96 protein-coding genes, 3 tRNA genes and 1 riboswitch (1 of these 100 running past the window's edge) are annotated in these 115,343 nt (G+C 47.5%); of the genes, 60 read left to right on the forward strand and 39 right to left on the reverse strand.

Annotation, left to right across the window (positions count from 1 at the left end):
- The first annotated feature begins 318 nt into the window (after positions 1-318).
- From H8K36_RS14215 to H8K36_RS14245, 7 genes are all read left to right on the forward strand, one after another.
- A complete protein-coding gene (locus H8K36_RS14215) occupies positions 319-891 on the forward strand; it encodes a GspH/FimT family pseudopilin (RefSeq protein WP_186917167.1) in 573 nt (190 codons plus the stop codon).
- Between the two features lie 110 nt (positions 892-1,001).
- Entirely contained in the window at positions 1,002-1,568 is a 567-nt protein-coding gene (locus H8K36_RS14220; protein WP_186917168.1) for a GspH/FimT family pseudopilin, read from the forward strand.
- A gap of 14 nt (positions 1,569-1,582) precedes the next feature.
- On the forward strand, positions 1,583-2,161 hold the full coding sequence (gene pilV / locus H8K36_RS14225; RefSeq protein ID WP_186917169.1) for a type IV pilus modification protein PilV: 579 nt from the start codon (positions 1,583-1,585) through the stop codon (positions 2,159-2,161).
- On the forward strand, positions 2,158-3,123 hold the full coding sequence (locus tag H8K36_RS14230) for a PilW family protein (protein ID WP_186917170.1): 966 nt from the start codon (positions 2,158-2,160) through the stop codon (positions 3,121-3,123). The genes pilV and H8K36_RS14230 overlap by 4 nt, the downstream gene beginning before the upstream one ends.
- Complete coding sequence (locus H8K36_RS14235) at positions 3,123-3,659, forward strand: pilus assembly PilX family protein (RefSeq protein ID WP_186917171.1); 537 nt, start codon at positions 3,123-3,125, stop codon at positions 3,657-3,659. The genes H8K36_RS14230 and H8K36_RS14235 overlap by 1 nt, the downstream gene beginning before the upstream one ends.
- A 12-nt stretch (positions 3,660-3,671) precedes the next feature.
- A complete protein-coding gene (locus tag H8K36_RS14240) occupies positions 3,672-7,262 on the forward strand; it encodes a pilus assembly protein (protein WP_186917172.1) in 3,591 nt (1,196 codons plus the stop codon).
- A gap of 27 nt (positions 7,263-7,289) precedes the next feature.
- Entirely contained in the window at positions 7,290-7,745 is a 456-nt protein-coding gene (locus tag H8K36_RS14245; RefSeq protein ID WP_186917173.1) for a type IV pilin protein, read from the forward strand.
- Between the two features lie 68 nt (positions 7,746-7,813).
- Here H8K36_RS14245 and nrdR read toward each other — a convergent pair whose 3' ends face one another.
- Complete coding sequence (gene nrdR / locus H8K36_RS14250) at positions 7,814-8,266, reverse strand: transcriptional regulator NrdR (protein ID WP_186917174.1); 453 nt, start codon at positions 8,264-8,266, stop codon at positions 7,814-7,816.
- Between the two features lie 319 nt (positions 8,267-8,585).
- Positions 8,586-9,833, reverse strand: coding sequence for a serine hydroxymethyltransferase (gene glyA, locus H8K36_RS14255; RefSeq protein ID WP_186917175.1), 1,248 nt, complete (start codon positions 9,831-9,833; stop codon positions 8,586-8,588).
- A gap of 101 nt (positions 9,834-9,934) precedes the next feature.
- Positions 9,935-10,066, reverse strand: a riboswitch (ZMP/ZTP riboswitch).
- A 432-nt stretch (positions 10,067-10,498) separates the two neighbouring features.
- Here glyA and H8K36_RS14260 point away from each other — a divergent pair.
- The 27 genes from H8K36_RS14260 to H8K36_RS14390 all read left to right on the forward strand — a co-directional run bounded on the left by H8K36_RS14260 (position 10,499) and on the right by H8K36_RS14390 (position 48,861).
- Complete coding sequence (locus tag H8K36_RS14260) at positions 10,499-11,245, forward strand: SDR family NAD(P)-dependent oxidoreductase (protein ID WP_186917176.1); 747 nt, start codon at positions 10,499-10,501, stop codon at positions 11,243-11,245.
- 48 nt (positions 11,246-11,293) lie between these two features.
- Positions 11,294-11,707, forward strand: coding sequence for a tol-pal system-associated acyl-CoA thioesterase (gene ybgC / locus H8K36_RS14265; RefSeq protein WP_186917177.1), 414 nt, complete (start codon positions 11,294-11,296; stop codon positions 11,705-11,707).
- Between the two features lie 73 nt (positions 11,708-11,780).
- The gene (gene tolQ / locus H8K36_RS14270) at positions 11,781-12,476 is read left to right on the forward strand and encodes a protein TolQ (RefSeq protein ID WP_186917178.1); all 696 of its coding nucleotides are present in this window, start codon (positions 11,781-11,783) and stop codon (positions 12,474-12,476) included.
- Positions 12,477-12,493: 17 nt separating this feature from the next.
- Positions 12,494-12,937 (forward strand): ExbD/TolR family protein, encoded by a 444-nt coding sequence (locus tag H8K36_RS14275; protein WP_186917179.1) that lies wholly within the window; start codon positions 12,494-12,496, stop codon positions 12,935-12,937.
- 107 nt (positions 12,938-13,044) lie between these two features.
- Positions 13,045-14,838, forward strand: coding sequence for an autotransporter assembly complex protein TamA (locus tag H8K36_RS14280; RefSeq protein WP_186917180.1), 1,794 nt, complete (start codon positions 13,045-13,047; stop codon positions 14,836-14,838).
- Between the two features lie 40 nt (positions 14,839-14,878).
- A complete protein-coding gene (locus H8K36_RS14285) occupies positions 14,879-19,174 on the forward strand; it encodes a translocation/assembly module TamB domain-containing protein (RefSeq protein ID WP_186917181.1) in 4,296 nt (1,431 codons plus the stop codon).
- Between the two features lie 116 nt (positions 19,175-19,290).
- Positions 19,291-20,139 (forward strand): energy transducer TonB, encoded by an 849-nt coding sequence (locus tag H8K36_RS14290; RefSeq protein ID WP_186917182.1) that lies wholly within the window; start codon positions 19,291-19,293, stop codon positions 20,137-20,139.
- Positions 20,140-20,145: 6 nt separating this feature from the next.
- A complete protein-coding gene (tolB, locus tag H8K36_RS14295) occupies positions 20,146-21,429 on the forward strand; it encodes a Tol-Pal system beta propeller repeat protein TolB (protein WP_186917183.1) in 1,284 nt (427 codons plus the stop codon).
- Between the two features lie 77 nt (positions 21,430-21,506).
- A complete protein-coding gene (gene pal, locus H8K36_RS14300) occupies positions 21,507-22,031 on the forward strand; it encodes a peptidoglycan-associated lipoprotein Pal (protein WP_186917184.1) in 525 nt (174 codons plus the stop codon).
- A gap of 158 nt (positions 22,032-22,189) precedes the next feature.
- Entirely contained in the window at positions 22,190-22,951 is a 762-nt protein-coding gene (gene ybgF, locus H8K36_RS14305) for a tol-pal system protein YbgF (protein ID WP_186917185.1), read from the forward strand.
- 53 nt (positions 22,952-23,004) lie between these two features.
- A tRNA-Lys gene (locus tag H8K36_RS14310) sits at positions 23,005-23,080 on the forward strand.
- Positions 23,081-23,182: 102 nt separating this feature from the next.
- Positions 23,183-23,258, forward strand: a tRNA-Lys gene (locus H8K36_RS14315).
- A 182-nt stretch (positions 23,259-23,440) separates the two neighbouring features.
- Positions 23,441-24,481, forward strand: a complete 1,041-nt coding sequence (locus H8K36_RS14320; protein ID WP_186917186.1) for a LacI family DNA-binding transcriptional regulator — start codon at positions 23,441-23,443, stop codon at positions 24,479-24,481.
- 604 nt (positions 24,482-25,085) lie between these two features.
- Entirely contained in the window at positions 25,086-27,389 is a 2,304-nt protein-coding gene (locus H8K36_RS14325) for a TonB-dependent receptor domain-containing protein (RefSeq protein WP_186917187.1), read from the forward strand.
- Between the two features lie 225 nt (positions 27,390-27,614).
- Positions 27,615-29,579: an alpha-amylase family protein gene (locus H8K36_RS14330; RefSeq protein WP_186917188.1), complete on the forward strand. Its 1,965-nt coding sequence runs from the start codon at positions 27,615-27,617 to the stop codon at positions 29,577-29,579.
- A gap of 97 nt (positions 29,580-29,676) precedes the next feature.
- Positions 29,677-30,672 carry a PfkB family carbohydrate kinase gene (locus H8K36_RS14335; RefSeq protein ID WP_186917189.1) on the forward strand — a complete coding sequence of 332 codons (996 nt, stop codon included), beginning with the start codon at positions 29,677-29,679 and terminating at the stop codon, positions 30,670-30,672.
- A gap of 66 nt (positions 30,673-30,738) precedes the next feature.
- The gene (locus H8K36_RS14340) at positions 30,739-32,052 is read left to right on the forward strand and encodes an MFS transporter (protein ID WP_186917190.1); all 1,314 of its coding nucleotides are present in this window, start codon (positions 30,739-30,741) and stop codon (positions 32,050-32,052) included.
- Between the two features lie 160 nt (positions 32,053-32,212).
- Entirely contained in the window at positions 32,213-33,082 is an 870-nt protein-coding gene (locus tag H8K36_RS14345) for a class I SAM-dependent methyltransferase (protein WP_186917191.1), read from the forward strand.
- A gap of 180 nt (positions 33,083-33,262) precedes the next feature.
- Positions 33,263-34,720, forward strand: a complete 1,458-nt coding sequence (locus H8K36_RS14350; RefSeq protein ID WP_186917192.1) for a Ppx/GppA phosphatase family protein — start codon at positions 33,263-33,265, stop codon at positions 34,718-34,720.
- Between the two features lie 91 nt (positions 34,721-34,811).
- The gene (locus H8K36_RS19640; protein ID WP_304941539.1) at positions 34,812-35,342 is read left to right on the forward strand and encodes a hypothetical protein; all 531 of its coding nucleotides are present in this window, start codon (positions 34,812-34,814) and stop codon (positions 35,340-35,342) included.
- A gap of 701 nt (positions 35,343-36,043) precedes the next feature.
- The gene (locus H8K36_RS14360) at positions 36,044-38,872 is read left to right on the forward strand and encodes a TonB-dependent receptor (RefSeq protein ID WP_186917193.1); all 2,829 of its coding nucleotides are present in this window, start codon (positions 36,044-36,046) and stop codon (positions 38,870-38,872) included.
- 234 nt (positions 38,873-39,106) lie between these two features.
- Complete coding sequence (locus H8K36_RS14365) at positions 39,107-40,633, forward strand: tryptophan halogenase family protein (protein WP_186917194.1); 1,527 nt, start codon at positions 39,107-39,109, stop codon at positions 40,631-40,633.
- A gap of 108 nt (positions 40,634-40,741) precedes the next feature.
- Positions 40,742-41,941 carry a cation:proton antiporter gene (locus H8K36_RS14370; RefSeq protein ID WP_186917195.1) on the forward strand — a complete coding sequence of 400 codons (1,200 nt, stop codon included), beginning with the start codon at positions 40,742-40,744 and terminating at the stop codon, positions 41,939-41,941.
- A gap of 54 nt (positions 41,942-41,995) precedes the next feature.
- Positions 41,996-43,342: an MFS transporter gene (locus tag H8K36_RS14375; protein ID WP_186917196.1), complete on the forward strand. Its 1,347-nt coding sequence runs from the start codon at positions 41,996-41,998 to the stop codon at positions 43,340-43,342.
- A gap of 89 nt (positions 43,343-43,431) precedes the next feature.
- Positions 43,432-45,135 carry an alpha-amylase family glycosyl hydrolase gene (locus H8K36_RS14380; protein ID WP_186917197.1) on the forward strand — a complete coding sequence of 568 codons (1,704 nt, stop codon included), beginning with the start codon at positions 43,432-43,434 and terminating at the stop codon, positions 45,133-45,135.
- Positions 45,136-45,208: 73 nt separating this feature from the next.
- Positions 45,209-47,731, forward strand: a complete 2,523-nt coding sequence (locus tag H8K36_RS14385) for a TIM-barrel domain-containing protein (protein ID WP_230404652.1) — start codon at positions 45,209-45,211, stop codon at positions 47,729-47,731.
- Positions 47,732-47,847: 116 nt separating this feature from the next.
- On the forward strand, positions 47,848-48,861 hold the full coding sequence (locus H8K36_RS14390) for a LacI family DNA-binding transcriptional regulator (protein ID WP_186917198.1): 1,014 nt from the start codon (positions 47,848-47,850) through the stop codon (positions 48,859-48,861).
- A gap of 431 nt (positions 48,862-49,292) precedes the next feature.
- Here H8K36_RS14390 and H8K36_RS14395 read toward each other — a convergent pair whose 3' ends face one another.
- The 3 genes from H8K36_RS14395 to H8K36_RS14405 form a co-directional block, all read right to left on the reverse strand.
- Positions 49,293-51,182, reverse strand: a complete 1,890-nt coding sequence (locus tag H8K36_RS14395) for a S41 family peptidase (RefSeq protein WP_186917199.1) — start codon at positions 51,180-51,182, stop codon at positions 49,293-49,295.
- Between the two features lie 387 nt (positions 51,183-51,569).
- The gene (locus tag H8K36_RS14400) at positions 51,570-52,046 is read right to left on the reverse strand and encodes a DUF4124 domain-containing protein (RefSeq protein WP_186917200.1); all 477 of its coding nucleotides are present in this window, start codon (positions 52,044-52,046) and stop codon (positions 51,570-51,572) included.
- A gap of 186 nt (positions 52,047-52,232) precedes the next feature.
- Positions 52,233-52,490: a TIGR03643 family protein gene (locus tag H8K36_RS14405; RefSeq protein ID WP_186917201.1), complete on the reverse strand. Its 258-nt coding sequence runs from the start codon at positions 52,488-52,490 to the stop codon at positions 52,233-52,235.
- A 218-nt stretch (positions 52,491-52,708) separates the two neighbouring features.
- Here H8K36_RS14405 and H8K36_RS14410 point away from each other — a divergent pair, with 218 nt between their 5' ends.
- Both H8K36_RS14410 and H8K36_RS14415 read left to right on the forward strand, forming a co-directional pair.
- Entirely contained in the window at positions 52,709-53,137 is a 429-nt protein-coding gene (locus H8K36_RS14410; protein WP_186917202.1) for a hypothetical protein, read from the forward strand.
- A 62-nt stretch (positions 53,138-53,199) separates the two neighbouring features.
- On the forward strand, positions 53,200-53,562 hold the full coding sequence (locus H8K36_RS14415) for a glyoxalase superfamily protein (protein ID WP_186917203.1): 363 nt from the start codon (positions 53,200-53,202) through the stop codon (positions 53,560-53,562).
- A gap of 124 nt (positions 53,563-53,686) precedes the next feature.
- On the opposite strand, the gene H8K36_RS14420 is transcribed toward H8K36_RS14415, so the two are convergent.
- Together H8K36_RS14420 and H8K36_RS14425 are read right to left on the reverse strand one after the other, a co-directional pair.
- Positions 53,687-55,825 (reverse strand): S9 family peptidase, encoded by a 2,139-nt coding sequence (locus H8K36_RS14420; RefSeq protein WP_186917204.1) that lies wholly within the window; start codon positions 55,823-55,825, stop codon positions 53,687-53,689.
- A gap of 319 nt (positions 55,826-56,144) precedes the next feature.
- Positions 56,145-56,450, reverse strand: a complete 306-nt coding sequence (locus tag H8K36_RS14425; protein ID WP_186917205.1) for a single stranded DNA-binding domain-containing protein — start codon at positions 56,448-56,450, stop codon at positions 56,145-56,147.
- A 280-nt stretch (positions 56,451-56,730) separates the two neighbouring features.
- Between H8K36_RS14425 and pgmB the strand changes: the two genes are divergently transcribed.
- From pgmB to H8K36_RS14445, 4 genes are all read left to right on the forward strand, one after another.
- Positions 56,731-57,462, forward strand: a complete 732-nt coding sequence (pgmB, locus tag H8K36_RS14430) for a beta-phosphoglucomutase (RefSeq protein ID WP_222611235.1) — start codon at positions 56,731-56,733, stop codon at positions 57,460-57,462.
- Positions 57,463-57,639: 177 nt separating this feature from the next.
- Positions 57,640-59,952: a family 65 glycosyl hydrolase domain-containing protein gene (locus H8K36_RS14435; protein ID WP_186917206.1), complete on the forward strand. Its 2,313-nt coding sequence runs from the start codon at positions 57,640-57,642 to the stop codon at positions 59,950-59,952.
- 472 nt (positions 59,953-60,424) lie between these two features.
- Positions 60,425-62,083 carry an alpha-amylase family glycosyl hydrolase gene (locus tag H8K36_RS14440; RefSeq protein ID WP_230404656.1) on the forward strand — a complete coding sequence of 553 codons (1,659 nt, stop codon included), beginning with the start codon at positions 60,425-60,427 and terminating at the stop codon, positions 62,081-62,083.
- A gap of 200 nt (positions 62,084-62,283) precedes the next feature.
- Positions 62,284-62,955: a thiol:disulfide interchange protein DsbA/DsbL gene (locus tag H8K36_RS14445; protein ID WP_186917207.1), complete on the forward strand. Its 672-nt coding sequence runs from the start codon at positions 62,284-62,286 to the stop codon at positions 62,953-62,955.
- 74 nt (positions 62,956-63,029) lie between these two features.
- Here H8K36_RS14445 and H8K36_RS14450 read toward each other — a convergent pair whose 3' ends face one another.
- From H8K36_RS14450 to glk, 3 genes are read right to left on the reverse strand one after another with little or no spacing between them, the layout of a single operon-like run.
- On the reverse strand, positions 63,030-64,376 hold the full coding sequence (locus H8K36_RS14450; protein ID WP_186917208.1) for an alpha-amylase family glycosyl hydrolase: 1,347 nt from the start codon (positions 64,374-64,376) through the stop codon (positions 63,030-63,032).
- A gap of 46 nt (positions 64,377-64,422) precedes the next feature.
- Complete coding sequence (locus H8K36_RS14455; RefSeq protein WP_222611236.1) at positions 64,423-66,351, reverse strand: glycoside hydrolase family 13 protein; 1,929 nt, start codon at positions 66,349-66,351, stop codon at positions 64,423-64,425.
- Positions 66,341-67,348, reverse strand: coding sequence for a glucokinase (gene glk / locus H8K36_RS14460; RefSeq protein ID WP_186917209.1), 1,008 nt, complete (start codon positions 67,346-67,348; stop codon positions 66,341-66,343). Before glk ends, H8K36_RS14455 begins: the two co-directional genes overlap by 11 nt.
- Before the next feature lie 617 nt (positions 67,349-67,965).
- On the opposite strand from glk, the gene H8K36_RS14465 reads away from it, so the two are divergent.
- A complete protein-coding gene (locus H8K36_RS14465; protein WP_186917306.1) occupies positions 67,966-69,879 on the forward strand; it encodes a glucokinase in 1,914 nt (637 codons plus the stop codon).
- A gap of 50 nt (positions 69,880-69,929) precedes the next feature.
- Here the strand turns inward: H8K36_RS14465 and H8K36_RS14470 are convergent, their stop codons facing one another.
- Positions 69,930-71,324: a cytochrome-c peroxidase gene (locus H8K36_RS14470; protein WP_186917210.1), complete on the reverse strand. Its 1,395-nt coding sequence runs from the start codon at positions 71,322-71,324 to the stop codon at positions 69,930-69,932.
- A 213-nt stretch (positions 71,325-71,537) separates the two neighbouring features.
- Here H8K36_RS14470 and H8K36_RS14475 point away from each other — a divergent pair, with 213 nt between their 5' ends.
- From H8K36_RS14475 to H8K36_RS14485, 3 genes are all read left to right on the forward strand, one after another.
- Positions 71,538-73,067: an ATP-binding protein gene (locus H8K36_RS14475; protein ID WP_186917211.1), complete on the forward strand. Its 1,530-nt coding sequence runs from the start codon at positions 71,538-71,540 to the stop codon at positions 73,065-73,067.
- A complete protein-coding gene (locus H8K36_RS14480) occupies positions 73,064-73,753 on the forward strand; it encodes a response regulator (RefSeq protein ID WP_186917212.1) in 690 nt (229 codons plus the stop codon). Before H8K36_RS14475 ends, H8K36_RS14480 begins: the two co-directional genes overlap by 4 nt.
- Before the next feature lie 258 nt (positions 73,754-74,011).
- Entirely contained in the window at positions 74,012-74,281 is a 270-nt protein-coding gene (locus tag H8K36_RS14485; protein WP_186917213.1) for a hypothetical protein, read from the forward strand.
- Positions 74,282-74,586: 305 nt separating this feature from the next.
- Here the strand turns inward: H8K36_RS14485 and H8K36_RS14490 are convergent, their stop codons facing one another.
- The 4 genes from H8K36_RS14490 to mutL form a co-directional block, all read right to left on the reverse strand.
- Positions 74,587-75,042, reverse strand: coding sequence for a hypothetical protein (locus H8K36_RS14490; protein WP_186917214.1), 456 nt, complete (start codon positions 75,040-75,042; stop codon positions 74,587-74,589).
- A gap of 322 nt (positions 75,043-75,364) precedes the next feature.
- Positions 75,365-75,441: transfer RNA gene (locus tag H8K36_RS14495), tRNA-Met, on the reverse strand.
- 169 nt (positions 75,442-75,610) lie between these two features.
- A complete protein-coding gene (gene miaA / locus H8K36_RS14500; protein WP_186917215.1) occupies positions 75,611-76,534 on the reverse strand; it encodes a tRNA (adenosine(37)-N6)-dimethylallyltransferase MiaA in 924 nt (307 codons plus the stop codon).
- A gap of 40 nt (positions 76,535-76,574) precedes the next feature.
- Positions 76,575-78,476, reverse strand: coding sequence for a DNA mismatch repair endonuclease MutL (mutL, locus tag H8K36_RS14505; protein ID WP_186917216.1), 1,902 nt, complete (start codon positions 78,474-78,476; stop codon positions 76,575-76,577).
- Positions 78,477-78,590: 114 nt separating this feature from the next.
- Between mutL and H8K36_RS14510 the strand changes: the two genes are divergently transcribed.
- Positions 78,591-79,241: a VTT domain-containing protein gene (locus H8K36_RS14510; RefSeq protein WP_186917217.1), complete on the forward strand. Its 651-nt coding sequence runs from the start codon at positions 78,591-78,593 to the stop codon at positions 79,239-79,241.
- 43 nt (positions 79,242-79,284) lie between these two features.
- Positions 79,285-79,620 (forward strand): hypothetical protein, encoded by a 336-nt coding sequence (locus H8K36_RS14515; protein ID WP_186917218.1) that lies wholly within the window; start codon positions 79,285-79,287, stop codon positions 79,618-79,620.
- An 8-nt stretch (positions 79,621-79,628) separates the two neighbouring features.
- Here the strand turns inward: H8K36_RS14515 and H8K36_RS14520 are convergent, their stop codons facing one another.
- Both H8K36_RS14520 and tsaE read right to left on the reverse strand, forming a co-directional pair.
- Positions 79,629-81,092: an N-acetylmuramoyl-L-alanine amidase gene (locus tag H8K36_RS14520; protein WP_186917219.1), complete on the reverse strand. Its 1,464-nt coding sequence runs from the start codon at positions 81,090-81,092 to the stop codon at positions 79,629-79,631.
- Positions 81,093-81,214: 122 nt separating this feature from the next.
- A complete protein-coding gene (tsaE, locus tag H8K36_RS14525; protein ID WP_186917220.1) occupies positions 81,215-81,700 on the reverse strand; it encodes a tRNA (adenosine(37)-N6)-threonylcarbamoyltransferase complex ATPase subunit type 1 TsaE in 486 nt (161 codons plus the stop codon).
- Positions 81,701-81,744: 44 nt separating this feature from the next.
- Here tsaE and queG point away from each other — a divergent pair, with 44 nt between their 5' ends.
- Positions 81,745-82,866, forward strand: coding sequence for a tRNA epoxyqueuosine(34) reductase QueG (gene queG / locus H8K36_RS14530; RefSeq protein WP_186917221.1), 1,122 nt, complete (start codon positions 81,745-81,747; stop codon positions 82,864-82,866).
- Between the two features lie 40 nt (positions 82,867-82,906).
- Here the strand turns inward: queG and H8K36_RS14535 are convergent, their stop codons facing one another.
- Positions 82,907-83,500 (reverse strand): response regulator transcription factor, encoded by a 594-nt coding sequence (locus tag H8K36_RS14535; RefSeq protein WP_186917222.1) that lies wholly within the window; start codon positions 83,498-83,500, stop codon positions 82,907-82,909.
- A gap of 1 nt (position 83,501) precedes the next feature.
- Complete coding sequence (locus H8K36_RS14540) at positions 83,502-85,541, reverse strand: two-component system sensor histidine kinase NtrB (protein WP_186917223.1); 2,040 nt, start codon at positions 85,539-85,541, stop codon at positions 83,502-83,504.
- 169 nt (positions 85,542-85,710) lie between these two features.
- Between H8K36_RS14540 and H8K36_RS14545 the strand changes: the two genes are divergently transcribed.
- From H8K36_RS14545 to ybaK, 6 genes are all read left to right on the forward strand, one after another.
- Positions 85,711-86,748: a TRAP transporter substrate-binding protein gene (locus tag H8K36_RS14545; protein ID WP_186917224.1), complete on the forward strand. Its 1,038-nt coding sequence runs from the start codon at positions 85,711-85,713 to the stop codon at positions 86,746-86,748.
- Positions 86,749-86,840: 92 nt separating this feature from the next.
- The gene (locus H8K36_RS14550) at positions 86,841-87,446 is read left to right on the forward strand and encodes a TRAP transporter small permease (RefSeq protein ID WP_186917225.1); all 606 of its coding nucleotides are present in this window, start codon (positions 86,841-86,843) and stop codon (positions 87,444-87,446) included.
- Positions 87,443-88,723: a TRAP transporter large permease gene (locus H8K36_RS14555; protein ID WP_186917226.1), complete on the forward strand. Its 1,281-nt coding sequence runs from the start codon at positions 87,443-87,445 to the stop codon at positions 88,721-88,723. The genes H8K36_RS14550 and H8K36_RS14555 overlap by 4 nt, the downstream gene beginning before the upstream one ends.
- A 634-nt stretch (positions 88,724-89,357) precedes the next feature.
- Positions 89,358-89,891, forward strand: a complete 534-nt coding sequence (locus H8K36_RS14560; protein WP_186917227.1) for a methylated-DNA--[protein]-cysteine S-methyltransferase — start codon at positions 89,358-89,360, stop codon at positions 89,889-89,891.
- Positions 89,892-90,034: 143 nt separating this feature from the next.
- Positions 90,035-90,937, forward strand: a complete 903-nt coding sequence (xerD, locus tag H8K36_RS14565; RefSeq protein ID WP_186917307.1) for a site-specific tyrosine recombinase XerD — start codon at positions 90,035-90,037, stop codon at positions 90,935-90,937.
- Between the two features lie 77 nt (positions 90,938-91,014).
- The gene (ybaK, locus tag H8K36_RS14570) at positions 91,015-91,500 is read left to right on the forward strand and encodes a Cys-tRNA(Pro) deacylase (protein ID WP_186917228.1); all 486 of its coding nucleotides are present in this window, start codon (positions 91,015-91,017) and stop codon (positions 91,498-91,500) included.
- A 181-nt stretch (positions 91,501-91,681) separates the two neighbouring features.
- Here ybaK and H8K36_RS14575 read toward each other — a convergent pair whose 3' ends face one another.
- The 3 genes from H8K36_RS14575 to H8K36_RS14585 all read right to left on the reverse strand — a co-directional run bounded on the left by H8K36_RS14575 (position 91,682) and on the right by H8K36_RS14585 (position 93,333).
- Entirely contained in the window at positions 91,682-92,023 is a 342-nt protein-coding gene (locus H8K36_RS14575; protein WP_222611237.1) for an immunity protein Imm33 domain-containing protein, read from the reverse strand.
- Positions 92,024-92,130: 107 nt separating this feature from the next.
- Positions 92,131-92,826 carry a DUF1963 domain-containing protein gene (locus H8K36_RS14580; RefSeq protein WP_186917229.1) on the reverse strand — a complete coding sequence of 232 codons (696 nt, stop codon included), beginning with the start codon at positions 92,824-92,826 and terminating at the stop codon, positions 92,131-92,133.
- 108 nt (positions 92,827-92,934) lie between these two features.
- Complete coding sequence (locus H8K36_RS14585; protein ID WP_186917230.1) at positions 92,935-93,333, reverse strand: hypothetical protein; 399 nt, start codon at positions 93,331-93,333, stop codon at positions 92,935-92,937.
- A 581-nt stretch (positions 93,334-93,914) separates the two neighbouring features.
- On the opposite strand from H8K36_RS14585, the gene plsY reads away from it, so the two are divergent.
- Positions 93,915-94,580 carry a glycerol-3-phosphate 1-O-acyltransferase PlsY gene (plsY, locus tag H8K36_RS14590; protein WP_186917231.1) on the forward strand — a complete coding sequence of 222 codons (666 nt, stop codon included), beginning with the start codon at positions 93,915-93,917 and terminating at the stop codon, positions 94,578-94,580.
- A 67-nt stretch (positions 94,581-94,647) separates the two neighbouring features.
- On the opposite strand, the gene tsaD is transcribed toward plsY, so the two are convergent.
- Both tsaD and H8K36_RS14600 read right to left on the reverse strand, forming a co-directional pair.
- Complete coding sequence (gene tsaD, locus H8K36_RS14595) at positions 94,648-95,688, reverse strand: tRNA (adenosine(37)-N6)-threonylcarbamoyltransferase complex transferase subunit TsaD (RefSeq protein WP_186917232.1); 1,041 nt, start codon at positions 95,686-95,688, stop codon at positions 94,648-94,650.
- Between the two features lie 89 nt (positions 95,689-95,777).
- Positions 95,778-97,901, reverse strand: coding sequence for an EAL domain-containing protein (locus tag H8K36_RS14600; RefSeq protein ID WP_186917233.1), 2,124 nt, complete (start codon positions 97,899-97,901; stop codon positions 95,778-95,780).
- Between the two features lie 295 nt (positions 97,902-98,196).
- Between H8K36_RS14600 and H8K36_RS14605 the strand changes: the two genes are divergently transcribed.
- Positions 98,197-98,517 (forward strand): hypothetical protein, encoded by a 321-nt coding sequence (locus H8K36_RS14605; protein WP_186917234.1) that lies wholly within the window; start codon positions 98,197-98,199, stop codon positions 98,515-98,517.
- A 76-nt stretch (positions 98,518-98,593) separates the two neighbouring features.
- On the opposite strand, the gene H8K36_RS14610 is transcribed toward H8K36_RS14605, so the two are convergent.
- Positions 98,594-99,265, reverse strand: coding sequence for a MarC family protein (locus H8K36_RS14610; RefSeq protein ID WP_186917235.1), 672 nt, complete (start codon positions 99,263-99,265; stop codon positions 98,594-98,596).
- Positions 99,266-99,576: 311 nt separating this feature from the next.
- On the opposite strand from H8K36_RS14610, the gene H8K36_RS14615 reads away from it, so the two are divergent.
- Both H8K36_RS14615 and H8K36_RS14620 read left to right on the forward strand, forming a co-directional pair.
- Positions 99,577-100,344 carry a GNAT family N-acetyltransferase gene (locus H8K36_RS14615; RefSeq protein ID WP_186917236.1) on the forward strand — a complete coding sequence of 256 codons (768 nt, stop codon included), beginning with the start codon at positions 99,577-99,579 and terminating at the stop codon, positions 100,342-100,344.
- Positions 100,341-101,189, forward strand: coding sequence for a UDP-2,3-diacylglucosamine diphosphatase (locus tag H8K36_RS14620; protein ID WP_186917237.1), 849 nt, complete (start codon positions 100,341-100,343; stop codon positions 101,187-101,189). Before H8K36_RS14615 ends, H8K36_RS14620 begins: the two co-directional genes overlap by 4 nt.
- Here H8K36_RS14620 and H8K36_RS14625 read toward each other — a convergent pair.
- The 4 genes from H8K36_RS14625 to H8K36_RS14640 form a co-directional block, all read right to left on the reverse strand.
- On the reverse strand, positions 101,186-101,617 hold the full coding sequence (locus H8K36_RS14625; RefSeq protein ID WP_186917238.1) for a DUF6691 family protein: 432 nt from the start codon (positions 101,615-101,617) through the stop codon (positions 101,186-101,188). The two genes, H8K36_RS14620 and H8K36_RS14625, sit on opposite strands and share 4 nt — an antisense overlap.
- A gap of 2 nt (positions 101,618-101,619) precedes the next feature.
- Positions 101,620-102,063: a YeeE/YedE family protein gene (locus tag H8K36_RS14630; RefSeq protein ID WP_222611238.1), complete on the reverse strand. Its 444-nt coding sequence runs from the start codon at positions 102,061-102,063 to the stop codon at positions 101,620-101,622.
- 38 nt (positions 102,064-102,101) lie between these two features.
- Positions 102,102-102,677: a DUF4234 domain-containing protein gene (locus H8K36_RS14635; RefSeq protein ID WP_186917239.1), complete on the reverse strand. Its 576-nt coding sequence runs from the start codon at positions 102,675-102,677 to the stop codon at positions 102,102-102,104.
- Between the two features lie 153 nt (positions 102,678-102,830).
- On the reverse strand, positions 102,831-103,508 hold the full coding sequence (locus tag H8K36_RS14640) for a pyridoxamine 5'-phosphate oxidase family protein (protein WP_186917240.1): 678 nt from the start codon (positions 103,506-103,508) through the stop codon (positions 102,831-102,833).
- A 124-nt stretch (positions 103,509-103,632) separates the two neighbouring features.
- Between H8K36_RS14640 and pdxR the strand changes: the two genes are divergently transcribed.
- Positions 103,633-105,102, forward strand: a complete 1,470-nt coding sequence (pdxR, locus tag H8K36_RS14645) for a MocR-like pyridoxine biosynthesis transcription factor PdxR (protein WP_186917241.1) — start codon at positions 103,633-103,635, stop codon at positions 105,100-105,102.
- Positions 105,103-105,164: 62 nt separating this feature from the next.
- On the opposite strand, the gene H8K36_RS14650 is transcribed toward pdxR, so the two are convergent.
- From H8K36_RS14650 to H8K36_RS14690, 9 genes are all read right to left on the reverse strand, one after another.
- Complete coding sequence (locus H8K36_RS14650) at positions 105,165-105,569, reverse strand: hypothetical protein (RefSeq protein ID WP_186917242.1); 405 nt, start codon at positions 105,567-105,569, stop codon at positions 105,165-105,167.
- 197 nt (positions 105,570-105,766) lie between these two features.
- Positions 105,767-106,066, reverse strand: a complete 300-nt coding sequence (locus H8K36_RS14655; RefSeq protein WP_186917243.1) for a hypothetical protein — start codon at positions 106,064-106,066, stop codon at positions 105,767-105,769.
- Positions 106,067-106,228: 162 nt separating this feature from the next.
- A complete protein-coding gene (locus H8K36_RS14660) occupies positions 106,229-106,612 on the reverse strand; it encodes a TipAS antibiotic-recognition domain-containing protein (RefSeq protein WP_186917244.1) in 384 nt (127 codons plus the stop codon).
- Positions 106,613-106,774: 162 nt separating this feature from the next.
- Complete coding sequence (locus tag H8K36_RS14665) at positions 106,775-107,113, reverse strand: hypothetical protein (protein WP_186917245.1); 339 nt, start codon at positions 107,111-107,113, stop codon at positions 106,775-106,777.
- A gap of 231 nt (positions 107,114-107,344) precedes the next feature.
- On the reverse strand, positions 107,345-107,761 hold the full coding sequence (locus tag H8K36_RS14670; RefSeq protein ID WP_186917246.1) for a hypothetical protein: 417 nt from the start codon (positions 107,759-107,761) through the stop codon (positions 107,345-107,347).
- 68 nt (positions 107,762-107,829) lie between these two features.
- A complete protein-coding gene (locus H8K36_RS14675; RefSeq protein ID WP_186917247.1) occupies positions 107,830-108,543 on the reverse strand; it encodes a hypothetical protein in 714 nt (237 codons plus the stop codon).
- 129 nt (positions 108,544-108,672) lie between these two features.
- The gene (locus H8K36_RS14680; RefSeq protein ID WP_186917248.1) at positions 108,673-109,041 is read right to left on the reverse strand and encodes a hypothetical protein; all 369 of its coding nucleotides are present in this window, start codon (positions 109,039-109,041) and stop codon (positions 108,673-108,675) included.
- A 151-nt stretch (positions 109,042-109,192) separates the two neighbouring features.
- Positions 109,193-109,465 (reverse strand): hypothetical protein, encoded by a 273-nt coding sequence (locus H8K36_RS14685; RefSeq protein ID WP_186917249.1) that lies wholly within the window; start codon positions 109,463-109,465, stop codon positions 109,193-109,195.
- Positions 109,466-110,211: 746 nt separating this feature from the next.
- Complete coding sequence (locus H8K36_RS14690) at positions 110,212-110,664, reverse strand: DoxX family protein (RefSeq protein WP_186917250.1); 453 nt, start codon at positions 110,662-110,664, stop codon at positions 110,212-110,214.
- A gap of 546 nt (positions 110,665-111,210) precedes the next feature.
- Here H8K36_RS14690 and H8K36_RS14695 point away from each other — a divergent pair.
- Positions 111,211-113,097, forward strand: a complete 1,887-nt coding sequence (locus H8K36_RS14695) for a carbohydrate-binding module family 20 domain-containing protein (RefSeq protein ID WP_186917251.1) — start codon at positions 111,211-111,213, stop codon at positions 113,095-113,097.
- Positions 113,098-113,213: 116 nt separating this feature from the next.
- On the opposite strand, the gene H8K36_RS14700 is transcribed toward H8K36_RS14695, so the two are convergent.
- Positions 113,214-114,509 carry a DEAD/DEAH box helicase gene (locus tag H8K36_RS14700; RefSeq protein ID WP_186917252.1) on the reverse strand — a complete coding sequence of 432 codons (1,296 nt, stop codon included), beginning with the start codon at positions 114,507-114,509 and terminating at the stop codon, positions 113,214-113,216.
- Between the two features lie 284 nt (positions 114,510-114,793).
- Here H8K36_RS14700 and H8K36_RS14705 point away from each other — a divergent pair, with 284 nt between their 5' ends.
- A protein-coding gene (locus tag H8K36_RS14705; protein WP_186917253.1) for a hypothetical protein crosses the window boundary here: on the forward strand, positions 114,794-115,343 show its 5' portion. Its footprint extends 215 nt past the window's final position; the window shows 550 of its 765 coding nt (coding positions 1-550); the start codon lies at positions 114,794-114,796; its stop codon lies beyond the right edge, outside the window.

Below are 115,343 nucleotides of genomic sequence, written 5' to 3' on the forward strand. Positions count from 1 at the left end.
ACAGGACAGTGAAACGACTTTGCGCCGATGATAGTGCTGCAACCAGTGTGAAAGTAGGTCATCGTCAGGCTCTTATCCCAGAAAGCCCCTGATTCCAGCGAATCAGGGGCTTTTGCTTTGCGCTTACCGAAAACATCATCAACTCAATTGGGCGTACAGCCTCAGTACGCCCTCCGGTCGTTTCAGTCTTTGACGATAACCATCAACTCTATCGACTCACCGTAGTAAAAAGTCAACATTACCGTTGACAATCTGATCTGTGATTTTATAATTAAATAAAAAGCATTATTATTTTATAATTTTAGATCGGGAGCATCTATGCGTACACGATTAACTAAGGCTCAGATTGGCGTTACTTTAATGGAATTGATAATTTGGATACTGATTATCTCCACGCTGTCGATGCTCGCGATCCCGACCTATGGGGATATGGTCATTGTCAATCGAGTTAATAGCGTCACGAGTGAGCTTCATGGAGCACTTCTATATACTCGTTCAGAGGCAATCAAGCGTGGTGGCAATGTTGTTATATGTCGGAGTTCAACTACGCTTAGCGAAAATCCAACTTGTGATCAAGGGGGAGCTGGAAATGGAGCCGGTTGGGGTGATGGATGGTTGATCTTTCACGACCTTGATCGCAACAAGAAATTTTCAAGTGGCGATGTCGTTTTGCGGATGCAGGGCAGATTGTTTAATGACGGAAATGAAGGAGCAATTATCCCAACCCCAGCACATAATCAGTTGACCTTTAATGCTACTGGACAGACATTTGGCAACTACATGCGGTTTAATATCAGGCGACCTCGCACTGACCAAGAAGTATCCCACGATCGTTTTCTTTGCCTAGCATCCGGTGGCAGAGCGCGCGTGTCGAGAGACGCCTGCCGATAACTCTTTTACCGCTAGTATGCCAAAGATCGAGCTTTAAACGCCGTTCATCAGAATTACTTTTGAGAACGAACCCAGTTGGATTATTCTCCTACATGCAAATGGGGAGAATCATGAAAACAAAATTCAAACAATCAGGCTCACAGATGGGGGTTACCCTAGTTGAATTGATGATTGTCATTGCGATAGCCGCAGTTCTCGCGAGTATTGCAATTCCAAGCTATCGACGAATGGTTGTATCGAATCGGGTCTCGAGTATGGTTTCAGATCTACACGGCTCGCTTTTGTTGGCGCGATCAGAAGCGCTCAAACGAGGTACTTCGATTGGTGTTTGTAAAACATCGACACCAAGCGCGGCATCACCTTTGTGTGATTCAGTCTCCGGTGCTGTAGGCTGGGGTACGGGATGGATGATATACGTGGATACCAATGAATCCCGTACTCGCAATAATGGTGAACCAATTATTCAAATCTACGGCCCTTACTTGGCGAGTGACGCAGAGGGTAAGATCGTTTCGAATGCGGCGAATGAAAATATCAGTTTCAACGCAACGGGCCAGACTTTCACAAAAACTCAATTTGTCGTTAGCGCTCCGAGTGCCTTTTCCTCGGAAGATCGAGCTGTTTGTGTTGCGATTGGTGGTCGAGCGAAGGTTGAGAGGGCATCAAGTTGCCCTTAAATAGGAGAATAAAAATGCGGAAAATATCTCATCAAAAGGGTACAACCTTGATTGAAATTATGGTCGCAATTGTTGTAATGGCGATCGGTCTCTTGGGTTTGGCAAGTCTGCAATTGAATGCTCTCAAATATCAAAAGACGGCAAGTCAACGTTCTGAGGCGGTTCAAGCTGCGTATGATTTGGGCGAGCGGATGCGGGCGAATTGGTTGATTTCCTCTGATCCTTCAAAATATTCGCAAGACCGCGCAGACAATGAGGCTCGCTACAAATACGATGCTTATTATTCGACGACAATTGCTTTAGATCGTAGTGCGTTACCTAATAATTGTGCAATATTGATGAGTAATTCGGCCGGATGCGATGCGAAGAAAATTGCAGATAATGACAAAATGGCTTGGTTGCGTATGCTTGAGCTTCGATTGGCTGGAGGTGCTGGACTTATTCTTCCAGTGACGACAGGCACTTCAGTGAGTAGCTTTGACATTACAGTAATGTGGAAAGAACAAGGATTGACGTCAACTGATCCGGCCTGCCCCGGCAACGCGGCAGCTCCTGTTGGTGTTCGGTGCTTTACCTTGAGGTATACGATATGAAAATTCGTTTTGCAAACCGACGTTCTATACAAGGGCGATCGATCGTCGAATTGATGATTGCTGTGACCATAGGCATGGTGATCCTGATCTCAATTTCTTCCTTGTTTTACGCGAACAAAAATACATTTAGAGCAACTGATGATAAGAGTCGCCTGGATGAAGAAGGTCGTCTCGCACTTAATTTTTTGAGTTTTCACGTGCGTATGGCTGGCTATGGTACTTTGCTGAGCTCGATTGAGAAAAGTGAAGATGATTCAACTGTTCCAGTAAAAGTACAAGCTGCCGTATACACCAGCTTCGCTGATAATAAGGGCGCAAGTACAGATGCGATTCGTGGTTGCGCTGGGGGCTTTGTCGATAGTTCGAAGACGCTGGCCGATCTAACTTGCACAGGACCAGGCTCTACACCAGATGCTTTTCTGGTGCGTTATGTTGTTGATCAGTTTTCCGATAATACGACTACTGCGGGTGTGCCAACAGATTGCCTCGGCGCCGCTGTCTTACCAACGGCAATTCCTCCTGATGCTGCGAAGAAAAAGGGCGGTATTCTCCAAGAATATATTGTCGAAAATCGTTTTTATATCAAAACGACAAATGGCGTTCCTGAATTGTATTGTCGTGGGAATGGTGGTTTAGCGAATCCGACCGATGCACTAAATGAAGGGCAGCCAATTGCAGAGAATGTCGAGAATATGCAGTTGAGTTACGGTGTTTCTTTTAATGGGACTCAGACAATAGATCGCTATTTGACAGCAGATAAATTGGCCGCGGCCGATTGGCAACGTGTCATTGCAGTTCGAGTTTGTTTGGTTGTTCGTTCGGCGTCTAACAATGTTGTGACTGCCGCACAGACCTATGTCGGGTGCGATGGAACGACAAAGATAACGCCAAACGATAAACGTTTGCGCAGTGTGTTTAATACGACCGTAACCATTCGTAGTCGTGCCGTTGGAGCAGCATAATGAAGACTAATCGGAATAAAAATCAGCACGGCTTCGTTCTCCCGGTGAGTATGATTTTCTTGATTGTGATGACGATGCTCGCTGTGACAGCTATTCGTAAAGCAACGATGGACGAGAAAATTGGCGGCAATTTACGTGCGCAAGAGAGTGCTTTTCAAGCGGCGGAGAAGGGCTTGCGTTTTTGCGAACGCTCGCTCGATCTGGCAGCAGGCTCAACCACAATGTGTCAATTACGTGCCGGGAGCACAATCAATGTTCTTACATCTCAGGATGCCTATGACGATACCAACGTGATGGCTAACTTTCCATCCAAGTGGAAAGATAAAACTGTCTGGACAAGTGGAGATGTTGTAACTGTTTCGGGTACAGATGAACTCAAAGGGGTTGCATCACAGCCTCAATGCCTTGTTGAGCGCTGGCCTCTGCCTGGCCGCGATCAAAACAGTTGGCCGTATGTGATCACAGCGCGTGGCGTTGGTAGTGTTGATACAGCGGTTGTAGTTCTACAAGAAGTTATACGTTGCGGTAATTACTGATAGAGGTTCATCATGGTACGAACATTTTCTCTGACAAAACGTGCTTGCGCTGCGATATTGATCGTGTCGCAGATTCTGCTTCCTTTACAAGCCTCTGCAACAGTTTCTAAACTGCCACCAATGGTAAAGCCGAAGGTGCCGCCGAATATCATGTTCACACTTGATGATTCTGGGTCAATGGTTTTTGAATACATGCCCGATAAATTAGTCCCAGGCTTTAGCTATGTTGCCGGCTTTCCTCAGCCACCAAATGTATATGAGGCTAATAAAGCCTTCCCATCTGACGTCATGGGGTTTGGCGATGGTAATGGTACCGACAATGCCACTACGTTGAAGATTGCACGGTTCCGTAACTGGGAAGTGAACGAGATTTACTACAATCCGGGTGTGAAGTATGACCCATGGAAAAATGCGGATGGTACTTCTATGCCGCAGGCGAATCCAGTAGCTGCTTATTTTAATCCGGTTGCTCCGACGGGTGGTAATCTAGTAGCAACGATCAATTTGACCTCAAGTACCCAAGGGGTAGTGTGGGGTAAAGTAGATTGGATAAAAAGCTCTACGGCCGCTGTTGTCAATGAACAAAGAGATTTTTATCCAGCAACCTATTTCAAATATATAGGCGGCACTGGTTGTGTTTCTGCGGATGATGCGACCAACGTGAATTGCTTTGAAAAGGTTGAAATCAAGTCGACGGTGACGAGCTATCCGAAGTTTTCTAGTGACCGAACCGAATGTGCGACGACCTGTACTTATGCACAAGAGATTCAAAATTTCGCGAACTGGTTCCAATATTGGCGTTCACGTACTTTGTTGGCACGTGGCGGCGCTGGTACGGCCTTCAGTAAGCAAGAGACAAGCTTGCGTGTTGGTTTTGCAACTTTGAATGCGCCAAGTCGAACGATTAATGGCGTGAGTTCAAGTGTCATTGTGGCAGGTGTGACACCTGATTTCGCTGGCGCTAATCGCCAGAGTTTTTTTGATGAATTGTATAAGTATCCTGCTTATTTGAACGGTACGCCATTGCGTGCAGCGATGGATAAAGTAGGTCAATATTTTAGACGTACCGATGCTGGTGGACCTTGGCAGAATACGATTAATGATACTAGCAGTGGACAGGCAAGTTGTCGTCAAAATTACCATATCATGACGACCGACGGTACTTGGAATGGTAATGGCGCTAGTGTAGCCAATGGCAACGTTGATGGAACCAATGGTGTCCTGCGGACAGCCGCGGACGGTAGTACCTTTAAATACGGCATATCTGGCTCAACATTGAAAGATTCAGCTGGAAATGTAACGGTTACGACCGATAAACAGTACGCCGACACCTACTCAGACACCTTGGCAGACGTTGCAATGTATTATTGGGTAAATGATCTCCGTAGCGATTGGACTGATCAAAGTAAGAAAAATGTGCCAACCAATTCCGCTGATCCTGCCTTTTGGCAACACCTCGTTACTTACACCGTGGGCCTTGGAGTAGTCGGTACACTTGACCCCGCTACTGACCTCCCTGCTTTAAAGGATGGAACTAAGCAATGGAGTCAACCTGCTGCCGATTCCACGAACAATGTGGATGATTTGTGGCATGCGGCAGTTAATGGTCGTGGCCAATATTTTAGTGCGCGCAATCCAAAACAATTCGGTGAGTCTCTAGCTTTGGCTTTGGCCGACATCGCAAGCCGCGTTGGTAGTGCGGCTGCGGTAGCGACGTCTAATAATACTTTGGGTTCCAATACCAAGCTCTATACTTCTTCCTATCGTACAGATAACTGGTCGGGTAAATTGGAGCAGAAATCAGTCAATGCCACGACAGGTGCCGTTTCAGTCACGAATGACTGGGATACGGATAATTGGACTGTTAATGCCTCAACACGGAAGGTGTTCACCACGGCAGCATCTGGCATTGGTGGTATTGAATTTAATTACACTAATTTGGCCGCGAGCGATAAGACAGCATTCAACGATGCGGCGGCAGATTATTTGCCTACGGTTGTGACGGGAACTAACATTGTTGATTACATTCGTGGCGATAAATCCTTAGAAAACAATCCTTTCCGTATTCGCAAATACGTGTTGGGAGATTTGGTTAATTCAGATCCACAATATGTTCGTGAAGGTAAGGATGGCGGTTATGTGTTCCTGCCAGCGGGTTCTGTTGGTAAAGGTTCCTACCAAACTTTCTTAAATTGGAAGAAGAGTTCGAGTAGGGTCGCTACAGTTTATGTAGGCTCAAATGATGGTATGTTGCATGCATTTGATGCTGCGGCGAACGACACTTCAGCTTTGGAACGGTTTGCTTATATTCCGAAGTCGATAATTCCTAAATTGCCTCAGCTCGCGAAAAAGACTTATTCGCATGAGTTTTACGTTGACGGTACAGTGAACGTTGGTGACGCTGCAATTGGCACAGATATTAATGCTCCTTGGCGTATGGTTTTACTTGGTGCAACGGGCGCTGGTGGTAAGGCAGTGTTCGCGTTGGATGTTACAGATCCTGCTACTTTCGATCAGTCGAAAGTTTTGTGGGAGTTAAGTTCGACGATTCCTACAGCAGACAGTGATATGGGTTACACCATGGGTGTACCACAAATGGGACGCTTGAAGGATGGTACTTGGGTCGCTGTATTTGGCAATGGCTACGAAAGTGCTAGTGGTAAGGCAGTGTTGTATGTTGTTAACCTGAGAACTGGTGCGGTGTTGTACAAGAAGGATACTGGTACCACTTCTAACGGATTGTCTACACCGAAGTTGTTGATTAATTCTGACTCGACGATCAAAGCGGCATACGCCGGTGACTTGCAGGGCAATCTGTGGAAGTTTGACTTCTCTACCCCTAGCCCAGGTGATCCAACTAAAGTTGAGATAGCATTTAACGGTTCTCCTTTATTCACTGCCAAAAACAGTGTCAATCCGAGTTTGAAGCAACCGATTACGACACAACCTCAGCTGTACCCACATCCTGAAAACGGTATTATCGTCATCTTTGGTACGGGCAAAATTTATGAAGATACGGATCCGACAAACACTTCTCTTCAGACTCTGTACGGGATTTGGGACAAGGATTCCGCGCCTTCGACTGTCGTTAAGACGAGTTTGGTCCAACAGACCTTGACTAAAGACAACGGAAGCATGTTCTATAAATTCCTCAATCCACAAGTCGTAGATTGGAACACCAAGCGAGGTTGGTATATTGATTTGACTGTAGTTTCAGCTGAGCGTTTGGTCACAGATCCGATTATTTTCGAGGATCAGGTCATCTTTACGACGTTGATACCTGGGACCAGCACAGATCCTTGCATTACGGATGGATTCTCAACGACCCTGCAATTGAGTCCTTTGAATGGTGGGCCACTTAGTTATAAGACGATTGACACTAATGGTGACAATCAAATCACCCCTTCTGACACAATGGTGAGCGGTCGCCAAAGCACGGCAACGATGGGTACCACGATTATTCGTACAGGCAACCGAAATTTGAAGGTGTACCAAGCTGCAAGTAAAGATGGTACGATGATTGGTGGTGCAGAGGGCGTGAATAGTCGAGCTTCAGACCCGATCCCAACGGTTCGTTTATGGCGTCAAATTAACATAAAATAGAAGTTTGAATAATTGGGGGGAGTGCATATGAAGTCTATAAATAAGAATGAAGAGGGTGGTTTCACTCTGATGGAGATGATGATAACGGTAGTCATCATTGCAATCCTCACAGCTATTGCTTACCCAAGTTATCGCGATAATGTTAGGCGCGGGGATCGTTCTGATGCCCGTGCTGCATTGCTCGAAAATGCACAGTATATGGAGCGGTTTTTTACTGAAAATAGTTCGTATGATAAAAACGTTGCTGGTTCTGATCCTGTTCTTCCAAGAACAATTTCACCACCGAATGCTACCGGAATTCAAGTTAAGTACGAAATTTCAATTAAGAGTAAAGCTGCGACTACTTATACTTTACAAGCAGTGCCGAAAAACGGTGCTACAACAGACTATTGTAAGACTCTGACAATCAATAACTTGGGACAAAAGTCTGTAGATGGTACTCCAACCAATGGTATGACTGCGGACACCTGTTGGACGAAGTAAGATTGCACCTAACGTGTATATGTGGCGTTGATTCTTGTGAGTGGAGGGCTTGAAGAAATTCAAGCCCTTTATTTTTTCTTTACTTCTTGAATTGCTTCGACGAATTCAGAGACATCTTCAAAGCTCTTATATACCGACGCGAAACGAATATAGGCGACTTTGTCGAGGCGCTTAAGTTCACGCATCACCAACTCACCTAAGTGCCCAGAGACCACTTCACGTTGTCCGCTATTGAGGAGTTTTTCTTCGATTCTTTGAATGGCAGTGTCAACCGCCTCTGCTGATACCGGACGTTTGCGCAACGCCAACATGAGACTTGCACGTAATTTTGCCGATTCATATTCTGAGCGGCTACCGTTCTTTTTGACGATAACTGGCATCGTGAGTTCGATGCGCTCATAAGTCGTAAAGCGTTTATCGCAACTGGCACAACGACGGCGGCGGCGTATCGTGTCGCCTTCCTCTGAAATTCGGGTGTCGATCACTTGAGTGTCGTCGTGGTGGCAGTATGGGCATTTCATGATTGGACTTTCTGTCTCCTAGGACTTACGCATAATAGAGCTTGGCATTGTTGTGCTCGCGCCGTTTTGCATTTGCACAGCCTTCCGCAGCTTATTGAGCCGTCGCAATTTCGCATAAGCCTATCTTTGTTTAAACTTGTGAAGCTGACATCATTGTAAAACATACGATCTCTGTCGTTTCACAGTTTAGCGACTTTTGTTGTGAACAGGACAAAAAACGACAGGATCTTTCGTTTATCGCAAGTTGAAATCCATTTTTGGATAAAAATAAAGCCACTCCGAAGAGTGGCTTTATTTGTGTTTGGCGCTGCTAAGAAACTTAGTTACCGTAGACAGGGAAAGCAGCAGTTAATTTTTTTACTTCTGCCTTTACGCGCTCGATAGTTGCTGCGTCATTTGGATTGTCCAATACGTCTGCAACCAAGTGACCAATCTTGACAGCTTCAGCTTCTTTGAAGCCACGTGTCGTCAATGCAGGGCTACCCAAACGGATACCTGAAGTGACGAATGGTTTTTCTGGGTCGTTAGGAATAGAGTTCTTGTTGCAAGTGATATGCGCAGAACCCAGTACCGCTTCCGCTGCTTTACCCGTAATATTTTTGGAACGCAGATCAACCAACATCACGTGCGATTCTGTGCGGCCAGAGATAATACGCAAGCCACGTTCGATTAAAGTTTTAGCTAACGCGTCAGCATTCTTGACCACTTGTTCTTGGTAAGCTTTAAATTCTGGGTTGAGCGCTTCTTTGAACGCAACTGCTTTACCAGCGATAACGTGCATCAATGGACCACCTTGCAAGCCTGGGAAAATCGCAGAGTTGATGATTTTCTCGTGTTCGGCTTTCATCAAAATGATACCGCCACGTGGGCCACGCAACGATTTGTGTGTCGTCGAAGTAACGAAGTCAGCGAATGGGACTGGGTTAGGATAAACACCTGCAGCGATCAAGCCAGCATAGTGAGCCATATCGACCATGAAATAAGCGCCCACTTCTTTCGCGATTTTGGAGAAACGTTCGAAATCGATACGCAAGGAATAAGCCGATGCGCCCGCAATGATCAATTTTGGTTTGCTTTCGCGTGCCAAACGTTCCATTGCTTCGTAATCGATTTCTTCTTTTTCGTTCAAACCATACGAAACCACGTTGAACCATTTACCAGACATGTTCAAAGGCATGCCGTGAGTCAAGTGACCGCCTTCTGCCAAGGACATGCCCATAATGGTGTCGCCTGGTTTCAAGACTGCGAAAAATACGCCTTGGTTTGCTTGTGAGCCAGAATTCGGTTGAACGTTTGCTGCTTCAGCGCCGAAAATTTGTTTCAAGCGGTCGATCGCTAATTGTTCAACGACGTCAACGTGTTCGCAACCACCGTAGTAGCGTTTTCCTGGGTAGCCTTCAGCATACTTGTTCGTCAATTGGGAGCCTTGTGCTTCCATGACGGCAGGTGAAGTGTAGTTTTCAGAAGCGATCAACTCGATGTGTTCTTGTTGACGGACATTTTCGGCTTGAATCGCGGCGAGCAATTCTGGATCGATATTAGCGAGAGTATGATTCTTGGAGAACATGGGTTTCCTGTAGAAAAAGCGTGAAAATTGAAAAATTTAGATTGGGACTGATCCGTAAAAATGCGAACGCTTGCTGATACAAGTCTCAATCACTTTTACCATCGAGATACCCAGGCGTACGGCCAGAATCAAGAATCGACTCTGCAAATCTCACGCTTCACGATGGAACTCCATCTTCTGCAGGTGCTTTTGGATAAAAAGACGCTGCATTTTCGCCAGTTGCGTGAGACAAAAATGGTGCCCGAATTTTACGTGAAGCGCAGGTTTAGAGCAAGTTGAGAGAGCGAAACAAGGCCGCATTGAATCGCGCTTGTTTAAAGGCGTGCAAATCGACCGGAAGGAAACGATGTCGAACGATGAAATTCTATAAGTATTTGTTTTTGAAAGATAAATTGAATCCGATTTGGCGTGGAATTGAGGTCAATAAATGTGCAGATTTGCTTGCCCAAGAAGCCAGTTAAAAGTGAAATGACAATAAATATGATGTTTTTGATATGCATTGACACGATGCTGTCACGAAAATAGTTTCCGGTGCTACTTTCCTCGTTCGGTTCGAAGCTACGCGACTTACAGATTCGCTTTGGAGTGATTCTTCAATGCGGCGACTTTAATTACAAAAAGATTTAGAATGACGGCTTTTCTGGCATTTCGAAAGCGATGAATTTATGTTGGTCTTAGTTACTGGTGCAAGTTCTGGATTTGGTGAAGCGATGGCACGCAAGTTTGTTCAGGCGGGTCATAAAGTGATCGCCGCAGCGCGCCGATTGGATCGCTTACAGGCATTAAAAGCAGAGTTGGGTGATGCGGTGCTGACCTTGGAGTTAGACGTCACCGATAAAGCATCGATCAGCCAAGCGCTCGCCAGTTTGAAAGCTGAGTGGAGTGATATTGATGTTTTAATTAACAATGCCGGTTTGGCATTGGGCGTGGCGCCAGCGCAAGACGCTAGCCTCGAAGATTGGGAAGTGATGATCGACACCAATAATAAAGGATTGGTTCGCATGACCCGTGCTTTATTGCCGCACTTTGTCGATCGTAAGAACGGCGTCATCATCAATATTGGTTCGATTGCTGGTTCCACAGCCTACCCAGGGGGTAATGTGTATGGCGCGACGAAGGCCTTTGTCGATCAATTTACGCTGAATTTGCGCGCGGATTTGATTGGTACTGGTGTTCGCGCCTGCAATATTGCACCAGGTTTATGTGGTGGCACAGAGTTTTCGAACGTACGCTTTAAAGGCGATGATGCTAAGGCTGCTGCAGTCTACCAAGGTACACAACCACTAACCGCAGTCGACATCGCTGAGACAGCCTTTTGGATCGCCACGTTGCCGGCCCACATCAATATTAATTACATCGAAATGATGCCGATGTGTCAGGGCTTCGGGCCATTGGCGATTCAACGTAGTTAAAGCCAATTACAACAGCAGCTTTTCGTTTTTTTTGCATTTAAGGTTCTCATGTCTACTGCATTTAGTTGGCCCGTTCGTGTGTATTATGAAGACACTGATTCTGGCGGTGTCGTGTTCTATGCCAATTATCTTAAATTCTTCGAGCGCGCCCGCACCGAGTGGCTGCGCTCACTAGGTCTAGAATCATCTGCTTTACTTGCGCAATATGGGGCTTTGTTTGTCGTCAAAGCCAGCAATGTCGAGTATCATGCATCGGCTCGTCTTGACGATGAACTTCATGTTAGCTCTGCTGTCGAAAAAACGGGACGTGCTTCGGTGGTGTTCTACCAAGAAGTGCGTTGTGGAGAACGATTAATGACTTCAGCCCATATTACAGTGTGTTGGGTGGATCAGAAGTCGTGGCGACCAGTGGCCGTGCCTCTTCCAGTGCTTGAACTGATACGTCCGGCTGCCGTGGTTTAGGCAAGCTTGCTGGTGTAAACCAGTAGAGCAAAGAACAGAATTATTTTATTTACGCGTTTATATCGAAATCATTATGACAGTTACTCAAGATCTCTCACTCTTTACGTTAGTCACAGAAGCTTCTCCATTAGTAAAAATCGTAATGGCGATTCTTCTTGGTGTCTCGATTATGAGCTGGAATTACATCTTCAGTAAAATGTTCGCCATCAAGAAAGCACGCGCACAAACAGAACAATTCGAACGCAGCTTTTGGGCGGGTGGTAACTTGGTAGAACTCTATCAGCAAGCCGTGGCGAATCATCGCGGTGCACGTGATAAGACTGGTGCTTTAGAGCGAATCTTTGAAGCTGGTATGAACGAGTATCACAAAGTCAAAGCGGCAAACAAAGCAGGATTGGATGCGGGTGCAATGCTGGATGGTGCTCGCCGCGCGATGCGCGCGTCCTATCAACGCGAAATGGATCACTTGGAGTCGCATTTGTCGTTTCTGGCATCGGTCGGTTCTGTATCGCCTTACATCGGCTTGTTTGGTACGGTATGGGGCATTATGAACGCTTTCCGTGGTTTGGCTAATGTGCAGCAAGCGACCTTGGCGGCTGTTGCGCCCGGTATTGCCGAAGCATTGGTGGCGACGGCAATTGGCTTGTTTGCGGCGATTCCAGCGGTATTGGCGTATAACCGCTATTCACATGACATCGATCGTCTTGCGATTCGTTTCGAGACCTTCATTGAAGAATTCTCCAATATTTTGCAAAGACAATCGCGTTAAGCGTAAGGTGAGTCTTAATGAGTTCACTTCGTGGCGAACGTAAACGCAAATTTAAAGCGGAAATCAATGTCGTTCCTTACATCGACGTAATGTTGGTGTTATTGGTGATCTTTATGGTCGCGGCACCGATGACGAATCCTAGCGTCATCAATTTGCCGACAGCAGGGCAATCGACAAAACCACCAGCAGATTATATTGAGATCGCATTGGCTCCAAATGCATCGGCGACGATTAGCATCAATAGCAAAGGCTCATCCAACGGTAATAGTCGACAAGAAGCGAAGGAAACTGCTGCTGATCGTAAGCAATTAATGCAAAAGCTTAAAGAATTTCATCAAGCTAAACCGGAACTCTCTGTGATGGTCTCGGCAGATAAAGAAATTAAGTATGACGAAGTGATACAAGTGATTTCAGAAGCGAAGAAATTAGGGATTTCCCGCGTGGGACTCGCGACAAAATAATGTTTAAAAGCCTGAAGTTGATGTGCTCGGATTTATCGCAGACTGTATTGTCGAATACTGCGAGGTGGCAGCTGTTTTCTCTTCTCATCGGGGCCAGTATCTGCTGCATGGGTATTGCGCAAGAAACCTTCGCTCAAGAGGTATCAAAAAATTCGGAAGGTACTTCTGCCACGCAAGAACGAGCGGAGGACACCAGTACATTCATTTCACCAGGTCAAAGCAAATTGAGGCTGGTGAAGCTGAAAGGGAGTTTGGCAGACCTTCTTGAAGATCATATCCCTGTTTTATCCACTTCCGCCGAAAGCCAGTTTGTGAATCCTAGTCTCCTGCGCAAGTTGCAAGGTGATATCCAATCTATCTTATCGACCGAAGGCTACTTTTCTCCACAAATCAGCTTTCAAAAAAATAGCAGTGGCGATTCCATTGATGTCATCGTTCATGCTGGTCAACAGACGCTAATTAAAGACGTCCAAATGCGTTTTACAGGTGCTCTCGCAGAGGCTGTAACAGCAGGGCAAGCAACAGCGATACAAAAGCAAAAAGAACTGGAAGACGCTTGGCTTCTTCCAAAAGGAGAGGCGTTCCGTCAATCGCAATGGAGCGAGGCGAAAACGCAGTTGATCGAAGCCTTGCGAGCCAATTTGTACGCTGGTGCCAGCTTAACGGCGAGTAGCGCGAACGTTGATCCGGAAACCTCAAGTGCGGTGATTGAACTGGAAATCGATAGTGGCGCTGCTTTTTTCTTTGGTGACTTGCAAGTGTCGGGCCTTGATCGTTATCCCCCATGGCTGTTAGATCGGTTCAATCCCCCAAAGAAGGGTGATCCATATTCCAGTGTAAGGTTGTTGGAGTTTCAGCGAGGCTTGCAGAATTCAGCCTATTTTTCCACGGTCATCTTTAACGTCGAACCTGATGCTACAAAAGCGGCGGCATTGCCGATTGAGGTTTTATTGAGTGAACGTCAAACACGTGATGTCGGTTTGAGTGCTGGTTACAGTACGAATACTGGTTTTCGCACCGAACTCACTTATCGCGATCGTAATGTGCTAGACCGACTGTGGGATCTGCGCTCTGCTGTGCGCCTTGAGCAGAAGCAACAGCTCAGTTATGCGGACATCTATTTGCCACCGACTGACCAACATCGATTGGACTCTTTTGGTGTTTTATTTGATCGCAGTAATATCGAGGGACTGCTACAAACGCGTGCAGCGTTCGCAGTCAAACGAACTACAACCAATGGCAGCATAGAGCAAACCTTGGGTGCCAAATATTCAGAGGAAAAAGCAGTACAGACAGTCGCACCTGGCTTGCGTGATGAAAACAAGAGTCAAGCTTTGGTCGCGAGCATCGGTTGGACGTGGCGGGCAGTCGATGATTTGCTGGCGCCCCGCAAAGGACATCGTGCACAGTTTGAAACCATGGTCTCAAATCAAGCGATTATTTCCGATCAGTCGTTCGTGCGAGTCTACGGAAAGTACCAATATTGGCATCCCATCGGCAAGCAAGATAGCGTACTGTTGCGCTTAGAGATGGGTAAAGTATTTAGTGGCAGTGGTGATAGTATTCCTAACGGTTATTTGTTCCGTACCGGTGGTAGCACCAGTGTTCGTGGCTATGCGTATCAAAGCTTAGGCGTGAAATCCGGTGAGGCTGTATTGGGTGGGCGAATCATGGGTGTTGCCAGTGCAGAGTATGTGCATTGGATGGGGCCAACCTTCGGCGTGGCGGGTTTTGTTGATAGCGGCGATGCCGCAGCAGATTGGAAGAGTTTTCAAGCCAAGCAAGGGATAGGATTGGGCGCCCGAGTTAAAACTTTGGCAGGGCCGATTGCGTTGGATCTTGCTTATGGCAACAAGACCAAGAAGTTCCGACTTGATTTTTCTATCGCCATCGCTTTTTGATGTCTTATTCGCCTAACCGCTTAATTCGCCTGCAACGATAATGACTTCATCCACTCCATCCAAAGACTCTGACAGCGGTGAGAAGATAACACCGTTAAAGACGCGGCCGTCCTTGGTGAAACGTTTGAGTAAGCGCTGTGCGTGGCTTATTTTATTTGCATTCGTTCTAGTTGTTCTGTTTGTTGCTTGGCTATTTCAAACCACCAGCGGTACTCGTTTTGCGTTAGGTATGGTGCAAGAATTGAGTTTGCATCGTTTGCAGTTTAAAGAGATCGACGGTCGATTGGCCGACAAACTCAAGCTTGCTGAATTTCAATACCAAGACAGTACCGAAACGATTGTTTTGTCCGGGCTTGAACTTGAATGGAAGCCTTGGCATCTGTGGCGCGGCCAACTTGAACTGACCTCGGTGAACGCTTCCAAACTGCGTATATCGAGTAAGCCAAGTCATACTCCTGTGGCCGCTCCTAAGAGCTTACAGTTACCTTTGCCTATCCATATTCAGCAGGCCGCCTTGGGGCAATTGTTGGTGAACGAGGTCGCGGCTGATGGCAAAGAAATTTTATTATTTAAGCTACACGCCCTTACGGCGTCAGGAACTACATCTGCGCAAGACATGCGCTTACAGCTCAAAGCAAAAAGTCAGTGGGGTAATTTTGATGCCGATGCGAAAATGCAAAATCAATCACCCTTCAACATTCAAGGTAGGCTTAATTATTCAGGTCAAGCGAATCCAGACATACCTGTAGTCAGTGCTGTGTTAGATGTCAGTGGATCTTTGCTAGACCTAGACCTAAAAGCCGACATCGAACAGGTTCTGAGTGGCTCTAGTCAAGGGCAAAAGCTTGAAGGCGCACGAGGAAATGTGCATCTGCAGTTATTGCCATTCGCCAGCAGACCACTCAAGTTGGCGAAGATAGATCTCAATAATTTTGATCCATCACATTTAAATGCTAGCGCCCCAACTGCTTTGTTGGACGTCCAGCTGGATGTGCATGATGACGATGAACAAAGCGCACTGAACACGAAAACTTCGGCAGTGCTTGCAACGAATAAAAATCAAAAAGTAGTCAAACCAAAGTCGAATGATGCGAAAAACAAGGTGGAGAGTAAGCCGCAGCAGAGTGCTAACGCAGAAAATTATTTCGCAGTAAAAGGGAAACTCGTTGTTAGAAACACTCGCGCGAAGAGTTTTGATCAACATGGCGTCCCATTTAAGGCAGCCCAGGCAACACTCAATTGGCGTCAAGATCGCATTCAGCTGAGTGACTTACAGTTGCAGATGTTGAGTGGCAGTTTTGTTGGCGATGCACAGTTGGAATTGAAAGAGCATGCACTACCAGTGTTGGATGCACATCTTAAAGCGAGTGAAATTGATCTCTTGCATTTTGATAGCCGTTTGCGCCACACCCAAATTAAAGGTGAGCTACAAATTCAGACCAAGCGTGAAAGATTTATTGATTTTCAAGTGCAAGCAAGCGATGCACGTAATCGTCTCGATGGCAAAGCCAGTTTCGAATTTAACGCGGCGGGAAATAATGGTAGTTTACATGTAGAGAAAATAGAACTGCAAGCGGATCAATCTCTGTTTGCTGGTTCTGGTGATATTAATTTTGAAGGACAAAAACCATTTCAATTGCAGGGAAAGTTGACACAGTTTAATCCTGCTATGTGGAGTACGCTGCCGTCTGGCAAGCTCGATAGTGAAATAAAAATTAATGGCACACTCTCACCTAAAACCAATTTGCAATTGCAGTTGTCGCAGCTTGACGGTGAATTTGCCACACACAAGTTGGCTGGGCAAACCAAGCTCAATTGGATCGAAGATCAATTATTGAACGTCGAAAATCTTGACCTGCAATGGGGTAAGAATTCACTGCTTGCAAGTGGCCTTGTTGGAAAAAACGATAATGAATTAAATTGGGTTTTGAAGGCGCAGGATTTGAGTCCATTTTCTTCATTGCTTGGTTTGCCGATTTCTGGAAAAGCCAATGTTGATGGAAAAGTCGGTGGCGTGTTTGGTGCATTGACGACACGACTTGATGCCCAGCTAGAAAACTTTGCCATGAAGCAGTGGCGCCTTGCTGATGCGAGTTTAAAGCTCGTTTCAGGCGCCGGGAAGCAAGGTGCGTTAAGCGTCGACCTGCAGGCGAAACAAATGCAGACTGCGGTGATCAATCTGAATGCGAGTGGAACTGATGGTTTGCCTTTGGAAAAGAAACGTACTTGGGCGGAAGTCCTACGTTTTCAATTGAGTGGCAATCGAGATGCACATCATTTCGACTTGCAGACTCAATTCGACAAAACGCATCGCACTGAATTGCGCGGCGACGGTGGGCTTGATCTATCTGAATTGGCAACAGCAAATTGGAAGGGCATGTTTAAGCACTTTAAGTTGGTAGGGTTCTCTGGATCACAAACTCGAAGTGAAGTCGTCGACTTGCAAATGCTGGCGCCCATGAACGTAGAATTTAGTCGATCCAAAGTGAGTTTCGGTAGCGGCAAATTTGGTGGCGCGGTCGGCAAGCTCAATGTCGACCAATTGGAATGGACGCCAGTTTCGATGCAGGCGAAAGGTAGTGCTGATGAAGTCCGCCTGATGGAATTGCTCAATATGTGGAAAATACAAACAGCGCTAGCGGGAGATTTGCGCTTGGGTTTGAAGTGGGATCTGCAGTTGAAGGGAAGCGCCCAAGGTAGGATTGAATTGCAGCGGCAATCCGGTGACTTATTGCTTACCGACGCCGATGGTGCAGGACAAGTCATGCCGCTTGGTTTGACTGAGGTGCAGGCAAGCGTACAAGCGGGTGGCCTTTTGCCTGGTACCGATGCAGAGAGAGTGCGTATCGATTTTAGTGCGCAGGGGAAACGCTTGGGGCAATGGCGAGCGAATCTTAATACTGAATTGCGCCAAAAAGACGAGAAGTGGACGCTTGATTCCGAAGCGCCCGTAAGTGGTGAATTGCATGCGACCATGCCTGAACTGCAGTGGTTAGCTTCGCAGTTGAGTTCGGAGTTTGGCTTAAAGGGATCGATGAATCTTGACGCCAAAATTGCTGGGAAAATGGGTAAGCCTACTTATCAAGCGAAGGTGGAAGGGAAAGGGTTGGAGTTAGCAGTCGCTTCTGAGGGATTATTGTTTCCTAATGGCGAACTTCGCGCTGAACTGACCGAAAAAACAGTGAAGTTGCAGCAGCTGCATTTCAGTAACAAAATCAATTTCATTCCTAAGATAGAACAGACGCGTGATCTCAATTGGATGGGGCAAGAAGGGGAGTTTTTTGCATCGGGCGAGATCAATTGGGTAGAAAACAGTGGCGCGATCGGCATGCAGTGGAAGAAATTTCCGCTCTTGCAGAGAAAGGATCGTTGGCTAGTGATGAGTGGTGATGCCAAGATTACCCAAGCTGATCGGGTTTGGTCTTTGATCGGCAAACTTGGTGCCGACGCCGCGTATTTTAAGTTGCCGAAGATGCCGCCACCTAGTTTATCGAGTGATGTCATCGTGAATCAACCCATCAAATTAGATCCAGAGCAGAGTGATCTTGAAGCCGATAAAAAAGGCTTTAAGACCAAGCTAGATCTACAAATCGATATGGGGCCGCGTTTCGTGTTCGTGGGGCGCGGCTTGAATACTGCATTGACCGGTACTATGCGCATGCGCATGAACGACAATGGTAGTTTGCAAGCGAGCGGCTCTATTGCGACCAATGGTGGACAGTATGAAGGCTATGGTCAACAACTTGAAATTGAACGCGGCATTTTGAAGTTTCAAGGATCGCCAAGTAATCCATCCTTGAATGTAAGAGCTCTACGAAAAGGTTTGTTGGTCGAGGCGGGTGTTGAAGTCACGGGCAATGTGGCGAACCCGCAAGTGCGTCTAGTCTCCGAACCCAATGTCCCAGACAACGATAAAATTTCGTGGCTTATTTTAGGACGCGAGGCAGATCAGTTAGGGGTCAATGACGCTTCTTTACTGCTGACTGCCGCAGGTGCGATTTTTGGCTCTGATGGTTCCGGTAATATTCCGAAAGATTTGGCGCGTGGCCTCGGTTTCGATGAGTTTTCCATTGGCCCCGCTGAAAATGGTGGTTCGTCTAAGTTGCCAAGTCAAACGATTGCGGGCGAAACGACCGTCGGTTCGGTCACTAATGACAATGTTTTGACCATTGGTTGGCGTATGAAACCAGGATTGGTACTGTCAATCGAACGAGGGATGTCGGATGCAAGTAGCGCCCTAAAGGCCAGTTGGCAATTAGGACGACGTGTGCGATTGGTTGCACGGGCAGGAACGGACGTGAGTCTCGACGTGAAATATAGTTTTTCATTCAATTAAGGGCTACGGTCAGCCAAATGATGGCGGATGACGTTATCTAGGCTTGCCCCTGCTAATTGAATGCCGAGTGCGTTTATAATGGCGCAGATCCAAATTGAGATGGGTATTTTGGTTTTATGAGTGAATTTACATACAACGCGGCAACAGGTTCTTCGCCAGCTTATCGGGCTTCTGGGGATACTTCCTGGAAATCTTTAGGCTTAGCGGGCTTTGTGCACCTCGCGTTGATTGCATTCCTTTGGATAGGCGTGCAATGGCAGAGCAAGTCGACAGACTACGAAGAGGTTGAAGTGTGGGACCTCACTTCTCGTCAAGCCGCGCCTTTGCCTGTGGTGGAAGAGCCGATTGAGGAAGTCAAGGAAGTCGAGCCACCCAAAGTCATCGAAAAAGAAGTTGAAAAAGAAGATCCAGAGATCGCATTGGAACTTGAGCGCAAACGTTTGGCAGCAGAGAAAAAACGTATTGCCGATGAGGAATTAGAGCGTAAGAAAGAGAAAGAAAAACTCGCTGCCGAAAAACTGAAAAAAGAAAAACAAGAAAAAGAAGACGAAAAGAAAAAGCTAGCTAAGGAAAAAGCAGCCAGAGACAAAATGTTCGAAGAGGACATGAAGCGCTTAAATAGTCAGGCAAGTAAGACGGGTAGTGGTGGTGTAGGGGATGCTGTAAAGTCGACCGGCAACAACCGTGGCGATCCGAGTTATCTGGCGAAGATCGGTGCTAAAGTGAAGTCGAATACGGCATTCTCGGTTACCGACACGTCATCGAATAATCCAACAGTGGAGTTCATCATTAATTTGTTCCCAGATGGCTCTTTGCGTGGTCCAGTGAAAAAAACAAAATCATCGGGTAATTTGGCCTTTGATGATGCAGTGGAAAAAGCGATCGAAAAATCGGTTCCATTCCCTCGCGACAAAACAGGTGATGTCCCAGCAAGTCTCGTCTATGTTCATAAAATGAAAGAATAAGTATTGATGAAAACGACCTCATTATTTCGCCGCTTTTTATTGCTTAGCGGTTTGATGGCTGGTTTGAGTATTGCTCCAGCCCAAGCACAGTTACGTGTTGAAGTCTCAGGCGTGGGCTCAACCCAAGTCCCAGTCGCGGTAGCTGCTTTTGCGAACGAAGAACTTTCACCGCAATTGGTTAGCACCATTATTCGTGACGATCTCAATCGCAGTGGTTACTTCCGTATTATCGAAGCGGGTGTAGCAATCTCGGAAGCCGCCCCAGTTAGCTTTGACCAATGGAAAAATAAAGGTGCAGAGGCCTTGGTGGTGGGTAGCGTGTCCAAGAATGTTGAAGGCCGTTTTGACGTGCGCTATAAGCTCTATGACGTCGTCAAGGGCACGATGATTTCTGGTTTTCAGATGGATGCACAAAGCCACAAGCTGCGTTTGACTGGCCATAAGATTGCTGATGATGTCTATGAGAAGCTGCTGGGTATTCCTGGTATTTTCTCGACACGCATTGCTTATGTGACTAAGGCCGGTAATGAGTACCACCTCGAAGTTGCCGATGCCGATGGCGAAAACGTACAAATTGCCTTAACTTCCAAAGAGCCAATTTTTTCGCCAACATGGTCACCCGATGGTTCCAAAATTGCTTATGTTTCTTTGGAACTGAAAAAGCCTATTATCTATATCCAACACTTGATGACTGGTCAGCGCACGACCGTCGCCAACTTTAAAGGTAATAACTCCGCACCCTCATGGTCGCCAGATGGAACTAAGCTATTAATCTCTTTGTCTAAAGATGCGATTTCCCAGATTTATTCGATCAATGCTGATGGTACCGGCTTGCAGCGCATTACTAGCAGTGGTGGCATCGATACAGAAGCGCGGTACTCGCCTGATGGCAAGACTATTTACTTCGTTAGTGATCGTAGCGGCGGTTTTCAAATCTATCGCATGAACGCGAGCGGTGGGGAGGTAAAACGTTTGACATTCAAGGGTGGCGTTAATATTTCACCAAGAATTTCGCCTGACGGCAATACTTTGGTCTATATTTCGCGTCGCGAAGGTGGTGATCAAGTGTATTCGCTCGATCTAGTCAATGGTCAAGAGTTACGTTTGTCAGATACAGCGCGCGATGAATTCCCTAGTTTTTCGCCCAATGGTCGTTATATTTTGTATGCGACACAGCTTGGTCGTAAGGGTAGTTTGGGTATCGTTTCTACGGATGGTAAGGTTAAACAGAAATTATCTTTACAGGCAGCTGATATAAGGGAACCCACTTGGGGCCCTTTTATGAAATAATAGCGCCTGTTTTTTAAAATGCGATATATTTGCACCGAATTCGTTTCAAGTTTGTAATTTATTAACAGGAGAAATTTATGCGTTTCACTACTGTATCTAAGACCCTCGCTATGTTGATCGCGAGCGTTGCTTTGCTCTCAGCTTGCAGCACACCAATCAAAGAAGAACCAAAGAAAGTGGAAGTTGTTGAGGCGCAGCCGCAGCCAAAACAACCTGAGCCAGAAATCAAAAAAGTAGTTGCAGAAAAAGTTGATACAACTAAAGGCCCACAAGGCGTTGCAACGAGTGTTTATTTTGACTTCGACAAATACGACATCAAAGCTGAATACCAAGCTGTAGTTGAAGGTCACGCAAAGTTCTTGGTGGCTAACCAAGGTCGCACTATCCTCGTTCAAGGTAACACTGACGAACGCGGTGGCCGTGAATACAATATCGCTTTGGGTCAAAAACGTGCAGAAGCAGTACGTAAAGCATTGTCTTTGTTGGGCGTAAAAGAAACTCAAGTCGAAGCAGTCTCTTTGGGTAAAGACAAGCCAAAAGCAACTGGCAGCGATGAAGCTTCTTGGGCTGAAAACCGTCGTTCTGACATCATCTACAAATAATTGTTGTGTGACGATTTGTCTTTCGTTTTGTTTTTAACCAAGGCAAAACAGTCTTACTAAACGGACTTTGCAGTGTCATACTGCAAAGTCCGTTTTGCATAGAGCTTGCGCTTTACTTTATTTGCGCGTTTTTGTTTGAGAAATGTAGAGGTTAGAAAATGAATTTGTTGAAGATACGTCAGTGCTGTGCGGTTGCTGCATTTGCAGTGTTGAGCCTGCCAGCGATTGCTGCGCCTGGTTTGTTTGACGATGATGAAGCGCGTAAAGCGATTTTAGATTTGCGAGCCAAAGTCACCGCGCTGACTGCAAAGCTTGATGCCAAGCTTGAAGAGAAAGCCGATAAATCAAGTCTGCTCGAACTCAATAATCAGAATGAACAATTGCGCTCTGAGATTGCAAGTTTACGCGGTCAAATTGAAGTTTTGATGAACGAATTAGCCAATGCGCAAAAGCGTCAACAAGATTTTTATGCAGACCTGGACAAGCGACTGCGTGCGCTTGAACCGAAAAAAGTCAGTGTCGATGGACGTGAAGTGACGATCGAACAAAGTGAACAGCGCGCATTCGATGCGGCAATGAACTTATATAAAGCCGGCCAGTATGCAAACGCCGCCACTGCCTTTACCAATTTCAATGTGAGTTACGCGAGTTCGATTTTTGCAAGCCAAGCACAGTACTGGCTGGGTAACTCTTACTACGCTCAGCGTGACTGCAAAAATACAATCGCTGCTTTGCAGATGTTGCTCAAGAGCTTCCCAGATAGCCCTAAGACTTCAGATGCTATGTTGAACATCGCTGCATGCCAGATTGATTTGAAAGATAAGAAAGAAGCGCGTAAGACTTTAGAGGCGGTGATTGCCAAGTTTCCAGGGACAGATGCTGCTCAAGCTGCCAAGAGCCGCTTGCCTTCGACAAAATAATCTGGCTATGGAATTGACAGCTTCATAGAATCATTCTATAATTTCGTTCTTTCGGGTCGTTAGCTCAGCTGGTAGAGCAGCGGACTTTTAATCCGTTGGTCGCAGGTTCGAATCCCGCACGGCCTACCACGAATTCAGTGGAAAAGACTTAGGTGAAAATCTAAGTCTTTTTTATTTGCCAAGAAATCTTGTTGTTTTGAGAATGATCGGTAAATTGCAGTAAAAAGTTTTGGGTCGTTAGCTCAGCTGGTAGAGCAGCGGACTTTTAATCCGTTGGTCGCAGGTTCGAATCCCGCACGGCCTACCAAAATAAAAAAAGACTTGGTTTATCCAAGTCTTTTTTTTTGTCTGTACTTTCGATCTCTTTTGTTGATGGACTTGGGCCAACTGCTTGTAATTTTTCATTTGGGTTGGTGTGTGGATGTTGCTTGCGATGTACTATAATCGTTCGCTTAATCCTATGTGCTCAACGACACTCATTACCTTTCGATGAATAAGAAAAACACAGCGTCTTCAGAAGCCAAAGAGCAAGGTCGTTTGCAAATGGCCGACATTGCACGTTTGGCAGGGGTGTCGACGTCGACTGTATCGAGAGCATTGAACAAAAGTCCTCTGATCGGCGAGGAGACTCGCTTGCGTATTGAGGCTTTGGCCAAATCCCTGAATTACTCCATTAATGTCGGTGCGCAAAATCTGCGCTTGAGACAGAACCGCACTGTTGCTGTGGTTGTGCCTTTCGATAGCTCAAGTCGCCAACATCTTTCTGATCCATTTTTCCTGGGCATTATCGGTAGTATTGCGGATGCTTTAACTGATCGTGGCTACGATATGCTGCTAACGCGTGTGGATGCTGAAGAGCTTGATGCTGCGTCGCAGATCTATGACACGGGAAGGGCGATTGGCGTGATTCTTATCGGGCAGTGGCGGCATCATGACCAATTGAATCAGATGGCTGCACGTAAGGTGCCTATCGTCGTCTGGGGCGCGCAGATTCCCCAGCAGCTTTATGTTACTGTCGGCAGTGATAATGTGGCTGGCGGTCGCCTCGCGTGTTCACATCTTCTGCAGCAAGGACGTCGCCGCATCGCCTTCTTCGGTGATGTGCAGTTGCCAGAGGTCGCCCACCGCTACCAAGGTTATTGCCAAGCATTGACTGCTGCAGGCGTCGCAATCGATGAAAGCTTAGTTTTGCCTGCTGCCTTTACGGAAGAGGGCGCACGTCTCGCGGTTGAAACCTTGCAATCTAGGGTAAGCTCCTTTGATGCAGTATTTGCTTGCAGTGATTTATTAGCGATGACGGCGATTAATTTGTTTCGCCAAGCTGGTTTGCGCGTGCCGGAAGATGTGGCAGTTGTCGGCTACGATGACATCGCTTTGGCGCGATATTTCCACCCACCTTTGTCGACCGTGCAGCAACCCATTGCTGCAGCGGGCGAAGCTCTGGTTAAAGCCGTATTGCGATTGGCCGACTACGAACCAACCGGGCCCGAGCTTTTGCCTACCGAGTTGATTGTGCGCCAATCAACCTAGACCTTCAGCGAGTTTTCCCCTACCTTTAGTCCCACATACTGTCGAACATGATCAATTGATGTTGGTCGCAGTTACTCTTTGTTCACCGTGTCAGTTAAATTTATTCATCAATGCAACCGTTTGCAATTGATTTTGCACGCTTTTACATGAAACAGACAGTGATTATGGATTGCTTTTGCTGCGTTGCAAAAATGAATTGAATTTAATTGTTGTACAGCTCCTTTTTTTTTCTCTATCTAATTGATTATAAACATATCCTTAAGGCTTTTGTGTGATTGATTGCTTAGGCGGTGTTCCCTCTTTTGAAACGTTTTTTATTTACGAATATGCAAGTTAATTCGCCCCCCTACCGCGCTGCCGCAACGAAATTTTATGCAATCGATTGCATAAGCGTGAAACTTTGCGCATAATTCGACTCATCGGTAATGGTCGAAGCGTTGATCGATAAGCTTAGGAAGTTCAACCACGCATCCTGTTGGTCTGTTCTTCGGTGTAAGAAAAAGCTTGATCGGGTGTCATAAGCACTAGCTTGGCAATCTTGTTGAACTTTACTGAACTGATTTAGAACGCATTAGTATCTATTCAAAAAACCAAGGAGACACACATGAAAACGCCAACACAATTGAACAAAATGACGCTTGCTGTAGCAATGGCCTTAACTTCCGTTTCGGCCTTTGCTCAAGATGCAGCCCCAGCAGCTCAGGCAGCTGCTGACAAAAACGGTTTGAACTTAGATACCGTTGTGATTACGGGTTCACCTATTGGTAAATCTAAAATGAAGGCTAGCGTGGCGGTTAGTACGCTCGAAGCTGATCAAATTATGCAAGCCTCGCCAACGAATGCGGCCGAGATCTTGCGCTCAGTTCCAGGTGTTCGTGCAGAATCTTCCGGGGGGGAGGGGAACGCGAACTTGACTGTACGTGGCGTGCCAATTTCAGCAGGTGGTGCACGCTACGTACAGTTTCAGGAAGATGGTTTGCCAGTCTTGTTATTCGGTGACGTGGCATTCGTGACACCAGACATGTATTTGCGCGCTGATGGTGGTTTGAGCCATTTGGAAGTGGTGCGCGGCGGTTCTGCTTCTACCTTAGCAACCAATGCACCAGGCGGCATCATCAACTTTATTACGCGTAGTGGTAAAGAGAAGGGCGGCAGCATCGGCATTACTAAAGGCTTGGACTTCAACCAAACACGCTACGACTTTGATTACGGCGCAGCCATCTCTGAAAAAACGCGTATGTTTATCGGCGGGTTCTACCGCACAGGTGACAGTTCACGCCCGGCAGGTGTGACAGCTGAAGATGGTGGCCAATTGCGCGCCAATATCACACGCGAACTCGATAACGGTTACGTGCGTTTGAGCTTCAAGCACCTTGACGACAAAACGCCAATGAATATGCCAGTGCCAGTGAAAACGGTGAATGGCACGATTTCTGAAATGGCGGGCATCGATCCACGCAAAGCCAGCTTCTATTCTCCATACTGGGTCAAAGACATTGTGCTCGACAAAAATAATAATCGTGTCGCGACGAATATCAATGATGGCCTGCATGTGACGAATAATGCGTTTGGTGCAGAGGCTTCTTTGAATCTGGGTGGCGGCTGGGTGCTCGATGAAAAATTCCGTAAGTCGACCAATACAGGTCGTTTCATCTCTATCTTCCCAGCTGATAATGGCAATGCGCAGAAGAACATGACCTACGCAACAGGTCCAAATGCAGGTAAAGCCTACACCGGTGCTGCTTTCACGGCCGCTGTCTTTAATACGTCAATTGATGATGCTGGTAGCACAGTCAATGATTTGCGCGTATCGAACGCCTTCAATACAGCGGATGGTAAATTCACAGTGACTGGCGGCTTGTTCACATCATTGCAAAACGTAGCGCTGACATGGAACTTTAACCATTACTTACTGCAAGCGACAGGTGATAAGCCTGCATTGCTAAATTCAGCCGGCACCATCGCTGGTTCACCAGGCTTGTTGGCACAAGGTACTGATGTCTGGGGTGGTTGCTGCAATCGTGCGATCGACGCGCAATACAAAACAACCTCACCATATGCAGCTTTTGGCTTTGAATCTGGCCCATTGAATATCGATGCGAGCATTCGTCGTGACGAGCAAGATGCGAGCGGCACATACAATCAAGCGGTTCGTCAAAACTATAGCCAAGCAAATGTGAAGACGATTGACTATACAGTGAATCACACCTCTTACTCAGTAGGCGCGAACTATTCCATTGATAAGAACCTTGCCTTGTTTGCGCGCGCCAGTGATGGTATCGCTTTCAATGCAGACCGTGTGATGTTTGGCAATCCATTGGATGGTACGACACCTATCAGCACCAATATCGTGAAGCAAACTGAAGCTGGCGTGAAATGGAAGAGCGGTGACTTGAGTAGCTTTGTGACTTTGTTCCAAGCGAAAACGGATGAATCGAACTTTGAAGCAACTACACAAAAATTCACAGCCAATTCCTATGATGCGAAAGGTGTGGAAGTTGAAGCGAGTTATCGTCTCGGTGATTTCCGTTTGAATGGAGGCTTGACTATTACAAATGCGACGATCGTTGGTGCGAATGATAAATCTATCATTGGCAAGACTCCACGCCGTCAAGCGCGCACTGTGTACCAGCTGACGCCAACCTACACAATGGGTGATGTCGTTTTGGGCGCAAGCTTAATTGGTACTAGCAAGGCTTGGGGCGATGATGGCAATACTTTGACACTACCTGGCTTTAATGTCGTGAATGCCTTCGTCAACTATCAAGTGAACGACAAAGTGAAATTGTCCTTGAACGCTAACAACTTGTTTAACCAAATTGGTTATACCGAAGTGGAAGGTGATGGACATGCTGCACGTTCGATTAATGGACGCACTATTCGCGCGACGCTGACTTACTCCTTCTAACTTTTTTGTTTGAAAGGAATCGCCCGAATCTATAGGGTGAAATAAATCGATGGCTCCTGACTAAATCATTTTACGATTGGTAAGGAGCCGCTCCGAAACTTAAAGACTCAAACTCCAGTGGCCCTGTGGAGCGAAAACCCGACACGTTTGTGATGCGTATCGCTCCACAGGTTTTTTTAGGTCACGGGTCGATTGAATCTACTCATGAGTGATTCTTGCTTTTCCATGAAATTCGAACCCCAATTACATGCGTTAGATCCTTCGCGCCGCGCACAATTGCAGCAGCGAGTCGAAGAGCACTGGCCACAGCTTGAGGCGTGCTTAGAGCGTTTGTATGGAAAGAAAGCCGGGTACAGCGATTTCCTTGATGCGCTGTTGCAAGTGTTGGTGGATGCATCTTTGGAGAGAAGTGAAGAGTTATTGCAACTTGATGCACTACGTTTGCAGCGATCAGATTGGTTTTGCTCGGAAAATATGTTGGGGTACTGCGCGTACGTCGACCGCTTTGCAGGAAACTTGCAAGGTGTCGAACAACGAATTCCACATCTACAAAACTTAGGTGTCAGCTATCTCCATCTTTTGCCTTTCTTGAAGGCGAGAAAAGGGGGAAACGACGGTGGCTTCGCGGTTGCCAGTTTCGAGGAAATTCAACCCGAGCTCGGCAATCTTAAGGATCTACTAAATCTGACGCGCAGCCTACGTCATGCCGGTATTTCTCTGTGTTCTGATCTAGTCTTAAATCACGTAGCAGATGATCACCCATGGGCGCTTGCTGCAAAAAAAGGCGATCCACATTATCAAGCGTTCTTTCATACGTTTGATGACCGTGTGCTGCCAGATCAGTATGAGCAAACGGTAGGGCAAATATTTCCGCAGGCTGCACCTGGCAATTTCACATTCGAGACGGGTTTGCAAAAATGGGTATGGACGACATTTTATCCATTTCAATGGGATTTAAACTACGCGAATCCACAGGTCTTGTTGCAAATGGTGAAGGCCATGCTGAATTTGGCCAACTGGGGAGTGGAAGTATTTCGTCTAGATTCGACTGCCTTTTTGTGGAAGCGTTTGGGCACCAATTGCATGAATCAGGACGAGGCGCATTGGATCTTGCAAGCTTTGCGCAGTATTGTACAAATCGCCGCTCCAGCCGTGGTATTGAAAGCTGAGGCAATTGTGCCGACGGCTGACCTTCCTGCGTATTTGGGCAACGAGGAAAAGCAAATCAAAGAATGCCAAATTGCGTATCACAGTAGTTTAATGGCGTCGGCATGGATGGCATTGGCCGAGCAGAAAACTGATGTTTTGCAGTGCGTGATTGAACATACCCCAAGCTTGCCTAAGCAGGCGAGTTGGTTAACCTATGTGCGCTGTCACGATGACATAGGTTGGAATGTTTTGCGCGCTGAGGTGACGGCCGTGAGCGAATCGACCTCCATCGCACAAGAACGCTTGCAAGCGGTCTCCAGGTTTTATTCGGAACAAGGCGAAGGTTTTGCTGATGGCTTGCGCTTTCAAGCAAGTGACCCATCGGCTGTGCATGGCACGGTTGGAATGGCAGCCTCTTTGTGTGGCGTTAAAGGAAAAGCGTTGGCGTCGAATCAAATAGCGACTCGTCGTATGTTGTTGATGTATGCACTGGCCATGAGTTTTGGAGGTATGCCCTTATTGTATATGGGTGATGAGTTCGCCCAAACTAATGATCGTTCGTATCTTCAAGACATTGATCGCAGTCATGACGGACGCTGGTTGCAGAGACCTATGTTTGATGAAGTGGCGCTGAATCTGGTGCATCAAGCAGATCAAGGTAGTGTTTCTTATGTGCTCTATGCTGCGCTAATCCGCTTATTGGAGAAGCGTCGACAATCGCCAGCATTCTCCGCGGAGATTCCGGCCCATTTAATTCGACTGCCACACACTTCTATACTTGCCTTTGTACGCGGTGACTTTGACTGCAGAACGAATTCCAAACTTAAGCCCGTGCTGTGTCTATTTAATTTTTCCGACGCTGAGATAGTCTTGAATTGGAGTCAATTGGTGGAAGCGACAAAAGTGAGCCTAGGCGCGGGAGCCAATTATTTTTCGCGGAAAGACTTAAGTTGGTTTAGTGTGGATGAAGATGTATTGTTCAATGCGGAGGACGGTCATCGTGTTATGCTCAAAGCTTATGCAGCATTGTGGATTTCTTAGCGCAGGTGCTAGTATCAGGTTCTAAAAATAGAATCAGCGCGAATACCTACACGTTATCAAATCCAAACACATATTATTTTTGAGAATGATCGTCATCATGAGAAACGAATCGACCACATTGAGCACGCCAAATTTTAATTTGATTGTATTTGGTGAAGCATTGATTGATGACTTCCCTGAAGAGAGTGTAATTGGTGGCGCGCCATTCAATGTGGCTAGAAGCCTAGCGCAGTTGGGCGCACAGCCTTTGATGTTGACACGTATTGGAGATGATCCTCATGGAAGCCTAATTCAAGCCGAATTCGCGCGAACGGGACTATCAACTCTCGGTATGCAAGTCGATCAGCAGCACCCAAGCGGACGTGTTGCCGTGCATATGGAGCATGGTGCCGATGCGAGTCAGCATCGATTTGAAATTTTACCGATGCAGGCCTATGACTTCATCGATGCTAAGCAAGTATTGCATTTGGTCCAGCAACGATTTCCAGAAGATGCGCCAGACTTGATCTACTTCGGGTCCATGATTCAACGCTCTGCCGCTTCTCGCGAGGCCTTATTTGCTTTGTTGGAAGCGGATTGCTGTGAAGGTGCGACGAAATTTTTAGATTTGAATCTGCGTGATGGCCAAGCCAGTGTTGAAACAATTCAAGCATCGTTAAATTACGCAGACATCGTTAAGTTAAATGAAGATGAATTACGTTTCGTTGCTAAGCATGCTTTGGATGAGCCTTATGGGGCGGAGATATCACTAGGTAATGAAAGTTTGCGTGCGGCTTGCCTAGCGCTGATGCAGCAGTACATGATGCAAGCAGTAATCGTAACCTTAGGCGAGCAAGGCTATTTCTATTTCGATGCAGATCATCAAATTGTTACAAGCTTGGGGCGCACAATGCCAAGTATGCCTGAGGGGTGGGTGCTACGTGACACGGTGGGTGCGGGCGATGCTTTTAGCGCTTCTTTCATTCGTGGTTGGCAGCAAAATCAAGATTTGCAGACTGTGCTTGAGCGCGCTAATCAATTTGCTCGAGCGGTGTGCGGCGTACGTGGCGCTGTTGCGCCTGACTTGAACTTCTATACGCCTTGGCGAGTTTGAACTCAAACTGGTTTTGTATGAGACCGTACACCCTCAAATAATGCCAAGAAAATCATCGGAGATATTATGCACATTAGTAAACCGCACCTGAGCTTCTGGCAAATCGTCAACATGAACTTTGGATTCTTTGGTATCCAATTTAGCTTTGGTTTACAACAAAGTAGCATGAGCCCGATTTATAGTTATTTGGGAGCGGACGAAGCCAGTCTACCTTACCTGTGGTTGGCAGGACCTGTTACAGGTTTGATCGTACAACCTATCATCGGTGCGATGAGTGATAAAACCGTCAGCCGTTGGGGGCGACGTACCCCGTATTTTTTGATTGGTGCGATTCTGTGTAGCTTGGGTTTGTTGGCGATGCCGTTTAGTCCAACGCTCTGGATGGCGGCAAGTTTGTTGTGGATTTTGGATGCAGCGAACAACGTGACGATGGAGCCGTATCGCGCTTATGTCAGCGACAGGCTCGATTCCTCTCAACATTCACTCGGCTTTTTGACGCAGAGTGCGTTCACAGGGCTTGGCCAAACTTTGGCTTATCTCACCCCCTCATTGTTGGTGATGTTAGGGATGAATAAAGATGCGGTGAACGCGAATCATATTCCCCATATTGTGATTGCGGCGTTCTTGATTGGCGCGGTGTTTTCTCTTGGCTCGGTATTGTGGTCATTGAAAACTACGCCGGAGATACCGCTCACGGCAGAAGAAATTGCGGTGATCCGCTCACAACCGAATAATGCCTTGAGTACCTTGCAGGATATTTGGCAGGCGATTCAAGAAATGCCTTCAACGATGAAGCAGTTGGCGGTCATGAAGCTATTTCAATGGTATGCCTTGTTCTGCTATTGGCAGTACATTATGTTGTCCTTAGCAAAAACCATATTTGATACGACGGACCCTGCTTCTACGGGTTTTCGCGATGCGGGTTTGCTCAATGGTCAACTTGGTGCGTTTTACAACTTTATCGCCTTTATAGCCGCTTTCGCTTTGGTGCCGTTTGCCCAACGATTCGGTCCGAAAATGGTGCATGCATTCTGTCTCACTGCGGCAGGTATTGGCTTGCTGGTCATTCCTTCGATACAGCAAAGTGTCTATTTGTTTATTCCGATGTTTGGCATGGGCTTAGCTTGGGCAAGTATTATGGGCAATCCTTATATTATGCTGGCTGGCTGTATCCCGAAAGAGCGCACGGGCGTCTATATGGGCATCTTCAATATGTTTATTGTCATCCCTATGATTATTCAAATTTTTACCCTGCCATTGATTTACCGTAGTCTGCTTGACGCGAATCCACAAAATGTCATTCGTTTGGCTGGTGTGTTGCTGGTGTGTGCAGCGATCAGTGTCTGTTTTGTGAAAACCGCACCAAAGTCTTCAAATTGAGGCGGATTGAGGTTCGCACAAGATCCGTGGACCACGCTCGACACAGAGAGCGCTTTTTTGGTTTTGCTTGGGGCTTCGAGTAAAATACAGACTTTCGTCAGATTTGCTTAAAGAATGGTAAATCTGACATGCACTGTTTTACCTCTAGGCTCTTGAATTCATGAAATCTGCTGCACCCCAAGATAAGCACGAAGTACGCCCCGGTCAATCGATAGAGCTGTTGAAAGAGCTTCATATCTTGACGCGCGATGGCAAGATGAATCAAGACAGCCGCCGTAAGCTCAAACAGGTTTACCACCTCTATCAATTTATTGAGCCGTTGATGCAGCAAGTTTTGGATGCGAAGTCCGCAGTGAGCTTGGTTGACCATGGGGCAGGCAAGTCTTATCTCGGTTTTATTCTTTACGATCTTTTCTTTAAGCCGTTATTGAATGACAGTGCGGTAGGTGATGCGGCTGCTTCATCGAAGATTTATGGCATTGAAACAAGGGACGAACTTGTGGCACGCTCGCGTGAATTGGCGCAGCGTTTGCAGTTTCCTGGTATGGAATTCTTGAATTTGTCCGTCGCCGAGTCCACCACTTCACAAGCCTTACCCGAGCAAATTGATATCGTGACGGCGCTACACGCATGTAATACGGCGACAGACGATGCGATCGAATTCGCATTGAAGAAAAAGGCGCGCTTCATGGTCTTGGTACCTTGTTGTCAGGCTGAAGTAGCAGCCGAGCTGCGTAAGTCTAAAGGTGACGCCGTGCGTAATAATCCTTTGTCTGAAATGTGGCGCCATCCGATTCATACGCGCGAGTTCGGTAGTCAGATCACGAATGTCTTGCGGTGCTTGCAGTTAGAGTCGCATGGTTATCAAGTGCGTGTGACAGAGCTGGTGGGTTGGGAGCATTCGATGAAAAATGAACTCATCGTGGCAGAATACAAAGGCGGCAAGAGCAATAAAGCGGCGCAACGCCTCGCTGAAATCCTGAGCACCACGGGTTTGCAATCCTTAGAGCGCCGTTTCTTCACATCCTAAGCCTTTACGCCTTAATTCTGTAACGTTACTCCAAGTTCTTGTGCCGTCATCGCGCGGTAACAGAAAATGATTAATATGATTTAGCTCATTGAACGTGGCGCATGCGCAAAAGTTTGCACATGCCCGCATTTGCTTAGGCTATGATGACTTTCATCACAGATTGATCAAAGGAAGGCGAATATGTTCGCAGCGGTAGATTTAGGGTCGAATAGTTTTCGACTGCATATAGGCAGTTTTGATGGCAGCGCCATTCGCGTCATGAAGAGTGCGCGTGATCCGATTCGTCTTGGTGCTGGCTTAGATGCTCAAGGTAACCTCACACCAGAAGCGATAGAGCGAGCCTTAGCATGTTTATCGCGTTTCAAAGAGCTTCTCGATAGCTATAAAGATATCGAAGTACGCTGCGTCGCCACTAATACCATTCGAATCGCAAAGAACGCGGCCGCGTTTCTGCCTCGCGCAGAAGCCGCTTTAGGCCGCCCAATTGAGGTGATCTCCGGCGAGGAAGAGGGACGCTTGATTTATATGGGTGTGTCCAATACTTTGGCGATTCCAGCCGAACGGCGCTTGGTGATCGATATCGGCGGCGGCTCAACTGAAATTATCCTCGGGCGAGGGCATGAGATCGCCAAAGTAGAATCTTTCGGGATGGGTACGGTCAAGCATAGTTCTGCATTTTTTCCAGATGGCGTCATCACTGCAGCTGGATTTGATGCTGCAGTGGTCTCTGTTCGCTCCTTATTGGAAGATGCCACGCCGGCCTTTCAGCCTGAATACTGGCGTAATGCCTATGGCTCCTCAGGCACAGTGCGTGCGATTTCTGATGCCCTTCTCAAAAATGGTTTCGGCGATGCCGAGGTCAGTTTGCCAAAATTGCTGGCCTTGCGCGACTACTGTATTAACAAGGGGCGCATCGATGCGCTAAATCTCGCTGGCATTAAGCCCGAACGCGTGGCAATGGTGATTGGCGGTTTATCTATTTTGATCGGTCTCTTTCAAGAGTTAAATATTACGGTCCTGCATCCTATTGAGGCTGGTTTGCGTATGGGCGTGATGTGGGACTTGCACCTGCGTTCGACCAAGCGCGATCGCCGAGATCAAGCCGTACATGATTTTCTTGATGTATTTCGAGCTGACGTTATACGAGCAAAATCAGTCGCGGAAATCGCAAAATCTATTTTTGAGCAGTTGAAGCCCAGTAATGAACAGCTGACTCGGTATGTGTATTGGAGCGCCTTAATGCATGAGGTGGGAATGACGGTATCACATACGGGTTACCACAAACATGGTAGCTATCTCGTTGAAAACGGCGATATTGCTGGTTTCACGACGCGTGAGCAGAAACTAATGAGCCGCTTGGTGTTAAGTCAGAAAGGGAATTTGCGGAAGTTGGGCGAGAGCTTGTCGGATAGTGACATCGCCAAAGCAGTGCTGTCGTTACGCTTAGCTGTGACCTTCATGCATTCACGTATCGAGCTAGATTTTGCTGATTTCCGCTTGAGGATGAAGAATAAGATTGAGCTTGAAATCAAGCAGTCATGGGTCAATCTTCATCCTACGGTGGCATATTGGCTGCAAAAAGAGATTGAATGCTGGCGTGAAATCGGGGTCGAGTTTGTGGTGAAGGCCTATGCTTGAAATGCTTCCTTGTTAAATAGTATAAATCGTTTATACTGTTTATGTATTTGAGATATTTTTAATATTGTAGGATCACGAAACAGGAGTAAAAATGGTTACCGCAGCGAAGAAAAAAGTAAGTCCTAAATCAAAAGTTTCAGTCGTGTCAGCTAAAGTGATTGCGACGGCCGCAAAATTGGCTCCTGTGAATGCAGCGGCAAAGCCAGTTAAAGTAAATGCTAAAGCAGCGCCTAAACCAAGCGCGAAGCCTGCCGCGGGCTCTAAGGTGGCAGCGAAGAAGGGAGTCGCGAAGGTGGCAACCCCCGCAGCAAAGAAAGTGCAGCTTAAGCCAGCGGTGAAGTCAGCAACTAAGCCAGTAAATAAGCCGAAAGCTCCCGCAGTAAAAGTTGAAAAGATCAAGAAACCAAAATTGGTTCGCGATAGCTTCACGATGCCTGAAGCTGAATATGCTGTCCTTGGTGATGTGAAAAAAGCCTGTTTGGCAGCTGGAGTTGAAGTGAAAAAGAGTCAATTATTGCGTATCGGCCTGGAATTGTTGAAAAAGACAGAGATGACGCAGTTGAAAGCGATGATCGCTGCATTGCCAGCATTAAAAGCAGGTCGCCCCAAATTAGCGAAATAAATTTGGGTCAGCCGCAGAGCTGCGTTGGTAGGTGCTAATTCATTAAAAAATTAGTCTATAAACGAATCTCAGCAAGAGTCTCAAAAGCCACGATTTTATCGTGGCTTTTTTATTTGTTGGCAAGTTTGGGCCGGTTGGAGTATCGCTCAGTGGGTGAAATATTCGTCGTTAAGTGATCTTAATTGCAACTGGTATCATCACTTCGGGGTATGAATCGCTGAAATCTATGATAGCTGAAAAGCTACCTAGTGTTCTTATTGCGGTCTCTTAAGGTAATCAATGGTCTTTATTGTAAAAACAATTGCCCTACTGAAAGCGCTTTGGATTTTTGCTCAATAAAAAATCTAAAGCGCTTTGAGTTTTTTTTGAAAAAAAATGTAAAGCGCTTTGAATATTGTCGTGAAAACTTGATAATAAAATTCTCGTTATGTAGTTTGACTACATTTAAAAAAATGTGAAATCTGTGGTTTTCCAGCCACGCTCTACCAAATTGCTCTAGAGGAGAGGCGGTTTTTGTCGCAGTTATTCGAATTATTTATGGTTGACATACGATTTAGTTTTGGTACAAACTAGCTTCAAGAATTTAATTGGAAAAGAAAAGTGCCAAGTCGAATTCGGTTGCAATAAGAAGTCGCAGTAGTTTTAGAAATCCTCCCCCCCAATTGGAATTTGAGCCTCACAAAAATTATTTGGAGATTTGTATGGAACAGAAAAGCCGTCAGCAACAACAGGTATCAAGCCTGAATCGTGCTGTATTAAAAATGACCCCAATCGCAGCCGGTTGTGCTGTGATGTTTGCATTGAGCTCTGGCAATGTGTACGCGCAACAAGCTGAAGCACCGAAAGCTGCTGCGCAAGAGCAAGCGCCTGATACTGTTGTTGTGACAGGTATTCGTCGTGGTATCGAAGCTGCGATTTCATTAAAGAAAAACTCCACATCCATCGTGGAAGCGATCTCTGCTGAAGATATCGGTAAGTTGCCAGATTCCAGCGTTGCTGAATCTATCTCCCGTTTGCCAGGTGTTACTTCACAACGTAGCCGTTCTTCTGGTAAATCAGCTGACATCAGTATTCGTGGTTTGGCACCATCGTTCAACGGTTCTTTATTGAATGGCCGTGAGCAAGCTTCCACAGGTAATGCACGCGCACCAGAATTCGATCTGTTCCCAGCGGAATTGATGGGTTCTGTATTGATCTACAAAACACCAGACGCTTCTTTGGTTGGTCAAGGCTTGGCAGCGACTATCGACTTGAATACTTTGAAGCCATTGGATTTCGGTAAGCAAGTGATCTCTGCAGCGTATCGCAAGCAACGTACTGGCGTGAAAACTTCCTCCGAAGGTTCAGGCGATCGTTACTCTTTCTCTTATGTAGATCAATTTGCTGACCGTACAATCGGTTTGGCATTGGGCTTTACTAAGTTCAAAGAAGATGGTGGCGCGCAACAACGTTTCAATACTTGGGGCGGTTGGAGCCCAGAAGTAGACTATCAAGGTAAGAAAGTTAAAACGATCGGTGGTTTCGGTGCTGATACTGAAACAAGTAAGAGCGATCGTGATGGTGCTTCCGTTACTTTGCAATTTAAACCAAACAAAGACTTCAAATCGACAGTCGATATGTTCTACTCTGCAGGTAGCAACAGCTTGAAGAAAACTGGTTTGGAAGGCGCGATCGCTGGTTCTGCTGGTGGTTACGATCCAGACGGCGTATTGTCAAATGCAACAATCGATTCCAATGGTGTCGCTACAGCTGGTACATTCAGCAACTACAAAGGTGTAGTGCGTAACCATAAAGAATCCGCAAAAGACAAATTCACATCGATCGGTTGGAATACTGAACTGAAACTCGATGACTGGAAATTGAAAACAGATTTGTCTTACTCTAAAGCGAAAAAAGACGCATCTCGCTACGAAACAACAGCAGGTCAACCAGGCAATGCAGCGAGCTTGGGCTCTATTAGCTACACGGGCTTCAATGGCGGTAACTTCAATGACGTTAAGTACACGACATCTTTGAACTACGGTGATCGTAACGTTGCTCTTTTGACTGACGTGAACGGCTGGGGTGGTGGTGTTAATTCTCCACAAGCTGGTTATGTAGCATTGCCAACAGTAAACGATAAAGTGAATAGCTTCCGTATCGCTGCAAGCCACGAAGTAAGCTGGGGCCCAATCGTTAATACTCACTTCGGTTTGAACTACAACGATCGTGAAAAAATCCGTGCTGGTCAAGAAGGTCGCTTGGTTGTCAAAGGTGCTAATGGCTACGCAAGTGCTACAGTGCCAGGTTCTGCTGTAGGTACAGCGGGTACAACAGGCTTGCCTATCGTTTCCTTCGATCCAGAAGGCTCTTTGGGTCCAATTTATAGCTTGGCACAATGGGTAGACGCATCTGTGTTGGCAAAAGATTGGTCTGTTCGTGAGAAAGTCACTACAGCCTATGCAATGGGCGACCTCGATGGCGATTTGGGCGGTGTTCCTTATCGTGGTAACGTTGGTGTGCAGTTCGTCAATACAGATCAATTCTCGACAGGTGCTCAAGTTGATTTGGCTTTCTGTACCGGTATTACAGCGGCCACTTGCCCATCTAAAGTGGTAGGTGCGGGTACGACATATTCGAACATCTTGCCAAGTACAAACGTATCTTTCGAATTGGGTAACGAACAGTTCATCCGTTTAGGTTTGGCGAAAGTATTGTCTCGTGCCAATATGGACGACATGCGTGCAAGCCAACAATTTGGTGTTACAACACAAGGTAACAACCCAATCTTGACGGGTAGCGGCGGTAACCCAAATCTGAAGCCATTCTTGGCTAAAGCATTGGACGTGTCCTATGAAAAATACTTCGGTAACAAAGGCTACTTCAGCTTTGCTGGTTTCTACAAATCGCTCGATACTTACATTTATCGCGCACCGACAACGTTTGACTACAAACCATTCGTAAGTGCAAACACACCATTGCCATTGACTGGTGCATACAAAGGTTCAACAGTCGGTTTGTTGACTGCACCACGTAACGGTGAAGGCGGTAAGATCTCTGGCTTCGAAATGTCTTTGAACATTCCGTTGAACATGGTTTCAAGCTACCTCGATGGTTTCGGTGTCATGGTTAACCACTCTGATACAAATAGCCAAATCACTTTACCAGGCTTCGGTTTTAGCAATATCACAGTATCTTCTGCGAATATTCCATTGCCAGGTTTGTCTAAGAAAGTATCCAACTTGCGTTTGTACTATGAAAAAGATGGCTTCCAATTTGCATGGGCTGCTCGTAAGCGCTCTGACTTCTTGGGTCAAGTCAGCGACTATCAAGACAATATGCAGTTGACGATGGTTAAAGGCGAAACACTGGTGGACTTGCAAGCATCTTATGAGTTCAAAACAGGTTACTTGAAAGGTTTGTCTTTGTTGATTCAAGCGAATAACTGGAATAACACACCATTCCAAGAATACAACACAGATCCTAACGTCATTACAAATAAAGTTACCTACGGTAGAACTTATTTGTTCGGCGCAAACTACAAGTTCTAATCTGAACCCGTATAAAACCCCTGCGCGGCATGGCAGGGGTTTTTTTTTACCCGTCGCAGACATGGCGATGGCAAAGAAAGAGAATTTACGTAAAACCTGGTCGACTTTGGCTTGAAACGAGAACGTGCATGAAGTTCTGCGTGCCTTTCTGTGCAGTAGGCTTCTATCGCGGGCTAATCCACGGTAGAGTATGTGCAGGTTTTCCGTCAATTCTTTTTGATAAGAGATTTTGTAATGAATAACGAAGCAAATCGCAACGAAGCCATTAAAAACGTCGTGATCGTCGGCGGTGGTACATCAGGTTGGATGACAGCGGCAGCTCTGGCCGTTGTTCTAAAAGGCAAATACCATATTCGCGTCGTCGAATCAGATGAAATCGGCATTGTCGGTGTAGGAGAAGCGACGATTCCGATGATACAGCGCTATAACCAAATTCTCGGTATCGATGAAAACGAGTTTCTGCGTGAGACTCAAGGTACCTTCAAACTCGGTATCGAATTTGTGAATTGGGGTCGTCTCGGCGATCGTTATATGCACGGCTTCGGCACCATCGGTCAAGAGATGTGGACGGTGCGTTTTGATCAGTACTGGCAAAAATATAATCTGCAAGGCAAAGTGGCGAAGCTGGAGGAATATTCAATCACGCGTATGGCTTCGAAGAAAAATAAGTTCATGCCTGCCGATTTGAGCGTGCCGAATTCGCCTTTGAACCAAATCGTGCATGCCTATCATTTTGATGCGAGTTTGTACGCCAAGTACTTACGTAAATTCTCTGAGGCGCGTGGAGTGGTGCGCACTGAAGGCAAAATTACCCAAGTCAAACAGCGCGAGAGCGATGGATTTATCGAATCTGTTGTCATGGAAAATGGTGAGCAAGTTCAAGGCGATTTATTTATCGACTGTTCCGGCTTCCGTGGGCTGTTGATCGAGCAAACGCTCAAAACAGGCTATGAAGACTGGACCCATTATTTGCCGTGCGATCGTGCTTTGGCAGTGCCGTGTGAATCCGCGCCAGTGCTTACACCCTATACCCGCTCAACTGCACATAAAGCAGGTTGGCAATGGCGCATTCCGCTGCAACATCGTATTGGTAATGGTCATGTGTTTTGTAGTCAGTTCACGAGCGAAGATGAAGCGGCGGCAACGCTGTTGGAAAACCTCGATGGCAAGCCATTGGCTGACCCACGTCTAATCAAATTTACGACGGGAATGCGTAAGCAAGCATGGAATAAAAATGTCATCGCAATTGGTTTGGCGGGTGGTTTCTTAGAGCCGCTTGAGTCGACCAGTATTCATTTGATTCAAACAGCGATTGCGCGCTTGATCAACTTTTTCCCGAGCCGTCATTTTAATGAAGTGGATATCAAGGAATACAACCGCCAAAGCCGCTTCGAATTCGAGCGCATTCGCGATTTCGTGATCTTGCATTACAAATTAAACCAGCGTGAAGACTCCGCCTTCTGGAACAACTGCGCCGAGATGGCAGTGCCGGATAGCCTCACTCACAAGATGGAAATGTACCGTGCCAGCGGACGTTTGCTGCGCGTTGACGACGAGTTGTTCGCCGAGATTGGTTGGTTGCAGGTACTCGAAGGGCAAAATATGCCGGTCGAAGGCTATCACCCACTAGTCGACTTGCAAACCGAAGAGGGTACTCTGGAATATTTAGAAAGCGTGCGTCAAGTCATCGCCAAGTGCGTTGATGTGATGCCTGACCATGCTGCCTATATTGCTAAACATTGTGCATCACCACGCATGTAAAATCTGATTACGATAGGACTCACGCAAAACAGATGTTGGCCTTGTTATGTTCGCCTTGTCAGCACAATTTTGTGTAAGTCCTAGCTCACAACTTAGGGGAGGTGAACGATGAGTAATACAGAGATTTTTTTGCTGGCGATGTTGGTGATTTTTACTTTGCCTTATTTGATTTGGCGAGTAGGTCGCACCGACTATTACGCGCCTTTGGTGGTGGTACAAATTATTACCGGCATTTTATTGGGGCCTGGCGTGTTGGGGAATGCGTTTCCCGAGGTGTATAAGTTTGTATTTGCACCGACGATTGTGCATTCGCTCAACGGTATCGCATGGTGGGCGGTGATGTTGTTCGTGATGATTGCAGGCATCGAACTCGATTTACGTAAAGCCTGGGAGCATAAGCGCGAAAGTAGTATCACGGCAGGCTTAGCCTTATGCGTGCCGCTCATGTTTGGTTCTGTGGTTGCGATGGCGATGCTGCCGACGGACGGGTGGATGGGGAGCAAGGCATTACCTTGGCAATTTGTTCTCGGCATTGGCATGGCGTGCGCGGTGACTGCATTACCGATTCTGATTTTGTTGATGGAGAAAATGCAGATCCTGCGCGAACCAATGGGACAACGTATTTTGCGTTACGCCAGTGTTGACGATATTGCGATTTGGGGTGTCTTAGCATTAATCATGCTCGATTGGACACGTGTTGGAAGACAGGCGATTTTCTTAGTCTCGTTTGCGATTGTGGCCTACTTGTTCCGCCGTTTAATGCAAAGCTTGGCTGAAAGAGATCGCTGGTTTGTGTCTTTGATTTGGTTAGCGATTTGCGCCTTGGCGGCTGATTGGGCGGGGTTGCATTTCATGGTCGGTGCCTTTTTAGCCGGCGCGGTGATGGATGCCGAATGGTTTGATCAGGAAAAAATGGATGCCTTACGCCACCACGTGTTGCTGGTGATGATGCCCGTGTTTTTCTTGAGTACGGGTTTGAAAACAAATTGGACCTTGGGTGGCGTCACCGTGTTCATCGCAGCTGCTGCGCTGTTAGTGGCGGCGATTAGCGGCAAATGGGTTGGCGTCCAACTTGCAGGTCGTATATTGAAGTGGCAAAAAGGTGAAGCCAGCATCATCGCTTGGTTATTGCAGACCAAGGCCTTGATCATGATTATCTTTGCCAATATTTTGTTAGACAAAGGCGTGATCACCGATGCCACATTTACGGCACTGCTATTGATGGCCATCGGCAGCACGATGTTGACCGTGCCAGTAGTTCAACCGAAGTTGAATAAGCTGCGTGAGTTAATACAGCGCAGTACGTAAGAATAGTAACTAAGAATAGTAATTAGGATCGTAGGGATTTTTGAGAGGAAGACCATGCAAAACAGTAGCGTATCAGGTAGTAAACCGAGTCTGTCGTTTTGGCAGATATGGAATATGAGTTTGGGTTTTTTCGGTATCCAATTCGGCTTTGCCTTACAGAATACCAATACCAGCCGTATTTTCGCCACGCTCGGTGCCGACATCGATAAGCTATCGATTTTGTGGTTAGCTGCACCGATCACTGGCTTGTTAGTGCAGCCTGTAATTGGCTATCTCAGCGACAATACTTGGCATCCGAAATGGGGCCGTCGCCGTCCATTCTTTTTCATCGGCTCTTTGTTGGCATCGATTGCGATGTTTTTAATGCCAAACTCTGGGGCATTGTGGATGGCGGTGTTTGTGTTGTGGTTGATGGATGCTTCCATCAATATTTCGATGGAGCCTTTCCGCGCGTTTGTGGGTGATAAGTTGAACACCAGCCAGCAAACCGGTGGTTTCGCGATGCAGACTTTCTTTATCGGCTGCGGCGGTGTAATCGCCTCCTTGTTGCCAACCATTTTTACCAACTATCTTGGTGTCAGTAATGATGCTGTGAACGGCACTATTCCAGATACCGTGAAGTACTCTTTCTATGTTGGCGGTGCAGTGTATTTCCTTTCTGTGTTGTGGACGGTATTGACGAGCACCGAAGACGCACCAGCTGATATGGCCAAGTTTGAAGCGGAACGCGCAGCCAATAAAGGTCTGGTCAATGCAGTGAAAGAGATTTTAGGCGGTTTCTTCAAAATGCCTAAGACCATGATCCAACTGGCGATTGTGCAGTTCTTTACTTGGGTTGCCTTGTTTGCGATGTGGGTGTACACCACGCCTTCGATTGCTGATGGTGTGTTCCATGCAACTGACGCGCAATCAAGTGCATACCAAGAAGCGGGTAACTGGGTTGGTATTATGTTTGCGATGTATGGCGGTGTCTCTGCGATTGCAGCCTTCCTCTTGCCATGGTTGGCCAAATTTACTAGCCGCAAATCTGTTCATTTGATTTGCCTCGTCATCGGTGGTGTTAGCTTGATGAGTATCTTCGCGATCACATCAAAAGAAATGTTGTTATTGCCTATGGTGGGTGTTGGTGTTGCTTGGGCGAGCGTATTGACTATGCCTTACGCCATCCTCGCAGGTTCCCTGCCATCAAATAAGATGGGTTACTACATGGGCTTGTTCAACTTCTTCGTGGTGATTCCGCAAATCGTCGCGGGCGTTGTATTGGGTGCGATTTTGAAGAATTTCTTTGCCAACCAGTCAGTCAAAGTCTTGATGCTCGGTGGCGCATGCATGGTGTTAGCGGGATTGCTGACATTGGTCGTGCAAGATGATGCAGACAAAGTAGACGCTACTTCAGTATAAGAATTACCGCTTGAGCCTCGCACACCAAAAAATGCGGGGCGTTTTTTTTTGAAGCATGAAGGTTCACCATGTTGCGCTCAACGACGAAAATGACGAAAATAACGACTGTAGGTTTAAGCTTAGTGGCCTCGCTAGCTATGATGTCTGGTGTGCAAGCGAAGCCAAATGCGGTAATGGCTGCAACCAGCAAGGTGCAGGCCAAAGCATTTCATTGGAAAAATGCCACTGTCTATTTTCTGTTGACTGATCGCTTCAACAATGCTGACCATCGTAATGATTTGAGTTACGGGCGAAAAGCAGACGCCGCGCCCTTGCGCGGGTATATGGGCGGTGACCTCAAAGGCATTACCGCTAAAATCAAAGAAGGCTATTTCGAAAAACTCGGTGTCGATGTTTTGTGGATGACGCCGCCTGTTGAGCAGATTCATGCCGGTACGGATGAAGGTACAGGTAAGTCTTATGGTTTCCACGGTTATTGGGCGAGAGACTTCACGCGCGTCGATGCCAATCTGGGTACTGACAAAGATTTTAAAGAAATGGTGGAAACCGCACACCAACATGGCATGCGTGTGTTGCTCGATGTGGTGATGAACCACACGGGGCCGGTCACAGAAACAGATCCAGTTTGGCCTGCCGATTGGGTGCGGACCTCACCACAATGTGATTACAAAAACGCCGATGGTGCGATCAAATGTACCTTGGTAAAAAACTTACCTGACTTTCTGACCGAGAGCGATCAAGCGGTGGCATTGCCGCCGATGCTCGTTGCGAAGTGGAAGAAAGAAGGGCGCTACGAACAAGAAGTGAAAGAGCTAGATCAGTTCTTCGCGAAGACCGGCTATCCACGTGCGCCGCGTTTCTATTTGATGAAGTGGCATGCCGACTGGATTAAAAAATATGGTGTTGATGGTTTCCGGGTTGATACCGTCAAGCACGTTGAAGCCAAAGTGTGGAAAGAGTTAAAGCAGGTGGCCAGCGCGGCCTACGAAGAATGGAAGGCTGCACATCCAAAGCGTAAGTTGAGCAACGAGGCCTTCTTCATGACCGCTGAAGCCTACAATTACGATATTCAAGACGGTTTGCAATTCCGCATGGATGGCGGTACGCGTGTGAATTATTACGCCAATGGCTTCGACAGCATGATTAACTTCGGTTTGAAGTTCGCTGCTCACCAAGAATACGAAGCCATCTTCTCCCGCTATGATCAGATTCTGCATGGCGAATTGAAAGACTATTCCGTCTTAAATTACATCAGCTCTCACGATGATGACAAACCATTCGATCCTGCACGTAAGCGCAATTTCGAAGCCGCCAACAAGCTCTTGTTAGCACCAGGTGCGGCGCAGATCTATTACGGCGATGAAACCGCACGTTCATTAGTGCAGCCACAAGCACAAGGCGATGCGGTGTTGCGTTCGATGATGAATTGGGATGATCTCAAACGCAATTCTCCCTTACCAGATCAAGCGGGCGTGAATTACCAAGATGTGCTGCGTCATTGGCAAAAGCTAGGGCAATTCCGTCAAGCGCATCTCGCTGTTGGGATGGGGCGTCATCAACAATTGCAAGCATCACCGTATGTGTTTGAACGCAGTTTGCACGAGGGTACGCAACAAGACTACGTCATCGTCGCACTTGATTTACCGAAAGCGCCGCAACACGTGATCCCAGCAGGACAGTTCAAAGAAGGGCAACGTGTGCATGACGCTTATAGCGGAACTGAGAGCGTGGTCAAAGACGGTAAATTAGTTTTTTCCACTGGTTTTCCGGTGCTGCTATTGAGCGCGAAATAATCTATTTTGATTTTGGTGGGCGATTGTTCTCGCCAAGTGATTCTTTTATCTGATGTCGTTTGAAAAGAAAAGTATGATGAAAAAATTGAGTGTGCCTGCTTTGTCTTTGTCCTCATCTCTGGTGAGTCTTGCTGTCATGAGCCTGTGTGCGATGAGCGCGACCGCGCATGCGCAAAACACCGAGCGACGTTTTGAGTCTGCGAAACGTTTTAAAGACCACGTGGAAGTGCGCACCAATGATGGCGTGTATGTGATCAAGCCCTACTCAAACGAGATTTTTGAAACCAGTTTTATTCCGAAAGAGCAAAGTAGTGCTACTGCAGGCAGCGATCTGATCAAGAACAAGTCACATGCTGTGGTCGCCGTGCCGCAAAGGCTGAAAACCCGCTTTGTGCAATCGGGTGCGTATGTAGAATACGGCAGCGCAGGCTTGAGCGTGCAAATTCGTAAATCCCCATTTCAGCTGAAGTATTTTTACCAAGACAAACTGCTGACGTCGGAAAAGCTCGGGTACCAAACCATCAAAGACAAACAAGCAGATGCTGACCCTAACCTCACGCCGAATCGTGAACGCCTGAGTTTTAATCTTGACGCCAACGAAGCTTTATATGGTGGCGGTGCACGTGCACTAGGTATGAATCGTCGCGGCAATCGCTTGCCTTTGTTTAACAAGGCGCATTACGGTTACGAAGAGCGCTCACAACAAATGAATTACAGTATTCCTTTGGTGTATTCATCAAAGTTGTATGCGATCCATTTCGATAATGCAGCCATCGGTCATCTTGATCTCGATAGTCAGCACGATAATTCCTTGAACTACGACACCATCGGTGGTCGTAAAACCTACCAAGTCATCGCTGGTAAAAATTGGCAAGAATTGGTGACTAACTATGTTGGCCTCACAGGTAAACAACCACTGCCACCGCGCTGGGCTTTCGGTAATTTTGCCAGCCGTTTTGGTTATCACAGCGAAGACGAAGCACGTAAAGTCATCGCCCAATTCCGCGCTGAAAAAATGCCGGTCGATGCCATCATTTTCGACTTGTACTGGTTCGGCAAGGATATCAAAGGCACCATGGGCAATCTCGCCTTCGATGCTGACAATTTCAAAAATCCACGTGGCATGATTGCCGACTTTGCACAGCAAGGCGTCAAGACCGTGTTAATTACCGAGCCTTTCATTTTGACGACCTCGCAGCGTTGGAAAGAGGCGGTTGACCAAGGTATTTTGGCGACCGACGGCAAAGGCAAGCCTTTCACCTATGATTTCTATTTCGGGAACACAGGCTTAATCGATGTCTTCAAACCGCAAGCGCGCACTTGGTTTTGGAATATCTATAAAGACTTAGCACAACAAGGTGTAGCAGGTGTATGGGGTGATTTGGGCGAGCCTGAAGTGCATCCAAGCGCGCTAAAACATGAAGGGGCGAGTGCCGATGAAGTCCACAATATTTACGGGCACGAATGGGCAAAGCTGGTGGCTGATGGCTACCGCAAAGACTTTCCACAGCAACGTCCATTTATCTTGATGCGTGCAGGCTCTTCTGGTTCGCAACGCTTTGGTTTGATTCCATGGTCCGGTGACGTTAATCGCACCTGGGGTGGATTACGTTCGCAAACCGAAATCGCCTTGCAAATGGGTATGCAAGGCTTGGCCTATATGCATTCAGACTTAGGCGGGTTTGCCGGCGCAAATCTTGATGACGAGCTATATGCGCGTTGGTTGCAATACGGTGTGTTCCAACCGGTATTCCGTCCGCACGCACAAGAAGAAGTGCCTGCCGAGCCTATCTTCCGTTCAGAGCAAGCCAAAGCCTTGGCGCGCCAAGCGATTGAATTGCGCTATCGCCTTTTGCCGTACAACTACACGCTAGCGTTTGAGAATAGCCAAACCGGCATGCCTTTGATGCGCCCCGGTTTCTTTGCTGAACCGGGTAATGCTGAGCTCTTGAAAGACGCCAGCACGTTTTTGTGGGGCCAAGATTTCTTGGTGCAACCGGTGACCAACCCGGGCCAAAAGACGGCGAATGTGCGCTTCCCAGCTGATAGCGCCTGGATTAATTTCTATTCCGGCCAACGTCATGCGGCAGCGAGCCAAAGCTTAGAGCAGCTAGAAGCAAGCCATATTCCTGTGTTTGTTCGTGCTGGTGCTTTTATTCCTATGGTGCCCGAGCAAGCAAAGTTACAAAGCACTCAATTCTATGACGGCAGCCAACTTGAGCTGCATTACTACCATGATGAAAGCGTCGCTAACAGCCAGCGTCAACTCTATGAAGATGATGGCCTGACGTCAGATGCTTGGGCAAAAGGAATCTATCGTCTAAGCCACCTGAAGGCGCAATGGAACAAGCCGAGCAATACAAAACCAGCATCCTTGATGATTGAATTACAGCAGACTCTTGGCAAGGCAGCACCGCAAGCATTGAAGCAAGAACGCCAAACGCTTGTGGTGTTGCATCAAATTACCAGCCAACCAAAACAAGTATTGCTCAATGGCGCGCCTGTAAATATGGAGTGGGAAGCTCAGCAACAAGAGCTGAGAGTCAGTTTGAGTGAGAAAGCCGGTAGTAAGAATCAGTTGAAGGTGCTGTGGTAGTTGTCGCGTATGCAAAGATAGGGGCCGATCAGCGGAAAGTATCGGTTTCCTTGTCATAGGGGGCGTCAGGCTTTACACTGCACGCTTTGTGAAATTCATTCTGGTAGATTGCTTCAATGAACCTGAAAAGCCTTGCTCAACAATTGGGGATCTCGGAAACGACGGTGAGTCGCGCCCTGAATGGTTATCCTGAAGTCAGCGAACGTACGCGCCAACGCGTGCTAGCGGCCGCCGAAGAATTTGGATATCGCCCTAATCCTATGGCGCGTAGCCTTGCCTCTGGCCGAACGAACGTCATTGGTATCGTCCATCCTTTGTTCCCCAATGATTTAGCCGACCCGATGTTCATGCAAATCGTCGGTGGTATGGTGGAAGCCCTAGAAGCCCGCCAGATGGACCTTATCATGGCGCCAGTCTCGCCGTTGCATGAATTACGCGCTTACGAACACATCGTCAAAGAACGCCGTGTTGATGGCCTGATCGTCGGTCGTACACATTTGTATGATGAACGCATTGCTTATTTGGCGAAACAAGGTCTCCCTTTTGTCGCGCACGGTCGTACTAGCATCAATGAGCCGCATGCCTGGTTCGATTACGATAACGAAGCTGGCATGCGTATCGCTGTCGAACATTTACTGGCACACGGCCATCAACGCATAGGCTTGATCAGCGCCCCGCTCGACATGAACTTCGCGCGCCAACGTTTCGCTAGTTTCGGCAAGGCACTCGACGCTGCAGGCCTCAAAGCAGACCCACGCCACTTAATTGAAAACACCAACGACAGACGCAGCGGCTATCTCGCCATGCAGAAGATCTTGGCAAGCGACACTCCACCAAGCGCGGTCATCGTCGACAACCACATGTCAGGTGTAGGCGCCATGCGTGCTTTACTCGATGCGGGTGTCAAAATCGGTCAAGACATGTCCATCATCGTCTGGGGCAAAATGGAAGACTCACTTGCAGGCTACCACGTCACCACGATCGACCAACCACACCCCGACTTAGCAGGCGCGAAGATGATAGAGATGCTGCTGTCACTGCAAGCGGGAACACCGCCAGAACAATTGCAAGTGTTGTGGCAACCGGTGCTGGTGCCGGGCGAGACTGTGGGGCAGGTGAAGTTGGGGTAGTTTGCGTCACTTCATAAGGTAAAATGAAAAGCGAGCCACGGCTCGTTTTTTTATTTTTTGGGGTGAGTGTTTTTGAAAATGTTTCACCTCGAAAAAGTATTGTCTACGGAAAACACTATTTTGCGAGCAGGTCGGGAAAACAATGAGTTCAGCGTATTTTTCCGTGAGCCAGGTTGAAAGGTTGATGGTTACTTGTCGATCAGTCTTTCGCTGGGATATAGACTGATGTGCAAGTGATGGCAGAGGCGAGTTTGTAACTCGCTTATTTTTTTGTTTCTTCTTGAAGTGGATGTCCACTGATTCTCCCCTCGGAATAAACGGAGAAATCGACGATGTAGCTTGTTCATACACGTTCCATCTTTAAAGCAGGCGGTCAGACCATGACCGCCTTTTTTTTCGAGCGTCAATTGCGTTGCGTTGATCGTTCTTACTTATTTTCCTAATGGCCGAAGCAGAATCTGTTGCGCTGTTTCTAGGATCTCATCTTTCCCGGCACGAATACCCGCAATAGACTGATTGACTGTGATATCCGGTTTAATTCCTATGCCGATATGGCGACTCAAATCGAGTTGCCGCACTTCGGTGCCAGTGAATTTTAATTGGAGATCGACTGAATTTTCACCACGCACGTATATCGTTGTGACTTCTCCGTTGATGCCGCCTGTTTGCTCACCAATGATTTTGATTTTAGCTCGCTGTGCAAAGCCAAGCACTTGGTCGGTTTGGCTAATACCAAAGCGGCTGGAGAGTGCGACGACATTCGTGCTTAAGGTGGGTAGTGATGCAGGCACTTCTTCACCTGTTAATTCTCGGAACCAATTGGCACGGTTAGGGGCATTTGCGTATGGCATATAAATAGGCGGGTCGATCAGAGCGTCTTTGCTAAAGTGGCTGAGAAATTCCCACCAGAAGCTATTTGATGAAGGGTAAGAGCGCATGTCTAAAATAATGCCGTTGGCTAACTTTAATTTGTTGATCGTGTCGGCATGGTCTGCCTTTGGGAGTCGTGAGACGTTCACATAATGAATGTTGTTGGGTAACACTTGGTAAACGGCACTGGGCATCGAGTAAAAGTAGCGCTCGATTGTCGACGCACCTAGCGTTGGGGTGGTGTCTGCATTGAACGTTTTACTTTGGATTTCTCCGTTGGCTTTTCGGATTGAGAGTTTAATTGGACGGATACTGTCGCGCAGCAGTAGTGACCGTAAGGCGACGCTCGCGGTATCGCGCGTATCTTTTAAGGTAGAACGCTTTGCTGTCGGCAGCAAACTGGAAACTGAACTGCCATCGATTTCAGTTATTTCGTCACCAATGTCAAGCAGACCTTGGGCATCGGGTTTGATGATGGTTGCTTTGTCTTCTACCATCAACAGGCTAAAGTTGGGTGTGAACCGTAAGGGCAAGGCGCCTGGGACTTCTAACACCATATGTCCATCTTGAAGTTTGGTGAGCGCGAGGCGCAATGCCAAATCTAATGCTGTCGATGCTCTCTCTGTCGTATTGCAGGATTTTAAAAGAGGGATCAGCTCGGCATCCCAGTCCACCTCAATGTCAGCGAAGTACGGCCAGAAGTTATCAAGTACCGCCCAGATTTTTGCGGCGCTGGCGAGACATTGATAAGGATTGTCGAAGCTTTTCGAGAGGCTGATCGATTTTGGCAAGGCAAATGCACTACTGGCTGGCAATGTTTTTCCTGCTTTGGTTTCTAAAACAAGAGGCTGGAGAATAGAAATTTGATCGACTGAATAGCGTGCGAAGCTTGCATTCGCCAGGCGCGGGTTCTTTCCCAGATCGGCCGCTTTGATGGAGACTCGCTTACGACTATAACTGGAATCGCTCTTTTCTAATGCGGTTGCATTTTGGTCGACATAAGAGGTGTTTTGCCACACCAATAAATCGGTGTCTGGTGAAAATGTTGGACCCGTCGTGTTGCTATTGAATTTGACTGACGGCGCGATTCCCGAAAACAATTCATTTAGAACGGAAACCTGTTCGTCGGTCGAATTCGTCTTGGCAATCCGATACATGGCATATGGCAAGAATGTGTCCCAATCGGTGTCGGCGACGCCATCGCTTGGATGGAAAAATTCGATGTTATGCGCGACTTTAGTCAACATCGCTAGCTGTGGGAGCTTGTTCTCGAAGCTGATGATCTCGAGAGGCTTTGGTTGGCTACTTGTGTCGCTAATGGGCGTTGTGTTTGGCACGTTGGTGGTATTGGACGAACCGCCGCCACAACCGAATAAGCTTAGGGATAAAACGCTGATCAGAATAAAGTGGATGGAATTTTTGGTATGCAGAGCTATCTTAGAATTGGGCATAATGTGGACGCGACGAAATTGTTAAATGAACTTACATATCAATTTCATATTCTAATCTGATATGTCAGAAAATAAACATATCCGTTCTTCGCCGGTCAGAACATTTTCCGTATCAGCAGGCACCCACTTCAAAAAGCAACAGAACTAGATCTCAAAAAATGAATCAAATAAGAACGAAATTTGAAGAGTGAGTTGGATGTGCACTGATTTGCGATCAAACTTTCGCCGCGATATTGATGTGCGTGAAAATCATGACAGAGGAGAGTTCGTATCTCGCTTATTTTTCGTCTGTCTTTGAGGTGAATGCCTACTGGTCTGCGCCTCAAAAATGTAGAGATGCATGAAGGATAAATTCGGTGTTCGACCTGATCTTCGATGCCGTAGGATTTAACGCTTAGACTTCATATCCATTTTAGGATTAGTAAAAGTCAGAGTGGTTTCTCGCACTTGTCCTGGCGCCAGTGGCTTGTCCGCAGCTTTGTGGAAGGCTTCGATAGCCATACGATTTTGCGTCTCAACCGAATTCAAATAGTCTCTTTGGGCCTGGCGTTGGTTAAAGGCTTTGCTTTCTTCTGACAAATCTCTGCCCTGATTGGGTTTGGCTGAGCTGGTGGGAGTGAAGCTCATTAAGGTGTGATCCTTCTGGGTCGCTTTTGGACAAGTTGATTGTGCATAAGTGACCTTGCCATTACTGTCAGTGCATTTTTTTACTTGCGCTTGAGCAAGCGGCGTGAGTGTGGCCGACAAAAGTAGAGCGCTGATTGCAACTGTCTTGATCATAAATATCCGCCGGTTTTTCTCACTATTCAATACTTCAAACCTTGTTCGAGGCTGAAGCACGCTTTGCTTCGATATTGAGCGCAAGTGTAAACTTCATTGTTTGGGTTGGCTACCAAAATTCATCAATCGTCTGCCATTTGACACAGTAAATTTTCTACTGAATCGCTGAAATTGGTCAACGCCAGCCGCGCCGCATAGAAGGTGTGAGTGGTGATTGTTCGACGTTCTCTTGATCGAGGTTAGCGTAGATCTGGCTTCTACGTTTTATGTTCAAAAATCCCGATTCTTCTGATCAGAAGATTTAAACCGTATCACTTCTTTACCGCGCAAGGCTTGATGTTTGGTTTTACGTCCAGTCACACGCGCTCGCCACATTCTGAAACTCGAGGCTTTCATTTCCGAACGCATCAGGCGAATCACCGCTTGTTCTGTTAAGCCGAATTGAGTTTGTATAGCGTCGAAGGTGGTGCGGTCTTCCCAGGCCATTTGTATCACTCTATCGATGCTCGCTTGATCTAGTTGTTGCATAGGCTTTGCTTGGTGTGTTGTGAATAAAACTGCTGAATAGCTGGATTAGGTTTGGTGCTGTGAAATTACCATAGCGTGAGTGTAGCCCAAGCTGGGTATTTTCTATGGTTTGCAGACCGTGATTAGCGGGTCATGCATGACCAAGGTCGTGAGTTTGATGAATTGAAGTGTTTGTGTGTTAATCTTTATTTTTAAGTATTTGTTTGGGAATAGTCATTATGGTGTTTGCTCAAGCTAACGTTGCGCTTTCTTTGTCCGCGATCCTTACCTTGATCGCTTCTGCCTTACATTTTGCTTGTTTGATATTCGGAGCCCAACTGTTTCGTATCTTGGGGGCAGGTGAGGTCGTGGTGTCGATGGCGGAGCACGGTCATCCTCAGCCGTATGTGATGGCTGCGGTTGTTGGTGTCGGCTTGCTGGTGTTTGCTGTTTTGAGTTTGTCTTTGGCTGGAGTCGTTCGACCTATCCCTTATGCGCAATATCTGCTCGCGTGCTTCGCATTGGTGTTGGGTTTGCGTGGTCTTCTTTTTCCGTTTCTGAAACCATATTTCAGCGGGAATAGTGATTTGTTTTGGTGGTTGAGTTCTGCGTTTTGCTTGATTCTGGCGGCCTTGATTTTCAAGGGTTTGCGCGACGTTTGGAACTAAGTGATGTGAGCTCAAGTCGAACTCAACGTCAAACCGCAATCTTTAATCTGTGAGGTCCAACGATGTTTAAACATGCCACACCCATCTTCCGCAGCTTTGATGAAAAGCTCGCGCGTGAGTTCTATATTGATTTCTTGGGGTTTGAGGTCGTGTTCGAGCATCGCTTCGAGCCGAATACCCCTTTATATCTGGGTCTTGTACGCGATGCTTGCACCTTGCATTTATCCGAACACTTTGGCGATGGCGCACCTGGCACGCAGTTGCGAATTGAAGTCGATGATGTGGATGCGATGTGCGCCCGGTTGAACGCTAAGCAGTACCGCAATGCGCGGCCTTCTTGCCAAGATATGCCTTGGGGTAGTCGTCAAATGACGATTAACGATCCGTTTGGAAATCGTATTACCTTCTATACAGAGATCGAGTAGCAGCTAGACGATCACCGAAGCTGGGCCATCAAAGAAAAAACGCCTCGAATTTTAAATCGAGGCGTTTTTGTTTTTACCGAGTAAAGATGCTTTATTCCTTATTTACTCCGTATTTATTCCTCATTTACTCTTTTATGCCCCATTGTGACAACATCCAAGCAAAGTTGAATGAACTTTCCTTGATAGCGTCATAGCGACCCGATGCGCCGCCGTGACCAGCGGCCATATTGGTTTTCAAGAGCAGAGGATTGCTATCTGTTTTATGTGCGCGCAATTTGGCGACATACTTCGCGGGTTCCCAATACATCACTTGGCTATCGTTCAAACCTGTTGTCACCAACATCGCTGGATAGGCTTTCTTTTCGATATTGTCGTATGGAGAGTAGCTACGCATGTAGTCATAAGCGGCTTTCTCGTTTGGATTGCCCCACTCGAGATATTCACCTGTCGTTAATGGCAAGCTAGCATCCATCATCGTGTTCATGACGTCGACGAAAGGCACGGCTGCGTGTGCTGCTTTGAATAAATCAGGACGCATATTGACGACCGCACCCATCAACAAACCACCGGCGCTACCACCTTGAATAATGAGCTTATCTTTGCTGGTCCATTTTTCTTGAATCAAGAATTCAGCTGCTGCGATAAAGTCAGTGAAGGTATTTTTCTTCTTCATCAACATACCATCTTCATGCCATTTTTCGCCGAGGTCGTTACCACCACGAATATGGGCTTGAACATAAATGATGCCGCGATCAAGTAAGCTTAAACGGCTAATAGAGAAGCCGGCTTCAGTTGGAATGCCATAGCTGCCATAGGAGTACAACAAGGTTGGTGCGGTGCCATCAAACTTCACACCTTTTTTGTAGACCGCCCACAGTGGTACTTTAACGCCATCTTTCGCTGTTGCCCACAAACGTTTTGCTTCGTACTTGCTGGCGTCATAGCCTCCCACGACTTCCTGTTGCTTCAAGACCGTGCGATTGCCAGTTGCCATATCAACGTCGATCACCATGGAAGGTGTCGTTGGTGATTGGTAAGACATACGCAACTTCTGTGAGGTGAATTCTGGCGTGCCCGCGCTATTCGCTAAGTACACTTCATCATTGAAGCTGACGTTTTTCCACTGCTTAGTTTTGAAGTTATAAATGCGCGTGCGATTGAGTGCATTGGTTTTTTCGGTCACGGCGACATAGTCACGGAAAACCTCGACATTGCCGAGCAAAACTTTGTCATCGTGTTTGACCAATTCTTTCCAATGCTTGGCGTCTGGAGTGGCAACGGGCGCCATCACCAGCTTGAAGTTCTTCGCATTTTTATTGGTACGAATAAAGAGCATGCCATCGCGATGATCAATATTGTAGCGGTGACCTTTTTCACGGCCTAAGACCGACTTGAATTTACCTTGGGGTTGGTCTGCAGGTAAGAGCCAAGTTTCAGAGGTGTCTGTCGCATAGGCATACAACTCGATGAATTTTCTATCGTGGCTATTGCCGACGCCGATACCAAATTGCTCGACCTTTTCATTATAGATTTCGGTCGGTGTACTACCAATTTCCATGCGGAACAGGCGGTCTGAGCGCTTGGTGACAGGATCTTCTTGGACGAAGAACATGGTCTTGTTGTCGGCTGCCCAAGCAAAGCTGGTGACACGTTCTGCACTATCACTCAGCAATTGGCCTGTTTTCAAATCTTTGATTTGCAATTTGAATTGACGATAGCCTGTGGTGTCAGTCAAATACGCTAAGTAGCGGTCATCTGGGCTGACCAAGCTACCTGCCACCATAAAGAACTTATGTGGTTTCGCGAGTTCATTTTGATCAAGCAAAATTTCTTCCGCCGCTTTTTCATCGTAATTCATATTGGCGTCGGCCAAGCGACGGCAGTTGATGCTGTATTGCTTGCCTGCTTCGGTACGCGAATAATAGTAGTATTTGCCGCGACGGACAGGTACTGATAAATCTGTCTCTTTCATGCGGCCTTTGGTTTCCGCAAACAATTTATCGGCCAAGGCTTGCACGCCATCTGTCATGGTGACTGTGTAGGCATTTTCTGCATTCAAATAATCGATGACTTTTGGGTCTTCTTTCTTTTGTAGCCAGCGATAGTCGTCGGTCACTGTTTCGCCATGGCGAACTTCTGACCATTGCACTTTAGCGGCTACAGGGGCTGTGGGGGCGCTTGCCGTTTGTGCGTTTGATAGAGTGCTTGTTAGCATGCTGATCGCTGCAGTGGCGCCCAAAATAGGTAGGTTCTTAAAAATCATAGTTTTCCAATCAGGGTGGAGAATCTAGAGAAAAAACGATACTGGTTGTTTGAGACATCTACACAAAATACTGTGCGTTCGAGTTTCGAATGAAGCTTCGGACGCACACGACTTTGCACAGAAGTCTCAATTTGATCGCTCTCACACTAAGCAGGCTTTGGTGCGAGAGTAACGTGTCAATATCATATCTGTTTTGCAAGATCTTCGACAATATTTACGAAGAAGAGTTTCGACCATTCGTCGTTCTGCACAAAAAAAACGCGTTCGTCGCTTGAGAATGTTTATTTGGTCGACCGTCTCTTGCTTGAATGCCACTTGCTTAGATCTTTGTTTCGTTCAAACTCAGCCATCTGTGGGCGACTAAGTCTAAGGCCGGACGGGCATTGCCTTGTTTGTCTGTCCAGACTTTGGGCGTTAATGCACCGCTCAGGCTGATACTGGCACCATCGTCTAATTGCAGCAATTGCTGGCAAAGCTTGTCATTGAAGGCAATCACATTACATAAGAGGGTATCGCCATCATCGGTCATCACTTTAACTTTACAAGTGACGTAGCGTGAGCCACCTTGGCCTTGTCCTGCTTCGGCATTGCCATGGAGGCGGCCAGAGATAAGTGCATCGATCATTGTTGATTTTTCAAGTGGTTGGGAAGGGCATTGTAGAGCATGGCTTGTGGTTTCGGTGTGAGCTTGAGGTGAATTCTGCTAAACCATTGAAATATCAACATATTGTGTGCAGTGCGGCATAAAAAGTGCGGTCGAAAACAACACAATAAGCTGAATTTCGCTTTACTTTTCAAAGCGCTTTGAATTAAACTTCGAAGCAGTCCAAAGCGCTTTGAATTTGTTTGAATGTAGTTGAACCAATCTACATTGAGTCTCTAGCGAGTAGTTCCTTGGGAACGATGTGAATCGCAATAGAGAACAGAAATTGGAGAACATCAGTTCAGCGCTGCATTGTTTGTTGTACCAACCAGATCCGTTTATGAAAACTGCCTGCATCTTTGATCTCGACGGTGTGATCGTCGATACCGCCAAATATCACTATTTGGCGTGGAAGCGTTTGGCAAATAGCCTCGGTTTTGATTTCACCGAACACGATAACGAGAAGCTGAAGGGCGTGAGTCGCATCGAGTCTTTGAAATTAATTTTGCGGTTGGGTGGTAAGCAGCTCAGCGCAGAAGAGTTTGAAGCAGCTTTAACGCGCAAGAACGGCTGGTATCTCGAATACATACAAAAGATCGGCCCAGAAGAAATTCTCCCTGGCGCTGCTGAATTTTTGCAGTCGGCCAAAGCGAAGGGGATGAAAGTCGCGTTGGGCTCGGCGAGTAAGAACGCGGTATTGATTTTGGAACGCATTGGCTTAGTGAATGAGTTTGACGCCATCGTCGATGGCAATAAAGTGAGCCAAGCGAAACCTGATCCTGAAGTATTTCTCAAAGCCGCCCAAGAGTTGGCGGTGGATGCAGAGCAGTGTGTGGTGTTTGAAGATGCAGTCGCCGGTGTACAAGCCGCATTGAACGCCAAGATGGCGGTCGTCGGTATCGGTGAAGCATCTGTGCTGCATGCAGCGCATACCGTGTTGGCTAATTTTTCAGGGCTTAGCGTTGATGATGTCTTGGCGCGCTTGCCCGCTTAAGTTTGTTGCGATGGCAATTTGATTTCGATTTGAATGTGTCAGTTGATTTGAAATAAAAACCTTCTCCCCCCCGAGAGTGTGGAAAGCCGGGTACGCAGTTTGTTGGTAGTTAGCCTGCGTAGGGTGTGTATAGAGCGTATCCGGCGTTCCAGTTTTACCGATTTGGATAAGTAAAAAATGAGAGACTATATTAAGAAAGACCCGTGGAATATTATCGAAGAAGGATTTGATCCTGCTTTGAACCGCATTTCCGAAAGTATTTTTTCCATTGGTAACGGCAAGATGGGCCAGCGCGCTAACTTTGAAGAAAAGTATAGCGGTAGTAGCTTGCGTGGTAGCTATGTGGCGGGTGTTTATTATCCAGATAAAACACGCGTGGGTTGGTGGAAGAATGGTTATCCCGAGTATTTTGCAAAAGTCCTCAATGCCACCAATTGGATCGGTATTAACGTCGCCATCGATGGTGAGGAATTAGATCTGGCCACCGCCAAAGTCTCTGCATTTACGCGTGTCCTGAATATGCGTGAAGGTTTGTTGCAGCGTCAATTTGTCGCAACCCTGCCATCCGGTAAGCAAGTGCAAGTGCGCTCCACACGCTTCACGAGTATTGTCGATGCCGACAATGGCGTGATTCGTTATGAAGTGACGCCATTAAACTTCTCCGGCAAGATTCGTTTTACACCCTTGATCGATTTGAACGTCTTCAATCAAGACTCCAACTACGACGAGCAATTTTGGACAGAAGTGTCGCGTGCAGCAGGTAATGGCAGCGCGGTGATCACGGGCGAAACCAAAAAGACACAATTCCATGTGGCTACAGCCTTTGCGATTGAGCTTGCTCTCGCTGGTGAAAAACAAGCGATCAATGCTGAAGTAGTCACTCAAGACAAATTTGTGGCGAACGTCGTTGAAGTGAATGCTACACAAGACCAGACAGCAACCTTGTTTAAGTATGCTGCTGTGATTTCTTCACTGTATTCCGACAAAGCTGCTATCCAAAGTGATGCGGAGAAGAGTGCAGCAGCAGCGATGAGCAAAGGTTTCGATACGCTGTTAAAAGAACATAGCGATGCTTGGATTCAGAAATGGGCTGAGTGCGATATCACGATTGAAGGCGATGTCGCTGCTCAGCAAGCGATTCGCTTCAATATTCTGCAAATGAACCAAACCTACACCGGTGAAGATGAGCGTTTGAACATCGGCCCGAAAGGATTCACTGGCGAAAAATACGGCGGTGTGACGTACTGGGATACGGAAGCTTACTGCTTACCGTTCTACCTGAAAACGGCAGACCCGAAAGTCGCTCGTCAACTTTTGGTGTATCGCTATAAGCATTTGCAAAAAGCGATAGAGAATGCAGCTAAGTTAGGTTTTAAAGACGGTGCAGCACTGTATCCGATGGTGACTATCAACGGTGAGGAATGCCATAACGAATGGGAAATTACGTTTGAAGAAATTCATCGTAACGGTGCCATGAGTTTTGCGATCTATAACTACATCAACCATACCGGTGATACAGGCTATTTGGCTGAATATGGTTTGGAAGTCTTGATCGCGATTTCACGCTTCTGGCGTCAACGCGTGCAATGGTCAGACCGTCGCAATGGCTACATCATGCTTGGTGTGACAGGCCCTAACGAATACGAGAACAACGTTAATAACAATTGGTACACCAACTTGTTGGCGCAATGGACCTTGAACTACACACGCGAATCTTTGGCGCAAGTGCAAGCAAGTAATCCAGCACGTTATGCCGAGATCGTACAAAAGACCAACTTTGGTGCGAAAGAAGATGAGCTCGCTGCGTGGAGTGATATCGCCGCGAAGATTGTATTGCCAGTCGATCAGCAAACCGGTGTCTTTATTCAGCACGATGGTTTCATGGATAAAGATTTGCAACCGATGTCTGCTATTCCAAAAGGCGAATACCCGATTCATAAGAATTGGTCATGGGATCGTATTCTGCGCTCGTGCTACATCAAGCAAGCCGACGTCTTGCAAGGCATCTATACCTTCGAAGCGAATTACGACAAAGAGACCTTGCGTAAAAACTTTGACTTTTACGAGCCATTGACAGTACATGAGTCGTCTTTGTCGCCATGTATACATTCGATCTTGGCATCGTCTTTGGGTTATGAAGACTTAGCGTATAAATTCTATTTGCGTACCGCGCGTTTAGACTTGGATGACTACAACCACGACACCGATGATGGCTTGCATATTACGTCGATGGCGGGTACGTGGATGTCCGTGGTGGAAGGTTTTGGTGGCGTGCGTGTACAACAAGGCCAATTGCGTTTGGCTCCAGCATTACCGAAGCAATGGCAAGGCTACTCTTTCCGCATCACTTTCCGTGGTGCCTTGGTTAAAGTAGCCGTGACGCCAAATGCGGTGATCTTGGAAAACGAATCCGATACGGCATTGAACGTACATGTGTATGGCGCGGAGAAAAATTTGCCAGCGCGCCAAATACTGAGCGTCGCTCGTTAATACAGAAATTCTTGCTCACATCGGCAGGGTAGAAGGATCCGATGATGAGTTTCGGTCCCCATGGTTATAGATCTATAAGCATGGGGCTTTTTTTATTCTTTTCCAAATCGTTTATCTGGGCGAATTGCGTTGTTGCTTGTCCTCGCAATATTGGAGTATTGCTGTGGGAAGCGCCTAGCACTTCATCCCAACTAAACGATTTATGTTTGGTGGAACTAGCGGTCGTTTCCTTGCAATACTTTGTATTGCTCGGGACGGCTCTTAGTGCATCACACCAAATAAACGATTTGCGGTTGGTGGAATTGGAGTCGCGGGCCTCTACTCTTCCTCGCAATACTTCGTATTGCTCGGGGAAACGGCTAAAAGTTTTTCTAAGAAGAGTTGTTCGTTTTTGATATGGTTGATTCGCAGACGATGCGAGTAATTTGAATACTTCAACGCACTCACTATGCGCTACAATTTGACGATGTGAATGATGACGAATTTGATGCCGAACTTGATGACTATGCTTACACAGAATCCCAATTGGTGGCGTGAAGCCGTGATTTATCAGGTTTATCCGCGTAGCTTTATGGATAGCAATGGCGATGGTGTCGGTGATTTGCCTGGTATCACCAGTCGCTTGGAATACATTGCGAGTTTGGGCGTGGACATCGTTTGGATATCACCATTCTTTACGTCGCCGATGAAAGACTTTGGTTACGACGTCGCAGATTATTGTAATGTCGATCCCTTGTTTGGTAGTTTGGCGGATTTCGATGTATTGGTCGCACGTGCGCATGAATTGGGTCTGAAGATTATGATCGATCAAGTCTTGTCGCATACTGCCGAATCGCATCCTTGGTTTGTCGAGAGTCGTTCTAATCGCAATAATCCTAAAGCCGATTGGTATGTGTGGGCAGACCCGCAAGCGGACGGCACGCCACCCAATAATTGGCTTTCTATTTTTGGGGGCTCGGCATGGCAATGGGATACGCGTCGTTGCCAGTACTACCTCCATAATTTTCTTGTTAGCCAACCAGATATGAACTTCCATTGCACGGAAGTGCAAGAAGCGCATTTACGGAATATGCGGTTTTGGTTGGAGCGCGGGGTTGATGGCTTCCGTATGGATGCTTGTATTTATCATTTTCATGATCCTTTATTGCGCAATAATCCTGTGGCTGCCAAGCAAAATACAGTAAATGTCGCGGCTTCGAATCCGTATGGGATGCAGGCGCATATTTACGATAATTCTCGTCCTGAGAATCTGCCTTTTTTAGAGCGCGTGCGCGCTTTACTCAACGAGTATCAAGCCATTTCGATTGGAGAGATTGGTGCCGACGACGCATTGGAAGTGATGGCGCAATACACCGAAGGGCAGCGCCGTTTGCATATGGCCTATAGCTTTAATTTGTTGACTGCTGAATTTAGTGCGACCCACATTCGCCGTCAAGTTGAAGCGTTTGAAGCACGGGTGAAAGACGGTGGCGCTTCGTGGTCGGTAGGTAATCATGATGTGGCGCGCGTGATGAGCCGTTGGGGCGGCGCGCAAGCAAGCCCTGATTTCGCTAAGATGATATTGACGATGCAGTTGGCTCTGAAAGGCACGCCGTGCTTGTATCAAGGTGATGAATTGGCCTTAACCGAGGCTGAAATTGCCTACGAAGATCTACAAGATCCAGTTGGTCTGTCTTTCTGGCCTGAAGTGAAAGGTCGTGATGGCTGCCGCACACCGATGCCTTGGCATGCGCAGCAAGCCTTTGCCGGCTTTTCCAACCACAAACCTTGGTTGCCGGTGCCACTACAGCACCAACAACAAGCGGTGTCAGTACAGGAATCAAACCCTGACTCGATGCTGCAATTTGCCCGTCGGGTGATTCGTTGGCGTAAAAGTATTCCCCAACTTTTACGTGGCTCCATCCATTTCTTTGATATCGCAGAGCCTGTATTGGCCTTTCAACGGGATTTGCCCGGTGCACCAAGTGTGATCGCGGTCTTTAACTTAAGTGCCGAGGCGGTCGTGTGCCGATTGCCTTCCGTCAGTGAGGCGATGGGGTTGACCGGACATGGCCTGCAGGCCTCGGTTCAAGGCGATCAAGTTCATTTGCCTGCCTATGGCGGTTGGTTTGGCATTCAACGTAGTAATTGAACTCCTTTTACGCTCATCACCCACATTCCGCCGTTAGTAAGAGATAAGCAGCGGATTTTCACCAAATCTGCTTTTACGTTTATACTTCTGCGCACAACAAAAACTTTTGGAAGTTCGGTGATGGCATTCGCAGCTAATGATTTTGCTGGCGGCTGTTTGCCCTAAAGCTGGAATTTCCCAATCTTTAGAGGAAGAAGAATATGCGTTTTTTGAAACATATGATTGCTGGCTTGAGTTTGGGTTTGCTTGCTTTATCTGCTAGCGCAGCGGTGGGTAATCCAGAGAACGGACGTGAGTATCGTAATTTGCGTCAGGCGCAGCCGACCGATGCTGGTAAAAAGATTGAAGTCATTGAGTTTTTTGCTTACTACTGCCCGCATTGCAATGCGCTCGAACCATTATTGGCAGATTGGGTGAAGAAAAACAGCGACAAGATCAATTTTAAGCGTGTGCATGTATTGAACCCTGGCGTTGAAGCACAATTGAAAACCTATTATGCGCTCGAGGCTATGGGTAAGGTTGAGCAGTACCACGCTAAAGTGTTTTACACCTTCCACGTTGAAAATAACCGTCTATTAACGAATGAGCAAGTCGGGCAGATGGTAACGAAATTGGGCATTGATAAGACTGCTTTTTTCAACGCCTACAATTCGTTCTCAGTCACAACGCGTCTTGGCCGCATGGAAAAGACGATGGCCGATTACGAAGTAAATTCATGGCCAACGGTTGTTGTTGATGGGCGTTTGATCACGTCACCAACGATGGCCGTGTCCACTCGTGGCCGAGTCAGTGAAGAAGAGCAAAATCGTGCACTTTTGCCGGTGTTAGATTGGTTGGTTGCGAAAGCACAAAAAGAACGTACTGCAAAATAATCTGATTTTCTATCATGAGTAAAAAAGCCGGGATCTCCCCGGCTTTTTTATTTGTACTAACCCTCAGTGGCGACTTACTTCGCGAATACTTTATATTCCCAAGGTTTTAATTCCAACTTCACCTGAGCGCCAGTCGGTGCTGCTTTACCAGAGCTAATGTCTTTGAGACCCTTACTAGCTAAGGCTGCGTCGATAGTTGCCGTTTGTGGTTTGCTCGAGAGGTTGAATACGGCTACCACTTTATTGCCGGCCTTTTCGCGAGAGAAGGCAAAAACTTGTTCGTCGCTACCTGTCTTCAAACGCACCATAGGGCCGCCGTCGACACCATTCCACAACGCCTTATTGCTTTGTTTGAGATGGAATAACTTAGTGTACAACTGCTTGTACGGATGATCTTTCCATTGAATCGGATCGCGTTCAAAGAAGTTTAAGGCTTTGTTGTTGCCTGCTTCTTGGCCGCTATACAGCAATGGCATGCCAGGCATGATATTCGACAAGACTAAGAAAGCTTCTACGCCATCACCTAAACGTTCAAATTCGGTTCCTTCCCAGCTATTTAAATCGTGATTAGTGATGTGCAACATGCGATAGGAGTTTGGATGATAGTTTTTCTCTTCGCCATTCAAATAGGCATCAAAATCTTTAACTGATTTTTTGCCTTTGGCGATGTCACCCCACAGGTCTTTGTATTGCCAACCGTAAGTCATGTCAAAGGCTTTTTCTTGCAGGTCCCATTCCATCGCCTCGGCCAACATGAATACCTTCTTGGTTTTGTCGAGTTCTTTACGTGCATCGTTCCAGAAGTCAGTCGGCACCATTGCCGCAACGTCGCAACGGAAACCATCGATGTCATATTCCTTCAACCAAAAACGCATCGCCTCGATCATCTCTTTGCGTAGATTTTGATTAGTGTAGTCGAGGGCGATGACGTCTGCCCAGTCTGGCACTGGCGGCACAAAATTTCCATCTTTGTCTTTTTTATAGAACTCTGGGTGCTGTGTTGCCCATGCGTGATCCCACGCGGAATGGTTAGCGACCCAGTCAATAATGAGCTTCATACCATGAGCATGCGCGGCTTTTACTAGACGTTTGAAATCGGCAGGTGTGCCAAATTCAGGATTGACACCGCGATAATCTCGCACGGCATAGTAGCTACCTAGAGTCCCTTTGCGATTTTTTTCACCGATAGGATTGATAGGCATCACCCAAATGATCTTGACGCCCATCTTTTGCAGTTCAGGCAGATATTCTTCAAATTTTTGGAAGCTACCTTCTTTTGAATGCTGACGAATATTCGCTTCGTAAATGGTTGCGTTCTTGCTCCAAGCCGGGTGTACAACTTCTGAATTTTTCTGAGCCATGGCAGGTAGGGCTGTGATCGCGCCTATGCTCAGAAGTAGGGAGAAAATTAAACGGTTCATGCGGATGCCTCTCTATTTTTTTTCGGGGGGGATGGGTCAAACAATACTACTGTAGTTCAAATATGTGGGCAGTCTTACCCTCAATCTGTATCTGTTGGCGAATATCTTGTGTGCTACCGCTCAAAACATCGCGTGCTTTCGAAAAACCTTTCAAGACTTCGGTAAATCGACTCGTGTTCAAGCTTTGTGATTTTTCCTTGCGATTCATTACCACCATAATCGTTTTTTTGTCGCTGGTACGGAAATACACGTAGCAGTCATCTTGCGGTAAAAAGTGGAGAAACTTTCCGGCATGAATTGCTTTTTCAGCTTTACGCCAGTTGAATAAATTGCGCACGAAGTCTTGTGTGGATTTACTTTGCTTAGAAAGGTTTTCACCACTAAAGGCATTCACACGATCGCCAGACCAACCACCTGGGAAGTCCCCTCTGACTTTACCGTCGTCGCGTTTTTTGGGACTGGTCATCAAAATCTCAGTACCATAAAACATTTGCGGGATGCCGCGCATGGTCGCCAAATAAATCATTGCCATTTTCAGCAATGCAGGATCTCGGTTTAGCGCGGAGAACAGGCGTGGGGTATCGTGGTTGCCCTCAAATATGGTGAGATTTTCAGGGTGTGCATATTGGAAATCGTCGGTGGCTGCGAGATAAAGCTTCCCTATATCTGCTTTGCCATCTTTACCGCCAACCAAGCTTGTATGTAGATTTTCGTAGACGGAAAAATCCATCATGCTAGGCATATAGGAGCGATAACCGTCTTGATTAACTTTGTCTTTCTGCCAGTACGCAACGATGGCGGGGTTCATACTCCACTCTTCACCAACCAGGTTGATAAGGGGGTATTCGTCCGTGATTCGCTTCGACCATTGGGCAAGAAATTCCTTGTTTGAATAGGAATAAGTGTCGACCCGTAAACCGGATAGATCTGCATACTCAATCCACCAAATCGCGTTTTGGATTAAATAGTTGGCGAGGTAAGGATTTTTCTGATTAAGGTCAGGCATGGTTTGCACAAACCAGCCATCCGCGAATTTGTTGCGGTCTTCTATTGATGCATGAGGGTCTTGCACCGTGGCTCGTACATGGTTGGTTTCCACATAGGTGGGGTGTTGATTGAGCCAGTCATGTGAAGGCAGGTCTTGCATCCACCAATGCTGCGATCCGATGTGGTTGAGTACGACATCATGAATCACTCCCATGCCAAGTTTCTTGGCTTGGGTCACCAGTTGGCGATAGTCTTCGTTGCTGCCAAAGCGCTGATCGACTCGATAGAAATCCGTTGCAGCGTAACCATGATACGAATTGATCGCTTGATTATTTTCGACCAAAGGGGTTGGCCACAACATGGTAAAACCAAGTCCAGCAATGTAGTCGAGATGTTGGGTAAGACCTTGTAAATCTCCACCATGGCGACCACCAGGGACGTTGCGTTGTGCAGGGTCTCGCATGCCTGCAATCGTGTCGTTGCGGGTGTCGCCATTCGCAAAACGATCTGGGACGACTAAGTAAATCGCATCGGCAGGCGTAAAACCTAAACGCTGGGGCGAACCAGGACGGCGAGCATTCAAAGTGAAATTACTCTTGAATTGAACTTTGTTGTCTCTGAGCCATTCAATTTCAACATTACCGACTGCAGCGTCAGGACTGATGAGAAGATCGAGGAAGAGGTAGTGTGCATTTTCTGGACGACTGCTTTTGACCAGCGAGACTCCTGGGTGCTGAATCCGTGCTTCAAGGCCGTCGAGATGTTTGCCATAGACCATCAATTGCAATGCAGGTGATTGCATACCTACCCACCAAGAAGATGGCTCTATGCGATCTATCTTTGCCGTGGCACTCGCTTGATTATTCTGTTCGAGCTGACGAAGTGGCGCTGAAAGTGAAGTGAATGAAGTAGCTAAAAAAAAAGCAGCGCCGATGATCGCAAGGGTATTGCGTGTGGGGAACCGGCGCTGCATGGGGTTAGCCTTCATTTTGCTCGATCGCTAAGGCAGCACCAGAAAGCGCTGCCAGTGTGTCTGTGATAAGTGCTGTTGGAATCTGCGAAACGTAGCCGTGCAAGCGTCCCTTAGCTTCAAATTTTTCGCGGAAACGTGATTGAAAAAAGAAGTCGCCAAGGCGTGGGACGATGCCGCCGCCGATATACACGCCACTACGCGCACCAACGATTAATGCGACACTGCCCGAAAAACTTCCCAGCAATGCGCAGAATGCGTCTAAGGTTTTGCGACAAATTACACATTGATTTAACAAGCCACGTTCAACAATTTGTTCGGTACTCAAGGCTTCTACATTCTCTTTGGCGCAGCGCGCAACCGCACGGTAAAGCGTGGGCAATCCAATACCAGAGAGAAGACGCTCAGCTGAAACATGCGGTAACTCTTCACGCACAGCATCGAGGATTGCCGCTTCGAAATCATCTGTAGCGGCTAAGGTGGCGTGACCACCTTCACCAGGAATCGCGATCCAGCCATGTTTGCTTTCAATGACAGAGCCCACACCTAAGCCAGTGCCAGGGCCAATCACCGCCAAGGTGCCATGGTGTTGCGGCAACTCTGCATGGGGTCGAATTTGGTCAGCCTTCAAACGCGGCAAAGAGAGCGCAAGAGCTTCGAAATCGTTCAAGGTCAGGAAGGTATCGAGCTGCAATGCCGCTTTCACTTGCGCCTGCGAGTAGCTCCAGTGGCTATTCGTAAAGTTAATATGATCTTGTCCAACTGCGGTTGCAACTGCAAATGCTGCGCAGCGTGGTGCTTGATAGTCGGCACCGAGTTCTTGTTGGAGTTTGCCTAAATAATGTGCGCTGGCATCAACTGGCGTCGCAAAATCAGCGACAGGCAAAGTTTTGACATACTTGATGTCGCCACTGTTATCGGTGATCCAGCCAAAACGGGCGTTACTGCCGCCAATGTCGGCAACGAGCCACGGGTAGCTGGAAGTGGAGGATGGCGAAATAGAACTATTGCTCATGGCGTCTCTTGTCGTTCATTCACGAGGTCGTGGCTCGTGCATTTTGTTGTTGATGCCCCATTTATCCTCGATGCTGGTTTGCTTCAGGGAGAGGGTGCAATATATAAATTTTAGATAAATGTAGCAAAACTACAGATTCAATTCAAGTGATTTGTTCTTTTATTTCAAATTGCTATTGAAAGTGTCGTATCGCTGGCGCAGCTTGTTGTAGTACAAGTAAATGATGTGAGTAAAATGGCAGCCTAGGTTTTAAAACGCTGATACAAAGAGGCTCTTTATTTTCTTACGATAGACCCTTGAGAAAATACTTGTAGTCCAGTTACATATGTTTATTGCGGTGAGGAAAAGTACAAGTGATTTGTTTGAAGTTGAAAATTACTTTCACTCGCTTTCTAGTCAGACTACAATGCAAATACTAGAAAAATTGCACACAGGGAAATCTTCCGAGAACTCGGAAAACTCCGAATTTATTTGATCTCCTGAGGCAAGTAGGTTGAAGAAAATTGCCGCGCCCGGTAATCGCTAACTGGGGGGGGGGCAAAACGGTCAAGAACGTTCCCGGTCATGCCAGAACGCAGTAAAAATGAAAAAAAGGAAAGATAGTGAATAGCAAAGCGATGATCGCGCAGGAATTTGATAGCCCGCGCTTATTGGCCGATATTGGTGGCACCTATGCCCGTTTTGCTTTGGAGATGAGCAAGGGCGATTTCCAACATGTGGCGTCGCTGCGTTGTGAGGACTATCCTAACTTCTATGCTGCAATGCGTGCTTATTTAGATGGCTTACCAGCCTTGAGTATCGTTCATGCAGCAGTTGCGATCGCGAATCCAGTCGATGGCGATATGGTCAGCATGACCAATTATCACTGGCAGTTCTCGATTGAAGAAATGCGTCAAAAGTTGGGCTTCGATACGCTCTTGATCGTGAATGACTTTACAGCATTAGCGATGGCCTTGCCGCGTTTGGGAGCCAATGATGTGCGTCAAGTCGGTGGCGGAGAAGCGCGCAAACAAAGCGTAGTTGGTTTGTTAGGTCCTGGTAGTGGGCTCGGTGTTTCTGGTTTGATCCCGGCAGGTGACGGTTGGATTTCTCTAGGTTCAGAGGGTGGGCACACGAGCTTCGCGCCGCGCAATGAACGCGAGATTGCGATTTTGCGTTATGTCTGGAAAGACTTCGAGCACGTTTCTTTTGAACGTTTAGTTTCTGGACCTGGACTAGAGCTCATTTATCGCGCATTGGCTGAACATGCTGGCGAAGCCGCCTTAGATTTACAAGCACCTGAAATCACGCAACGTGCTTTGGAGTGTGTTGATCGCCATTGCGAAGACGCACTCGACGTCTTCTGTTCCTTATTGGGTACAGCGGCGGCGAATCTCGCAGTTACTTTAGGGGCGATGGGCGGTATCTACATTGGCGGTGGCATCGTGCCACGTCTAGGAAAATATTTTGAGACTTCCAGTTTTCGTCAGCGATTTGAAGAGAAGGGACGATTTAGTCGCTATGTGGCAGCGATTCCGACTTATGTGATCACCGCTGAGCACGCCACTTTTATTGGGGCTTCATCGATTTTAGATGCACAATTGCGCAGCTTGAATCAAGACCCCGGCTCGGCGATTTTGAGTCAAATTCGACGCATTCGCCCTGATTTATCTCCTGCTGAATTGCGTGTTGCCGAACATGTCTTGGCCCACGCTCGTGCAGTGGTGAATGATCCTATCGCCGAAATTGCGCGAGCAGCTGATGTCAGTCAACCTACGGTAATTCGTTTCTGCCGTTCCTTAGGTTGTGAAGGCTTATCCGACTTTAAACTTCGTCTTGCTTCCGGCCTCACTGGCACCGTACCTGTTACTCATATTCAGGTGACAAATGATGACTCCGCACTTGAACTCGGTGCCAAGGTGCTCGGTAATACTGCCTCTTCAATTTTACAGGTTCGTAGTCAACTTAATCGCGACATGATAGAGCGTGCGATTGATTTGATTAATCACGCTAAGAAACTTGAGTTTTATGCGATTGGTCACTATGGCGTGGTCGCACAAGATGCCCAATTCAAATTTCTGCGCTTAGGTATTCCTAGCATTGCGCATACGGATTCACGTTTGCAGTCTTTGTCCGCGAGTGTATTGAATGCGGATGATGTGGTGGTGATCAGTAGCAGTAGTGGTCGTTTACCCGAGTTGCTTGAAGTGGCTGAGAAGGCACGTGAACGAGGTGCTAAGGTGATTGCGATTGCTGCCAGCCATTCACCCTTGATACGCAAAGCGGATGTTGCTCTGATTGTTGATCATGTTGAAGACGTCACGACCCACTTGCCTATGGTATCGCGTATTTTGCATTTGCTGGTCATCGACATGTTAGCTGTCGGTGTAGCAATGCGCCGCCATCCGCAAGCACATGGCGCCATGCCTGGTGAAGCCGATGAGCGGCTCGACGAAGCGCGCGCAACACCGCGCAAGCCTGCTGCGCGCAATGAAGCGCCGGGTGTCAGCTTAGCATCCCCTTTCGCTAAGCTGACTTCTCATAGTCGCTAATTTTTGTTCAATTTGAGTCGCAAGGGCATCGGAATTTCGATGCCCTTTTTTTATTGACGACCAAAAGGATTGCCACGTGGGTTGCTAGGTGGTGTATTGATGGTAGGTGGCACTGCTACTGTAGTCGTTGCAGCGGTGGTGGTGTAGCCGTCAGTTAAAGTACGCAAGAAGGCAAGGATGTCATCTCCTTCCGCCGCAGTGAATACTGGTCCGGCGTTTGCAGGGCGATTAAATGGCGGGCGGTCGTTCACAATATTCTTCAGATAAGCGGTTGGCAAATCATTGGGAACACCTGCTGGGCCATACCAACGACGAGGATCGGCATTGCGCGTTGCGTAAAAGGCGATCACATCGCTCAAATTTTTAAATGCACCGTTATGCATGAACGCTTCGCGCAGCGCGACATTGCGCAAGCTAGGCATTCTGAATTTACCGCAGAAGTCTTCTATCGATGTGGTGTCGGGTACGTTGGCGGTGAGGGCGGGTTTGCTTCGCGCGGGGCCGCAGATACCTAGATCAAAGAAACTTGGGTTGGCGTTTTGTGGAATTGCAGGGTTGCGCGGCACACCTAATGCGAAATAAGTAAATTGCGAAAACAAATTATCTTTCGGATCTTTCGAATTTGGGTTCATGGCATGGCAGGAAACGCAATTGGCCCGTCGTGTATCCATGAACAGATTCATGCCGCGTATTTCATTTGCCGCGAGCGTCGTTTTACCTTGAACAAAGGCGTCATATTTTGAACTAAAAGACTGGAAACCTGGCGTATTCTCATAGGCGGCGATTGCCACCCCGAGCTTTTGAAATGCTAAGTTAGGATTGCTAAAAATATCGTCCCCAAATTCCGCACGCATGATGGCTGCATATGGCGCAGCTGCGACTTTTTGAACAACAGACTCGGCATTTGGATTATTCATTTCTGCAGCCGCTAAAAATGGACCGAGGGCTTGCAAGGCTAGGGTATCTGCGCGGCCATCCCAAAAATGACCACCGATGGCGACTACTCCTTGAGGCCGATTCTGGAATGAGAAGGGCGGCACGAAGCTGTTGTATGCGTTGCTCATCGCATTGCGCAAGCCTAATACTCCTGCGATACTGCCTTGAGGTACACCGCTGCGCGAACCATGATTACTAGCAAAGCCAGTACCAGCGGTATGGCAACTAACACAGGCTGTTCCTGCTGGGACAGAGAGATTGCGATCTGTGAAGATCATTTGCCCTAAAGTCTCGAGGCGTGTCTGTGCTACAGGGACTTGCGGAATAGGATTGGTATTGGTCGGCACAGGCGTTGTAGGGACCGGTGTCGTAGGCAAAGGTGGAACTTGTGGCCCACGCGGCGCCTGAGCAAGTGCTTGTAAGCTTAACGCAGCACTGCATAGTAATAAGAGGGCAGACATGCTCCTCAACTTTGGTTGCGGTGATTGATAAGATGTAAAAAATGGCATGATACTCTCCTGGTTGGTCGGTCGCGCTTATGAAATGCGCTGCCGGTTGTGAGCTTGAGTTCATGCTAGAGATAGATTGTGAAGGAAAAATGAAGGACGACACCTGTTTGAATGAAGCTTGCTCAATTCTTTCAGAATTTTTTGTCGGATATTCATGATTCCTTCATAGTTGTTAGCCACAATGCAAAATCTATTGTCCCAATCGAATATCAAATGAAAGCCGCTAACGTGTTTCCACTCACTATAGCCAAAAAAATCTCATTGTCCGTGATCCTCATCTTATTGGTGAGTGTGAGTGGTTTGGCATGGTTAAGCGCACGAAGCTTGCAATCGGGCTTCAATGATTATCTCAAACAAAAGCAGCAACAAGAATTAATAAAAGTCGCTACGGCCTTTGGTGGTTACTATCGCGCACATCAAAGCTTTGCGGACTTGCGACACAATCCCCGCGTGGTGCGTCCTATCTTGAATCGGGCATTGGATCGGGGCGACCCGAACGAAGACGATGCCGATGCGAATGCTGAGCGCCCACGTCCAGAGCGCGGGCGCCCGCCTTTGCGCGAAGGCCCTGGCCCTAGAATTGGACAGGCGCCAGGCCCCTTAGGGCCACCAGGAATGGAACTTGGTCCGCGTTTAAGTTTGCTTGATGCAGAAGATGAGCCAGTCTTCGGCCCTTTGCGTGCGGGTGCCCAAAGTCTGCAGGCGCCGATTGAAGTCGATGGTCAGCGTGTCGGTACCATGATTGCGCCCATCCCTGAGTTTAACTTAGAAAAAACGACGCTCGAATTTGTTCGAAGTCAAATCAAACACATCTTGTTTTTTGCGCTAGGAGTATTGTCTGTCGCCACCTTGGTTAGCGTTTGGTTGGGGCAGCATTTGGTGAAACCGATCGCGGGTTTACGTAGAGTGACTCAGCAAATTGCGCAGGGTCGACTTGATGCTCGCGTCGACATTAAGAGTCAAGATGAACTCGGTGGTTTGGCGTCGTATATCAATCGTATGGCTGGTAGCTTGGAATCGAATGAGAAGAAGCGTCGAAAAATCATGGCAGATCTTTCGCATGAATTGCGCACGCCGCTCACAGTGATGCGTGCGGAGGTCGAAGCAGTCATTGATGGTGTACGCCCGCTCAATTTGGAATCAATGCAATCCTTGGAGGCGGAGATTAAACACCTCAATAAGCTGGTTGAGGACTTACATCAGTTAGCGTTGGCAGATAGTGGCGATTTACGTTTTCAGTTTGAGATGGTTGATGTACTTGAGTTGCTAAGCCAGATCGCGGCACGCTTCGAAGCACGCATGCAAGAGATGGATTTGGTACTGAAACTAGATTTGCCCTCAGCGCCAATATACATTTTGGCCGATGCGAGTCGCCTCACTCAAGTGATTGAAAATCTTCTGGAGAATAGTCTGCGCTATACCGATGCTAGTGGCAAAGTTGTCATCCGTGCGCAAAGTGCACCGGGCATGATCCGACTTACAATTGAAGATAGTGCTCCGGGTTTGCGGGACGGAGGATATGAACAATTATTTGAACGCCTGCACCGCGAAGATCAAGCACGTTCGAGAGCGAAAGGTGGCAGTGGACTTGGTTTGTCAATATGTCGCTTGTTAGTGCAGGCGCATCGCGGCGAAATTTCTGCAGGCCCATCTTCGCTTGGAGGAGTCAAAGTTGAGATCCTCTTGCCATTGGACGATGCGCGTCGTAAAGGGGCAAGTAACCATGAGGGAGTGCAAGCATGAACGGGGCAAGCATTTGTGTGATCGAAGACGACATCAAAATCGCCAGTGTTTTGATCGATTACCTGCATGCTAATACCTATCGCACGACACACTTTGTGGACGGCTTACAGGCGTTTGAAGCCCTGCGTACACAAAACTTCGATGTAGTGCTGCTCGATCGTATGCTGCCTGGCCTCGACGGTGTCAGCTTATGTCAACGCTTGCGAGAATTCAGCGCCGTACCGGTCATCATGCTCACGGCGATGGTGGAAGAAGAAGATAAATTGGACGGGCTCGACGCAGGGGCGGATGATTATGTGTGTAAGCCGTTTAGTCCGCGCGAAGTCGTGGCGAGGGTAAAGGCCCAACTCAGACGCAGTCAGTTCGCAAGTAATAATGAGGTGTCTGAGGTCTGGCCTTATGTCGTCAATCAGACCAATATGAGTATTAGTATGCAAGGGAAGACTCTCAACCTTACTCCTGTTGAATATCGTATCTTGGCTGAATTGCTGTTGCACCCGGGGCGCGTGTACAGCCGCCAACAATTACTCGATGTTGCGAGTGACGATAATCGCGACAGTAGTGACCGCACCATCGACGCCCATATCAAGAATCTACGTAAAAAGGTCGATGCTATCAGTGATTTATCGCAACGCTTGCAGTCTGTGTATGGCGTTGGCTATCGCTTCGCTTTACCGCAAGAATAAGTTGATAAATTTGATGGTTTAAATGCATTTTTCCTTGCCGGTGGGCATCGCTTTTCTCCACTTTTGATTCATGTCTCTTCTACGTCCTCTCCGTTTGGTGCGCTTTTTGGGTGGTTTATTCCAGACTTTCGTCAGTTCGTCGCATGCGCCTAGAACTTGACATCGGGCTTATATACAGTACAGCCATCGAAACACGAATTCGATACAGAAATAAAGCGAAACACCAACCCATTTAATGTATTAATTTAGGAGAACATCATGAAAACAATTACCGCTACAGCCATCGTTTCAGCAGCTTCTGCTTGCTTGAGCTCTTTACTTTTCGTAGGCATCGTCGGTGTGACAGCAACGACAGAAGTTAGCGCTACTGCGACACCAACTCAAACAGTGACAGTGAAAGCGAATCGTATGAGCGATGCAGAGAAACAAGCTTACGATGCTGAAATGTCTCAATCTGCCGTGCAAGTCGTTGAGATTCACGCCAAACGTTTGACACCAGCACAAAAAATGCAAATGGCAGCAGAGTAAATTGACATTCCACACCGAACTAGGATCTTGAACTTTAGACCTAAAGAGGATGTGCTGAAGTAGGCAGCTCAGTAGTACATGAAGTAGTAAAACAATTAGAAGCGCGTTTTAGGGGTGACCGAAGAAGTATCGCGGTTGACTACACAGCAGAATTTGAGTGCCGATTCTGGCTGCAAAAACGCAAAATGTTTTAACGTAGATGAGTTTAGCGTTTGCGTAAAACGAACAAGAGTTGACCGGCGTGGTCCTCAAGGCACTCTTCAAATTCTCTAGCAATATTTAGCATAGTGCGACTATGTATCACTTCAGATCGAAGTAGATTGAGGGTCGTGAGCGCTCAACAAGAACTCCGCTTTAGATCCTCGAATCAGTTTTTCGACCTCATCAAGTTTCACTATCCCTATAAAACCATGTTCGATGATCTGAGTATCGTTTTCATCGTCAATGGCAGTCTCTTTTTTGAAAATCAGATCCCCACTTCCATCTTTGTTGTAACGTTTTTCGACAATTTGTAGTTCTCTGAGTGCAAAGGACGTATTGGACGTTATTTGGTTGGCATGGATGCAAAGCGCTCGTTGATCTGTTAGTGCGTACACTATTTTATTGAGGTGGCTATTCAGATGCTGGCGTCGAAATCGACGATCAAGTAATGCAATCGCCACTGAAATAATGATGAATGCAGAGCCCCATGCGATGGCTGTACTCTGTAGCGGTTCGAAATCGAGGCCCTGCACAACCATAAAGATTGCGATTATGGCCATGAGGCTTATGACTAACGAAAAGCCGCGCGTTCTTTTCATCCACACATCGATGTTGGGTTGCCCAATCCATAGAAGTTGTTCATTGGGATGCAAAGTGGACTTCAACGACCGAGAGAGATCATCAGCCAAGTCAGCAATCGTGATCATTTGATGAAAGGTGAAATGTTATGAAGTGTGGTGAGACATTATAGGATTAATGTGAGTCCAATAACATCAAAAAATCGATGCAAAACGATCCCGTACCGCCTGCTGATCGGCCTTCATAAATTTTGAATTTAAGAAAACAAAAAAGCCCTGTTATTGCTAACAGGGCTTTGTGTTCTGGTGGTGATAGGTGGACTTGAACCACCGACCCCAGCATTATGAGTGCTGTGCTCTAACCAACTGAGCTATATCACCAAGAAGCCCAAGATTATGCCAGTGAAGTCTACATGCGTCAAGGAAGTTGGTGAAAATAGATTGTTGCTTCGGTAAAAGCCTTTAACTTCGCTTAGTTTCGCTTACTTTTACACTTATTTCTTCTCGCCCGAAAAGATCGATAGAAAATTCAATAGCGTGGAAATTGCTATTAAGTTAATCCGTACTGCAAAATTTGTTCGGTTGCATTACTGCTATTGCAGTCGATCACGATACGTTCAGGGATGGAGCGAAGCCAAGTTAATTGACGTTTGGCGAGTTGGCGGGTAGCGATGATGCCGCGTTCGCGCATCTCTTCGTAATTGATGCTGCCTTCAAGGTAATCCCATGCTTGGCGATAGCCTACGCAGCGAATGGAAGGTAACTCTGGATGAAGGTCGGGCCTTTGTTTGAGTTGATGTACCTCGTCGAGAAAGCCTTGTTCCAACATAATGTCGAATCGTTTGGCGATGCGCTCGTGTAAGACGCTACGGTCACTTGGCTCTAGCGATAAGGAAATCATTTCGAACGGCATGGCCGCGCGCGGTTGCTGGGCGATTAGCGACGACATCGCTTTACCTGTCAGCATATAGATTTCTAAAGCACGTTGAATGCGTTGACTATCATTGGGCTGCAAACGAGCGGCCGTGACAGGGTCAACTTCACCTAGTCTGGCGTGTAAGCCAGGCGCGCCGATGAGCGCCATATCGGCGTCGAGTTGCGCGCGTATCGCTGCGTCGGCCGGTGGTAGGTCATCGATGCCATTCATGAGTGCCTTGTAATACATCATGGTGCCGCCGACCAAAATCGGTAGCTTGCCACGTGCACGGATTTCTTTCACCAGACGCGCGCTATCGTTCAAAAACTGAGCGACGGAATAGGCTTCACTCGGGTCGATAATGTCGATCAAGTGGTGTGGGGCAGCCGCGAGTTCTTCAGAATTGGGCTTGGCGGTACCGATATTCATGTCGCGATAGACTAAGGCTGAATCGACCGAGATGATTTCCGCAGGCACTTCGCGCGCGATCGCCAGCGCCGCTGCTGTTTTACCAGAAGCGGTTGGACCCATGATGGCGATGACTTTTTGTTCTTGCATAAAATTGAAAAGTTGACGATATCGAGATGTCAGCGAATGGCTATTGGCCTCGCATAAACATCTTATCTAAATCGTTTAAGCCCAGTTGCACCCAAGTTGGACGTCCATGATTACATTGGTCAGAGCGCTCAGTAATTTCCATCTGGCGCAGTAGGGCGTTCATCTCGACTATGGTCAAACTACGGTTGGCGCGCACCGCCGTATGGCAAGCGAGGGTGCCAAGTAATTCATTGCGTCGATCAATCAACACTCGCGAGCCACCGAATTCGCGTACTTCGCGCAAAACGTCACGTGCCAAAGATTGCGCGTCGGCGTTTTTGAGCAAGGCGGGAACGGCGCGCACAGCCAAGGTCGTTGGTGAAATCGCAGCGATGTCAAAACCGAGCGATTTTAAAATATCTTGATTTTCTTCTGCGGTGCCGACTTCAACGCCATCAGCGTGAAAGGTGATCGGAATCAGCAAAGACTGCACTGGCATATTGTCTTCGTCGAGCGCATTCTTCAAGTCTTCATATAGGATGCGTTCATGGGCAGCATGCATGTCGACCAGTACTAAGCCTTTGCTATTTTGAGCAAGAACATAAATACCGTGCAGTTGAGCTAATGCGAAGCCAAGTGGATGGTCGTCGTTGGGAAGGGCAGATTCTTTAAAGCTCGTGTTGGTGTTGCCCGCGCTTGCAAAAAGAGCGCCATAACTGTCAGTTGATTGCGCTACGCCAGCTGCTTGCGCACGCTGTTGCATGAAGCTGTAGTCGATGCCACTGGCACTGCGTTGATCCAAACTACTGCCTGAAACTGGTGTCGCAAATTGGGCAGAGAAGCTTGTTTGTTCGCCGCCTATCCAAGGCAAACGACCACGGCTGGTGCCAGATTCATTCAAATTGCTGTCGCCAATGATGGCAGTGGCAGGGCCCGGCACCGTGCCGAAAGCAGTGGCCGACGTCTGTGCTAAGGCGCGGTTGATCGCATGAAATACAAATTGATGTACCGAGCGACTGTCACGGAAACGCACTTCAATTTTAGAAGGGTGTACATTGACATCGACTAAGGCTGGGTCAAGATCTAGAGCGATAACGTAAGAAGGATAGCGGTCACCATGCAAGACATCTTGATACGCAGCGCGTACGGCATGCGTCAACAACTTATCGCGCACAAAACGGCCGTTCACATAAAAGTATTGCGCATCAGCCCGACCTTTAGATGCAGTAGGAAGGCCGATAAAGCCGTGCAGGCGTAGCGGCCCGGCGCTTTCATCAATCGCCAATCTCGCACTAGAGAACGCATCACCTAGAATGCTGGCACTGCGTTTATCGAAGGCGCTGACATTCCAATGATCAACCGTTTTGCCATTGTGAGATAGCGAAAACGATACGTCAGGTCTTGCTAAGGCGATACGTCGAACGACTTCAGCGCAATGTCCAAATTCTGTTTGTTCTGACTTCAAGAATTTACGTCGAGCCGGTGTGTTGTAGTACAAATCTTGTACATCGACCGTCGTACCTTGGCCACCAGAGGCGGGCGTGATCTTGCCATTTTCGATTTGCCAAGCGTGGGGCGCATCTGCCGTGCGGGTGGTCACGGTCAACACCGCCACCGATGAAATTGATGCTAAAGCTTCACCTCGGAAGCCTAAGGTCGCTACGTTCTCAAGTTCTTCCAGCGTTGCAATTTTGGAGGTTGCATGGCGCTGCAGAGCTAAAGGCAATTGATCAGGCGGAATGCCGCGGCCATTATCGATGATAGCGATGCGCTTAACGCCGCCTTCTTCGAGCCGAATCGTGATGCTGCTAGAACCTGCATCTAATGCATTTTCGAGTAGCTCTTTTACTACTGCGGAAGGGCGCTCAACCACTTCGCCCGCAGCGATTTGGGAGATCAAATGATCGGGTAGTGCCTGTATCGGGCGGTACCCTTCGGTAGGATTTGAAGTATTAGCTGTCATGCCATGATTATACCTGCGAACTCTTAGTGTATGATGTCGCGCTGTGAGCATGTGCTGCACTTTTACGTCTTGCAGTGAGCACTGACACTACCCGCCAAAACGATTAGGAGTCATATGGATTTGATGCAGTTGCTCGACATGGTTTTGCATGTTGATAAGTCTTTAGGTATCTGGATTGAGCAATATGGTACGTTAGTCTATGCCGTGCTGTTCGCCATTGTGTTTTGTGAAACAGCCTTCGTGATTTTCCCCTTCTTGCCTGGCGATTCACTGCTCTTCATTGCCGGCACCTTCTGCGCAACTGGTGCCATGAATCCTTGGATTTTGGTGGCGCTCCTCATTTTTGCTTCCATCTCCGGCAACTCCGTTAATTACTGGATAGGCAGTATGGTAGGACATAAGGTAATGGAACGTGATTACCGTTGGATTGACAAAGTCGCTTTGCAAAAAACCCACGATTTTTATGAAAAACACGGCGGTAAAACGGTCGTGTTGGCGCGTTTTATTCCTTTGGTTCGTACTTTCGCACCGTTCGTAGCGGGCTTTTCCGAAATGAGTCATCGTAGCTTCCAGTTCTATAACGTGCTTGGTGCATTCTTGTGGATAATCTCGCTTGTCGTCAGTGGCTATTTCTTTGGCAATATTCCCATTGTTAAAGACAACCTCAATGTCATCGTCTTGGTTGGTGTTGGTGCCGCGGTAGTGCCAGTCGTCCTTGGACTGGCTTGGAAATTCGGAAAATCGATGTTTGGTAAGGCGAAGTAATTTACCGAAGCATTGAAAGAAACAAAGACGGGGCCGTCGACATATGCAAACACAGAGAGATTTGTCCGATGTGATTTGGTTGCAAGTCGATGCCCCGGCAAAACCCTCACTGGGTGAGGCATGCAATGGCTGCGGTGTGTGTTGTGCCGCTGAAACCTGCCCAGTTTCTCGTGTGTTCCTGTGGCAGTGGCGCGGCAGTTGTCGTGCCTTAGAATGGCATGCAGACCTGAAGCAATATCGTTGTGGAATGTTATTGCACGCGTCCCATTACCTTCCTTACCTCCCTCGCTCCTTAGAGGCGCGATTCCAACGATGGATTCGGCGTTGGATTGCAGCGGATACGGCTTGTGATTCGCCTTCTGAGGCCGTGCCTAAATGAGATGAGAATTAAGCGATCTTATTGCGCGCCAAGGGCGGATTTTTCGCAAAATACTTCTTGATCCCACGCACAATCGCTTCGGCCAATTCATCTTGGTAAGCGTCGTTAGTGAGTTTCGCTTCTTCTTCAGGGTTTGAAATAAAAGCGGTTTCAATCAAAATACTTGGGATATCGGGTGCTTTCAAGACGGCAAAGCCCGCTTGTTCGACCGAGCCTTTGTGCAAGCGATTGATGCCACCGATTTCCTTCAGGACGACTTTACCTAGTTTGATGCTGTCATTGATCTGCGCCGTGGTAGAGAGGTCGAGTAATACGCTAGCTAAGTGTTTGTCTTGGGTATTGATATTGACGCCACCGATTAAGTCGGCATCGTTTTCTTTTTGCGCTAACCAACGTGCTGCCGTTGAGCTGGCACCTTTTTCCGAGAGTACGAAAACAGACGAGCCACGAGCGCTGGTTTCGACGAAGGCATCTGCATGAATTGATACGAACAAATCAGCTTGCACGCTGCGCGCTTTTGCTACACGGGTTTGCAGAGGCACAAAGAAATCACCATCGCGCGTCAACATCACGCGCATGTTGGGAATGTCTTCAATCTTCTTTTTGAGGCGTTTAGCGATCGCTAACACCACATCTTTTTCACGACTACCACCACGGCCTGAGGCACCAGGGTCTTCTCCGCCATGACCAGGATCGAGTGCGATCGTGATCATGCGTATCATGTTGTCAGGTTTGTTTTTGTGTTCTTCGCCTTGCTTAGCCAGTTCGCTAGCTTTGTCTTGGTGTTTGTCTTGCTGTTTGTCTTTGTTGGTGTCGATGGCAAGTTCAGGCTTTTTATCGACGATTTTTTCGATCGGGTTTTCAGCGAGTTTGTCGCTCGACTTCAGTACCGGCTTATCGTTCGTCTTGGCCACTTCTTTGTTGGCGTTGGTAGAGGCACTCGCTGGTGTCGAAGTTGGATTCGGCGTTGGCGCAGCAGTGACGTTGCTGTCTTTATCCCATTCGCCTTTTTCAATTAGGGCGGTGATAGGATCAATCTCGACCGCTGGATACAAGTCGAACACCAAGCGGTGTTTGTAATTGCCTACAGGTTTTAAGGTGAATACCTGAGGTTTAACTTCGGACTTGAGATCAAACACTAAACGGACGACATTCGGACGGTTTTGCCCGACACGCACTTGTTTGATGTAGGGGTCATTGGTTTGAATCTTCGCAACCAGCTCTTTCAAGGTTGCATTCAAAGTCAAACCTTCGATTTCGACCACTAAGCGGTCTGGATCTTTGACTAAAAAGTGTGTTGCTTTGAGTTCAGCGTCATTCTCTAGCGTTACCCGCGTGTAGTCCGCCGCAGGCCAGACGCGTACCGCCAAAATTTGCATGGCATTCGCAGCTTGAGGTGCGATCACGGAGAGCAATAAGGCACCACCTGCGGTGAGAAAGGTACGGCGATGTACAGGTTTATTGTGCTTCATAGTCAAATACTGGGGCAAACGTTGAGTAGTAAAGGTGCAGGGATACTGCGATTGAGCGCATTATAGCGTTTTCATGTCCTTCAATGCGCTAGTAGCGCAATTCGTGGATTCGCAGACGCTTATTAAAGATTCGGCGCAAAGTGCAAGCCAGCTAAGCTCGTTTCGCCCGCTGTGGTGTTGGCCTTGATTTCCACCGCTCGACCTTCGTCGAGAATGTCGATCACGATATCCAAATCGGCTGCTGGCAAGAGACTGTCGGCTTTCTCGGGCCATTCGATAATGCAGATGGTGTCGGCATTAAACTCGTCTCGAAAGCCTGCTTCGATAAATTCATCGGCGCTAATCATGCGATATAAGTCAAAATGCATGATCTTGCATGCCTTGCCATGGATTTGCACTTGATAAGGCTCAGCGAGGGTATAGGTTGGGCTCTTGACGTTACCTTGATGCCCTGCCGCATGTAAGATGGCGCGGGTGAGGGCAGTCTTGCCTGCGCCGAGGTCGCCGTGAAGGTAAATGACTAATCCGGGTTGTAGGCAACGCGCGAGGCTTTTGCCTAAGGCTTGAGTGGCGCCTTCGTCGATCAGGCTTGTCTTATAATGTTGCATTCTTCGGTCAAATAAGCTGCTTAAGCCGCAAAACATAACATAACATGAGCGATGTCGTCCAATCAGTGCCAACTGGTTCACCCCTAGCGCCCGACAATGTGCAGGACTTAGTGCGCCAGATCAAGCAGCTCGGCAAGCGCGCAGGCTTTGCCGATGTGCGCATCAGTGACGTCGACTTGAGTGCCGTCGAGGCGCGTTACCATGCGTGGATAGAGGCGGGCTACCATGGCGAAATGGCATATATGGAATCGCATGGTAGCAAACGTTATCGTCCCGATGAGCTTGTGCCAGGCACCGTGCGCGTGATTTCTGTTCGCATGGATTACTTACCTAAGGCAACCGAACCGAGTTGGCGTGAAACCGAGAAGTCGCATGCCGCCGATACCGCGGTGATTTCAATTTATGCGCGTGGACGTGACTATCACAAAGTGTTACGCCAACGCTTACAGCAATTGGCCGATCAAATTGCCGCATTGGTCGGTCCGTATTCGTATCGCGTATTTACTGATTCTGCACCCGTTATGGAAGTCGCACTCGCCGAAAAAGCAGGCTTAGGCTGGCGTGGCAAACACAGCTTATTGTTGACGCGTGAAGCGGGGTCTTTGTTTTTTTTGGGCGAGATCTTGGTCGATATTCCCTTGCCAGTCGACCCGCCAACCTCCGAACATTGCGGGCAATGTACTAAGTGCATGGACGTTTGCCCCACGCAAGCGATCGTCGCACCGTATCAAGTCGATGCCCGTCGTTGTATTTCTTATTTGACGATAGAACTGCATGGCAGCATTCCGATCGAGTTTCGGGAGGCGATAGGAAATAGGGTGTATGGCTGCGATGATTGCCAGTTGTATTGTCCTTGGAATAAATTCGCCCAAGCGGCCGAAGTTGATGATTTTGATGTGCGTTATGGCTTAGATCGTAGCCGCATGGTGCATTTGTTTAGCTGGGACGAGGAAACCTTCTTGCGCAAAATGGAAGGCAGTGCGATTCGTCGTATTGGTCATGAGCGTTGGCTGCGCAATTTGGCAGTAGGCATCGGCAACGCATTAGCGCTTGTCAAAGAGAATGAGGTGCTTAAGCAAGAGTTGATAGCCGCTTTACAAACGCGTATAGATCATCCTTCAGATATTGTGCGTGAACATGTGCAATGGGCACTGTCACGAGCTTAAGAATGCGTTGACGCTTAAGTTTAAGTTTTGATTCTTGATCCTAATTTTTCAGTAAGCCCGCAAGTTCAACCGCAGATTTGATTTGCATTTTGTCGAAGATGTGCGCACGATGAACTTCTACAGTGCGCATACTAATGCCAAGGTCGTCGGCGATTTGCTTATTCATACGTCCTTGTAAAATCAAATCCAAGACTTCGCGCTCGCGTTGCGACAAACTTTGCAAACGGGTTTGCACATCAAAGGCGGCTCCTGCTTTGATCGAAGCTTGCATCGCTTCTTGTACACGATCAATCAAACTGTTGTCGTTGAATGGCTTTTCGACAAAATCAAAAGCACCGCGTTTCAAGGCATCCACTGCCATCGGCACATCGCCATGGCCAGTTAAAAAAATGACGGGCAAACGTTGCGTGAGTTGCTGCGCACTGAGGATATCAAACAGCGCGATACCGTTCATTTCGGGCATACGCACATCGAGTAACAAACAATCTCCATCGCGACTAAACGGCAAGCCAGCATGCACAAGATCGAGAAACTCGCGAGCACTAGCAAAAGCCTTTGCTTGAATTTGTCGTGATTGGGCTAACCATAGTAGGGCGTCACGCAAGACTTCTTCGTCATCGACGATGTACAGCATCTCAATTCTCCTCTTGCTGGCTTGCGGCCAAGCTGAATTCAAAAATGGTTCCGCCTTGCGGGTTGGCGCGATGGCTCAAGCTTCCACCATGAAACTCGATCGCCGTGCGGCAAATATTCAAACCCATGCCCATGCCCGAAGATTTCGTTGAATAGAATGGCGAAAACAAACTCTCAGCAACGTCGGAGTTGATACCATGGCCACGGTCAATCACCTGAATTTGTACTCGCGTTGTAAGGGCTAGCTCTGCTTGCTCATCTTTCACAGTTTGGGCAATGATCCGCAGATGGCGGTGCTCATAGGCAGTGTCTTGCATCGCTTCAATGGCATTACGCGTGAGGTTAAGTAACACTTGTTCTAATAAAACTTTATCGGCCAATACAGTTGGTAGCTGTTCCTCAACCTGTAAATGCACATGGATGTGAGAACTGTGGGCTTGCAACTCGACCAAAGGCATCACGCTATGGAGAAGCTCATCGATATGAATGCGGGTACGAGCAGTCTCACGTTTGCGTACAAATTCATGCACGCTCTTGATGACTTGGCCAGCCCTCTGAGCTTGTGCGCGTGCCTTTTCTAACGCAGCGTGCAGCAACGTCGGGTCACTTCCTTTTTGTTCCAAAAGATTGAGTGCCCCGGTCGTGTAACTTGAGATCGCAGCTAAGGGTTGGTTTAACTCGTGCGCTAACATCGAGGCCATTTCACCCATGGTTGCCAAACGTGCATTAGCGTGGAGTTTTTCTTCGTGCTGCCGACTGAGCTCCTCTGCGCGTTTGAGCTCAGAAACATCCAGAATCGAACTCATCCACCCCGTTTGTTTACCATGTTCGTCAACTAAGGGCGACTCGTGAATTAGCACAGGAAAACGTTCGCCATTGGCACGTTGATAGATGGTTTCATAGGCCTCGGGTTGCACTGTGCCGGTGAGAATTTGGGCGAAGCGTTGTTCATATTCTTCTTTGACTTCAGGTGCCCAATAGGGCATCGGTGGCAAACGTCCGACGAGTTCGTCCGCTGGCACGCCTATCATATTGCAGAACGAAGGGTTGACGTAGGTTAAGCGTCCTTCCATATCGCGTGCACGTAGTCCAGTCACTAGCGAATTTTCCATCGCTGCTCGAAACGCTGCTTCTTTGCGCAGAGCGCCTTCGGCACGCAGGCGACGATTGATGTCGCGCCACAGGGCGATCAAGCTCCACACTAAACCCAGAGAGAGTAAAACCACCGACAACACCAGCAAATTCGATAGTAATTTAGGTTCGGTCTTGATGCTGTTGGTATGCAAGGTAAAGCTGAGTTGCGGGAGCTCAAGCGCACGGTTGTGCGTATAGACATTCTTGCCAGGCCCACCGGCCGTGCGCTTGGCGATGATTTTTTCATCGTTGTCGAGCAGGGTGATTTCATTTTCTTGGGCAAACCACCATGGCACGGTTTCATCGAGTAAGGTTTGTAGACGGTAAGTCGCAAACAGATTACCTGCTACTTCACCATTGAGCAAAATCGGGAAGCGGCAAATTATGCTGTCCTTGGATAAGCCGCTTTGTGTGCTGTTACGTAGGCACTGCGATTTACTTGACTGCAGTTGTAGTTCTGGTAGTTGCAGGTAAGTTTGACGCAAAGTTTCGCGTTGGTTTTGCTCGTGCAACAAGGTGATACTGCCACCAATTAGTTGTTGATGCTTGTCGAATAGAGCCAGCTGTTGAATTTCATGATTGCTATTGGCAAACAGGCGTAAGCGTTCATTTAAGGTCGTTGCTTGTTCCGCCTTGTTAATAAACTCTTGTCCGATGAGACTTAGGTTTTCTTGATTTCGGGTGAATTGAAATTGCAGCGCTTGCTCTACCCACAGCGTATCGGCAATTAATTGTTCTTGCCGTTCATTGGCTTCCATCCTTTGGGCTTGCCAAGGTAACCAGATCAAGATCGCCAAGAACAGTAATACTAAAACAATAGGCAGCAACCAAGGAAAGCTTCCCTTTAGCGAAGTAAAGCGTCGGCTGGCGGTGGATGGCTGGCTAGATGGTTGGCTAGGTATAGGCATGCGTAAAGTGTAGCCGAAAAGGCTGCCAATACCGCGACTGTTGCGATTTGTATAAAAGACGCGACATTGTGGTTTTCCACAATTGCTGCTTGCTCATAATTTCAGCAAGATCGTATCGCATAACAAAATCGGTCAAACCGTACCCTTAAATCCTCATCAGGAGACAACCATGACTTCACGTTTTTCCAAGCGTAAAACCCTGCTCGCCCTCGCTTCAGCGATTACGGCATCGGCATTGAGCCTAAGTTTCAGCACTACAGCCTTCGCGCAAAATCCCATCATTATCAAGTTTAGTCATGTGGTAGCCGCTGATACACCTAAAGGCAAAGCCGCAGAACGCTTCAAAGAATTGGCTGAAAAAGCAACAAAAGGCCGTGTGAAGGTCGAGTTGTATCCAAATAGTACCTTGTATAAAGACAAGGAAGAACTAGAAGCCTTGCAATTAGGCGCCGTGCAAATGCTGGCACCGTCTTTGGCAAAGTTTGGCCCTTTGGGCGTGAAAGAATTTGAGGTGTTTGATCTTCCTTATATTTTCCCTAATCGCGATGTTTTGCATCGTGTGACAGAAGGCCCAGTCGGCGCTAGCTTGATGGGTAAATTGGAAGCGAAAGGCATTACCGGCCTCGCGTTTTGGGATAACGGTTTTAAAGTCATGTCATCAAATGTTCCGATGAAAGTGCCAGCAGACTTGCGTGCGAAAAAAATGCGCATTCAGTCATCCAAAGTACTTGATGCCCAAATGCGTGCCTTGGGTGCTAACCCTCAAGTGATGGCGTTCTCAGAAGTGTACCAAGCGCTGCAAACGGGCGTCGTCGATGGCACAGAGAATCCACCATCAAACTTGTACACACAAAAAATGCATGAAGTGCAGAAGCATGTGACGATCACTAATCATGGCTATCTCGGCTATGCGGTTATCGTCAACAAGAAGTTCTGGGATGGCTTGCCTGCCGATATTCGCACTGAGTTGACTAATGCGATGAAGCAATCGACCCAATACGCTAATGCGATCGCCCAAATCGAAAACGACAATGCGCTCGATGCCGTCAAAAAATCTGGCAAAACCACGGTCTATAGCCTCACCGACAAAGAACGTGCGGAATGGGTAAAAACACTGACACCTGTGCAAAAAGAAATGGAAGGACGCATTGGTAAAGACTTAATTCAAAGCGTGAATAAAGAAGCGGCGGCTTTGGGCTTTAAATAATTGTTGGAAAAAGCAGGCGTCGATCTGAATTGATGAGATTCGTATCGACGCCTTTGCTGACATCGATCAAAACAATATAGGGGAGGGCTCGCATGAAACTGCTAGACCATTTAGAAGAGTATTTCATCGCGGTGTTAATGGCCGCGGCGACACTCATTACATTTACAGCGGTAGTTCATCGCTATCTATCGGGTATCGATATTCCGGTCATTCAAGATGCGCTGATCAAAATCAACATGAGTTGGGCGCAAGAATTAACCATTTATTTGTTTGTGTGGATGGCGAAATTCGGTGCCGCTTACGGCGTACGCTCGGGTATTCACGTGGGCGTCGACGTGCTAGTCAACCGTTTGAGTGAGAAAAACAAGAAGGTGTTTATTTTGATGAGTTTGGGTGCCGGTGCGATTTTCACCGGTGTTGTGGGCACCTTAGGCGCAAACTTCGTATGGGGTATGGCGCATACCGACCAGACGTCATCTGATTTAGAAATGCCAATGTGGATCGTCTACCTCGCGATTCCTTTAGGTTCATATTTGATGTCTTTCCGCTTTATGCAAGTGGCTTGGCATTATGTCCGCACAGGTGATTTGCCGAAGCATGATCATTCGCATGTCGAAGGTTTAGATGTGGAAGAAGCCGTAGAAGCAGCCCAAGAAGGCGCTTTACAGCCAAAGACAGCAGCGGGAGATAAACTATGAACGCGGCCATTATCTTTGTGTTGCTTATCCTGTTAATGCTAACAGGCATGCCGATTTCGATTGCATTGGGCATGACCGTATTGACCTTCCTCTTCACCATGACCACAGTGCCTATCGAATCGGTGGCACTCAAACTATTCACCGGTATTGAGAAGTTCGAGATCATGGCGATTCCGTTCTTTATCTTGGCGGGGAATTTCCTAACCCATGGCGGGGTCGCAAGGCGCATGATTAACTTTGCGGCGTCCATGGTTGGGCATTGGCATGGCGGCTTGGCGCTGGCAGGCGTATTGGCTTGCGCTTTGTTCGCTGCGGTGTCTGGCTCTTCACCTGCGACCGTGGTGGCGATCGGCTCAATCATTTTGCCAGCCTTGGTCAAGCAAGGGTATCCGCGCGGTTTCGGTGCTGGCGTGATCACCACTTCTGGTGCACTCGGTATTTTGATTCCTCCGTCGATCGTGATGGTGATGTACTCCGTTTCGACCAATACTTCGGTCGGTAAGCTGTTTATGGCTGGCGTAATTCCTGGCATTTTGTTGGCTTTCTTCCTCGGTCTCACGACCTGGTTTTTGGCGAAGAAAAAAGACTACCCACGCATGCCTAAGGCAAGCTGGAAAGAAAGGTTTATCGCTTTCCGTAAGAGCGCTTGGGGTTTGCTGTTAATCGTGATTGTGATGGGCGGTATCTATTCGGGTAAGTTTACACCGACCGAAGCAGCGGCTGTTGCAGCGATTTATGCGTTCATTGTGGCGGTGTTTGTCTACAAAGACATGAGCCTGAAGATGGTGCCAAAGGTCTTGATTGATTCAGCAGCCATGTCTGCCATGCTCTTGTACATCATTACCAACGCGGTCTTATTCTCATTCTTAATGACCAGCGAAAACATTCCACAAGCAATGGCGGGTTGGATTTTGGATAGCGGCTTTGGCATGGTGAGTTTCTTGTTAGTCGTCAACTTACTTTTGCTGTTGGCCGGTAACGTGATGGAGCCTTCCTCCATCGTCTTGATCATGTCACCGATCTTGTTCCCAGTAGCGATGAAGCTTGGCATTGATCCAGTTCACTTCGGTATCATCATGGTCGTGAATATGGAAGTAGGCATGTGCCATCCACCAGTTGGCTTAAATCTGTATGTCGCCTCTGGTATCACGAAGATGGGCATTAGTGAGTTGACCGTCGCCGTACTGCCTTGGTTAATGACAATGATCGGTTTCTTGTTGTTGGTCACCTATGTGCCGGCATTGTCGACATGGTTGCCGAATTTGATCTACAACTAAGCGACAAAATTTGAGAATGATAAAATAGTTCTCAAATAAAACATTCCGCCAAGAAAATACTTCTGTAGTGACTTGGTGAAAGAAATCAGCGCAAATGAAAATTAGACTTTCATTTGCGCTTTTTTTTAACGAAATTTGACTGAATTTCTCTCTGAAATTTCCACCTGGAAATGAATCAATTCGAATCGCGATTAGCACAAAATTTTTATCTTTTCTGATCTTTCTCTGCTGCAGAAGCACAAATGCAACAAAGCTTTTTTTCTCAAAAAATCTGCGTGTGTTTTGCACAATAGGCATGCTATATTCTGCCCACGTTGCGACATGCTGAACGAATCAATAACAGAACTTCACAGCGTGTTGGCAAGCATGGCAGAAAATGGAAGTGCAATAATAGCGTCCCACAGGGCGCAGTCAAAAAGGGGGGGGAGATTCGCGTTTCAGATAAGCTGAGTCCTACTTAAGAGACTAAACAGCACGAACGTGAAATATTTTGGAAGGCGCATCTAAGGATGCGCCTTTTTTCTTGGTACACTGCTTTTGTTATGTGATGGTGCGGTATCCGATCTTGTGATCTTCGTCATGACGTGAAGAGTTTCGGCGCACCGTGTTTGATGCAGTTTTCCAATGGTTTGACATGTCCCAATCTGAATCAGAAATTTTCTCGGCGATCGTGCCCGCACCGTTTGGTTATATGGGCATACGCACTGAAGTCAATCAACTTGCCGAGCTCGTTTATTTGCCAGATCGCTTTTCAGAAAAAGCACCGAGTGACTCCTGCGCAGAACAAACGGCAAAGCAAATCGAAGCTTACTTTGCTGACCCTGATTTTCGTTTTGATCTACCGCTCAAACAAGTGGGTACTGAATTTCAGCATCGCGTCTGGAATGCGATTTCAGCGATACCGCGTGGTCAAGTTAAAACTTACGGCCATATCGCCAAACTAATTTCATCCGCGCCGCGTGCGGTCGGCCAAGCCTGCGGCGCCAATTGGTTCCCCTTAGTGATTCCATGTCATCGTGTGACAGCCAGCGGTGGCTTAGGCGGCTTTGCGCATCACGATGATGAAACAGGCTTCCATTTGGGCGTGAAGCGATATCTGCTGCGTTTGGAACAAGTACCCGAATACAGTGGCGTCACGCCAGTGCAATTGCAGGAGCCATTGTGGTAAAGCGCAAAGACGGTGAGGCCGCTCCAGTGGAAGCGGCGAAACCAGCCAAATCAAAAACGCAAAAGAAGGCGGAAACGACAGCGGAAACGAAGCACAAAACAATTCCGAAGGCAAAACGCGTCCGCAAAAATGCGGAAGAAACTATCGAGCTACCAGCGCAAGTGCAATCACAGATCGATCAATTTTGCGACACACTATGGTTGGAAGATGGCTTAGCTAAAAATTCGCTAGAAGCCTATCGCCGCGATCTACGTTTATTCGCCGAGTGGCTGCATGTGAATGGACAAAAGCATTTGCTGCAAGTGACGGAGTCCGATATTTTTTCTTACGTGGCAGCCAAGCATAGTGTATCGAAAGCCACGTCAGCGAACCGTCGCATGACGGTGCTTAAACGCTACTATCAACAAGCGTTTAGGCAAAACCAAATCAGCATCAATCCTTGCACCAAACTGCGTTCAGCCAAACAAGCGAATCGTTTACCGAAAACTCTGAGCGAAAAACAAGTTGAAGCGCTCTTGCAAGCACCAGACGAAACCACGCCACTGGGTTTGCGTGACCGCACCATGTTAGAGCTGCTCTACGCCTGCGGCTTACGGGTGACAGAGTTAGTGTCCTTAAAATCGTTTGAAGTCAGTCTGAACGACGGTGTACTGCGCGTAACAGGTAAGGGCAGCAAAACCAGATTAGTACCCTTCGGCGAAGTCGCCCGCCTGTGGCTGCAGCGCTACCTGAGCGAAGGCAGACCCGCCATCCTCAACGGCCAAATCGACGACGCCTTATTCGTCACCGCGCGTGGTGGCGCCATGACCAGACAAATGTTCTGGGTCGTCATCAAAAAATACGCCGCTCAAGCAGGCATTACTTCACCACTATCACCACACACGCTACGCCACGCGTTCGCCACGCATTTGCTGAACCACGGTGCAGATCTACGCGTGGTTCAATTACTATTGGGGCATGCCGATATTTCGACGACGCAGATTTATACGCATGTGGCGAGGGAACGATTGAAGCAGCTTCATGCGCAGCATCATCCGAGAGGGTGATCTTATGATTGATGGATGCGATAAATTAGATTCGGCTAGTAAAATTAGGAATCAGATTTCTTCAAAGGGATAAATAATTGGCTAAAAAAGAACACGTATCAGAAACCCCAGCAACGCAGCTGTTGCGTAAAAAAGGGGCTACTTTCACTGAGCATCCTTATGCCTATGAAGAGCATGGTGGCACTTCAGTGTCTTCCCGCGAATTGGGGGTGGAAGAGCATGTAGTGGTGAAAACCTTGATCATGCAAGACGAACATGCCAAACCTTTGGTGGTGTTGATGCATGGTGATAAGACGGTGTCGACCAAGAACTTGGCGCGGCAGATTGGCTGTAAGTCAGTCGAGCCTTGTAAGCCCGAAGTGGCGCAGCGCCATTCGGGTTATATGATAGGCGGCACTTCGCCGTTTGGCACGAAAAAAGCGATGCCGGTTTATGTGGAACAGAGCGTGTTCGAGCTAGACAAGATTTATTTGAATGGTGGTCGTCGGGGTTATTTGATTGGAATAGCGCCACAGCTGCTCACTGAGCTCTTAGCGGCAAAAGCTGTGACTTGCGCGCTGTAATCAGCGGCTGCTACCTTTACACTTCTTGGTCTTGGGCAAATGCCCAGCACTGATGTGTTTGCCATGTGTTGAAATTCTTTCGATGCGGAAATTTGTTTACTTGATTCTGAAATCAAATCTCGAGAAATTTCGCTAACGTTTGAGTTGTGTGGCGGCGCAGCCGTCCGAAACGAATGACCAGTTATGCATGGAGTAATGTCTCGTCATACCACACATCTTCATAATTATTTCCATCAATTAGAAACCTATATCCGGGTGGAAGTGAAAGATACTCTTTAATTCCCGCCAAATAGGTATCTATATGTTCAACATGTAACGGTGAAAAAGCATCATCTTCGAGAGGCATTTCCGTTCCGCACCAGATGTACCAGCCATTTGTCCCATTTTCAGGATTTTGGCGAAGACCATTTATTGGTTTCTTTCCGAGTGTGCCTAATGCTATACCTAGCTTTGATTCAGGCAAAGGTATGTTGGGCTCCACGTTTTGCCACTGGCACACTGTCTGTTCAATTAACTGGCGCATGATTCCTTGATGTATAACGTGAAATTGACGGGCAGCCGGAGCGAAGCGCAGGGAGCCACAAGCGCAGCTTGTGACTGTCCCACTCGACTTTCGAGTTAGGCTGATGGCTAGTAGAAGTCATAGTAGACAGCCCACTCTCCTGATGTGCGGTGTTTCCAAAACATCAGGCTTCCATTGTCGACTACGTTCAAGTTAATTTTTGAGTCGGAGGACACCTGAAACACGAACTCGAATCCATCGCCTGGATCAACCCCTGATTGACAGAAAGAAGGATACCCACCGATCTTATGCTCATAGGAGTGCGTAATTAGATCGTAGTAGCTTTCGATTTCTCCATCTTTCTCTAAGCGAAGAACTTCTCTTTCAACATCGTAGGGAACTCCGCCTCCGTCCCATAGCGGGTAGTCCTCATGCACAATTTCCGCTTTTAGCGGAAATGGCTTTAGATACGAGCTCTCTACACGCACTTCTTTTCTGACAAGGACCTCTTGATGAAAATACTCACGTACCACCCAGTTACATCCCATTTTTTCAAACGGCTCCGGAAACGACTGAGATATGAATACGGTTAAGACACGCACATCTTTGAGGCAGAGGGGAACAAAAGGAAGACTTGGGAGGTGAAATTGTGCCAACGGCAGAAGTGATTCTCCCGCGTCATTTTTTGGAATGGACTCATCCTCTCTGAATAGAAAGACTTGGCCAAGCCAGCTCTCGTCCTCGCTATGCGTTGGCCTAAACCCACCGGCTGAGAATTTTGTCGCCGGCTTTGCCAACTGTTTCTTAATCTCTGCGATTTCCATTCGGACACAGCCTAACGTAGAAGTGAGGGGCGGCCGGAGCGAAGCGTAGGGAACCACAAGCGCAGCTTGTGGCCGTCCCTCTCGACTGCCGGGTTAGGCAATTTTCGCCTAGGGTTTAATAACATTAGCGACTCTCTGGTCTTCTGAATTTGACCATACAACCCTCCGATCCTCTCCTTTGACCCATATGCCGTAGGAGATGCCGAGCTGCTTAAGTTGTTTCTTGATTTTCTTTTCTTCTGATACGGATATTTTTTTAGAAGAAATTTTCTGCGCCTTCAAAATCTCTGAGTAAGCGTTGGCGACAACGGCCTCATCTCTCGAACGATAAGAAACTGTACCTTCGTCATGAACGTGAAACACGACTGATCTTTTGGCGAGGAGTTGAAGCAGAGCACCTTGAGACGGATTGTCTGAGAACCTAAAAGTAGTGTCTAAATCAGTCGGCGGCGTGGCGCCACAGCTCAAAGAGAACACCATGAACAACCAGGATACTAACTTGATCATATTGCCTCCTGTGTGGCTATTGCCTACCTTTTATTTAATTTGCAAAAATGAAGTTTAACTCGGGATGTTCAAAAAGACAACTTCCTTCAAATGCCTCGAAAACCGCATGGATGCTTGCTGTATTTGGTTATACTGAGCATATGTGCAGTATAGGCAAATCGACAAAAACATCACTTTATAGAAAGCGCCCAAACGAGGTTTATTAGACCAATTTCGAGAACGCTTCGCCATGTTTTTCAATTTAGCCGTGGTGTTCGCAGCGCAATTGACTATTCGAATTGAAATTCAGGGCTAGATGATTCTTATCTTCAAATTTGATTTGAGTGCATTAACCTTAGCAATTGATTCGACCAGAATCGGAGTTCAGAATCAAAAGAAGATCGACACCAAGCTCGATCGTTAGCGTCTTTATGGCCGAAGTCCTAGGTTTGTTGCTCGATTTGAGTCAGTCTTGTCTAGAAATTTACCCCCGTCTATGCAAGAATGAGCAGCTTGGCAAGCTCGAAGGCTTTGTTTTCGGCGCGCGGCGTTGCGCTGGCTTGCATTGACATCTACAACGATAAAAATAGGCGGAGTAATTAATGAATTCTATTATTGCAATTGTGCTGGCGTACTTGATCGGCTCGATTTCGTTTGCCGTGGTGGTCAGCCGTTTGTTTGGCTTGTCTGACCCACGTACGTATGGCTCTAAAAACCCGGGTGCGACCAACGTGCTGCGCACGGGGAATAAAGCTGCGGCGGCCCTAACGCTGTTGGGCGATGGCTTTAAAGGTTGGTTGGCCGTATGGTTGGCCTTGACTTACCAATTCCAGTTTGATTTGAGCGATAGCACGGTAGCGATGGTTGGCTTGGCTGTGTTTATCGGCCATTTGTGGCCTGTGTTCTTCAAGTTTGTGGGGGGCAAGGGTGTGGCGACGGCGCTTGGCGTATTGATCGGCATTAACGTCTGGCTGGGTTTAGGGACGTTCGCAACCTGGCTGATTATTGCTTACGCCTTCCGTTATTCTTCATTGGCGGCTTTGGTGGCGTCTTTGTTTGCGCCGTTCTATTACGCATTGCTGTTCGGCGCACGTATTGAATTGTTGGCCGTTGTCATCATGAGCGCCTTGCTGATTTATCGCCATAGCCAAAACATTGCGAATTTGATGGCAGGCAAAGAGAGCCGTCTTGGCAGTAAGAAAAAAGACGCAGCTGAAAAAGAAGCGCAAAAGCCACATCATGAACACAAGTCACACAAGAAACATTAATCTGGTTTGATGATGAAAAAAGCCCTCTGTGTGAGGGCTTTTTTTTATGGGGTGCGTTTGTGCTCGTTTAAGCTGCGCTTAACTCGCTCAAAGGCCAACGTGGGCGCACGTTAAAACTGTAATTGTAGGTTGCCAAGTTCGGGTTCGCTTTTAATCGCATTCCACCAGCAAAGGCAATCATGGCGCCGTTATCGGTGCAAAACTCAAGTTCGGGGTAATAGACATCGAAGCGTTTCTTGGGATTGTGGTGGTTCGCCGCGGCATTGAGTGCCGCACGTAATTGCTGATTAGCACCAACACCACCTGCAATCACTAAGCGCTTCAAACCCGTCTGTTTCATCGCGCTCTGACATTTGGCAACGAGCACATCGACAATGGCATCGACAAAACCGCGTGCGACATTCGCTTTGTCATCTTCAGTCAGTGTTTCAGGATATTTTTTAACAGCCGTGAGTACGGCTGTCTTTAAGCCAGAAAAGCTGAAATTCAAATCTTTGGAATGCAACATCGGGCGTGGGAAGACATGCACTTCAGGGTTGCCCGTGGTCGCCAGTTTGGAAATGGCAGGGCCACCCGGGTAGTCTAAGCCTAGCAATTTAGCGGATTTATCAAAGGCTTCTCCGGCTGCGTCGTCGAGGGTCTCACCGAGTAATTCATAACGGCCTACACCATCTACACGCATGAGTTGCGTATGGCCGCCCGATACTAACAATGCCACAAATGGAAACTCAGGAGGGCGGCTGGCCAAGAGCGGCGACAACAAGTGGCCTTCAAGATGATGAATGCCAATGACAGGTTTGTTCAGCGCAAAGGCCAAACCACAAGCGACTGATGAGCCCACCAGCAAAGCACCTGCTAAACCAGGGCCTTCGGTAAAGGCGATGGCGTCAATTTGTTTTTTATCGAGATTGGCTTTGCTTAACACTTCGCTGAGTAAGGGTAGTGCACGACGTACGTGGTCGCGTGAAGCAAGTTCGGGTACGACGCCACCATATTCTCTATGCATCGCAATTTGCGAATGGAGAGCGTGGGCGAGTAAGCCTCGCTCTGTGTCGTACAGCGCTAAGCCAGTTTCATCGCAGGAAGATTCAATACCAAGAACGATCATGATCCAATTTCAGATTGCGCAGGGCTAAACCTGCAAGAGGGCGCCATTATAAACGGTTTCCGTTGGATATCTCGTGGCCGCAGCGGTTCTTAGCCAGGAGTTTTGGGTAATTGATCTAGCCATTTTTGCAAAGCTTCACCATGCAAAGGCTTACTGGCGAAATAGCCTTGCATCGAGTCGCAGCCCAGCTCTCGCAAGGTATCGCGTTCAGCCTCGGTTTCTATGCCTTCGGCGATCACGCTTAAGTGCAAGCCGTGTCCCATTTCAACAATGGTTTTGACGAGGCGTTGTGTCGATGGCAGTTGATCGATATTGATCACAAAGCTGCGATCAATCTTGAGCTCGGAGACCGGCAGTTTTTGTAAATAGGCCAATGAAGAATGCCCAGTTCCAAAGTCGTCGATAGAAAGACCAATTCCAGTATCTCTGAGCGTTTGCAAAAGTGGAATCGCGCTACTCGGATCTTCCATAATGCCGCTTTCGGTCAATTCGAGCTTAAGATTATTTGGGTTGACGTCATAGTGCTCAAGTAGTTCACGAACACGGTCTGGAAAGCTTTGGTCGCGTAAGTCATTCGTACTAACGTTGACCGCAATGCTAAGCTCGGGATGACTGGTCTTCCAATTTTGTAGGCTTTGCAGCGCGTGTTCCAACATCCATTTGGTGACGGCACTGATATAGCCTGTGCGTTCAGCAAACGGTACAAACTCGGCCGGTGAAATGAAACCGCGTTGTGGATGCTGCCAGCGCACCAAGGCTTCAAAACCATAGGTGCGCATATCGGCGAGTTTAACCTTGGGTTGTAGCCACATTTGTAGCTCGGAGTTATGCACTGCAGAGCGTAAGTCGGACAATAAACTTAAGTGACTTAAACGCGAAGCTTCTTGGGCGTCGGAGTACCACACCACAGCCTGGGTTTGTGCCTTCGCTGCATACAGTGCCACCTCGGCATTGCGGATCAAGGAATTCAACTGATCCGTATTTTGGTTGCAGATGGCGATACCATAGACAAGGTTCACATCGACGGTATGGTTGCCGCATCGAATCGGTTCATTGAGGTTGTCATCAATGGTCGCGATTAATTCTTGAATCTCTTGATGGCTATTCTCCACGCTTAACATCGGTGTCAAGACAGCAAACATCCCACCGCTGAACTTGGTCAAGATGAGGTCTTCTCGATTGAACTTGAGTATAGCTGTTTGGATGCGACGCGAGGTTTCTAGGATAACCGTATCACCTGTACCGAAACCCAAGGTTTCATTGACGGTTTTGAGACGTGCCACATCCATCAAAATCATGGCTTTATGTTGGAAAGACGTGTTCTCAAACTGTTTCAACAGCATGGTGCGGTTGGGCAGATGCGTGAGGCTATCAAAATACGCAAGTTGTTCAATCTCACGTTCGCGTTGGGCAATTGCTTCCGACATGCTATTGAGCGCGTTGCCAACTCGAGCCACTTCAGTGGTGCGAGTCGGCGGCACCTTGCTCTCATAGTCGCCATCGGCAATGCGTAAGGCACTTTTTTCTAATACATCAAGTGGCTGCACAACGCCACGACGAGTGAAAAACGCGAGCAATGCACCGATTAAAATGGCAACAGCAGAAAACATAAACACGCGCAGCTGCATTTGTTTGAGTTTGTATTCCTCTTCTTGCTGGCGCATTTCAAAGCTATTTTTTTCTTGATCGAGAAAGATTTGCGCTTCTGTCAAAAGGGTGTTTCGTGCCGGCTCCACGCGTTCGAGGTAGATTTTTTTTGCCGCGACTAAGTCGTCGAGTGCATATTCATTGAGCACTTCGTAATAATTTGAGCGAAATAGTTCATTGCATTCGACCAGAGTATTGAGTGCCTGCTTTTGCTCGCGATTAAGTTCGTATTCGCTGATTTTTTCGAATTGTTTTTTGATTTTTTCTGCACGGGCATCGATGATCAGGTAGAGATCGTTCTTGGTTTCATAGCTTTTAGTGAAGACATCGAGCAGTTGTATGCCGATGCCCTCAAACTCAGAACGCAACTCCTGTACATCACGCAGTCTTTGCATGTCGATTTGACGAAAACGGTCGTTGCTGCGGGCGATGCTTTGGATTTGATCAACGGTGGTGAGACCAATGCCAATAAACATCACCAAGATGAAGGCATAGCTCAATGTAAGTCTAACTCCGATACGGTTTAGACCTAAGTGACGCATGATGAAGTGATACGCAGTGGTCATAATTACTTCAACAGAAGAGTTGGGGTTTTCTGGCGTAGATTTGTACGAGAACGGAAGTGCAGGCTTATCCTCGTTTTGATACGTCAACTGCGAATTAGTTCAGGGATATTGACTCCTATTTAACCAAATTCCCCTACAAGTGGAAAGTGAAACTTGAGTTTCTCTCAGTTTCTCTGGCCCAGCGTTGTTTGCTTTGCTGTTTTTTCGCGCTCGTGCGATCAAATCTGCCCCGTCTATATCGAATCAGCTACAATGAAGCGGTATTGATCCGATGTCCTATTCATGGAGATGTGTCATGTTTTTAGATCACGCAAAAATTTCTGCTACCCATAGTGAAACCGAACCAGACCGTATCGAACGCTTAAATCGTGTTTATGGTTATGCGATTGGTTTGGCAGATGCAGATGGTAATACCGACTGCATTACAAAGTTGGCGAAATTGCACGACCACAAAGGCACCTTGATGGTGATCTGGCATTCAGCGCCCACGGAATATGAGCGAATTTACTTCTTAAAAGCATGGAAGAGTAAAGTCGGTGATGAGTCTACCCATGTTGAACATGCCTTGATGTTACATGAGCCAGAAAACGAAGCTGAGGCTTCGAACGAAGAATAAAAATTTCTACCAATAAGAAAGCCCAGACTTTGATCTGGGCTTTTTTGTATGTGGTGTACTACTGAGTGATTGTATATTAAAGGTCTTCGATCAATGCAGAAACACCAGTCCAGCCAATTTCGATACCAATACACAGCAAGATAAACGCAGACAGGCGCATCAGCACGGTTGATCCGACTTCACCCAAGAAGCTTTCAAGATTGCGAGCAAAGCGATACGACAAATAGATTGCTATCGTCGTCACGAACACACCGATAGTTGCGGCTAAACCCGTGATCAACCAGTCGACTGGTTTGGTTGGCAACTGTGCACCTAAAGTGATGGAGGTAGCGATAGCGCCTGGGCCAACAGTCAGTGGGAAGCTAAACGGGAAAAAGCTATGGCGACGTAATTCTTCTTTGGTCCAATTACTGGCTGAAGCCGCCACGGATGTGCGTAACTTATCTTGGCCTTGGTCATTTAAGAGCTTCCAGCCTGCCATGCCAACCACGATACCACCGGCTACCCGCACGATCGGTAAGGAAATGCCGAAAAAGTCGAGCACATATGAGCCGACGAATACCGCACCCATCAATAAGAAGAAACAATTAAAGGCGATACGCTTGGCTAAACGATTTGCCATGACTTGGTCCATCGGGCCCGTCATCGACAAGAAGATAGGAGCGACGGCGATTGGGTTCAAAATAGGGAGCAGGGTGATTGGCACTACGATCAGTGCTTTCACAAAAACAGATAGGGCAATACTCATGCGTTCTCCCAAAACCAGTTCAATCTCAGAACTGACGCAAATATGTTAATTAAGGTGGCTGGCAACGCTGAAGTCGAGCGAAGCCAAAGTCTGTTGATTATGCAATAGTTTTGTCATATGGCAAATATTTACCCGTCGAGTGTCGCTTAGGACAAACAAAGCGACGCTTTTGGGCATGGCAAGTTGTACAGATGTCGCATGTCATCAAACTGACATCGAGCTGTAATAATCCAGTCGCAATCGCCCTTTATTCTGCTGCCTGTAGTCTTAATAGACCGAAGTCACCCAGCAAGAGATAAGGAGATTCTTACATGCGAGTGCTGACCATACCGGGCGATTCCGGCCCCAGTTTTTCCAAACTCAGTTTAAGTCTTGCCAGCACCAAGAAAGAGGTGAAGGAAGTGCAGAAGCTGCGCTACAAAGTATTCATCGAAGCGATGGGTTTGACTGCGCTGGCAAATTCTGAAGGCCTTGATAAAGACGAATTTGATGACTATTGCGACCATTTAATTGTGCGCGATACCAAAACTTTGAAAGTGGTGGGTACCTACCGCATTCTTGGCCCAAATGCAGCACGTCAATTAGGCAAATATTATTCCGAGAGCGAGTTTGATTTATCTCGTTTAGAAAACATACGTGGCGGCTTAGCTGAAGCAGGGCGCGCATGTATACATCCAGATTATCGCAGCGGTGCTGTGATTATGATGTTGTGGGCAGGCTTGGCCGCTTACATGCGTCGTGAACGTTGCAGTCATTTGATTGGTTGCGCCAGTATTAGCTTAGCTGATGGTGGACACAATGCTGCGGCCATCTATCGCGCCTTTGGCGAAGACGAAATGTCGCCACTCGAATACCGTGTGAAACCGCATCTGCCATTCCCTATCGAGAACATGGATGAAGGCCACGAGGCTCGTATCCCACCGCTGTTAAAAGGTTACCTACGTGCTGGCGCTTGGATTTGTGGCGAACCAGCGTGGGACCCTGATTTCCATAGCGCCGATTTGTTTGTCATGCTACCGATCGGCAACCTCGATAATCGATACGCGAAACACTACGGAACAGAGGATATCGCCAAATGAAGCCAGCAGATCAGTTCCTTAATTTCGGTAAAAGCAAGACATCGAAGCAGCATAAAAAAGATGTCACTCGTTTTCGAACCATCTGGATTTCTGATCTGCACTTAGGAACAACAGGGTGTCAGGCAAAACGCTTACTTGAATTTTTGAAAGCGACCGAGTCTGAGACCTTGTACCTCGTCGGCGATATCGTCGACGGCTGGCAACTCAAACGCCGTTGGTATTGGGATCAAACCCATAACAACATCGTGCAAACGGTGTTGAAAAAAGCCAAGAAGGGAACGAATGTGATTTTCGTTCCCGGCAATCACGACGAAGCGGCGCGTCAATTTATTGAACTCGATTTTGGCGGCATCAAAGTACGTGATGAACTCGTACACACCACAGCAGACGGCAAACGCTTGCTGGTGCTACACGGTGATCGCTTCGATGGCGTGATCGCTTGCGCCAAATGGCTGGCCTACCTCGGTGACAGTTTGTACACCGTCATTCTTAAACTCAATCAAGTGTTCAATCACTGGCGCGCTCGAGCTGGCTTGCCGTATTGGTCACTCTCGCAATATTTGAAGCTCAAGGTAAAGAACGCAGTGAGTTACATCACGAAGTTCGAAGATGCCTTGGCCGACGAGGCACGCAAACGTGGCCTTGATGGTGTTATCTGCGGCCATATTCACAAGCCAGAGATTCGCGACATCGACGGCATCTTGTACTGTAACGATGGTGATTGGGTCGAGAGTTTATCGGCTTTGATTGAAGAGGCAGATGGTGAACTGAGACTCATCACTTGGCATGACGTCGTTCACCAGCACAAAGAGCATTTGCAATTAGAGGCGGTGTTGGCACATTAGTTTTTTGCCCGCTTGCTGATGAGATCGCAAGCGGCAAAACCAATCATCATGGCGGCACAAAAGCCAATACCCTTGAGTGCACCCGCGCCAACAAGCACCAAAGCTGGGCCAGGGCAAATACCTGCCAAGCCCCAGCCGATGCCGAACAATAAACTTCCAATGACCAAACGTTTATCGATCTGCGTGAGTTTGGGCCATTGAAGTTCGAAGCCCAGAAAACTCTGGGTGCGCCCGCGCAGCACTAGAAATGTTGTTGCGCTGACGCTAATCGCGCCCACCATTACAAAAGCGAGAGATGGGTCCCATGCACCTGCCAAGTCGAGGAAGGCCAACACTTTTGCTGGGTTTGCCATGCCCGCGATGATCAAGCCTATGCCAAACACCAAGCCGGAAAGTGTCGCGACCACATATTGCCCTAGGGTTTTCATGATCAAACTCCTGAAGCGAATAGATGGCGTACAACAAAGACGGTGATAAAACCCGTCAACATAAACAGCATGGTCGCCAGAATAGAGCGTTTCGATCCGCGTGAGATGCCGCACACACCATGGCCACTCGTGCAACCCGAACCCAAGCGTGAACCGAAGCCAACAATCAAGCCCGCCACAATGATAGTCGGCCAATCAGTGGCGATTTCACTCAGTGGTAAAGGTGAGAACAGCAGATAACACGACGGTGCTGTAACGAGACCAATAATGAAGCAAAGGCGCCAAAGCAGATCATCGGCTTTCATCTGCAACGCATCGGCAACAATACCTGTAATGCCAGCGATACGACCTAGGCCAGCCAGAAGCAAGCTTGCAGCGATGCCGATCAGCACCCCGCCAGCGAGAGAGGTAAATGGTGTAAATGCATTCCAATCAATGACTATCATTTTATCTTCCTACGCTGTCCGTCGATGCACTTGAATGATCAAGATAAAAACAAACCTACGAACACTAATAGCCAAAATAAGGAACCAGCGACGATCCACGCGATATTGCCGCCTGTGAACTTAGCATTGCTTTCGCCATCCACATCGTTACAACTAAGATTAATCATTTTCTGTGCACGAAGGAACATTGGTACCATCACAAACATCATGAAGATTGAAGCGACATCTGTAAATGGTGAACCCACTTCTTTCATAGCGAGACGATCAAGAATACGTTGTATGATCATTGCGCCTACAATAAGACTAGCCAAGTCAGAGTGCTTCCAAGTGTTTTCTTGCTGATTGCTATCCAATTTCTCAGCGACACGTCTAAATAGTGCATGCACGAAGAAGATAGAAAATATTGCTCTTGGAACGGGCCAAACGCTGTCTCCTGTTGAGTCACGATAAAACTGCCAGTTCTTGTAGAACCAATACAGAGAATAAATGCCTAGCGTCGCAACGAAGAGAACTAGAAACTTCTTTTCAGAGACAATATAAAAATGGCTTTGTGGGTTCTTACTCGTTTGAGTTTCTAGGTCGGAAGCTGGGGCAGCATAAATGTTGTTATCCAAAACGAGGCTCCTATTTGGCGTAAAGATTTGGTTCTTATGAAGATGGTGTGCCAAATTTTACCCTTTCGAACTGTGCGTGGGTATTGGTTTTGTGTTTTGAAATCAAAAAAACGTGCGCTAGTCAAAATTTTTACCATTGCCGTAATTTTTCAGTTAATCGTTCCAAGCACTTACGTATGCTGGCGCAGCTTGCGTATTTTGCTCATGCGCAATGGGCGCATCATGTGCAACACGGATCGGCAAAACACCAGCCCACGCTGCTTGTTGCATATCTTCTTCGTCATCATTCGGCCCACCGCTACGCGTTTTGCACATGAATTCGACGAGTGGCATACGTAGAATCGTCGTGCCAGCGAGTTCAGCATAACTGCCTGCGCGTATCTCTGCTTGCCGGCCAGGCGCAATTTTCTCCATAAATGCCGCCATCGACTCTGCTTTTTGTTCTGCGCCTACTACTTCAAAAACACCATAGATCATGGCGGAGCGATAGTTCATTGAGTGATTGAAAGCCGAGCGTGCCAGCACCAAACCATCGACATGCGTGATGGTGATACACGCTTGGGTGCCTTTGACTAATTGTTTCATCATACGACTGGCGTTGGCACCGTGAATGTAGAGGTGATTGTGCTCGCGCCAACACGCAGTCGGAATGCAATGGCTTCCGTGCTCATCGGTAAAAGCAACATGGCAAACATAGGCTTCGTCGATGATGGCGTGCAAAAACTCTTGCTCGTTGTTCGCATTTTTGGGAATACGTTTTATCGTCGTACGTAAACTAGGTGCTTGCACCTTGCTTTCTTCGTCAGCTATTTCCGGAATTGAATTGCTCATTGCATGTCCTGGTTGGAGTAATCGAGTAGTAAAACGTCGGTCGACGCTTGCGATGAGTGACACTATAATCATGGTATGGTTCTATCACAAGATCCAATAATGAAGTATTTTTTAGGACTACAACATGGACTACCTCTTGTTATGGAATCGCTTTCGTCAACAATATCCAGACCAGCGTGGCTCTGCACAAAAGCAATTGCACGCCTGTTTGCGTCACGCCATCCAACAAGGCACCTTAGCTTCCGGTACGCGTTTGGCGTCTAGTCGTACCTTGGCGCAGGAATTGGGTATCGCTAGAAATACCGTGGTGTTCGCTTATGAGCAATTGCTCAGCGAAGGCTTTTTGACGGCGACACGAAGGGGGAGTGTGGTCAACTCGCTAGAGCTGATGCAGGAAGTGGCAGCTGTGGCGCCTGCTGAAGTGCCAAGCCGTCGCCTATCGAAACGTGGCGATTCTTTGATGCCATTGCCTGTGCCGTCAGATCTCACGACAGCCTTTGCGCCTGGCGTGCCATCCTTGGCAGACTTTCCTATGCCGCGTTGGCGCAAAATGTTAGAGCAAGAGTGGCGCAATGCCTCTGCCGCTGATTTAGGCTACGGTCAAGCTTGTGGCGAGATGTCGCTACGGATTGCCATCGCCGATTATTTGCGCGCCTCACGCGGCGTGCTGTGTGACCCAGAACAAGTCTTCATTACCGATGGCACCCAAAGCAGCCTCGATTTGTGCGCCCGTGTGTTTGCCGATGTGGGCGACAAAGTCTGGATAGAAAACCCTGGCTATGTCGGCGCACAAGTGGCGTTTCGTGGTGCGCAATTGAAGATGGTGGGCATTGCCGTTGACGACGATGGTATCGCCCCCAAAGCGAGTGATTGGCGTACACATACACCGCGCTTAATTTACGTCACGCCCTCGCACCAATATCCAACAGGGAAGGTGATGAGCTTGCCGCGTCGGCTTGAGTTACTGAAGCAAGCACAGCACCATCAATCGCTGATTATCGAAGACGATTACGACAGTGAGTTTCGGCACGATGGACCACCACTACCCGCCATGCAGGGTTTAGTGCCGAACGCCCCGGTTCTCTATTTGGGCACCTTCAGCAAAACACTTTTTCCCGCAATTCGCATCGCCTATATCATCGCTCCACGTGATGTATTGCCAGCCTTCGAGCAGCACCTATTGCGCTCCTTTTTACGCGGCAGATCTGTTGAGCAACGCTGCTTGGCGCGCTTCGTCAGCGAAGGCTATTTCGCACAACACATACGCCGCATGCGTCGCCTTTACCGCGAACGAAGAGACACTTTGGTAGACGCCTTGCAACGCCACATGTCAAACGAAGTTGAGATACATGGCGATTTAGCAGGCATGCATTTGGCGATCCGTTTTCGAGACTCAATGATGGATGACGTGGCAGTCAGCCGCGCTGCCTTAGCAGCAGGCATCGTCGCCCCAGCGCTAAGTTTGCACAAAGTGGGGCAACGTCAAAATGACTGGTGTGGTTTGATGCTGGGATATGCGCAAGTGCCGAGTGAGCAGATGGAGGCTCAAGTGCGGAAATTGGCGCGGATTCTTGCTGTGCATGCACGTGTTTGATATGTGCGTCGGTTTTTGCGTTTCCGCATGTATTTTTGCATGCATTTTAGACGGCCATGTTCTTAGTTAGTTTTTGTGTTGGCGACTTCTTCATTTAGCAGTTGAACCGGAAGCGGCATTGTGCAATATCTGCAGACCGTATCTTGAGCGAGATTCTTCCCACCGCACTTTTCGCAAGAGACCTCCTCCAGTTCGTCGCTTCTATCTTTGAGTAAAAGTAAAATGATCAAGCCAACGATATTTAGCATGGGAAGAAGAATGCCAAGCCAGCCTGATCTTCCTTTGGCCTTTGCATAACACCAAAACGCAAAGATCCAAGCTGCAACAGCGAGGCACATTATCGCTTCCGCTGCCGGGCTAGTCTCAAAATATTTGTCACCCTCTGGTTTAATAATTGTTGCTAATCCAAAACAGGCAACTGAAACCACGATTGAAATATTTGCGAGGTTTTTGAACTTTTGATGCATGCGTCATTCCTTTTAGGTCAGGTGGGAGAGTTTTGAAACAGCCAATGATTTTGTCTTGAAATAAGCAGCTTTGAGATTGGTTGCTTGCAATCGAAAAACAAGGCGCCTTTTTTTGAACTTGAAATTACGAATTTCAAAGCACAGTTTCTACCAGATATTTGTTTGGTGAATTCGAAGGAATGTCTTGTTCGGCCTGGTTACGCAGAGCCCAGAGTGAAGTGCCAGATTAGCCATTCAAGAAACACCAGCACTGTTGGGCAAGCCCAACCGAAGCGGAGTGCGATTGGGAAAAAATTACTGTTATCTGGCGCTGGTTCTTCTTGCGTCGCATTCACTGTAGAAAATGCCCAAGTTAAGTTGAGAGCCCAACCAGCAACAATACTGACGAGCGCCGCAACGATAGTGCTAAAAATGAAGTGAGTGAAGAGTAGCCAAAACAAAATTAGCGGCACGACTAGAGCCATCATTAAAAGTAAGGATGGGACTAATTTTTTCATAAGGTACCTCCACTATTTTTTGTGAAAAATGAAGTTAACACATTTCGCAATGTCTATCAATGAAGTTCTAGCGCGACTGCATTTGATGCAGTATCACGTTATTCTGGTTATTCCATTTGGCCAATAATTACTTGGCGCTGCGTGCATGCCTGAACACTGTTGTTAGAGCTTATCTTTCGAAAAGTGGAACATAGCCTCACCTAAGAATTCAACCATCTGTGGGTGGTAGGCATTATGGAATGTCTTCATGTCTGGATTTTCTCGATAAAACAAAGCCAAGCCTATGTAGGCCTTTTGAGAAGGAGGATAAAAACGCGAACTTATTGAATAGTGACGCGTCATCAGTGTTTGAACCTGTGGTGACGATGGCGACGAGTTATCGATCAATAGCGCGATTTCTTTGTACAATAGATCCCAATCGATGTGAACTTGGGCTTTGTCCACATGTGACCAGTTATTCGTCGCCGCAAGCGATGCTGTTTGTTCCGCTGTTAATGCTTGGCGACATTGATCGAGATATTCAGTAGGTGATTCTTGAAGAAGCATAGTATTTTTGTGTTCAGTGATTATATTGTGATGATGCGACATAGCTTATGCATGAGGTTCAAACACATTTGAATAATGGAATGTGAAAGAACATATCGCAAGTAGAATGGGGTGGTGCACGACGATGCTGATTTTACTTAATGCCACGATTTGATAGATGATTTAGTCCATAGCCTTTACGAGTTCTATCCCGTCAACGACCATCTTCCATTTATCGCCTTCTTGATGAGGTGCTTGGTTGACGATAAAAGTAGTCGACATTGGACCGATGCCGACCTCGAAATTATCACCCGTAAAGCCTTTGAGAGGTGCTTCGAGCGAGGTGGTCACGCCATCTTTGAGTCGTTTGTATCGCACCGAACCATCTTGGGTAATCAAGAGATACATTGTCTTTTCCTGCCACTCACCAACATAAACCGACTTCGCCTGAGGAACTGGATTCCCACAAGCGATCAATGAAACGAAAAGAAAGATAGGAAGTAGTAATTTGAGGAATTTCAATTGTGTTCTCCGAAATGCGAGTGTTGCCGCTTAGCCTTTTTTGTCTGATTTAAAAACTTGTTTAGTGTCGTGCTTCGAAAGCGCGTTGCTGAATCATAGCTTCCGCAACGAGTAGGCAAATGCGGCGCAGTTCTAAAACTGATCTGAAGTGAAATGCTCTGATCCACAGCCTAGACAAAAAATAAATTTTACCCGAGCCTCGCTAAACCATTTTCTGTTCAAAATGTTTTTTTACGAGGATTGTTGAGCCTTGTTACTGAAAAGGCGCACTGAGAGCAAATGAGTTACTGGAATCAACATCGGGGTTCCATAGATGCCCCAGGTGAATCCTTGATATTCGCCATTCGTGCCATATGCCATCGCTATGAGCCCGGAGGCTGTCGCTATTACGCCATTGCCGCAAGCGCCCCACATTGACCAATGCGCTTTCATCAGCCCCTGTCGACCCGCTACGAGGTAGGAAATTGATAGTATCCAAAAGCCTAGAAGGCCAACAAGTGTAAGAAACAAAATGACAAAATTGCTGACCGCTTCCGGTGCCCATGATCGTCCAATACAGTAAGTGCCGAAGACCATTGCGAGGAACGTGGTTGGGAGAGCCAAGAGAAGAAGTTCAACGATGTATAAAATTCGAGGTAGTTCTCGCATAGAGGCTTATTGTATAAGTACTGAGAGCGTTGAATGCGTTCCGTTGCGGTTAGCGGTTGAGTGAGGGGTTAGGCGTCGACTGCCTCTGCTTGCTGCTGCCTCGCACGTGCGGCAGCGAGGTTAATTCTGGCCACAGCAATTAATTCCTCCGAAGGTTCGGGTTCGTCCCGAGCCTTAAACATCTCCACAATATTCGAAATGATCTGAGCCGGCGTAATGATGATTCCCCAAGGGATGCCCCACCACCCGAGCAACAGACAGAACATTAACGACCCAAAATTCGTCTGCCTTCCGCAAGCCCTGCAACAGACATGGTTTCTCTTTGTCCATTGAGTGATGATGGCTGCGGACCAAACTCGATAGTAATACCGGACCTCCACCTTCGAATCTTTCCTGTGACAGTCTGGGCATTCGCCAATCTTAATATTGCGTGCATGCCGCACGATTTCGGTTTCCGAAATGTCGACTGATATCTCGAGCAAACGTGCTTTGCGCAAGCAACTCTTGCTGCAGAAGCGCTGTCCCCCGTCTAGCACTGGTGAGAAGCGCGCTGAATTCCCGCAGTGGTCACATTCCGTAGTGCCGCGACTTTGTCGATAAGAGTCTTTCTTCGCCTGCCTGACGAGGCTCCCCAGTTTATCTGGTGAGACTCCGCGCTTCTTCAGAATTTCCAATATGGCTTCTTTGGCTTCCTCGGTAAGTTCCACCGTAGCGTAGCGCCGAAGCAATTGATCGGTCTCTTTGTTTTGAAATTGTTCTATGAAGAATTCTTTGGGATACATTAACTTGCCTCGGGAGTGGAAATCGATGCCTAACGCTGAATTGAGGTGAGCCGCACAACGCCGCTCATACGAAACCAAAACAATATCACGGCTTCATCCTCGAATGGAATGTTAAGTTCGGCCATCGTCTCACTCTCCTGGTATGTAACGAATGACATTGCCATCTGAATGCAAAATCACTGTAACGTGACCGCCGGGGGAAGTTAAAGGGCGGCCATTTGAGTAGCCGCGGATAAATATAGCAAATACTTCAAAGCCCTCGTTCGTCTGCTTAACTCTGTAACGTGCATCGACCGACTTTTGTGCGTTCTTCTCAAGGTAAGCTTGCACGCGCCAAACAATACGTCGTTCCTCAGCGGAAAAGTGTGGATCGTCAGGTCTGAGCATGTCGTCAAAAGACTCGGATGTAGCATTTGACGGAAGAGGCGTGTTGGTAGATGCTTGTTCTGTACATCCGAGCAACGCAATAAAACTCAACACAACGAGAAGAGTACGCATAGAACTTAACGTCGCGCTAAACGGAACTGCGCGCAAAGCACAAAAACCGAAGAGCAATGAATTGAAAAACTGTTAGGCGTCGAAACGCCAACATGCGCGGTTTCCGACTTGAGCGACCTGTTAAACGGCATTTTTTTACATCGATTTCGCATCATTGGCGTACCACGTTTAGAGTTTCACCTACTGGATTAAATGATGCCACAAAATCTGCCTCGTCTGCATCTTCAGTTTTTATAACAATACGGACGTCTGATTCTTGATGGGAAATTTCATCAATTTCGCATCCCATCGAAAAGCTATTATTGAAAGGGATTTCTAAGACCATGCCGCGGACGATTTCTCCGTTCTGCACTTTTCCATACATAACAACTGAGCTTGCGGCGCCTTCCAATTCAACTCGTTCAACCTTGAATGTCGCGATCATATTTCTGCCGTTTAACGTTGATTTGAAAGGCGCGTGCGCCGATCAGTAAATTCAGGAATAGCGCTCATTCGCGCGTCATTTTCGAAAGCCATGTTAAATTTCAACGCCATATTGGAGCCATCGCCATAACAATAAAGAAGAGTATAACTAACACTACAGATCGAATCGGCACAGATATTTTTTCAGAATTGAACTGCGCAAGTTTTATTAGTTCTTTGTTTCGTTTATCTCGCGGTAGTACAAAAATCAGTATGTACCTTAAACCCATGAGCAACATTAGCGCTGAACAAAAAGCATTGAATGAAAATATGAAATATCCGCCAGCATCTGATGAACTAATTTGTATCAACCGACCACCTCGCGGGTGATAAGTCAGTACTCCATCATTCCAACTGCTCCATGTATCGAACGACCAAAATCCACCAACTGATAGCAAGACCACTGCATAGAGTAAGCAGCGAAGCGTTCCGGATCTGATGAAGTTTGGTGAAATGACCATTAAATTTAACTTGTTTTCTACGACAAACTGTCGCATAAACCAAACAGTAAATTGATCAAAAAAACCTAAATTTCGTAGACTTTTCAAGGACATGCTTCAAATTTAAGCAGTATTAAATTTCCATGAAAAGCGTCACACGAATTCCTTGGCATTCTACCGACCATTTATATCATGTCAAGAAAGCCATCGACGCGACTAATCGCTAAACAATTCCATGTCACTGCAATATGTTTAGCGTTTGCGCTCTTTAACTCGAAGGAAACGTATGAGCCTGAAGAGCGGTTCGTCGATCCTGCTGCTCCCTATCCATCGCCGCCACCATCAAACACATCATGCATAGCGCCACGCTGTATTCGCAGCCTCCTGTGCCCCATTCGCCAACAAACCAACCGAGGCTGAAGTGAATGATGATGATGCCGCCAAAACTAATTCCGAAAAAACTGAGTGCTACCCATTTGGCATACCGATTGAAGATGAGCAGTGGTCCACCAATCATCTCAACAGTGGTCGCTAAATAAGGAAGGAAATAGGCAAGTGGCACATTTCTTTTTGCTAGGAAAACGCCAAAATCGTGAAAGTAATTCGGTTCAAAAAAACGCATCGTTGCATGGGCCATGAAAAGGCCTGCGAGACAAAGGCGAAACAAGAAATAGGTTTGTTTCACCGAAAGGTAAGGGAAATTATTCAGCAGTTGTTTCATGTCGCTACTCCTATTGGTTGAATGAAGATGCGACGATTATTGACTCGCTGGACGCACTCGAGGTGCTCACTGTGATGAAAGTCCGGTTCTTAGTGATGAGATCATGGCGGCTTGCGGTTAATGCGCTGCAGCGCAATTTGTGTACTTAAACTACAAAAAGAACGTGAAATTGATACGAATGTTTTCATTTGTTTTGCGTCTGATAACGCTTTCTAAGTCATTGAATATATTTGATAAAAATTTTAGTGATGTTTGTTTTGTTTCCACAACACTTTGATCCAAAGCGATTTGGTTTGTAAGTGAACTACTCTAGTATACAAAACATCAAGTCAAATAAACACATCGTTTTCTCAGCTTGATCATGGCCTATCGGCATCCAAACGATGTTGGGTAGGACAGTGTTGCATGGGGTTGTTCGTGCTGGCTTTTGAATCGTTTTTCCTAGCCTGTACTTACCCGCGATGAAGTAGAGCAGTAGACATTCCAAAAAAATTGCGCCGACCACGGTAAGCAAAAAAACTAAACTTTTATACTGGAAGAGACAAAATGAAATTGAAATCGACAAAATGGCTGTCGCTGTTAGCGACTGGCTCGCTGGTGCTTGGCCCCCTGTTTTTAAGCACATCGGCAAATGCAGCAGTATTGAATCCTAAAGGCACTTCAGTGCAAATGTTCCACTGGAAGTGGAAAGACATCTCCAAGGAATGTACCAATTGGCTCGGACCTCAAGGCGTGGGTGCAGTGCAGGTTTCACCTCCAACCGCGGCACAAAACGGCGTGAATTGGTATGACATCTATCAACCCGTTGACTACACCAGCTTGACCAGCAAGATGGGGAATGCGACCGAGTTTCAAGCCATGATTACGGCTTGCCATAATGCGGGCGTACGTGTGTATGTCGACGTCGTGGCGAATCACCTTTCTGCAGCGAGTGGAACAGCGACAAACGGTGCGACTTATAGCGCAACGACACTGACTTACCCACGTTTTAGCGCGGCAGATTTTCATCCTAACTGCGCAATTCAAGACGCTGACTACGGTTCACCTGGCAATCGCAACAGCATTACTTCCTGCCGTTTAGTTGGCTTGCCTGATTTGAATACGGGTAGCGCATATGTGCAAGGCCAAATTAAAAATTATTTGACGGCGATGATTAATATGGGCGTCGATGGTTTCCGTTTTGATGCAGCAAAACACATTGCACAAGCAGACCTGCAAGCGATCTATAGCGGTGTTGCGCATACGAGTTTGGCAGGCGAGCCATTGTGGGTCACTCAGGAAATTATCCCAGATGGCAACGTTGATCGTAATTCTTATTTGACGATAGGTACCATTAACGAATTTAAGTATGCCTATGCGATGAAAGCCATGTTCCGCAATGAAAATGGCAATAGCATTTCACAAATTCGTTCCATCATGGGCACGCCAGGCAACTGGGGTGGTACGTGGGGCTTTTTGAATTCAAGCAACGCGACCGCTTTTGTGAACAACTGGGATACCGAACGTAGTGGCGATTCCATGAATGCTGCCAATAAAACCGGTGCAGTTCCTAACGACACTATCGGCAGCAAACGCTATGACTTGGCGAACATTTTGATGTTGGCTTGGCCTTATGGTGATGTGCAAATGCATTCGGGCTTTAATTTTACAAACCGTGATGCGGACGCACCAACTGCGAGCCCGTTTGATGCTGCTGGTAATCCTAAGATCAATCAAGATTGGGATTTTGTACACCGTTGGTCTGATATTTCCAATATGGTTGCCTTCCGCAATGTGACGAATGGTCAGGGTGTGGATAGTTTCACGACTGGTACTGTCAATCAGATCGCGTTTAACCGTGGTGCTAAAGGCTTTGTCGCCATTAACAATGAATTCAGCGCGTGGAATGCAACACTACAAACCTTGCTGCCAGCTGGAACTTATTGCAACGTCACACGCGGCGTGTTGAATGCTGCTCAGACCGATTGTACTGGTGAGAAAATCACAGTGGCTGCCAATGGCACTGTGAGTTTGAGTATTCCAGCCAACGGCGGTAGTTTAGTTCCTGCGGTGGCCTTGCATATCAATCAGAAAGTCAGTGGTGGCGGTGGTGGTACACCAACCTGTACTTCTGTTCCTGTCACTTTCCGTGTCAGCAATGCAAACACTGTGCTTGGTCAAAACGTGTATGTCGCAGGCAATCGCGCAGAACTGGGTAACTGGACACCAAGCGCAGTTAATCTGTTGACTATTCAAGGCAGTGGCGCAAATGTGCCTTGGTCACGTACGATTCAATTGCCACCATCAACTCCGATTCAATTTAAATTCATGAAGAGCGGTGCGGTTGCGAATGTCTGGGAGCGTAATCAAGCGACAGGCAGCGGCAATCGCGAAGCGACAACGCCAGCATGTGGTAGTTCTTTGACTTTGGATGTGGGTGCTTTCCAGTTCTAATTTTTGAGCTAGAGCTAGAGCTAGTGTGAGAACTTGAGGGAGAAGCCGCACATGCGTGCGGTGTCTCCTGAAGTTCAGTTAGTGTCTACAGCGGGCGACGATGATGTCGCCCGTTTTTATTTGGACTTGTCACTATCTTGGCCTGCGGTCTGTTGTGCTGCTAAGGCGCGCAGCTTATCTTTTTTGCTCGGACGTTTGCCTTTGATACCGCCATTAGGGTCAGAGACCGTAGCGCGCTCGGCATTCGCAATGCTTTCCACAGCAGGTTCGAAGCCTGCGATATGCTCGCGTTCCAAACGTAAGTCATGTCGTTTTTCAATCAAGCGGAAATGGGCTTCGTTGGCTGCATCGGCGCAGATAAAATTAATCGCTAAACCGCTTTCGCCTGCACGACCTGTACGGCCTATACGATGCACATAATCGTCTGCTGAGCGCGGCAAATCATAATTGACGACGACGGGCAGTTGGCTGATGTCCAAACCGCGTGCAGCGACGTCGGTCGCGATCAAGATCTTGAGCCGAGAAGCTTTGAAGTCGCTGATCACTTGTTCACGTTTACCTTGAGTTTGGTCACCATGAAATGCATCGGCGCTGATATGGGCACGGCGGAGTTTAGTTGCTAGTAAATCGGCCGTGTATTTAGTACCGACGAACACCATCGCGCGTGACCATTTTTGTGTTTGGTACAGGTGTTTTAGTAGTTGAGTACGTTGACTCGCCTCGACTTGAATCGCTCGCTGTTGAATATCGGGCTTAGTACCATCATCAGTTTCGATGTTGAAGCGCTCGGGTTCATGCAACATGCCTTCCGCCATCTGTGCCACAAAGCTTGAATAGGTCGCTGAGAAAAAAGCGCTTTGTCTTTGCGTCGGAAGAAATGCCAGCACCTTATTGAGTTCGTCGGCAAAGCCAAGCGCTAGCATGCGGTCGGCCTCATCAAGAACGAGGGTGCTGAGTTGATCGAGTTTGAGCGCGTTTTTGTCGATGAGGTCGAGCAGGCGCCCTGGCGTCGCAATCACGATATCGACACCGCCACGTAAATGCAGCATCTGTGGATTAATCGAAATACCGCCAAAGAGCACGGCAAGCTTAGGTGGATGCGGAAAGCCCAAGCTAAAACGACGTAACTGATCACCAATCTGTGTGGCCAACTCTCGGGTAGGTACCAAGACTAAAGCTTGAACGACGCGTGAACCTTTATTCGCGCCAGCTTGCCTCTGTAGGTAGGCATTTAACAGCGGCAAACAAAAAGCTGCGGTCTTCCCTGAGCCCGTTTGCGCGCAGGCTAACACATCTTTGTTGGCCAGCATCGCAGGAATCACAGAAGCTTGAATCGGCGTTGCTTCAGTAAAGCCCGCGCTTTGTATCGCGTTTTGCAGCAAAGTAGGTAGGTCGAGATTGGAAAAAATCATAGTCTTGCAGGTTGATGGATGGTTTGCCCTAGGGCGAACAATGTTCGCCTTCGTCCTGCATCCGCCAATGCCGAGAGCGAGTATTGAGAAGTCACCATTGTAAACGATGTTGGCGAGCGTCTACTGCCATGAACGGATCCGCTTTAGGCGTAAACAGTCTAATTCGTGAACTTTTATGCATTAAATCGAGCAGTGAGTGACGCCTGATTGCTCAATTTTGCAATTTGAAGAGTAGGGTGATACCGTGCACTCTCTGATACAAACCTAAATCGCTCGACCCTGCCGTGAACATAATGAAACCCGATGCACGTTCTTTCCAAGCCTTTAGTTCGCCCATTTTGGAAGGGGCGGGCTTGAATTGCCACGCGGTGTTTGATTTGCAGGCGCTGCCGCCCGAGCTCAAGGATGCAATCTTAGAAGCGTGTCCAGAAGCGCAGCACTACCGACAATTATGGATGTTTGCCAACGGTGGCCCTCAATTTTGGCAGGCATTTTGTGCCGATCGCGATGGTTCTAGAACACTGCAATCTCAAAACCAGCAGCATCCGCTAGATCACTTTGCTCGTAAAACCGTGACCGCATTTCTGGAGGAGAAAAAAGTCGGTGATGACTTTCAGTTTCTGTACCCAGGCCCTTATGTGTTGAACTTGCAAAGCTTGGGGCGATTGCTGGGCTGGCATCACGACACGCCTTTAAAAATCGGTCTGCATCCCTTATACGGTTTATGGTTTGCGTATCGGGCAGTGGTGCTGGTGAATGCGGATGAAACCGTTGCGCCTTGGCTGACGCCTGCATCGGCTGAATCACCGTGTCAGTCCTGTGTGTCGAAAGCCT

It is taken from the genome of Affinundibacterium nitidum, assembly GCF_014284155.1.
GTDB lineage: Bacteria > Pseudomonadota > Gammaproteobacteria > Burkholderiales > Burkholderiaceae_D > Undibacterium > Undibacterium nitidum.

Excerpts from the sequence above, each read along its gene's own strand:
- H8K36_RS14215 (WP_186917167.1), top strand. The coding sequence starts at position 319 with ATGCGTACACGATTAACTAAGGCTCAGATTGGCGTTACTTTAATGGAA.
- H8K36_RS14220 (WP_186917168.1), top strand. The coding sequence starts at position 1,002 with ATGAAAACAAAATTCAAACAATCAGGCTCACAGATGGGGGTTACCCTA.
- pilV (WP_186917169.1), top strand. The coding sequence starts at position 1,583 with ATGCGGAAAATATCTCATCAAAAGGGTACAACCTTGATTGAAATTATG.
- H8K36_RS14230 (WP_186917170.1), top strand. The coding sequence starts at position 2,158 with ATGAAAATTCGTTTTGCAAACCGACGTTCTATACAAGGGCGATCGATC.
- H8K36_RS14235 (WP_186917171.1), top strand. The coding sequence starts at position 3,123 with ATGAAGACTAATCGGAATAAAAATCAGCACGGCTTCGTTCTCCCGGTG.
- H8K36_RS14240 (WP_186917172.1), top strand. The coding sequence starts at position 3,672 with ATGGTACGAACATTTTCTCTGACAAAACGTGCTTGCGCTGCGATATTG.
- H8K36_RS14245 (WP_186917173.1), top strand. The coding sequence starts at position 7,290 with ATGAAGTCTATAAATAAGAATGAAGAGGGTGGTTTCACTCTGATGGAG.
- nrdR (WP_186917174.1), bottom strand. The coding sequence starts at position 8,266 with ATGAAATGCCCATACTGCCACCACGACGACACTCAAGTGATCGACACC.
- glyA (WP_186917175.1), bottom strand. The coding sequence starts at position 9,833 with ATGTTCTCCAAGAATCATACTCTCGCTAATATCGATCCAGAATTGCTC.
- H8K36_RS14260 (WP_186917176.1), top strand. The coding sequence starts at position 10,499 with ATGTTGGTCTTAGTTACTGGTGCAAGTTCTGGATTTGGTGAAGCGATG.
- ybgC (WP_186917177.1), top strand. The coding sequence starts at position 11,294 with ATGTCTACTGCATTTAGTTGGCCCGTTCGTGTGTATTATGAAGACACT.
- tolQ (WP_186917178.1), top strand. The coding sequence starts at position 11,781 with ATGACAGTTACTCAAGATCTCTCACTCTTTACGTTAGTCACAGAAGCT.
- H8K36_RS14275 (WP_186917179.1), top strand. The coding sequence starts at position 12,494 with ATGAGTTCACTTCGTGGCGAACGTAAACGCAAATTTAAAGCGGAAATC.
- H8K36_RS14280 (WP_186917180.1), top strand. The coding sequence starts at position 13,045 with ATGGGTATTGCGCAAGAAACCTTCGCTCAAGAGGTATCAAAAAATTCG.
- H8K36_RS14285 (WP_186917181.1), top strand. The coding sequence starts at position 14,879 with ATGACTTCATCCACTCCATCCAAAGACTCTGACAGCGGTGAGAAGATA.
- H8K36_RS14290 (WP_186917182.1), top strand. The coding sequence starts at position 19,291 with ATGAGTGAATTTACATACAACGCGGCAACAGGTTCTTCGCCAGCTTAT.
- tolB (WP_186917183.1), top strand. The coding sequence starts at position 20,146 with ATGAAAACGACCTCATTATTTCGCCGCTTTTTATTGCTTAGCGGTTTG.
- pal (WP_186917184.1), top strand. The coding sequence starts at position 21,507 with ATGCGTTTCACTACTGTATCTAAGACCCTCGCTATGTTGATCGCGAGC.
- ybgF (WP_186917185.1), top strand. The coding sequence starts at position 22,190 with ATGAATTTGTTGAAGATACGTCAGTGCTGTGCGGTTGCTGCATTTGCA.
- H8K36_RS14320 (WP_186917186.1), top strand. The coding sequence starts at position 23,441 with ATGAATAAGAAAAACACAGCGTCTTCAGAAGCCAAAGAGCAAGGTCGT.
- H8K36_RS14325 (WP_186917187.1), top strand. The coding sequence starts at position 25,086 with ATGAAAACGCCAACACAATTGAACAAAATGACGCTTGCTGTAGCAATG.
- H8K36_RS14330 (WP_186917188.1), top strand. The coding sequence starts at position 27,615 with ATGAAATTCGAACCCCAATTACATGCGTTAGATCCTTCGCGCCGCGCA.
- H8K36_RS14335 (WP_186917189.1), top strand. The coding sequence starts at position 29,677 with ATGAGAAACGAATCGACCACATTGAGCACGCCAAATTTTAATTTGATT.
- H8K36_RS14340 (WP_186917190.1), top strand. The coding sequence starts at position 30,739 with ATGCACATTAGTAAACCGCACCTGAGCTTCTGGCAAATCGTCAACATG.
- H8K36_RS14345 (WP_186917191.1), top strand. The coding sequence starts at position 32,213 with ATGAAATCTGCTGCACCCCAAGATAAGCACGAAGTACGCCCCGGTCAA.
- H8K36_RS14350 (WP_186917192.1), top strand. The coding sequence starts at position 33,263 with ATGTTCGCAGCGGTAGATTTAGGGTCGAATAGTTTTCGACTGCATATA.
- H8K36_RS19640 (WP_304941539.1), top strand. The coding sequence starts at position 34,812 with ATGGTTACCGCAGCGAAGAAAAAAGTAAGTCCTAAATCAAAAGTTTCA.
- H8K36_RS14360 (WP_186917193.1), top strand. The coding sequence starts at position 36,044 with ATGGAACAGAAAAGCCGTCAGCAACAACAGGTATCAAGCCTGAATCGT.
- H8K36_RS14365 (WP_186917194.1), top strand. The coding sequence starts at position 39,107 with ATGAATAACGAAGCAAATCGCAACGAAGCCATTAAAAACGTCGTGATC.
- H8K36_RS14370 (WP_186917195.1), top strand. The coding sequence starts at position 40,742 with ATGAGTAATACAGAGATTTTTTTGCTGGCGATGTTGGTGATTTTTACT.
- H8K36_RS14375 (WP_186917196.1), top strand. The coding sequence starts at position 41,996 with ATGCAAAACAGTAGCGTATCAGGTAGTAAACCGAGTCTGTCGTTTTGG.
- H8K36_RS14380 (WP_186917197.1), top strand. The coding sequence starts at position 43,432 with ATGACGAAAATAACGACTGTAGGTTTAAGCTTAGTGGCCTCGCTAGCT.
- H8K36_RS14385 (WP_230404652.1), top strand. The coding sequence starts at position 45,209 with ATGATGAAAAAATTGAGTGTGCCTGCTTTGTCTTTGTCCTCATCTCTG.
- H8K36_RS14390 (WP_186917198.1), top strand. The coding sequence starts at position 47,848 with ATGAACCTGAAAAGCCTTGCTCAACAATTGGGGATCTCGGAAACGACG.
- H8K36_RS14395 (WP_186917199.1), bottom strand. The coding sequence starts at position 51,182 with ATGCCCAATTCTAAGATAGCTCTGCATACCAAAAATTCCATCCACTTT.
- H8K36_RS14405 (WP_186917201.1), bottom strand. The coding sequence starts at position 52,490 with ATGCAACAACTAGATCAAGCGAGCATCGATAGAGTGATACAAATGGCC.
- H8K36_RS14410 (WP_186917202.1), top strand. The coding sequence starts at position 52,709 with ATGGTGTTTGCTCAAGCTAACGTTGCGCTTTCTTTGTCCGCGATCCTT.
- H8K36_RS14415 (WP_186917203.1), top strand. The coding sequence starts at position 53,200 with ATGTTTAAACATGCCACACCCATCTTCCGCAGCTTTGATGAAAAGCTC.
- H8K36_RS14420 (WP_186917204.1), bottom strand. The coding sequence starts at position 55,825 with ATGATTTTTAAGAACCTACCTATTTTGGGCGCCACTGCAGCGATCAGC.
- H8K36_RS14425 (WP_186917205.1), bottom strand. The coding sequence starts at position 56,450 with ATGATCGATGCACTTATCTCTGGCCGCCTCCATGGCAATGCCGAAGCA.
- H8K36_RS14435 (WP_186917206.1), top strand. The coding sequence starts at position 57,640 with ATGAGAGACTATATTAAGAAAGACCCGTGGAATATTATCGAAGAAGGA.
- H8K36_RS14440 (WP_230404656.1), top strand. The coding sequence starts at position 60,425 with ATGATGACGAATTTGATGCCGAACTTGATGACTATGCTTACACAGAAT.
- H8K36_RS14445 (WP_186917207.1), top strand. The coding sequence starts at position 62,284 with ATGCGTTTTTTGAAACATATGATTGCTGGCTTGAGTTTGGGTTTGCTT.
- H8K36_RS14450 (WP_186917208.1), bottom strand. The coding sequence starts at position 64,376 with ATGAACCGTTTAATTTTCTCCCTACTTCTGAGCATAGGCGCGATCACA.
- H8K36_RS14455 (WP_222611236.1), bottom strand. The coding sequence starts at position 66,351 with ATGAAGGCTAACCCCATGCAGCGCCGGTTCCCCACACGCAATACCCTT.
- glk (WP_186917209.1), bottom strand. The coding sequence starts at position 67,348 with ATGAGCAATAGTTCTATTTCGCCATCCTCCACTTCCAGCTACCCGTGG.
- H8K36_RS14465 (WP_186917306.1), top strand. The coding sequence starts at position 67,966 with ATGATCGCGCAGGAATTTGATAGCCCGCGCTTATTGGCCGATATTGGT.
- H8K36_RS14470 (WP_186917210.1), bottom strand. The coding sequence starts at position 71,324 with ATGCCATTTTTTACATCTTATCAATCACCGCAACCAAAGTTGAGGAGC.
- H8K36_RS14475 (WP_186917211.1), top strand. The coding sequence starts at position 71,538 with ATGAAAGCCGCTAACGTGTTTCCACTCACTATAGCCAAAAAAATCTCA.
- H8K36_RS14480 (WP_186917212.1), top strand. The coding sequence starts at position 73,064 with ATGAACGGGGCAAGCATTTGTGTGATCGAAGACGACATCAAAATCGCC.
- H8K36_RS14485 (WP_186917213.1), top strand. The coding sequence starts at position 74,012 with ATGAAAACAATTACCGCTACAGCCATCGTTTCAGCAGCTTCTGCTTGC.
- H8K36_RS14490 (WP_186917214.1), bottom strand. The coding sequence starts at position 75,042 with ATGGCCATAATCGCAATCTTTATGGTTGTGCAGGGCCTCGATTTCGAA.
- miaA (WP_186917215.1), bottom strand. The coding sequence starts at position 76,534 with ATGCAAGAACAAAAAGTCATCGCCATCATGGGTCCAACCGCTTCTGGT.
- mutL (WP_186917216.1), bottom strand. The coding sequence starts at position 78,476 with ATGACAGCTAATACTTCAAATCCTACCGAAGGGTACCGCCCGATACAG.
- H8K36_RS14510 (WP_186917217.1), top strand. The coding sequence starts at position 78,591 with ATGGATTTGATGCAGTTGCTCGACATGGTTTTGCATGTTGATAAGTCT.
- H8K36_RS14515 (WP_186917218.1), top strand. The coding sequence starts at position 79,285 with ATGCAAACACAGAGAGATTTGTCCGATGTGATTTGGTTGCAAGTCGAT.
- H8K36_RS14520 (WP_186917219.1), bottom strand. The coding sequence starts at position 81,092 with ATGAAGCACAATAAACCTGTACATCGCCGTACCTTTCTCACCGCAGGT.
- tsaE (WP_186917220.1), bottom strand. The coding sequence starts at position 81,700 with ATGCAACATTATAAGACAAGCCTGATCGACGAAGGCGCCACTCAAGCC.
- queG (WP_186917221.1), top strand. The coding sequence starts at position 81,745 with ATGAGCGATGTCGTCCAATCAGTGCCAACTGGTTCACCCCTAGCGCCC.
- H8K36_RS14535 (WP_186917222.1), bottom strand. The coding sequence starts at position 83,500 with ATGCTGTACATCGTCGATGACGAAGAAGTCTTGCGTGACGCCCTACTA.
- H8K36_RS14540 (WP_186917223.1), bottom strand. The coding sequence starts at position 85,541 with ATGCCTATACCTAGCCAACCATCTAGCCAGCCATCCACCGCCAGCCGA.
- H8K36_RS14545 (WP_186917224.1), top strand. The coding sequence starts at position 85,711 with ATGACTTCACGTTTTTCCAAGCGTAAAACCCTGCTCGCCCTCGCTTCA.
- H8K36_RS14550 (WP_186917225.1), top strand. The coding sequence starts at position 86,841 with ATGAAACTGCTAGACCATTTAGAAGAGTATTTCATCGCGGTGTTAATG.
- H8K36_RS14555 (WP_186917226.1), top strand. The coding sequence starts at position 87,443 with ATGAACGCGGCCATTATCTTTGTGTTGCTTATCCTGTTAATGCTAACA.
- H8K36_RS14560 (WP_186917227.1), top strand. The coding sequence starts at position 89,358 with ATGTCCCAATCTGAATCAGAAATTTTCTCGGCGATCGTGCCCGCACCG.
- H8K36_RS14575 (WP_222611237.1), bottom strand. The coding sequence starts at position 92,023 with ATGCGCCAGTTAATTGAACAGACAGTGTGCCAGTGGCAAAACGTGGAG.
- H8K36_RS14580 (WP_186917229.1), bottom strand. The coding sequence starts at position 92,826 with ATGGAAATCGCAGAGATTAAGAAACAGTTGGCAAAGCCGGCGACAAAA.
- H8K36_RS14585 (WP_186917230.1), bottom strand. The coding sequence starts at position 93,333 with ATGATCAAGTTAGTATCCTGGTTGTTCATGGTGTTCTCTTTGAGCTGT.
- plsY (WP_186917231.1), top strand. The coding sequence starts at position 93,915 with ATGAATTCTATTATTGCAATTGTGCTGGCGTACTTGATCGGCTCGATT.
- tsaD (WP_186917232.1), bottom strand. The coding sequence starts at position 95,688 with ATGATCGTTCTTGGTATTGAATCTTCCTGCGATGAAACTGGCTTAGCG.
- H8K36_RS14600 (WP_186917233.1), bottom strand. The coding sequence starts at position 97,901 with ATGACCACTGCGTATCACTTCATCATGCGTCACTTAGGTCTAAACCGT.
- H8K36_RS14605 (WP_186917234.1), top strand. The coding sequence starts at position 98,197 with ATGTTTTTAGATCACGCAAAAATTTCTGCTACCCATAGTGAAACCGAA.
- H8K36_RS14610 (WP_186917235.1), bottom strand. The coding sequence starts at position 99,265 with ATGAGTATTGCCCTATCTGTTTTTGTGAAAGCACTGATCGTAGTGCCA.
- H8K36_RS14615 (WP_186917236.1), top strand. The coding sequence starts at position 99,577 with ATGCGAGTGCTGACCATACCGGGCGATTCCGGCCCCAGTTTTTCCAAA.
- H8K36_RS14620 (WP_186917237.1), top strand. The coding sequence starts at position 100,341 with ATGAAGCCAGCAGATCAGTTCCTTAATTTCGGTAAAAGCAAGACATCG.
- H8K36_RS14625 (WP_186917238.1), bottom strand. The coding sequence starts at position 101,617 with ATGAAAACCCTAGGGCAATATGTGGTCGCGACACTTTCCGGCTTGGTG.
- H8K36_RS14630 (WP_222611238.1), bottom strand. The coding sequence starts at position 102,063 with ATGATAGTCATTGATTGGAATGCATTTACACCATTTACCTCTCTCGCT.
- H8K36_RS14640 (WP_186917240.1), bottom strand. The coding sequence starts at position 103,508 with ATGAGCAATTCAATTCCGGAAATAGCTGACGAAGAAAGCAAGGTGCAA.
- pdxR (WP_186917241.1), top strand. The coding sequence starts at position 103,633 with ATGGACTACCTCTTGTTATGGAATCGCTTTCGTCAACAATATCCAGAC.
- H8K36_RS14650 (WP_186917242.1), bottom strand. The coding sequence starts at position 105,569 with ATGCATCAAAAGTTCAAAAACCTCGCAAATATTTCAATCGTGGTTTCA.
- H8K36_RS14655 (WP_186917243.1), bottom strand. The coding sequence starts at position 106,066 with ATGAAAAAATTAGTCCCATCCTTACTTTTAATGATGGCTCTAGTCGTG.
- H8K36_RS14660 (WP_186917244.1), bottom strand. The coding sequence starts at position 106,612 with ATGCTTCTTCAAGAATCACCTACTGAATATCTCGATCAATGTCGCCAA.
- H8K36_RS14670 (WP_186917246.1), bottom strand. The coding sequence starts at position 107,761 with ATGCGAGAACTACCTCGAATTTTATACATCGTTGAACTTCTTCTCTTG.
- H8K36_RS14675 (WP_186917247.1), bottom strand. The coding sequence starts at position 108,543 with ATGTATCCCAAAGAATTCTTCATAGAACAATTTCAAAACAAAGAGACC.
- H8K36_RS14680 (WP_186917248.1), bottom strand. The coding sequence starts at position 109,041 with ATGCGTACTCTTCTCGTTGTGTTGAGTTTTATTGCGTTGCTCGGATGT.
- H8K36_RS14685 (WP_186917249.1), bottom strand. The coding sequence starts at position 109,465 with ATGATCGCGACATTCAAGGTTGAACGAGTTGAATTGGAAGGCGCCGCA.
- H8K36_RS14690 (WP_186917250.1), bottom strand. The coding sequence starts at position 110,664 with ATGAAACAACTGCTGAATAATTTCCCTTACCTTTCGGTGAAACAAACC.
- H8K36_RS14695 (WP_186917251.1), top strand. The coding sequence starts at position 111,211 with ATGAAATTGAAATCGACAAAATGGCTGTCGCTGTTAGCGACTGGCTCG.
- H8K36_RS14700 (WP_186917252.1), bottom strand. The coding sequence starts at position 114,509 with ATGATTTTTTCCAATCTCGACCTACCTACTTTGCTGCAAAACGCGATA.